General features: G+C 70.9%; 74 protein-coding genes and 1 tRNA gene. 36 read left to right on the plus strand and 39 right to left on the minus strand.

Annotated elements, in window-relative coordinates; all coding sequences use genetic code 11:
* From RT051_RS01875 to RT051_RS01895, 5 genes are all read right to left on the minus strand, one after another.
* A partial coding sequence (locus tag RT051_RS01875) for a class I tRNA ligase family protein (protein WP_313070532.1) occupies positions 1-181 on the minus strand: 181 nt, incomplete at its 3' end.
* Between the two features lie 175 nt (positions 182-356).
* Positions 357-806, minus strand: a complete 450-nt coding sequence (locus RT051_RS01880) for a biopolymer transporter ExbD (RefSeq protein ID WP_313070536.1) — start codon at positions 804-806, stop codon at positions 357-359.
* Positions 807-824: 18 nt separating this feature from the next.
* A complete protein-coding gene (locus RT051_RS01885) occupies positions 825-1,484 on the minus strand; it encodes a MotA/TolQ/ExbB proton channel family protein (RefSeq protein WP_313070539.1) in 660 nt (219 codons plus the stop codon).
* A gap of 43 nt (positions 1,485-1,527) precedes the next feature.
* Positions 1,528-2,352 carry a 4-hydroxy-tetrahydrodipicolinate reductase gene (gene dapB / locus RT051_RS01890; RefSeq protein ID WP_313070542.1) on the minus strand — a complete coding sequence of 275 codons (825 nt, stop codon included), beginning with the start codon at positions 2,350-2,352 and terminating at the stop codon, positions 1,528-1,530.
* A gap of 65 nt (positions 2,353-2,417) precedes the next feature.
* On the minus strand, positions 2,418-2,960 hold the full coding sequence (locus RT051_RS01895) for an outer membrane protein assembly factor BamE (RefSeq protein WP_313070545.1): 543 nt from the start codon (positions 2,958-2,960) through the stop codon (positions 2,418-2,420).
* Positions 2,961-3,063: 103 nt separating this feature from the next.
* On the opposite strand from RT051_RS01895, the gene fur reads away from it, so the two are divergent.
* Positions 3,064-3,495 (plus strand): ferric iron uptake transcriptional regulator, encoded by a 432-nt coding sequence (gene fur, locus RT051_RS01900; protein WP_313070548.1) that lies wholly within the window; start codon positions 3,064-3,066, stop codon positions 3,493-3,495.
* 15 nt (positions 3,496-3,510) lie between these two features.
* On the opposite strand, the gene hprK is transcribed toward fur, so the two are convergent.
* From hprK to hpf, 3 genes are all read right to left on the minus strand, one after another.
* Positions 3,511-4,464: an HPr(Ser) kinase/phosphatase gene (gene hprK / locus RT051_RS01905; protein WP_313070552.1), complete on the minus strand. Its 954-nt coding sequence runs from the start codon at positions 4,462-4,464 to the stop codon at positions 3,511-3,513.
* 34 nt (positions 4,465-4,498) lie between these two features.
* A complete protein-coding gene (locus RT051_RS01910) occupies positions 4,499-4,975 on the minus strand; it encodes a PTS sugar transporter subunit IIA (protein ID WP_313070554.1) in 477 nt (158 codons plus the stop codon).
* A 126-nt stretch (positions 4,976-5,101) separates the two neighbouring features.
* Entirely contained in the window at positions 5,102-5,455 is a 354-nt protein-coding gene (hpf, locus tag RT051_RS01915) for a ribosome hibernation-promoting factor, HPF/YfiA family (RefSeq protein ID WP_313070559.1), read from the minus strand.
* A 235-nt stretch (positions 5,456-5,690) separates the two neighbouring features.
* On the opposite strand from hpf, the gene RT051_RS01920 reads away from it, so the two are divergent.
* Positions 5,691-6,611, plus strand: a complete 921-nt coding sequence (locus RT051_RS01920; RefSeq protein WP_313070563.1) for a phosphoribosylaminoimidazolesuccinocarboxamide synthase — start codon at positions 5,691-5,693, stop codon at positions 6,609-6,611.
* Positions 6,612-6,654: 43 nt separating this feature from the next.
* Here the strand turns inward: RT051_RS01920 and trxA are convergent, their stop codons facing one another.
* A complete protein-coding gene (gene trxA / locus RT051_RS01925; protein ID WP_313070566.1) occupies positions 6,655-7,563 on the minus strand; it encodes a thioredoxin in 909 nt (302 codons plus the stop codon).
* Between the two features lie 126 nt (positions 7,564-7,689).
* Here trxA and purE point away from each other — a divergent pair, with 126 nt between their 5' ends.
* From purE to RT051_RS01945, 4 genes are all read left to right on the plus strand, one after another.
* Positions 7,690-8,190 (plus strand): 5-(carboxyamino)imidazole ribonucleotide mutase, encoded by a 501-nt coding sequence (gene purE, locus RT051_RS01930; protein WP_313070569.1) that lies wholly within the window; start codon positions 7,690-7,692, stop codon positions 8,188-8,190.
* The gene (locus tag RT051_RS01935; protein WP_313070574.1) at positions 8,187-9,377 is read left to right on the plus strand and encodes a 5-(carboxyamino)imidazole ribonucleotide synthase; all 1,191 of its coding nucleotides are present in this window, start codon (positions 8,187-8,189) and stop codon (positions 9,375-9,377) included. The genes purE and RT051_RS01935 overlap by 4 nt, the downstream gene beginning before the upstream one ends.
* Positions 9,378-9,390: 13 nt before the next feature.
* The gene (locus RT051_RS01940; RefSeq protein ID WP_313070577.1) at positions 9,391-10,395 is read left to right on the plus strand and encodes an L-threonylcarbamoyladenylate synthase; all 1,005 of its coding nucleotides are present in this window, start codon (positions 9,391-9,393) and stop codon (positions 10,393-10,395) included.
* A gap of 70 nt (positions 10,396-10,465) precedes the next feature.
* Complete coding sequence (locus tag RT051_RS01945) at positions 10,466-11,419, plus strand: SGNH/GDSL hydrolase family protein (RefSeq protein WP_313070581.1); 954 nt, start codon at positions 10,466-10,468, stop codon at positions 11,417-11,419.
* Between the two features lie 99 nt (positions 11,420-11,518).
* On the opposite strand, the gene RT051_RS01950 is transcribed toward RT051_RS01945, so the two are convergent.
* From RT051_RS01950 to dacB, 3 genes are all read right to left on the minus strand, one after another.
* Entirely contained in the window at positions 11,519-12,193 is a 675-nt protein-coding gene (locus tag RT051_RS01950; protein WP_313070584.1) for an OmpW family outer membrane protein, read from the minus strand.
* A 42-nt stretch (positions 12,194-12,235) separates the two neighbouring features.
* Positions 12,236-13,369 carry an SGNH/GDSL hydrolase family protein gene (locus RT051_RS01955; RefSeq protein ID WP_313070588.1) on the minus strand — a complete coding sequence of 378 codons (1,134 nt, stop codon included), beginning with the start codon at positions 13,367-13,369 and terminating at the stop codon, positions 12,236-12,238.
* A 107-nt stretch (positions 13,370-13,476) separates the two neighbouring features.
* Positions 13,477-14,919: a D-alanyl-D-alanine carboxypeptidase/D-alanyl-D-alanine-endopeptidase gene (gene dacB, locus RT051_RS01960; protein ID WP_313070593.1), complete on the minus strand. Its 1,443-nt coding sequence runs from the start codon at positions 14,917-14,919 to the stop codon at positions 13,477-13,479.
* 75 nt (positions 14,920-14,994) lie between these two features.
* On the opposite strand from dacB, the gene tsaB reads away from it, so the two are divergent.
* The 4 genes from tsaB (at position 14,995) to corA (ending at position 18,055) form a co-directional block, all read left to right on the plus strand.
* On the plus strand, positions 14,995-15,714 hold the full coding sequence (gene tsaB, locus RT051_RS01965) for a tRNA (adenosine(37)-N6)-threonylcarbamoyltransferase complex dimerization subunit type 1 TsaB (protein ID WP_313070603.1): 720 nt from the start codon (positions 14,995-14,997) through the stop codon (positions 15,712-15,714).
* Positions 15,711-16,214, plus strand: coding sequence for a ribosomal protein S18-alanine N-acetyltransferase (rimI, locus tag RT051_RS01970; protein WP_313070606.1), 504 nt, complete (start codon positions 15,711-15,713; stop codon positions 16,212-16,214). Before tsaB ends, rimI begins: the two co-directional genes overlap by 4 nt.
* A complete protein-coding gene (locus RT051_RS01975) occupies positions 16,211-17,005 on the plus strand; it encodes a uracil-DNA glycosylase family protein (protein WP_313070611.1) in 795 nt (264 codons plus the stop codon). Before rimI ends, RT051_RS01975 begins: the two co-directional genes overlap by 4 nt.
* 63 nt (positions 17,006-17,068) lie before the next feature.
* Complete coding sequence (gene corA / locus RT051_RS01980) at positions 17,069-18,055, plus strand: magnesium/cobalt transporter CorA (protein ID WP_313070616.1); 987 nt, start codon at positions 17,069-17,071, stop codon at positions 18,053-18,055.
* A gap of 39 nt (positions 18,056-18,094) precedes the next feature.
* Here corA and RT051_RS01985 read toward each other — a convergent pair whose 3' ends face one another.
* The 4 genes from RT051_RS01985 to argC all read right to left on the minus strand — a co-directional run bounded on the left by RT051_RS01985 (position 18,095) and on the right by argC (position 22,850).
* Positions 18,095-19,777 (minus strand): hypothetical protein, encoded by a 1,683-nt coding sequence (locus RT051_RS01985; RefSeq protein WP_313070619.1) that lies wholly within the window; start codon positions 19,775-19,777, stop codon positions 18,095-18,097.
* A gap of 83 nt (positions 19,778-19,860) precedes the next feature.
* A complete protein-coding gene (gene ssb / locus RT051_RS01990; protein WP_313070623.1) occupies positions 19,861-20,370 on the minus strand; it encodes a single-stranded DNA-binding protein in 510 nt (169 codons plus the stop codon).
* 210 nt (positions 20,371-20,580) lie between these two features.
* Positions 20,581-21,762: an MFS transporter gene (locus RT051_RS01995; protein WP_313070627.1), complete on the minus strand. Its 1,182-nt coding sequence runs from the start codon at positions 21,760-21,762 to the stop codon at positions 20,581-20,583.
* 143 nt (positions 21,763-21,905) lie between these two features.
* Positions 21,906-22,850, minus strand: coding sequence for an N-acetyl-gamma-glutamyl-phosphate reductase (argC, locus tag RT051_RS02000; RefSeq protein WP_313070631.1), 945 nt, complete (start codon positions 22,848-22,850; stop codon positions 21,906-21,908).
* Positions 22,851-23,059: 209 nt separating this feature from the next.
* Here argC and sucC point away from each other — a divergent pair, with 209 nt between their 5' ends.
* From sucC to RT051_RS02030, 6 genes are all read left to right on the plus strand, one after another.
* Positions 23,060-24,220: an ADP-forming succinate--CoA ligase subunit beta gene (gene sucC, locus RT051_RS02005; protein WP_312302394.1), complete on the plus strand. Its 1,161-nt coding sequence runs from the start codon at positions 23,060-23,062 to the stop codon at positions 24,218-24,220.
* A 25-nt stretch (positions 24,221-24,245) separates the two neighbouring features.
* The gene (sucD, locus tag RT051_RS02010; protein WP_313070636.1) at positions 24,246-25,139 is read left to right on the plus strand and encodes a succinate--CoA ligase subunit alpha; all 894 of its coding nucleotides are present in this window, start codon (positions 24,246-24,248) and stop codon (positions 25,137-25,139) included.
* Positions 25,140-25,271: 132 nt separating this feature from the next.
* A complete protein-coding gene (locus tag RT051_RS02015) occupies positions 25,272-25,913 on the plus strand; it encodes an FHA domain-containing protein (protein ID WP_313070640.1) in 642 nt (213 codons plus the stop codon).
* A gap of 209 nt (positions 25,914-26,122) precedes the next feature.
* Positions 26,123-26,593: a pilin gene (locus RT051_RS02020; RefSeq protein ID WP_313070643.1), complete on the plus strand. Its 471-nt coding sequence runs from the start codon at positions 26,123-26,125 to the stop codon at positions 26,591-26,593.
* Between the two features lie 190 nt (positions 26,594-26,783).
* Positions 26,784-26,860 (plus strand) — tRNA-Arg (locus RT051_RS02025).
* Positions 26,861-26,882: 22 nt separating this feature from the next.
* A complete protein-coding gene (locus RT051_RS02030) occupies positions 26,883-27,284 on the plus strand; it encodes a single-stranded DNA-binding protein (RefSeq protein WP_313070646.1) in 402 nt (133 codons plus the stop codon).
* 43 nt (positions 27,285-27,327) lie between these two features.
* On the opposite strand, the gene moaC is transcribed toward RT051_RS02030, so the two are convergent.
* Positions 27,328-27,849 (minus strand): cyclic pyranopterin monophosphate synthase MoaC, encoded by a 522-nt coding sequence (gene moaC, locus RT051_RS02035; RefSeq protein WP_313070650.1) that lies wholly within the window; start codon positions 27,847-27,849, stop codon positions 27,328-27,330.
* A gap of 107 nt (positions 27,850-27,956) precedes the next feature.
* Between moaC and RT051_RS02040 the strand changes: the two genes are divergently transcribed.
* Positions 27,957-29,552, plus strand: coding sequence for a M48 family metalloprotease (locus RT051_RS02040; protein WP_313070654.1), 1,596 nt, complete (start codon positions 27,957-27,959; stop codon positions 29,550-29,552).
* Here RT051_RS02040 and RT051_RS02045 read toward each other — a convergent pair.
* Positions 29,520-29,876: a phage holin family protein gene (locus RT051_RS02045; RefSeq protein WP_313070659.1), complete on the minus strand. Its 357-nt coding sequence runs from the start codon at positions 29,874-29,876 to the stop codon at positions 29,520-29,522. The two genes, RT051_RS02040 and RT051_RS02045, sit on opposite strands and share 33 nt — an antisense overlap.
* A 55-nt stretch (positions 29,877-29,931) precedes the next feature.
* The gene (locus RT051_RS02050) at positions 29,932-30,699 is read right to left on the minus strand and encodes a TerC family protein (protein ID WP_313070664.1); all 768 of its coding nucleotides are present in this window, start codon (positions 30,697-30,699) and stop codon (positions 29,932-29,934) included.
* A 331-nt stretch (positions 30,700-31,030) separates the two neighbouring features.
* On the opposite strand from RT051_RS02050, the gene RT051_RS02055 reads away from it, so the two are divergent.
* On the plus strand, positions 31,031-31,453 hold the full coding sequence (locus RT051_RS02055) for a DUF3717 domain-containing protein (RefSeq protein ID WP_313070667.1): 423 nt from the start codon (positions 31,031-31,033) through the stop codon (positions 31,451-31,453).
* Positions 31,454-31,507: 54 nt separating this feature from the next.
* Positions 31,508-31,813 (plus strand): putative signal transducing protein, encoded by a 306-nt coding sequence (locus tag RT051_RS02060; RefSeq protein WP_313070670.1) that lies wholly within the window; start codon positions 31,508-31,510, stop codon positions 31,811-31,813.
* A 21-nt stretch (positions 31,814-31,834) separates the two neighbouring features.
* Here the strand turns inward: RT051_RS02060 and RT051_RS02065 are convergent, their stop codons facing one another.
* The 8 genes from RT051_RS02065 to glnE all read right to left on the minus strand — a co-directional run bounded on the left by RT051_RS02065 (position 31,835) and on the right by glnE (position 44,767).
* Positions 31,835-32,395 (minus strand): YaeQ family protein, encoded by a 561-nt coding sequence (locus tag RT051_RS02065; RefSeq protein ID WP_313070673.1) that lies wholly within the window; start codon positions 32,393-32,395, stop codon positions 31,835-31,837.
* Between the two features lie 105 nt (positions 32,396-32,500).
* Positions 32,501-33,880, minus strand: a complete 1,380-nt coding sequence (purB, locus tag RT051_RS02070) for an adenylosuccinate lyase (RefSeq protein ID WP_313070675.1) — start codon at positions 33,878-33,880, stop codon at positions 32,501-32,503.
* Between the two features lie 246 nt (positions 33,881-34,126).
* Positions 34,127-35,356, minus strand: coding sequence for a phosphohydrolase (locus RT051_RS02075; protein ID WP_313070679.1), 1,230 nt, complete (start codon positions 35,354-35,356; stop codon positions 34,127-34,129).
* Positions 35,353-38,451: an efflux RND transporter permease subunit gene (locus RT051_RS02080; RefSeq protein WP_313070685.1), complete on the minus strand. Its 3,099-nt coding sequence runs from the start codon at positions 38,449-38,451 to the stop codon at positions 35,353-35,355. Before RT051_RS02080 ends, RT051_RS02075 begins: the two co-directional genes overlap by 4 nt.
* Positions 38,452-38,463: 12 nt before the next feature.
* A complete protein-coding gene (locus RT051_RS02085) occupies positions 38,464-39,627 on the minus strand; it encodes an efflux RND transporter periplasmic adaptor subunit (protein ID WP_313070693.1) in 1,164 nt (387 codons plus the stop codon).
* 62 nt (positions 39,628-39,689) lie between these two features.
* Entirely contained in the window at positions 39,690-41,147 is a 1,458-nt protein-coding gene (locus RT051_RS02090; RefSeq protein ID WP_313070696.1) for an efflux transporter outer membrane subunit, read from the minus strand.
* Positions 41,144-41,863 carry a CerR family C-terminal domain-containing protein gene (locus tag RT051_RS02095; RefSeq protein ID WP_313070700.1) on the minus strand — a complete coding sequence of 240 codons (720 nt, stop codon included), beginning with the start codon at positions 41,861-41,863 and terminating at the stop codon, positions 41,144-41,146. Before RT051_RS02095 ends, RT051_RS02090 begins: the two co-directional genes overlap by 4 nt.
* A gap of 147 nt (positions 41,864-42,010) precedes the next feature.
* Positions 42,011-44,767 (minus strand): bifunctional [glutamate--ammonia ligase]-adenylyl-L-tyrosine phosphorylase/[glutamate--ammonia-ligase] adenylyltransferase, encoded by a 2,757-nt coding sequence (glnE, locus tag RT051_RS02100; protein ID WP_313070703.1) that lies wholly within the window; start codon positions 44,765-44,767, stop codon positions 42,011-42,013.
* A gap of 54 nt (positions 44,768-44,821) precedes the next feature.
* On the opposite strand from glnE, the gene RT051_RS02105 reads away from it, so the two are divergent.
* The 4 genes from RT051_RS02105 to RT051_RS02120 are packed head-to-tail and all read left to right on the plus strand — an operon-like array spanning position 44,822 to position 52,435.
* Complete coding sequence (locus RT051_RS02105) at positions 44,822-48,907, plus strand: YhdP family protein (protein WP_313070707.1); 4,086 nt, start codon at positions 44,822-44,824, stop codon at positions 48,905-48,907.
* Positions 48,904-49,719, plus strand: coding sequence for a carbon-nitrogen hydrolase family protein (locus RT051_RS02110; protein WP_313070709.1), 816 nt, complete (start codon positions 48,904-48,906; stop codon positions 49,717-49,719). The genes RT051_RS02105 and RT051_RS02110 overlap by 4 nt, the downstream gene beginning before the upstream one ends.
* The gene (locus RT051_RS02115; RefSeq protein ID WP_313070712.1) at positions 49,716-51,782 is read left to right on the plus strand and encodes an ATP-binding protein; all 2,067 of its coding nucleotides are present in this window, start codon (positions 49,716-49,718) and stop codon (positions 51,780-51,782) included. The genes RT051_RS02110 and RT051_RS02115 overlap by 4 nt, the downstream gene beginning before the upstream one ends.
* A gap of 5 nt (positions 51,783-51,787) precedes the next feature.
* A complete protein-coding gene (locus RT051_RS02120) occupies positions 51,788-52,435 on the plus strand; it encodes a response regulator transcription factor (RefSeq protein ID WP_313070823.1) in 648 nt (215 codons plus the stop codon).
* Positions 52,436-52,454: 19 nt separating this feature from the next.
* Here RT051_RS02120 and RT051_RS02125 read toward each other — a convergent pair whose 3' ends face one another.
* The gene (locus tag RT051_RS02125) at positions 52,455-53,099 is read right to left on the minus strand and encodes an OmpA family protein (protein ID WP_313070715.1); all 645 of its coding nucleotides are present in this window, start codon (positions 53,097-53,099) and stop codon (positions 52,455-52,457) included.
* Positions 53,100-53,268: 169 nt separating this feature from the next.
* Positions 53,269-53,454 carry a hypothetical protein gene (locus tag RT051_RS02130; RefSeq protein ID WP_313070718.1) on the minus strand — a complete coding sequence of 62 codons (186 nt, stop codon included), beginning with the start codon at positions 53,452-53,454 and terminating at the stop codon, positions 53,269-53,271.
* Between RT051_RS02130 and RT051_RS02135 the strand changes: the two genes are divergently transcribed.
* Together RT051_RS02135 and RT051_RS02140 are read left to right on the plus strand one after the other, a co-directional pair.
* Positions 53,387-54,589 carry a murein transglycosylase A gene (locus RT051_RS02135; RefSeq protein WP_313070721.1) on the plus strand — a complete coding sequence of 401 codons (1,203 nt, stop codon included), beginning with the start codon at positions 53,387-53,389 and terminating at the stop codon, positions 54,587-54,589. The two genes, RT051_RS02130 and RT051_RS02135, sit on opposite strands and share 68 nt — an antisense overlap.
* 93 nt (positions 54,590-54,682) lie before the next feature.
* The gene (locus RT051_RS02140; RefSeq protein WP_313070725.1) at positions 54,683-56,815 is read left to right on the plus strand and encodes a DUF2868 domain-containing protein; all 2,133 of its coding nucleotides are present in this window, start codon (positions 54,683-54,685) and stop codon (positions 56,813-56,815) included.
* Here RT051_RS02140 and RT051_RS02145 read toward each other — a convergent pair.
* Both RT051_RS02145 and RT051_RS02150 read right to left on the minus strand, forming a co-directional pair.
* The gene (locus RT051_RS02145) at positions 56,761-58,479 is read right to left on the minus strand and encodes an MFS transporter (protein ID WP_313070734.1); all 1,719 of its coding nucleotides are present in this window, start codon (positions 58,477-58,479) and stop codon (positions 56,761-56,763) included. The genes RT051_RS02140 and RT051_RS02145 overlap by 55 nt on opposite strands.
* A 142-nt stretch (positions 58,480-58,621) precedes the next feature.
* Complete coding sequence (locus tag RT051_RS02150) at positions 58,622-59,098, minus strand: Lrp/AsnC family transcriptional regulator (protein ID WP_313070738.1); 477 nt, start codon at positions 59,096-59,098, stop codon at positions 58,622-58,624.
* Between the two features lie 161 nt (positions 59,099-59,259).
* Here RT051_RS02150 and RT051_RS02155 point away from each other — a divergent pair, with 161 nt between their 5' ends.
* Positions 59,260-62,892: an indolepyruvate ferredoxin oxidoreductase family protein gene (locus RT051_RS02155; RefSeq protein WP_313070742.1), complete on the plus strand. Its 3,633-nt coding sequence runs from the start codon at positions 59,260-59,262 to the stop codon at positions 62,890-62,892.
* 218 nt (positions 62,893-63,110) lie between these two features.
* Here the strand turns inward: RT051_RS02155 and RT051_RS02160 are convergent, their stop codons facing one another.
* A complete protein-coding gene (locus RT051_RS02160; protein WP_313070746.1) occupies positions 63,111-64,253 on the minus strand; it encodes a mechanosensitive ion channel family protein in 1,143 nt (380 codons plus the stop codon).
* Between the two features lie 258 nt (positions 64,254-64,511).
* Between RT051_RS02160 and yajC the strand changes: the two genes are divergently transcribed.
* From yajC to secF, 3 genes are all read left to right on the plus strand, one after another.
* Positions 64,512-64,844 (plus strand): preprotein translocase subunit YajC, encoded by a 333-nt coding sequence (yajC, locus tag RT051_RS02165; RefSeq protein ID WP_313070750.1) that lies wholly within the window; start codon positions 64,512-64,514, stop codon positions 64,842-64,844.
* Between the two features lie 97 nt (positions 64,845-64,941).
* Positions 64,942-66,843: a protein translocase subunit SecD gene (secD, locus tag RT051_RS02170; protein WP_313070752.1), complete on the plus strand. Its 1,902-nt coding sequence runs from the start codon at positions 64,942-64,944 to the stop codon at positions 66,841-66,843.
* 18 nt (positions 66,844-66,861) lie between these two features.
* On the plus strand, positions 66,862-67,815 hold the full coding sequence (gene secF / locus RT051_RS02175) for a protein translocase subunit SecF (RefSeq protein WP_313070754.1): 954 nt from the start codon (positions 66,862-66,864) through the stop codon (positions 67,813-67,815).
* A 48-nt stretch (positions 67,816-67,863) separates the two neighbouring features.
* On the opposite strand, the gene RT051_RS02180 is transcribed toward secF, so the two are convergent.
* The 3 genes from RT051_RS02180 to recA all read right to left on the minus strand — a co-directional run bounded on the left by RT051_RS02180 (position 67,864) and on the right by recA (position 71,447).
* Positions 67,864-69,591, minus strand: a complete 1,728-nt coding sequence (locus tag RT051_RS02180; RefSeq protein WP_313070757.1) for an amidohydrolase — start codon at positions 69,589-69,591, stop codon at positions 67,864-67,866.
* Positions 69,592-69,759: 168 nt separating this feature from the next.
* Entirely contained in the window at positions 69,760-70,230 is a 471-nt protein-coding gene (recX, locus tag RT051_RS02185; protein ID WP_313070761.1) for a recombination regulator RecX, read from the minus strand.
* Between the two features lie 77 nt (positions 70,231-70,307).
* Positions 70,308-71,447 carry a recombinase RecA gene (recA, locus tag RT051_RS02190; protein ID WP_313070765.1) on the minus strand — a complete coding sequence of 380 codons (1,140 nt, stop codon included), beginning with the start codon at positions 71,445-71,447 and terminating at the stop codon, positions 70,308-70,310.
* 139 nt (positions 71,448-71,586) lie between these two features.
* On the opposite strand from recA, the gene RT051_RS02195 reads away from it, so the two are divergent.
* The 3 genes from RT051_RS02195 to RT051_RS02205 all read left to right on the plus strand — a co-directional run bounded on the left by RT051_RS02195 (position 71,587) and on the right by RT051_RS02205 (position 74,353).
* Positions 71,587-72,087 carry a MarR family winged helix-turn-helix transcriptional regulator gene (locus tag RT051_RS02195; protein WP_313070768.1) on the plus strand — a complete coding sequence of 167 codons (501 nt, stop codon included), beginning with the start codon at positions 71,587-71,589 and terminating at the stop codon, positions 72,085-72,087.
* A gap of 55 nt (positions 72,088-72,142) precedes the next feature.
* Entirely contained in the window at positions 72,143-72,817 is a 675-nt protein-coding gene (locus tag RT051_RS02200) for a response regulator transcription factor (RefSeq protein ID WP_313070772.1), read from the plus strand.
* Positions 72,818-72,898: 81 nt separating this feature from the next.
* Entirely contained in the window at positions 72,899-74,353 is a 1,455-nt protein-coding gene (locus RT051_RS02205) for a sensor histidine kinase N-terminal domain-containing protein (protein WP_313070776.1), read from the plus strand.
* 28 nt (positions 74,354-74,381) lie between these two features.
* Here RT051_RS02205 and RT051_RS02210 read toward each other — a convergent pair whose 3' ends face one another.
* The 3 genes from RT051_RS02210 to RT051_RS02220 are packed head-to-tail and all read right to left on the minus strand — an operon-like array spanning position 74,382 to position 76,726.
* The gene (locus RT051_RS02210; RefSeq protein WP_313070781.1) at positions 74,382-75,272 is read right to left on the minus strand and encodes an SPOR domain-containing protein; all 891 of its coding nucleotides are present in this window, start codon (positions 75,270-75,272) and stop codon (positions 74,382-74,384) included.
* A 37-nt stretch (positions 75,273-75,309) separates the two neighbouring features.
* Positions 75,310-76,161, minus strand: coding sequence for a biotin--[acetyl-CoA-carboxylase] ligase (locus tag RT051_RS02215; RefSeq protein WP_313070785.1), 852 nt, complete (start codon positions 76,159-76,161; stop codon positions 75,310-75,312).
* A 28-nt stretch (positions 76,162-76,189) separates the two neighbouring features.
* Complete coding sequence (locus RT051_RS02220; protein ID WP_313070791.1) at positions 76,190-76,726, minus strand: SET domain-containing protein-lysine N-methyltransferase; 537 nt, start codon at positions 76,724-76,726, stop codon at positions 76,190-76,192.
* A gap of 130 nt (positions 76,727-76,856) precedes the next feature.
* Here RT051_RS02220 and RT051_RS02225 point away from each other — a divergent pair, with 130 nt between their 5' ends.
* Both RT051_RS02225 and RT051_RS02230 read left to right on the plus strand, forming a co-directional pair.
* Complete coding sequence (locus RT051_RS02225; RefSeq protein ID WP_313070797.1) at positions 76,857-79,838, plus strand: DNA topoisomerase III; 2,982 nt, start codon at positions 76,857-76,859, stop codon at positions 79,836-79,838.
* Positions 79,835-80,038 carry a hypothetical protein gene (locus RT051_RS02230; protein WP_313070801.1) on the plus strand — a complete coding sequence of 68 codons (204 nt, stop codon included), beginning with the start codon at positions 79,835-79,837 and terminating at the stop codon, positions 80,036-80,038. The genes RT051_RS02225 and RT051_RS02230 overlap by 4 nt, the downstream gene beginning before the upstream one ends.
* A 250-nt stretch (positions 80,039-80,288) precedes the next feature.
* Here the strand turns inward: RT051_RS02230 and RT051_RS02235 are convergent, their stop codons facing one another.
* On the minus strand, positions 80,289-81,590 hold the full coding sequence (locus RT051_RS02235; protein WP_313070805.1) for an MFS transporter: 1,302 nt from the start codon (positions 81,588-81,590) through the stop codon (positions 80,289-80,291).
* Between the two features lie 444 nt (positions 81,591-82,034).
* Here RT051_RS02235 and RT051_RS02240 point away from each other — a divergent pair, with 444 nt between their 5' ends.
* Together RT051_RS02240 and RT051_RS02245 are read left to right on the plus strand one after the other, a co-directional pair.
* Positions 82,035-83,120, plus strand: coding sequence for a lytic polysaccharide monooxygenase (locus tag RT051_RS02240; protein ID WP_313070814.1), 1,086 nt, complete (start codon positions 82,035-82,037; stop codon positions 83,118-83,120).
* Positions 83,121-83,223: 103 nt separating this feature from the next.
* The gene (locus RT051_RS02245) at positions 83,224-83,616 is read left to right on the plus strand and encodes a VOC family protein (RefSeq protein ID WP_313070820.1); all 393 of its coding nucleotides are present in this window, start codon (positions 83,224-83,226) and stop codon (positions 83,614-83,616) included.
* Positions 83,617-83,914 lie beyond the last annotated feature (298 nt).

The following is an 83,914-nucleotide window of genomic DNA, read 5'->3' on the forward strand; positions in this document are numbered from 1 at the left end:
TGTCGTTGATGGTGTAGTTGCGCACGTGGCCCATGTGCAGCTTGCCGCTGGGGTATGGCAGCATGGAGCAGGCGTAGAACTTGGGCTTGGCCTGGTCTTCGGTGACGCGGTAGGCGTCGCGGGCGTTCCAGTGGTCGTGCGCGGCGCGCTCCACCTCGGCGGGGTTGTACTTGTCTTGCATGGACTGGGAGGAGAGGGAAAGCCGGCGCCGGGTGCGGGGCGCCGTGGATCGCCTGCGATTCTAGGTCTTGCGCGGCGGAGGGCTTTTGCTACTTGAATTGCAGCACAATGCCTTTGCAGGGCAACGATTTGCGCATGAAATCACACGCAGATGTCCGTGCCGTAAAGACATCTAGCTATGGTTTTTGCTCTTTTGGCGCTTCCTGGGCGGCCGGCTCGGTCACGAAGCCGATGCGCGTGAGCCCGGCCGCGTGCGCCGTTCCCAGGACCTGTACCACGCGCCCGTAGGCCACGGCAGCGTCGGCGCGCAGGGCCAGCTCGGCGTCGGGCGTGCGTGTGGCAATCTCGCGCAGCAGGGCGGGCAGCGCCTCGTCGGCCACCGGCGCATCCTGCAGGTAGAGCCGGCCGGCGGCGTCCAGTGCCACGGCGATAGGCCGGGCCTGGGCCGGCGCGGGCTGCACGCCATCGGCGCGCGGCAGCTGCAGGCGGATGCTGCCAGCCAGCAGCGGCGCGGCCAGGATGAAGATAACCAACAGCACCAGCATCACGTCCACCAGCGGCGTGACGTTGATGTCGCTCATGGGCGCGCTGCTGCGCGGGCGCTCGATCCGGCCGAAAGAAGCCATGGGGTCCGCCCCGCCGCCTCAGCCCGGCGGCCCGGCCAGCAGCTCGCGCAGGTCGTGCGCAAAGCCTTCGAGCTCGGCCTCCAGCGTCGCCGTGGCGCGGCCGAAGCCGTTGTAGGCGAGCACCGCCGGAATGGCCACGGCCAGGCCCGCGGCCGTCATGACCAGCGCCTCGCCCACCGGGCTGGCCAGCCGCTCGATGGTGACCTGCTGCGCCCCGGCCAGCGCCGACAGCGCATGGTGGATGCCCCACACCGTGCCCAGCAGGCCGACGAAGGGCGCGGTGGCGCCGACGGTGGCCAGCAGCACCTGACCGAATTGCAGCTGCGCCAGCACCCCGTGCAGCGCGCCGCGCAGGGCGCGCGTCAGGCGTGCCGCGGCGCTGCCCTGCCCGCCCAGGGCGCCGGGGCCGGCGCCCGCCAGCTGCCAGGCCAGTGCCGCCTGGGCCAGCGGCCGCGCCAGGGCGCGGCGGTCGAAGGCGGCCATGCGCGCGGGCGCCTCGGCCAGCGCCGGGGCCTGCCAGAAGGCGGCCACGCTTCGCGCCAGCTGGGCGCGCGCGCCCCAGGTCAGGCGCAGCTTCCAGAGGATGACCACCCAGCTGGCCACCGACATGGCCAGCAGCAGCAGCGCCGTGGCCTGCGTGACCGCATCGCCCTGGCGCAAGAGGTCAAGGGCTTGCATGGCGCCGCGTGCGCTGCCTTAGGGTGGTCCGCCGCGCCGCGCGTCAGCCCTGCAGGCCCAGTACGTCGAACATGTCGAACATGCCCGAGTCCTTGCCCGCGAGGAAGTGCACGGCGCGCAGGCTGCCCTGGGCGTAGCCCTCGCGGCTGCCGGACTTGTGCGCGATCTCCACGCGCTCGCCGGTGCCGGCGAACAGCACCGTGTGGTCGCCCACGATGTCGCCACCGCGCACGGTGGCAAAGCCGATGGCGTCGGCCGGGCGCTCGCCGGTGTGGCCGTAGCGCTCATAGACGGCGCGGTCGACCAGGCGCGTGCCCTGCGCCTCGGCGATGACCTCGCCCATCCTGAGGGCCGTGCCCGAGGGCGCGTCCACCTTGTGGCGGTGGTGGGCCTCGACGATCTCGATGTCCCAGCCCTCGCCCAGGGCGCGCGCGGCCATCTGCAGCAGCTTGAGGGTGACGTTCACGCCCACGCTCATGTTGGGTGCAAAGACGATGGCCACCTGCCGGGCGGCGGCTTCGAGCTGTGCCTTCTGCCCGTCGGAGAACCCGGTCGTGCCGATGACCATCTGCACGCCCAGCTCGGCGCACACGGCGGCGTGCGCCAGCGTGCCCTCGGGGCGGGTGAAGTCAATCAACACATCGGCCTGCGCCAGGCCCGCGCGCACGTCCGAGGTGATGGCCACGCCGCTGTCGCGGCCCAGGTGGGCCATGGCGTCCTGGCCCAGGGCCGGGCTGCCCGGCAGGTCCAGGGCGCCGGCGAGGCGGCAGTCGCCGCTGGCGGCGATGGCCTCGATCAGCATGCGGCCCATGCGGCCGGAAGCGCCTGCCACGGCCACGCGGCGGGGAGCGGAGGAAGAAGAGGTCATGGCAGGAGGCAGCAGATCAGGAAAACGGCGGACCACGGCGCGCGCCGGGCGGGCCGAGGCGGCGCTCAGCGCGCCGACGACTCCAGCGGCGGGTAGCTCAGGGGCGGCGGCGCTGGCGGCTGGGCATCGAGCGGCGGCGCCGTGTCGGGCTTGACCGGGTGGCGCGCCAGCTGCTCCTCGCTGGCTTCGAGCACCGGCACCGGGCGCCTGGAAGCCTTGGAGGCGAGCGAGGCGACAAAATCGGCCTCGCTGGGCATTTCGTCGCCTTCGACCCGATCGAGCACATCGTCTTTGAAGAAGACGGTCAGCCGGCGCGACTGCACCTCCACCCCGGGGCGCTTGAGCGTGAACACGTACTCCCAGCGGTCGGCGTGGAAGACGCTGGCCATCAAGGGCGTGCCCAGGATCTCGCGCACCTGCTGACGGCCCATGCCGGGCTTGAGCGCCGCGACCTGCTCGCTGGAGATGAAGTTACCCTGCACCACATCGATCTTGTAGGGCGTGACGGCGCCGACCACGCGGTGGGCCGTGTCCGCACAGCCGGACAGTGCAGCGCCAAGGAGCACGAGGGCGCCAAAGCGCACGGGCCAATGGGCGGAAACAGGCATGGAAATAGGCATAGGGATATGATCCGAATCATTGTAGCGGCAGGATTTTCCGGGCCTTGAGCGCAGCCAATCCGGAGCACGACTGGCACACGAAAGGGCTTGCATGACCAACATCGAAGAACTCAAGAGCACGGGCCTGAAGGCCACGCTGCCACGCCTGAAAATCCTCCAGATCTTCCAGAGCGGCGCACAGCGCCACATGACGGCCGAGGACGTCTTTCGCGTCCTGCTGGACGAGCGCTCGGACATCGGCCTGGCCACGGTCTATCGCGTGCTCACGCAGTTCGAGCAGGCGGGCATCCTGATCCGCAGCAATTTCGAGGGCGGCAAGGCCATCTACGAGCTCAACGAAGGCGAGCACCACGACCACTTCATCTGCACGGCCTGCGGCAGCGTCGAGGAGTTCTACGACCCGGAGATCGAAAAGCGCCAGCAGCTCATCGCCCGCGAGAAAGGCTGGGTGGTGCGCGACCACGCCATGGCGCTGTACGGCCAGTGCGCCCAGTGCGCGGCCCGGCATTCGGCCGCCGACTGAAAAAAGCCTGGAGATTCAGGAGCCGCCCTGCTGCATGGCGCGGCGATGGCGCTCGACGAATTCCTGGTAGGTGTCGATGCCGCGCAGCTGCAGGATGGTGTTGCGCACGGCCGCCTCCACCAGCACGGCGATGTTGCGCCCGGCCACGACCTGGATGATGACTTTCAGCACCGGCACGCCCAGCACGTCCTGGGTGAGCGGCTGCGACGGCAGGCGCTCGTAGTCGCGCTCCAGCGTCTCCTTGCGCACCAGGTGCACGATGAGTTTCAGGCGCATGCGCCGACGCACGGCCGACTCGCCGAAGATGGTGCGGATGTCCAGCAGGCCAATGCCGCGCACCTCCAGCAGGTTCTGCAGCAGGTCCGGACACTTGCCCTCGATGGTGGTCTGGTTGATGCGGTACAGGTCCACCGCGTCGTCGGCCACCAGGCCGTTGCCGCGCGAGATCAGCTCCAGCCCCAGCTCGCTCTTGCCCAGGCCCGACTCGCCCGTGATCAGCACGCCCAGGCCCAGAATGTCCATGAACACGCCGTGCATGGTGGTGCGGTCGGCGAAGTGCTTGGACAGGTAGGCGCGCAGCACGTCGCTGACGAAGGCGGCCGACTCGTGCGTGGCGAACAGCGGAATCTGCGCCCGCTCGCACATCTGCAGCAGCTCCTCGGGCGCCTCCTGGTCGTCGGCCAGCACCAGCACGGGCGGCTCCAGCGTGACGATGCGCGCGATGCGGCGCTTGCAGTCCTCGGGCGTGGCGTTGCACAGGTAGCCGATCTCGCGCTCGCCCAGGATCTGCACCCGGTACGGGTGGATGTAGTTCAGGTAGCCGACCAGGTCGGCGCCCGAGCGCGCGGCGCGCACCGCGACCTCGGCAAAGCGCCGTTCGGAGGCGCTCAGCCCGGCGATCCACTCCCACTTCAGGAGGGTGCGAAATTCCTCGAACAGGACGTCGGCGCTGACGACGTTGGGCTTCACGGCCGGGCGCTCCGGTACGGCGCGGGCGGGGCCGTCAGTCGCCGCTGGCGGGCTGGGCAGACTGCCACTGGGCAATCATGCGGTGCAGCTCGGCCGCGTCCTGGCAGGACTTCAGGCGCTCGCGCAGGGCGCTGTCGCTCAGCAGCTCGGCGATTTCCGAGAGGATCTCCAGGTGCTTCTGCGTCGCCGCCTCGGGCACCAGCAGGAAGATCAGCAGCACCACCGGCTGCTCGTCCGGGGCGTCGAAGCCGATGGGCTGGGCCAGCTGGAACACCGCCGCCATGGGCGACTTCAGCCCCTTGATGCGCCCGTGCGGGATGGCCACGCCATGGCCCAGACCGGTCGAGCCCAGCCGCTCACGGGCGAACAGACTGTCGGTGATCAGGGCCCGGGACAGGCCATGCTGGCTCTCGAACAGCAGACCCGCCTCTTCAAAGGCGCGCTTCTTGCTGGTGGCATCGACGCTCACGAGCACATGGGCGGCAGGCAGGATGGAAGCAAGTCGGTTCATGGTCGTGGGCCAGGATTATGCATTCCTGGGAATAACCCTCGAACTGTATCCAAGGGCAACAAAAAACCGCCCGGGTGGGCGGTCCGCTGGTGCGCCAGTGTAAGGGAGGGCGGCGTGCCCCGGACTTCAAACAGTGGCTTCGGCCGCCTGCTGCAGCGTGGCGCGGCGCACGCGGGGCTGGTGGTCCTGCACCTTGTCCTTGTGGCGCACCACCATGCGGTCGAGCCGGTCCATCAGCTCATCGACGGCCGCGTACAGGTCGGCATGCGCGCTTTCGACGAAAAGGTCGCTGCCCTTGACTCGGAGCGTGCACTCGGCGCGCTGGCGCCGGTCCTTTTCCTTTTGCTTTTCCACGGTCAGGAGCACCTTGGCATCGACCACCTGGTCGAAATGGCGCGTGATGCGCTCGAGCTTGGTGGTCACGTAGCTGCGCAAGGCCGGGGTCACTTCGAGGTGGTGGCCACTGATCGTCAAGTTCATAGAGGGGTCTCCTGCGACTCACGGTTGAAGAACGCCGCCTGGGCCAGCCTGTGCGCGGCCGGGCGGCCGGGGAACTTGAATGCTTTCGAAGCAGGGCCCACTATGCGCGCGCCGGACGGTGCTGGCAACGCGATCCCCGATGCGGCGCGCGGGTTCTGGCGCCCAGGTGCCAGGACGGTGAAAACGTCGCACAATCCGGGGGTTGTCCGGGGAGGGATGGATAGAATTTCACGCCATGAACCAGCCCCGCCCTGCCCCCCTGCACACCTCCGCCCTCACTTCGCTGCCGCTGCTCGCGCGCGGCAAGGTGCGCGACAACTACGCCGTGGGGGACGACCGCATCCTGATGGTGGCCAGCGACCGGCTCTCGGCTTTCGACGTCATCATGGGCGAGCCCATCCCCGGCAAGGGCGAACTGCTCACGAAGATGGCGCTGTTCTGGTTCGACCGGCTCGGCCACATCGTGCCCAACCACCTGACGGGCGAAGCCCCCGAAAGCGTGGTCACCGCCGAGGAAGTGCCCCAGGTGCAGGGCCGTTCCATGCTGGTGCGGCGCCTGCGGCCCCTGCCGATCGAGGCCGTGGTGCGCGGCTACCTGGCCGGCAGCGGCTGGAAGGAATACCAGGACGCGCGCTCGGTCTGCGGCGTGCAGCTGCCCGAGGGCCTGACCAACGCCGCGCGCCTGCCGCACAGCATCTACACCCCGGCGGCCAAGGCGGCCGTGGGCGAGCACGACGAGAACATCAGCTTCGAGCGGACGGTGGAAATGGTGGGCCCGGACCTGGCCACGCGCATCCGCGACATCTCCATCGAGCTGTACGAGGCGGCCGCCGCCATCGCCCTGGAGCGCGGCATGATCATCGCCGACACCAAATTCGAGTTTGGCCTGGATGACGCCGGCCACCTGGTGCTGATGGACGAGGTGCTGACCCCCGACAGCTCGCGCTACTGGCCCGTGGAAGGCTACGCCCAGGCGCTGGCCGCGGGCGAGAACCCGCCCAGCTACGACAAGCAGTTCGTGCGCGACTGGCTGGAGCAGGCCCAGGTCGGCGGCAAGCCCTGGAACAAGTCCGCCCCGGCACCGCGCCTGCCGCGCGAGGTGGTGGAAAAGACCGCCGAGAAGTACCGCGAGGCCTACGAGCGGCTGGTGGGCTGAAAGGCCCCGAAGGCGCGGGGCGCGAGACCCCGCCCTTTTCCTTTCAGCTCAGCACCACGCTGGACAGGCGCCGACGGTAGCTGGCCACCGTGGGGTCCTCGGGCGGGATCTGGCCGTCGGCGACCTTGGGCTTGGGCGGCTCGATGATCTCCAGGATGGCGACGTAGGCCTTGCGCGCGGCGCCGTCCTCCCAGGCCTTGTCGCGCATCAGGATCTCCAGCAGCTCGTCCATCGCCTCGGTCCAGCGCTGCCCGGCCAGCAGCCAGCGCGCGCGGCCAAAGCGCGCTTCGAAGTCGCGCCTGTCGGCTGCAATCTTTGCGTCGAAATCGGCCTCCGACGGCATCCCTGCTGGATAATTAGCTACGAAATCGATAGCATCCATCCAGACCTTGAGCGCACCCAGGCGGCGCGAGCCTTCGGCCTTGGCGATGACCGGGGCGAAGGCCACCTTGGCGTCGTCGGTGCGGCCGAGCTGCAGCAGCAGGCGCACGTAGTCGAAGCGCGCGTCGTCGTTGGCCGGGTCGGTGGCCACGGCGTGCTGCAGCTTCTCCAGGGCATCGTCCGTGTCGCCGCTGGCCAGCGCCTCCTGCGCCAGGTCTTCCTCGGCCTGCGCCTGCAGTTCCTCGGGGCTGGGCAGGTGCTTGTCCAGGAAGGCGCGCAGCTGCCCCTCGGGCTGGGCGCCCATGAAGCCATCGACCGGCTGGCCGTTCATCATCAGGATGCAGGTCGGAATGCTGCGGATGCCGAACATGGCGGCGAGCTGCTGCTCCTGGTCGGAGTCGATCTTGACCAGCTTAAAGCGGCCGGCGTATTCGGTCTCGAGCTTTTCCAGCAGCGGCCCGAGCGTCTTGCACGGCCCGCACCAGGGGGCCCAGAAATCGACCAGCACCGGCACCTGCATGGATGCGGCAATGACCTCGGCTTCAAAGTTCTCTACGGTGACGTCCATCATGTTCTTGCGGCCCTTGAGTGTGGCGTGATGCGGCGATTGTCCGGCAAAGCACCGGCGCGCCTAAAATCCCGCGCTCATCCCCTTCCTACCCCGGCAGCCGCGCCCGCGCGCGGCCTGCCCGACACCATGCAATCCATCGATATCGGCGTGGTCATGGGCTCTTCCAGCGACTGGGAGACCATGCAGCACGCAGTGGCCATCCTGGCGCAGTTCGGCGTCCCGCACGAAGCGCGCGTGGTCTCCGCGCACCGCATGCCCGACGACATGTTCGCCTATGCCGAGGCCGCCGCCGGGCGGGGCCTGAAGGCCATCATCGCCGGCGCCGGCGGCGCGGCCCACCTGCCCGGCATGCTGGCGGCCAAGACCGTGGTGCCAGTGCTGGGCGTGCCGGTGGCCAGCCGCCACCTGTCGGGCGTGGATTCGCTGCACTCCATCGTGCAGATGCCCCGGGGCGTGCCGGTGGCCACCTTTGCCATCGGCGCGGCCGGCGCGGCCAACGCGGCCCTGTTCGCCGTGGCGCTGCTGGCCGGACACGACGCGCCGCTGCGCGCCCGTCTGGAGGCGTTCCGCGCCGAGCAGACCGAGGCCGCGCGCGCCATGCAGCTGCCGCCCCCGGGGGCGGCATGACGGCCGGCACGCCGCAGGCGGTCGCTTGGCCCATCCTGCCGGGTGCCACGCTGGGCGTGCTCGGCGGCGGGCAGCTCGGGCGCATGTTCGTGCATGCCGCCCAGGCGCTCGGCTATGCCACGGCGGTCCTCGACCCCGATCCGGGCAGCCCGGCCGGGCGCATCAGCCACCACCACGTGCGCGCCGCCTATGACGACGCGCAGGGCCTGGCCGAGCTGGCGCGCCGCTGCGCCGCAGTGACCACCGAGTTCGAGAATGTGCCGGCCGCGGCGCTGGAGCAGCTGGCGCGCGCGCTGCCGGTCTCCCCGGCGGGCGCCTGCGTGGCCATCGCCCAGGACCGCGCGGCCGAGAAGGCGCGCTTCGTGCGCTCGGGCGCGCCGGTGGCGCCGCACGCGGTGATCGCCTGCGAGGCCGATCTGGCCGCGGCCGATCCGGCCCTGCTGCCCGGCATCCTCAAGACCACGCGCCTGGGCTATGACGGCAAGGGCCAAGTGCGCGTGGCCACGGCGCCGGAGCTGGCCGCCGCCTGGCAGCAGCTTGGGCGCGTGCCCTGCGTGCTCGAGCAGCTGCTGCCGCTGGCGCAGGAATGCTCGGTCATCGTCGCGCGCGGCGCCGGCGGCGCGCTGGTGCACCTGCCGGTGCAACGCAACCTGCACCGGGACGGCATCCTGACGGTGACCGAGGTTTTCGAGGGAAACCTGCCCGAAGCCATTGCCACACAAGCGCTTTATGCTGCAAAAAACATAGCTCGCGACCTGGACTACGTGGGCGTGCTGTGCGTGGAATTCTTCGTGCTCGAGGACGGCCGGCTGGTCATCAACGAAATGGCGCCGCGCCCGCACAACAGCGGCCACTGGAGCCAGAACGGCGCCGACGTCTCGCAGTTCGAGCTGCAGGTGCGCTGCATGACCGGCCTGCCGCTGGCCCAGCCGCGCCAGCACAGCGCCGCCGTCATGCTCAACCTGCTGGGCGACCTGTGGTTTGACGAAGGTGCGCAGAGCGCGCCGCGTGCGCCGGCCTGGGACCGGGTGCTGGCGCTGCCGGGCTGCCATCTGCACCTCTATGGCAAGGCGGAGCCCAAGCGCGGGCGCAAGATGGGCCACCTCAACGTCACGGCGGCCTCGGCCGGGGCCGCGCGCGCCACGGCGTTGCAGGCCGCCGCCGTGCTCGGCATCGCGCCGTTCTGACCGGGGCCGCGCCATGGTGCTGGATGGAACGCTCGCCAGTTCGGTGCAGACCGCCGTGCAGGCGCTTGCGCGTGGCGAGCTGCTGGGCCTGCCCACCGAGACCGTCTATGGCCTGGCGGCCGCTGCCGACGACGACGCGGCGGTAGCGCGCATTTTTGCCGCCAAGGGCCGGCCGGCCGACCATCCGTTGATCGTGCACGTGGCCGATGGCGCGGCCGTGGTGCACTACGCCAGAACGGTGCCGGTGTTCGCCCAGCAGCTGATGGATGCCTTCTGGCCCGGACCACTCACCGTCATCCTGCCGCGTCTGCCCGGCGCTGCCAGGGCGGCCACGGGCGGGCAGGACAGCGTGGGCCTGCGCTGCCCGGCGCACCCGGTGGCGCAGGCGGTGCTGGCCGTGCTCGCGCAGCAGGCGCCGCCCCTGCACGGCCTGGCCGCGCCCAGCGCCAACCGCTTCGGCCGCGTCAGCCCGACCACCGCGGCCCACGTGGCGGCCGAGTTCGGTCCCGACCTGCTGGTGCTCGACGGCGGACCCGCGGCGGTGGGCATCGAGTCCACCATCGTGGACTGCACCCGCGGCGTGCCCGTGCTGCTGCGCCCGGGCGCCGTCTCGCGGGATGCCATCGAACGCGCCTGCGGTCTGCGCCCGCTCTCGAAAGAGGAGCTGACAGCCGCCACCCCGCGGGCATCCGGAACGCTTTTGGCTCATTACGCGCCAGCGGCGCGGGTACGTCTGATGCCGGCCTGCGAGCTGCAGGCCCTGCTGGCCGAGCGGCAGGCAGGCGCCCTGTCGGTGGCCGTCTATGCCCGCGCGTCCCTGCGCATCGAGCCCCCCCGGGCGGGCGTCCTGCTGCAGCCCATGCCGGACGATCCGGTGCTGGCGGCGCGCGAACTCTTCGCCCGCCTGCGCGACTTCGATGACGCGGGCATGCAACAGATCTGGGTCGAGACCCCGCCCGACACGCCTGCATGGGAGGGCGTGCGCGACCGTCTGCAGCGCGCCGCAGCCGCAGGCTGATGCGCAAGCTTGCGGCATCCTGCACCACACCCTCTACACTCTGTCCCTGATTTTTTCGGAGAACCTCCCCATGGCAGCAAACTGGATGCGTCGCAGCCTCGTGGCAGCGGCCTGTGCGGCAGCGGCGATGCTCGCGGCCTGCGGCTCGAGCAGCACCGAATCGGCCCTCGCCCCCGATCGCATGATCTCCTTCGGCGACGGCTCGGTCGATGTCGGGCAGAAAGGCACGCGCTACAGCGTCAACAACGGCACGCTGAACAACTGGACGCTGCAGGTGGCGGGGCGCTACGGCGTGGCGCTCAAGCCCGTGTCCGAAGGCGGCCTGTCGTATGCCCAGGGCAACGCCCGCGTGAGCGCCACGCCCGATGCCGCCGGAGATGCCACCACGCCCCCGGTGGCGCAGCAGATCGACCGGTTCCTGGCGACGCAGAAATTCCAGCCCAACGACCTGGTCATGCTCGGCGCCGGGGTCTCGGACCTCATCGCCGGCATGGCGGCCGTGCGCGCCGGCACGCAGACCGAGGACCAGTACGTCGCCCAGGCCCGCAAGGCCGGGGAGGATCTGGCAGTGCAGGTGCGCCGCCTGGTCAACGCGGGCGCCGGCCACATCCTGATGACCGGCACCTATGACCTGGGCCGCACGCCATGGGCCAAGGCCCTGGGCCGCCAGGACCTGATCAGCCGCGCCAGCAACGCCTTCAACCAGGGCCTGCTGGTCAATATCGAGGACCTGGGCAAGTCGGTGCTCTACATCGACGTGGCCTACTACGTGAACGTCTTCGAGGGCTCGCCGGGCAGCTATGGCTTCAACGACGGCAACACCCCGGTGTGCACCTCGGTGGACCCGGGCCCGGGCATTGGCATCGGCGCAGGCGAGGTGAACTCGGCCCTGTGCACCGGCGCCACCCTGCTGCCCAACGCCAATGTGGACCGCTACGTGTTCGCCGACAAGGTCTATCTGACCCCGGCCGCGCAGCGCCAGCTGGGCGACTACACCTACGACCGCCTGCGCCTGCGCTGGTGAGCGCTGCCGGCGCCAGGCCGGCAAGCCACCTCGTCGATGAACGAAAAAAGGCCGGCCCCGCGAGGGGCCGGCCTTTTTGCCGGGCGGCGCGCCCGGGCGTCAGAAGCGCCAGCCGATACCGACCGACACCACGTCGGGGTTGAGCCGCATGCCGATGCTCTGGCCACTCGACAGGTGCGCAGTGGTCTTCAGGAAGCTCTTGTAATACGCGACGTCCAGGAACATGCGGTCGGTGAAGTTCCACACCAGGCCCACCTGCGGGGTGAGGCCGAACTTGTTGTCGATGCTGGCCGTGGTCGGGTTGGCGGGCGTGCCCCCCGTGATGGCCGACAGCGCCGCCGTGCTGCGGTTCTTGAAGAACTTGCTGTAGGTCACGCCCAGGCCGACGTAGGGCCGCAGCGCGGCGTTGGCCTCGCCGAAGCGGTATTGCAGGAACAGCGTGGCCGGCACGACCTTGGTCTCGCCGAGCTTGCCCACGCCGGCGATGGCGTCGTCACCGTAGAACGAATGCTTGAACGGCAGGCCCACGGGCAGGTCCAGCGCCCAGTGGTCGGTCAGCATGTAGTTGATGCCGCCCGTCAGCGCCGAGGCCGAGCCCACGTCCACCTTGGTGTTGGGAAAGCTCGGCGCGGTGAGGTTCTCGCTCCGGGTCTGCGGCTTGATGTGCGTGCCGCCCACGCGCACGCTCCAGGTGCCGGCCACCTGGGCCTGGGCGGCGCCGAAGGCCGCCAGCAGCGCCAGGGCGCAGCCGGTGCGCAAGATTTGGGTTTTCATCGAAAGGCTCGCTTTCTGGTCTGGTTGGGGTGGGGCCCGGGCTCAGAGCCAGCCGGCCTGCGACAGCGAGCGCGAGACGAGCTGGCCGAGCAACTGGTGGGCGTAGGGCGTGGGGTGGAAGGAGTCAGAGAAGGCGTAGTTCTTCCACCAGTCGGCACCGGCGCCGGCCGGCGGATTGGCCGAGAGCGCGGCCGCCGTGCAGGTCGGGAAGGTGTAGCTGGGCAGGCCGGTGGCCGGGTCCATGCCGGTGACCGGGCACACGGGCGTGGTCACGTTGGCGTAGCTGTACTGCGCCGGGTGCTCGGCCTGGTCCTTGAAGGAGCCGTAGAAGTCCACCACGGCCACGCGCTTTTCCCCGGCGAACTGCTCGGCCAGCTTGGCGTTGAAGGCCTGCACCCAGCCGTCGAACATCTTCTCGGCCTGCGCCGCCGCAGCGTCACCGCTGGCCCGGGCGATGGAGGCCAGCACCATGCGGAACTTGGGCGTGAGCGTGACGCCGGGCATGTTCAGCACGGCCACGCGCGGCGCGCCCTTGTCCAGGGCCTGGGCCTTGATGGTGTTGGCAAAGCGCACGGCCAGAGCCTGCATGTAGGCGCCTCCGGCCTGGGCCATGCCGGGCGCGCCGCTGGCGAGCATCTGGCGCACGGCGGCCGGGTCGAGCACTGTGGACAGCAGCGCGGCGTAGGCGGCGCCGCCGTCCCTGGACGCGGCCAGGTAGGCGGTGATCAGATCGCCGGCATCGTTGCCGCCGCCATCGACCAGCAGCAGGTCGCCCGCGCCGTAGCCGGCCGCGCCCGCGTCGGTGAGCTGGCGCACGATGGATTGCGGCGCGCTCGGGTTCTTGAAGTTGTTGATGGCCGCGCCGCCCACGGCGTAGTTGGTGCAGCCGGCGCGCAGGTTGACGGTGCCGGCGCTCAGGTCGTAGCGCGGGCACAGCGTCTGGCCGTAGCTGGCGGCCACGCGCTCAGGCCAGATGGGGGTGGAGCCCGCCCCGGTCGCCGCCGTGCCCTGCACGGTGAACTTCATGCCGAAGGTGCCGCTATCGGCCAGGCTGTCACCCACCACCTTGACCGAATTGATGGGCGCGGCGGGCGTGGTGTCGGCACCGCCGCCGCCACAGGCGGCCAGCACGGTGACCATGGCGGCCGCGGCCACCCAATGCATGCGAGGTTTCATCTGGGACTCCTGGTCGTTGTGAGAATAGAACGATCGTTCGATTTTCTGCGGCATCCTACTCCTGCGCTTTTCCGGCAGACACCGGGAAACTACCAATCCCGGCCCGTTCAGGGCGTGTCGGCGTGGCTCCAGTCCACCAGCGCATCGAGGGCCGGGCGGGCCGCCGGGGCGTGGGGGTGGTTGACCAGCGCCACCACCACGTGGCGACGCCCGCTGCGGCCCAGGACATAGCCGGCAATGGCAGTCACGTCGCGCAGCGTGCCCGTCTTGAGGTGCGCCCAGCCGGCGGCCTGGCCCGGACGGCGGCGCAGCGTGCCGTCCGTCCCGGCGATGGGCAGGGACGCCACCAGCTCGGGCATCACCGGCGAGGCCCAGGCCTGCTGCAGCAGGCGCGCCAGTGCCCGGGCGGTGACGCGCTCGTCGCGGCTGAGCCCGGCGCCGTTGTCCAGCACCAGGGTGCCGGGCATGTCGGTACGCTCGTCCCACCAGCGCCCAAGCAGCGCGCGGGCCGCCGCCGTGCTGCCCTGCCCCGTGCCCTGCAGCGCCAGGGTGAGGAAGACCTGCTGAGTCATGACGTTGTTGCTGTATTTGTTGATGTCGCGCACCACCTCGGCCAGCGTGGGCGAGGTGAGGCCGAAGGCCAGTGGCAGTCCGGCGGGCACCTGCCCGTCACGCACCCGGCCGGCCAACTGGCCGCCCAGCTCGCGCCACAGGCCTTCGATGGCGCGCGCGGCAAAGCCCTGCGGGTCGGCCGGCGCCACCGACCAATGGCGTGCGCCGCACGCCGCCGGATAGCTGCCCTGCAGGCGGATGCGCGCCGGATCGGCAAACTGCGCCTGCAGCCCGGTGCGCCAGTCCCCGCAGGCCGTGCCAGCAGGCGCCAGCGGCACGCTGACCGGCCAGTCCATCCGCGCCAGCGGCGGCTCGATGCTGACATGCGCCACACCTGCCGCCGGATCGGGCAGGAAGCCGAGCGTGACCGCCTTGTAGTTCACCAGCAGGGCGTCCGGTGCGGCGTTGTAGGGCCGCCAGGGCTCGCCATCGAACTGCGCCGCATCGTGCGCTGCGGGGGCGAAGGCGCTGCGGTCGAGCACGATGTCGCCGGCGATGGCCTGCACGCCCTGGGCACGCAGGCGCCGCAGCAGCAGCCACAGCCGCTCCACCACCAGTTTGGGATCGCCCTCGCCCTTGATGTAGACATTGCCGGGCAGCACCCCGCCCTGCGGCCGGGCATCGAGGTGCACGGTCGTCTCCCAGGTAAAGGCCGGGCCGAGCAGCTCCAGCGCGGCGTAGGTGGTCACCAGCTTCATGACCGAGGCCGGGTTGGCTGGCGCATCGGGCCGCACGCTCAGGCGCACCGGCCCTGCGGCGTCCACATCGGCCACCACGATGGACACCGCCTCGGGCGGCACCTGGGCGCGCTGCAGCGCCTTTTGCACGGCCGCGGGCAGCGTGGTGTCCGCGGCCAGGGCAGCGCCCACGCAGGCGAAGCCCAGGCCGGCCAGGGCAGCCAGCCGGCCCGGCCACGAGGAGAAACGCAAAATTTTCATGCCGGCAAGTGTAGAAAAGCTCCAGAGACACCGCGCCGGCGGCGCAGGCCCCGCGCGCCGATAATGCCCGCTGCCATGAACCTGCTCGCCTTCGACACCAGCACCGACACCCTGTCCATCGCCGTGCAGCGCGGCAGCGTGGTGCACGGGCACACGGGGGCGGGCGGCGCGCAGGCATCGCGCGCGCTGCTGCAGAACGTGCGCGCCCTGCTGGCGCAGGCCGGGCTGGGCTTCTGCGATCTGGACGCCGTGGTGTTCGGGCGCGGGCCGGGTTCGTTCACGGGTCTGCGCACGGCCTGCTCGGTGGCCCAGGGCCTGGCCTTCGGCGCGCGGGGCGGTCAGGGCGTGCCGGTGCTGCCGGTCGACACCCTGCTGGCCGTGGCCGAGCAGACGCGCGCCGAGCACGGCGCCTCCCAGATCGTCGCCACGCTCGACGCGCGCATGGACGAGGTGTACTGGGCCCGCTGGTCCTGGCAGGACGACGGCACCGGTGGCCAGTGGACGGGAGACGGCGAGATCGACCTGTGCCCGCCGCAGGAGCTGGCCGTGCCGCAGGGCTGGGTCGTCGCCGGCAACGCCCGCGCTTCCTACGGTGACCGCCTGGCGCCTGGTGCCCGGCACCTGTGCGCGCTGCCCACGGCCGATGCCCTGCTGCGGCTGGCGCCCACGCTGCTGGCGCGGGGCGAAGCGCTGACGGCCGACGCGGCCCTGCCCCTGTACGTGCGCGACAAGGTCGCCCAGACCACGGCCGAGCGCGACGCCGCCCGCCGCGCCAGCGCGGGGCCGCGGCCATGACCGCGCCTGCTCCTGCTGCCCTTGCCGCGCCACCGGCTGCGGCAACCGGGACCCGCGTGCGTTTCGCGCCGCTCAGCGCAGCGCATCTGGACGCGCTGATGGTCATCGAGGAAAGCGCCTACCCGCACCCCTGGACGCGAGGCAACTTCCTCGACTCGCTGGCGTCGGGTTACCAGTGCCAGCTGCTGCTGACGCACGCGGACGAGCTGCTCGGGTATTTCATCGCCATGCAGGGCGTGGACGAGGTGCATTTGCTCAACATCACGGTGGCGCCGGCGCACCAGCGCCAGGGCTGGGCGCGCGTGATGCTCGACGCCCTCGCCCTGTGGGCACGCGGCGTGGGCGCCCAGTGGCTGTGGCTGGAGGTGCGAGTGAGCAATGCCCGCGCGCGCAGCCTCTACGAGGCCTGCGGTTTTCGCCGCGTGGGCGAGCGCAGGCGCTACTACCCGGCCGTGCAGGGCGAGCGCGAGGATGCTGTCGTCATGAGTCTGGCGCTATGACCGCCGCCGGCCTGCACCAGGGCCTGGACGCGCGCCAGCGCGCCATGCTGCAGGAGATGGGCATCACGCTCTTTGCTCCGCCCGCCGCGCCGGCCGGGGTCGGTCCTGCGCGGCCGCAGGCGCCCGCGGCCCAGGCACCCGCACCGGCACCGGCGGCGGCGACGCCGCGCAGCCAGTCCCGTCACACCGCTGCCGCCTCACCCACTGCGCCTGCCCCGGCGATGCCGGCCGAGGCAGTCCGGCCACAGGCCCCGCAGCCTTCAGCGCCCGCGCAGCCGACGCTGCTGCTGGCCCCGCCGGTGGCGCCCTACGCCACGGCCTCTGGAGCCGCCCCGGCCCCGCAGCCGGGCGGCTGGCTGGTGCTGCTGGAATGCGCCGAGCCTGCCAACCCCCTGGCGGGCGACGCAGGCCGGCTGCTGGACAACATGCTGCGCGCCCTGCGCCTGCACGAGCGTGCGGACACGCGGGTCGCGGCCCTGCTTGCCCCACGCCCGCAGGACGCCGGGCCTGACGCGGGCGCGGTGCCGCTTGCCCAGGTGCTTGAGCAATCACGCCCGCAGATGGTGCTGCTCCTGGGACTGGGCGCGGCACGCGCGGTGCTGGGCAGCCGCGCGCCCCTGGCGCACCTGCGCGCCGGGGCGCACACGCTGGCCGGCGGCGTGCCGGCCGTGGTCAGCCATGACCCTGCCTTTTTGCTGCACGCGCCCGAATCCAAGGCTGCCGCCTGGGCCGACCTGTGCCATGCCCTGGCCCGCTCGAAGGGCCACGCAGGCCCTGGCCCAGTGCCATAATTTCGGGTTTGCCGCCCGGCGCTGGTGCCCTTGAGCACAGGCCAAAACCAGGAAGTGTGGGCCATGCTCAACATCTTTTCGCTCGCCAATGGCCGGCTGGTCCAGGAAGAAATCGAATCACTGGAAGAGCTGGCGCGCTTTCAGCCCATCTGGGTGGACCTGCAGTCGCCGACGCTGGAGGAAAAGCGCTGGATCAAGCAGCACTATGGCCTGTCCATCCCCGAGGACGTGATGGACGAGGACATCGAGGAGTCCGCGCGTTTCTACGAGGAGGACAACGGGGAGCTGCACCTCAGGAGCGACTTCCTGGTCGATGACGACGAGGAGCCGCGCAGCGTGCGCGTGGCCTTCATCCTGAACCAGCACAACAGCGGGCTCAAGAGCTGCGGCGTGCTGTTTTCCATCCACGACGAGGACATTCCGGTCTTCCGCCTTCTGCGCATGCGCGCGCGCCGCGCGCCCGGCCTGATCGACGATGCCAAGGACGTGCTGCTGGCACTGTTCGACACCGACGTGGAATACTCGGCCGACACGCTGGAGGGCATCTACGACGACCTCAAGGCCGTCAGTGTCCGGGTGCTCGATGGCAACGTGACCGACGACTACGCCCAGTCGGTGCTGGCCGACATCGCCTGGCAGGAAGACCTGAACGGCCGCATCCGCCGCAACATGCTGGACACGCGCCGCGCGGTGAGCTTCATGATGCGCAGCAAGATGCTCAACGCCGAGCAGTTCGAGGACGCGCGCCAGATCCTGCGCGACATCGAGTCGCTGGACAGCCACACCCAGTTCCTGTTCGACAAGATCAACTTCCTGATGGACGCGCTGGTGGGTTTCCTGAACATCAACCAGAACAAGATCATCAAGATCTTCTCGGTGGCCAGCGTCGCGCTGCTGCCGCCGACGCTGATTGCCAGCGTCTATGGCATGAACTTCCGCTTCATGCCCGAGGTGGAGTGGCAGTACGGCTACTTCTACGCCATCCTGCTGATGGTGGCCAGCGCCGTCGTCCCCATGCTGTACTTTCGCAAGCGCGGCTGGCTCAAGTGACGCGGGGCGAGGGGCGGGAGGCCCCGCGCCCGCCTTTGGTCAGCGCCGCTCGCCGATGAACACGGTGTGCGCATGGCGCGCGACAGCGCCCGACTCCGAGGCCAGAATGCGCAACCCCACGACCTCGCCCCGGGCGCCAAAGAAGGCTGCAGCCACGCCGGACTGGACTGGCCCGCCTGCCTGCCTGCAGGTACCGCCGGCCCCTTGCAGGTAACCCAGCGTCTCGACCCGATAGAGGTTGCGCCACTGGCGATCGGCGCCCATTTCAGCGGCCAGGCGCCCCGTGAGCAGGCAGCCGTCGCTGGTCTGGCCGTTGATGGCGCCCGAGCCGTCCACGGTAAGGATGGTGTCCCTGCTGCCATCCAGGCCAGTTTTCTCGGACATGCGGTAGTTGCCGACGATCAGGTTGACGTTGGCCACCACGCCCACCGGCAGGGCGTAGGCTGCGGCAGGGCGCATGTCGAAGCGGGTCGGAAAGCCGCCCGTCTGGCCTGGATAGTTGTAGCTGCCCACCAGGCGCAGGGGCTGTCCGGCCACCCCGACGTTGGCCAGCGTGGCATCGACCGCCAGGCCGTCGGTATAGCGGCCCGGCGCGCCTGGGCTGGCAGTGTCGCGCTCATGGTAAACGCCATCGCGCGCCGTCAGGAAGCGGGTGCTGCCCGCAGAGTCCGCGTCGATGGACAGGCGGCCATACAGCGCGCTGCGGCCGGCTACCATGCTGCCCAGGCCCTGGGTGTAGAAGAGAAAGCCGCCATCAGGCGCGACCGAGCCGGCGATCGCAACATCTCCGCCGGTGCCGGCCGGCAGCGCCAGCGTGCCCTGCCAGTTGCCTGCAGCGGGCAGCAGGCCTTCGGGTGCAGGGCCGGGCTGGCGCGGGTCGGCCACGCCATCGAGCACATAGGTGTCGCGCTGGCCTACGGTGCTGCGGGTCAGCACCCAGATGCCGCTGGGCACGTTGTCCGGGCCAAAGCGCAGCATGGCCACGCCCAGCTGCTGGGTGCGCGGCTCGCAGGTGTTGTCGGTACCGCTGAAATCGAGGGCCGCGGTGTACACGGCCGAGTCCGCAGCGCGCGGCGTGATGGTGCCGGCGACCTTGCAGGTGCCCACCTGGCCGGTGACCGCGCCGTCGCGCGCCACGTCCAGCGCCCAGTAACCACCGAACAGGCCCGAGCCCTGGTAGGAGCCGGCAATCAGGTCCGAGCGCGCGGGATAGTCGTTCAGGCGGCTGTAGCCAAGCTTGAACGGCATGGGTGCGCCAGTCGCGGCGGCCGTGCCCGCCGGACTGGTATAGGTGCCGCTGATGGTGGCCGCACGGCCCGTGGCCGGGTTCGGGGCGACGGTGCCTCGCAGGGTCAGGCCCTGGGCGAACTTGCCGTCCTGCACCGAGTAGTACGTCACTGCCGTGGCCTGCAGCGCCGTGCCCTGGGTGCGCAGCAGGCCGTACAGGCTGTCGTAGCCGGCCGAGCCGGTTGCGCCGCGCGCCAGGTAGAACTCGCCCCCCCGGCCATCGGCACCGCCGTCGATGAAGCCGATCACGGGCCGCTGGCCCGCGCCCGTACCTGCCGTGCCTTCCCAGATGCCAGCCGGGTACTGCTGCTGGCCTGAGGGTGGCCCGACGTCGTCGGCGCCATCATCGGAGCCGCCACCGCAGGCGGCCAGTGCCATGGCGAATGCAAAAGGCACCAGCCGGCTGGCGCGCCCAAGGGTCTGGAAAAACTGCATGGATCGGTTGTTAAGAGATGCGGACAGCCCGGCCGCCCTGCTGTTGCGCGGCCGGGCCGCAGGCCGGGCGCACCCGGGGTGCGTCAGAACGGAATGTCGTCTTCCAGGTCGTCGAAGCCCGAGCTCGGCCGAGGAGCCTGGGGCGCAGGGGCGGGAGCACGGGGAGCGGCTGCAGGCGCGCGGGCCGGCGGCGCGGCGCGGCGCGGCGCCTCGAAGCCATCGTCATAGCCATCGCCACCACCCTGCCCGCCCATGCCCTGGCGGCCGCCCAGCATTTGCATGCTGTCGGCGCGGATTTCGGTGGTGTAGCGCTCCTGGCCGGACTGGTCGGTCCACTTGCGGGTGCGCAAGCTGCCTTCCACATAGACCTGCGAGCCCTTCTTCAAGTACTGGCCCACGATCTCGGCCAAGCGGCCGTTGAAGACCACGCTGTGCCACTCGGTGGCTTCCTTGTTCTCGCCCGTGTTCTTGTCGCGCCAGCGGTCGGTGGTGGCGATGCGCACGTTGGCCACCTGGTCGCCACTGGGGAAGGTGCGCATCTCCGGGTCGCGGCCCAGGTTGCCCACGAGGATGACTTTGTTGACGGATGCCATGGAGAAAACTTTCGTTGAAGTTGAAGGCAGCCCGAATGGCAAAGAGAAGATTCGGGCCAGATAGAACGGCGGCTCTTGAGGGGAGCCCCGGTGCGCAGCATAGCGGCGTTAGCCGCGCGCGTGCGCGCACCCGTGAAAAATGGGGATGAACGGCGCCTTTGCAAGGCCCGCGAAGGCCCGCGCGGGCACGGCGGCACAGGCGCAGCGGTGTCAGTGCGCCGTGCCGCCCCCTACCGGGCGCAGCGGCCAGGTGATGAGCAGCCACAGCGCCGTCAGCAGCGCCGTGGCGGCGAACAGCCCCGGCGCGCCCGCCCATTTGGCCAGGGCCCCGCCCAGGGCGCCACCGGCAAAGAGTCCCAGCGACTGCAGGGTGTTGTAGACGCCCAGCGCCGCGCCGCGCAGGTTGGCCGGCGCCATGCGCGAGACCAGGCTGGGCTGGGTGGCCTCCAGCGCGTTGAAGCCGCAGAAGAACACGAACAGCAGCGTGCCCAGCGCCAGGACGGAGGGCGTGGCGCCGCTGGCCGACAGCAGTCCGAAGGCCAGCTGCGCCACCAGCACCAGGGCGATGGCCAGCAGCAGCGCCGCGCGCAGGCGCCCGCGCCGCTCCATGGCAAACAGCCCGCCCATGGCGACGAAGGACAGCACCACCGCCGGCAGGTAGATCTGCCAGTGCGCGCTCTTGGCCAGGCCCGCCTGCACCAGCAGCGCCGGCACGGCCACCCACATGGCCATCTGCACCGTGTGCAGGGTGAAGACGCCGGCGTTCAGGCGCAGCAGGTCGGCGTGGCGCCAGACGGCCGACAGCGGCGCGCGCTGCGCCTCCTGGTGGCGCGCCGGCTCGGGCGGGACCACCCACAGCACCACGGCGATGCCGGCCACGGCCAGCACGCAGGTCAGGGTGAACAGCCCGGACAGTCCGAAGCGGGCCGCCAGCGGCGGCGCCGCCACAAGGGCGACGGCGAACATCAGCCCGATGCTGGCACCCACCAGTGCCATGGCCTTGGTGCGCACCTCATCGCGCGTCTGGTCGGCCAGCAGCGCCGTGACGGCGGCTGAGACGGCACCCGCGCCCTGCAGCGCCCGGCCCGCCAGCAGGCCCATGACCGAGTCGGCCAGCGCCGCCATCAGGCTGCCGGCGGCAAAGACCACCAGCCCGGCGACGATGACCCGCTTGCGCCCGAAGCGGTCGGACGCCAGGCCCAGGGGCAGCTGCAGGAAGGCCTGCGTCAGGCCGTAGATGCCCATGGCCAGGCCAACCAGGGCCGGGTCGTCCCCCCCGGGGTATTTGCGCGCCTCCAGTGCGAACACCGGCAGCACCAGGAACAGGCCCAGCATGCGCAGCGCGAAGATCAGCGCCAGGCTGGTGCTGGCGCGGCGCTCGCCGGACGTCATGGCGGTGGAAGAGCGGGTCTGGGGGCTGCGTGGCACTGGGTTAGGGCGGGTTCGGGTCGAGGTGGGGTCAGGAGCGATTGCAAGCATGAAAACAGGCTCAAGCCCGCTCCACACCTTGGTAGTTAGCTATAGTTTTTCAATTTTCACAACCCCAGCATCAGCCCCAGATTTTGCACCGCCGCGCCGCTGGCGCCCTTGCCCAGGTTGTCCAGGCGCGCCACCAGCAGCGCGTGGCGATGGTCCTCGTTGGGGAATACGCGCAGCTCCAGCTGGTTGGTGTCGTTGAGCGCGGTGGGCTCGAGCTTGCCGTCCTCGGTGGGGGGCAGCACGCGCACCCATTGCTCGGGCGTGTTGGTGGCGGCGTAGTGCGCGGCCAGGGCATCGTGCAGGTCGGCCGCGCGCGGCTGGCCCGGCAGCAGATCCAGGTGCAGGGGCAGCTGCACCAGCATGCCCTGGCGGAAGTTGCCCACCGAGGGGATGAAGATCGGCCGGCGCGTCATGCCGGTGTACTTCATGATCTCGGGCAGGTGCTTGTGCGACAGGCCGAGCGCATACAGCTCGAACGGCGCGGCGCTGCCCGCCTCGTAGGCTTCGATCATGGCGCGCCCGCCGCCGGAGTAGCCGCTCACCGAGGGCAGCGCCAGCGCGTGGTCGGGCGGGATCAGGCCGGCATCGACCAGCGGGCGCACGAGCGCGATGGCGCCGGTGGCATAGCAGCCGGGGTTGGACACGCGCGCGGCCTCGCGCACCGCCTGGGCATGCCCGGGGCACAGCTCGGCAAAGCCGAACACCCAGCCGGGCGCCGTGCGGTGGGCAGTCGAGGCATCGATGATGCGGATGGTGCGCCCCACCTCGGCGGACACCGCGTCGACCATGGCCGCGCTCTCGCGCGCCGCGTCGTCGTGCAGGCACAGGATGACCATGTCCACCTCGGCGATCAGCGCGCGCTTGGCGGCCGGGTCCTTGCGCAGCTCGGGCGCGATGCTCACCAGCTCGATCTGCGGCATGTCCTGCAGACGCTCGCGGATCTGCAGGCCGGTAGTGCCTGCCTCGCCATCGATGAAGACCTTGAAAACCTGGGTGGCCATGGACTGCTCCTTTGCCGCGCCGGCGGGGTGGCGCGCTGTCATCTTGAGGTAAGTGGGGCCCACCACAATGGTGCGCCGCAGCATGATACAGTTGCCGGCTGCCTGTCCCGAGCCTGCGGTCCGACTGCCTTCGGTTGTTGTCTTCTCATGCCGCGTGTCGCGCACGGGTTCTACACACACCCACCCTTTTCCTGAGAGAGACCTCACTCATGAAGATTCACGAATACCAAGGCAAGGAAATCTTGCGCAGCTTCGGCGTGCCCGTTCCCCGGGGCATTCCTGCTTTCACGGTGCAAGAAGCCGTGGAAGCCGCACAAAAGCTCGGCGGCCCCGTGTGGGTCGTGAAGGCCCAGATCCACGCGGGCGGCCGCGGCAAGGGCGGCGGCGTGAAGGTCGCCAAGACCATTGACGACGTGAAGGCCCGCGCCAGCGACATCCTGGGCATGCAGCTGGTCACGCACCAGACCGGCCCCGAAGGCCAGAAGGTGCGTCGCCTGTACATCGAGGACGGCGCCGACATCCAGAAGGAGTACTACCTGTCCGTCGTGACCGACCGCGGCACGCAGAAGGTGGCCTTCATCGCCTCCAGCGAAGGCGGCATGGACATCGAGGAAGTGGCCCACTCCACGCCCGAGAAGATCATCACCGTGTTCGTCGACCCCCTGAAGGGCCTGACGCAAGAACAAGGTGAAGAGCTGGCAAAGGGCGTCGGCATGCCCGACGACTCCAAGGCCCAGTTCATCGACGTCTGCCAGAAGCTCTACAAGTGCTACATGGAGACGGATGCTTCCCTCGTCGAGATCAACCCCCTGAACCGCGACAGCAAGGGCAACATCATCGCCCTGGACGCCAAGTTCAACTTCGACAGCAACGCCCTGTTCCGCCACCCCGACATCGTCGCCCTGCGCGACCTCGACGAGGAAGACCCGGCGGAAGTCGAAGCCTCCAAGTTTGACCTGGCCTACATCAGCCTGGACGGCAACATCGGCTGCCTGGTGAACGGCGCGGGCCTGGCCATGGCGACCATGGACACCATCAAGCTGTTCGGCGGCGAGCCGGCCAACTTCCTGGACGTGGGCGGCGGCGCCACCCCCGAGAAGGTGACCGAAGCCTTCAAGATCATGCTCAAGAACCCCAAGGTCAAGGGCATTCTGGTCAACATCTTCGGCGGCATCATGAAGTGCGACACCATCGCCACCGGCGTGATCACCGCCTGCAAGGCCGTGAACCTGCAGGTGCCGCTGGTCGTGCGCATGAAGGGCACGAACGAGGAGCTGGGCAAGAAGATGCTGGCCGAATCCGGCCTGCCCATCATCAGCGCCGACACCATGGCCGAGGCGGCCACGAAGATCGTCGAAGCCGTCCGTTAAGCCCAAGACCCGGAGAAAACCACCCATGTCGATCTACATCAACAAGGACACGCGCGTCATTACCCAGGGCATCACGGGCAAGACGGGCCAGTTCCACACCGAAAAGTGCATCGAGTACGCCAACGGCAAGAACTGCTTTGTCGCCGGCGTGAACCCGAAGAAGGCCGGCGAGAAGATCTTCGACGTGCCGATTTACGCCAGCGTGCGTGAGGCCGCCAAGGAAACCGGCGCCACCGTCAGCGTGATCTACGTGCCGCCAGCCGGCGCCGCCGCCGCCATCCTGGAGGCCGTCGAGGCCGACCTGGACCTGGCCATCTGCATCACCGAAGGCATCCCCGTGCGCGACATGCTGGAAGTGCGCAACAAGATGCTGGCCAAGGAAGCCGCCGGCGGCAAGAAGACGCTGCTGCTGGGCCCCAACTGCCCCGGCCTCATCACGCCCGACGAGATCAAGATCGGCATCATGCCCGGCCACATCCACAAGAAGGGCCGCGTGGGCGTCGTTTCGCGCTCCGGCACGCTGACCTATGAAGCCGTGGCACAGCTGACCGAGCTGGGCATCGGCCAGTCGAGCGCCGTGGGCATCGGCGGCGACCCGATCAACGGCCTGAAGCACATCGACGTGATGAAGGCCTTCAACGACGACCCCGACACCGACGCCGTGATCATGATCGGCGAGATCGGCGGCCCCGACGAGGCCGAAGCGGCCCGCTGGTGCAAGGACCACATGAAAAAGCCCATCGTCGGCTTCATCGCCGGCGTCACCGCCCCTCCCGGCAAGCGCATGGGCCACGCCGGCGCGCTGATCTCGGGCGGCGCCGACACGGCGGACGCCAAGCTGGCCATCATGGAAGAATGCGGCTTCACCATCACCCGCAACCCGTCGGAGATGGGCCGCCTGCTCAAGGGCCTGCTCTGAAGCTCTGCGGCCCCGCGGCTGCCCCGCCCTGGCGCGGCGGCAGCAGGGAACCGCCAACAAGCCAGCCGGCCCGCCGTCTGGCTTTTTTCTTGCTTCGGATTTTTTCTCACCGCCTTGCCCTCTCTGCCTTCCATGACGAAAGAGAACGAAAGCCAGGACGCCTGGCCTGCCAAGCTTTGCCTGCGGGTCATGGCGGAAGGTGTGCCCGACCAAGTCCGGCCCTGGGCCGGCGAGCGCCTGAGCATCGGCCGGCGCCCGCACAACGACGTGGTGATCGACCACCTAGCCGTCAGCGGCGAGCACGCCCTGCTGCTGCGCAGGCCGGAGGGCGCTGTCAGCATTGAGGATCTGGGCAGCACCAACGGCACCTATGTCAATGGCCAGCGCGTCCACCAATGCGCCCTGCAGCCGGGCGACCAGGTAACGGTGGGGCGGCACCAGTTGCGCCTGGTGAGTCGCGAAGAGTGCGCCGCGCCAGTAGCGATGGACGGGCCGACGCCGCTGCCGGCCGCGCGCCTGCGCGTGCTCTCCGGCGCTGCTGCCGGGCGCGAGGTGGCGCTGTCCAAGCCGGTGACCACCATGGGCCGGCCCGGTGTGGCCGTGGCCTCGATTCACCGGCAGGCGGAAGGCTTCCTGCTGACCTGCATCGCCGGCAGCGCAGGCCTGCTGCTGAACGACCAGCCTGTCGGGGCCGAGCCGGCGCCCCTGCGGCACGGCGATCGCATCACTCTTGCCGGGGTGGAGATGCTGTTCCTGCAGGACGACGCGCCCTGACCGCAGCGGGCGCAGGCGTGCAACCGCTTTGCCAGGACTACAGCACCAATGGCAATTGCCTGCCCTCCCGGCCCTGCGACAGGCCCGACAATGGTCGTCAGCCGGGGGGTTTGTTGCCAGAGGTTTCTGGCGCGAAGCCTGCAAGGTTGGTTGCGGGCTGGAGGCTTTCTGCTTCAGCACGGTTTCACAAGCGTCCAACGGAGGAATTCATGAAACACACCATGCAAAAGGGCTTCACCCTGATCGAGCTGATGATCGTCGTGGCGATCGTCGGCATTCTGGCGGCGGTGGCCTTGCCGGCTTACCAAGATTACACCGTGCGGGCACGGGTAACGGAGGGCTTGTCTCTGGCCAACGGAGCGAAAACGACGGTGGCGGAAAATATTTCAAACAATCCGGAAACAGATGATAAATGCGCAGGCGTCAATACTGTTGTTGGCGGAAATGTGGACTCGCTTACTTGCGAAAAATCCACAGGAAAAATTACCGTAAAAATGAAAACAAGTGCCAAGAGCGTTGAATTGTCTTTGGCTCCTGTATTAGTCGACAACGGCCCTATCACATGGAAGTGTGAAGCAACCGACGCTACAGATAACAAATATGTCCCTGCAGAGTGCCGGAATGGTGCTTCTTCTGGTAGCGGAGGTGGCGGAGGCACCCCCCCTCCTGCCAACGACTGATAATATCAATGCATAGTTAATTCAAATATTTTTCTTAAATTTTTTATGCATTTTCGAGGCCAGCCCCGCTGGCCTTTTTCCTGTCTCCTTCTCCCACCCACGCAACGCAGTATGATGCGGCTCCCCGCGCCCAGGGGCCTGCTTCTTCCCGAGCAGCCCGCGCGGCGGCCTGACTCCCACAGTCCTGCACCTGCCCGTAGCTCAACCGGATAGAGCAATTGCCTTCTAAGCAATAGGTCGGGGGTTCGAGTCCCTCCGGGCAGGCCATTTCTCCAAGGACAACAGCACCATGATGGACGCCCTCATCGCGGGCAAACTGCACGCCCGCCCCGAAGAGCGCACCAGCGCCAAGGGCGGCGCCTTCGCCACCGCCCGGCTGCGTGCGGTGGCCGGGGACGGCGAAAGCCTGTTCGTGAACTGCATCGCCTTCGAGCCGCAGGCCATGGCGGCGCTGCTGGCGCTCGATGTCGGCGACGCGGTGTCGGTGGCGGGCAGCATTACGCCCAAGGTCTGGACGGACCGCGAGGGCACGACCCGTCCGGCGCTGGACATCGTGGTGGCCCGGGTGCTGACCAGCTACCACGTCCAGCGCAGGTGCGGCGCCATGGCGCCGGGCGCCTCTGGCGGGCCGCAGCAGCGCCCGCACCAGGGCAGCGGGCCAGACGACGGCAGCGAACCGCTGGACTTTTGAGCCGGCGCGGGCGAGCCCGCCGCCCCGGCCTGCCCCGGGCGGCTCAGCCGACCCAGCTGCCCGACTTGCCCCCGTGCTTTTCCAGCACGCGCACGTCCGTGATGGCCATGCGCTTGTCGGCCGCCTTGCACATGTCATAGACCGTCAGCAGGGCCACCTGCACGGCGGTGAGGGCTTCCATCTCCACGCCCGTCTGGCCCAGCGTCTCGACCGTGGCGGTGCACTCAACCGCGCCCTGCGCCTCCGACGGCTGCAGCGCGAACTCCAGCGCCACGCGGGTCAGCGCCAGCGGGTGGCACAGCGGGATCAGGTCGCTGGTCCGCTTGGCGGCCATGATGCCGGCAATGCGGGCCACGCCCAGCACGTCGCCCTTTTTCGCCGTGCCCGAGCGGACCAGCGCCAGCGTGGCCGGCTGCATGGTGATGCGGCCGCGCGCGATGGCCGTGCGGTGCGTGGCGGGTTTGGCGCCCACGTCCACCATGTGGGCCTGGCCCTGGGCATCGAAATGGGTTAGCGGGGAAGCGGCGGCAGCCGCAGGGGACGGATCGGCGGGTGGCAGGGTCATGGCGGCAGGAGCGGGGACTGCGGGAAACATTCCCGCGCGCCGGGCATCATACGGCGATGTTTTTTGCGGCCGCGTCGCCGGCCGGCCCGGATTGCGGGCAAGGGAGCATGGTGCCTCAAAAATATCGACAAAAACCGCGTTTCATCCATATCTGGCGCGGAATTTCAGCTTCTTTTTTGATAGCATGCCTCGGTCTGACCGCCCTCCCGCCGGGACAGGGCCAGGCGCATGCACAGACGCGCCTGCCCACCCTGGGCGACGGCCTGGAGCTGACGGCCGCGGCAGAGCGCAAGCTGGGCGACCGCATCATCCGCGAGCTCTACCGCGACCCGGACTACCTCGACGACGCCGTGCTGCAGGAGTACGTGATGGGCATCTTCGCGCCGCTGGTGGCGGCGGCGCGCCAGCGCGGCGAGCTGTCGCCCGAGATCGACGAGCGCTTTGCCTGGGAGGTGCTGCTCGGGCGCGACCGCACGGTCAACGCCTTTGCCCTGCCCGGCGGCTACTTCGGCCTGCACCTGGGCCTGGTCGGCGCGGTCGCCACGCCCGACGAGCTGGCCTCGGTGCTGGCGCACGAACTCAGCCACGTCACGCAGCGCCATATCTCGCGGCTGATCGCGCAGCAGGGGCGCCAGACGCCGCTGATGATCGGCTCGCTCATCCTGGGGGCGCTGGCGGCCAGCAAAAGCCCCGAGGCGGCGCAGGCCCTCATGGTGGGCGGGCAGGCGCTGGCGGTGCAGAACCAGCTCAACTTCTCGCGCGACATGGAGCGCGAGGCCGACCGCATCGGCTATGGCCTGATGCAGCCGGCCGGCTTCGCGCCCCAGGGCTTCATCAGCATGTTCGAAAAGCTGCAGCAGGCCAACCGGCTCAACGACAACGGCAGCTGGCCCTACCTGCGCAGCCACCCGCTGACCACGCAGCGCGTGGCCGACATGCAGGGCCGCGCCGCGCATGACGCGCAGCCGCCGGCGCCCGCGTCGCTGGAGCACGCCCTGCTGACCGCGCGCGCGCGCGTGCTGATGCGCCCCGGGCCCGACGCCTGGCGCCAGTGGCTGGCGCTGCCGCGGGATGCGGGCTTCGCCGCGCAGCCCGTGCGCGAGCGCGCGGCGGCGTGGTACGCGGGCGCCGCCAGCGCCCTGCAGCTGGGCGACTGGCAGGCCGCGCGCGCGGCACTGCGTGGCCTGCAGCCGGTGGTGGCGGGCGACGCGGCAGCCCTACGCCAGACGCGGCTGCTGGGGGCGGAGCTGGAGCTTGCCGCGGGCGCCCCGGCGGCCGCCCTGGCCTGGCTGGACGGTGCGGATGGCCTGGGCAGTGCAGGGGCTGATGGCGGCAGTGCGGCAACGCCTGCCCGCCGGCCCGAGCTGCTGCTGCGCACCCAGGCCCTGCTGGCCACTGGCGTCGCGGCGCCCATGGCCGGGCCGCTGCAGACCTGGGTGACCACGCACCCGCGCGATGCGGCCGCCTGGCAGCTGCTGGCCCAGGTCTGGCAGCAGCAAGGGCAAACGCTGCGCGCCGTGCGCGCCGAAGCCGAGGCGCAGGTGGCGCGCTACGACTACGCCGCGGCGGTGGACCGCTTCAAGGCCGGGCAGGATCTGGCGCGCAAGAGCGGCGCCGCTGCCGACCACATCGAGGCGTCCATCATCGACACGCGGCTGCGCGCGGTGGAGTCACTTCTTCGAGAACAGGCCGCCGAGCGCTGACTCGATCACCAGGCTCAGCACCGAATACATCAGCGATCCGAGCAGCGCCGCGCCAAAGCCGCTCACCTGGAAGCTGCTGCCCAGCAGCCCCGAAGCGGACCAGAACATCAGCGCGTTGATGACGAACAGGAACAGGCCCAGCGTGACGATGGTGACCGGCAGCGTGAGCAGCACCAGGATGGGCCGCAGCACCACGTTGAGCAGGCCGATGACGAAGGCCGCGCCCATGGCCGCACCGAAGCTGCGCACCTGCACGCCGTCATACATGTAGGCCACGCACAGGAGCGCGATGGCGCTCAGCATCCATCGGAGAAGCATTTGCATGGTCGGGCAGCATAGCACCGCCGGCGCGCCCCGGGCGGGCGCGCGCCGTGCGCCTTCAGCCGTGCTGCGCGGGGGCCCGGGGCGCGCGGCGCGCGGCCACCCACTTGCCCAGCGCCAGCACCAGCAGCGCACCGGCCACGTGTGCCGACCAGTACACCAGGCGCGGCAGCTCGGCGTGGCCCTGGCCGTCGGAAGTGCCCCATTTCGGCGCCCACAGCCACTGACCATGGTCGACGAACAGCGGGTCGGTGGCCAGCATGCCGCCGGCGATCCAGCCCAGCAGCATGCCCCCGGCCGTGATGACCACCGGGAAGCGCTCCATCAGGCGGATCACCAGCTGCGAGCCCCAGACGATGATGGGCACGGAAATCAGCAGGCCCAGCACCACCAGCAGCGTCTGGTGCGCGCCCGAGCTCTGCGCGGCGCCGGCGATGGCGATCACGTTGTCCACGCTCATGACCAGGTCGGCGACGATGATGGTCTTGATGGCCGCCAGCAGCTTGTCGCTGCCCTGGATGTTGCCGTGCCCGTCCTCGTCCTGGGGCGCGATCAGCTTGACGCCGATCCACACCAGCAGGAGCGCGCCCACCATCTTGAGCGCGGGCAGGTTCAGCAGCTGCATGGCAAAGAAGATCAGCACCACGCGCAGGGCGATGGCGCCGGCGGTGCCCCAGACGATTCCCCTGGTGCGCTGCGCCGGCGGCAGCTTGCGGCAGGCCAGGGCGATGACGACCGCGTTGTCGCCCCCGAGCAGGATGTCGATGAGGATGATCTGGCCGAGCGCGATCCAGAACGGGGTGTGGGTGAGAAAGTCCAGGTCCATGAGCAAAGTCCTCCAAGTGCATCGGTATGCCTGGGGTTCGGGCTCAGGGCGGCAGCGGCGTCCGACGGGCCTGCGCACAGGTGGGAGGACGCTTTGAGCCGCCCGGCAAGCGTCCGCACGCCCAGGCGCTCAAAGGTCTTGCTCGGTGGCAACCGCTGCCGTGACGGCTGGCTGCACCTGGCAGGCCGGAAGCCCGAAGGCTTCGTCTTGACGACCTGACCATCCGCCGGCGCGCCCAGGGGAGCCCGCCCGCGGGGAGCTACTCCCCTTTGAAGGGCGCTATTGGAACACAGTTTGCGCGCCGCGCCCGGCCTATGATGGCCGCCCTGCCATGCCCGCTGCCGACACCGCCACCATCCACGTCACCGACATCGAGGCCGCCATCAACTTCTGGCGTGAGCGCGCGCCGGCCGCAGGCGCGGGTCTGGCGCTGGCGCCCGAGGTGGCGGCGCTGGCCGAGGTCTATGGCCGCATGGCGCACGCGGGCGCGCTGCAGGTCGCCGGGGACGCGCTGCCCGCCCCGGCCATGGCTGCCTGGCTGGCCTGGTACGAGAGCACGCCCGACACGCCCTGCATCGCCATCTGCTCGACCAGCCAGGGCGACGAGTGGTGCAAGGGCTGCGGGCGCAGCTTCGCCGAGGTGCAGCACTGGCTGAGCCTGACCCCGGTGCAAAAGCGCGCCGTGTGGCAGCGCATCACGCGCGCGGGCACGGCGCTGCGCTTCACGAGCCGCTACGCCGAGCGCGCACGCTGAAGGCTGACCGGCCGCCCAGGCACCGGCTGCGCTGCGGCTATGCTGGCGCACACCATGCTGCGCTTGACCCAGGCCCCCAACATCGTCATCGCCACTCTGTGGCGCGACCTGCTGTGCGAGGCCGGCCTGCCCGCTAGCGTGCAGCGCCAGCACCTGGGCGCCGCGGCCGGCCACCTGCCGCCGGGCGAATGCCTGCCCGAGATCTGGCTCACCCACCCCGAGCACGCCGAGCGCGCACGGGTCCTGCTCACGGAGCTGGAGCGCCTGCCGCAGCGCCAGTGGTTCTGCCCGGGCTGCGGCGAACGGGTGGAAGGCGGCTTCGAGCAGTGCTGGAACTGCGGCGCGCTGATGCCGCGCTAGTGCTGCCTGCCCTGCGGGCCGTCACTTCCAGCGTTGCGGCTCGACCGTGACGCTGGCGGCCGCGCCGCTCAGGGTGAGCGCACCATCTTGCACGGTGGCCTGCAGCTGCATGCTGCGCTCGGCCAGCTGCACCAGCGCCTGCGACTCGCCGGCCGGAAGGCGCCAAACCTGCAGCCGGTCCAGCCGCGAGAGCTTGTTCTCGATGCCCTTCCACCACACCTCGGCGGCATGGGCGAAGGCATAGACCACCACGGCGTCGGCGCGCGAGCAGGCCTTGGCCAGCGGCTTGTCCTCGGGCTGGCCGACCTCGATCCACAGGCGCTTGCGGCCGGTGAAGTCGGTCAGCGAGATATCCGGGTCCTCGGGGTCGGACAGGCCGGCGCCGAAAGCCAGCTGGCCATCGCCCTGGCAGGTGTCCTGCAGCTCGTGGGCCTGCAGCGCCAGCGCCGCCAGGCGCACCATCATGCGCTCGTCGGTCTCGCTGGGGTGGCGCGCCAGGGTGAGCTGGTGGTCTGCGTAGTAGCCGTGGTCGATGTCGGCGATCGCCAGGTGCGCCTTGAAGATGGTGGATTTGAGCGCCATGCTGGCAGTGCTCCTGAAATGGAAGCTGCCCGTCCTTGCCAGGCAAGGGCGGGCAGGCAAAAAGACTTGAAACCGACCGCCCGGGCGGCAGCGCGCGGCCCGGGCTCAGGCGCGGCGCGCCAGCTCGGCGGCGCGGCCGGTGTAGCTGGCCGGGGTCAGGGCCAGCAGGCGCTGGCGGTCGTCCTCGGGGATGTCCAGGCTTTCGATGAGCGCGTGCAGCGCCTCGCGCGTGACGGTCTGGCCGCGCGTGACCTCCTTGAGCTTTTCATAGGCGCCGGCAACGCCATGGCGGCGCATCACCGTCTGGATGGGTTCGGCCAGCACTTCCCAGCTGGCGTCCAGGTCGGCGGCCAGCTGCGACGCGTTGAGTTCGAGCTTGTTCAGGCCCGTCATGAGCGACGAGTACGCCAGCGCCGCGTAGCCCAGCGCCACGCCGATGTTGCGCAGCACGGTCGAGTCCGTCAGGTCGCGCTGCCAGCGCGAGATGGGGAGCTTTTCCGCCAGATGGCGCAAGAGCGCGTTGGCCAGGCCCAGGTTGCCCTCGGCGTTCTCGAAGTCGATCGGGTTGACCTTGTGCGGCATGGTGGACGAGCCGATCTCGCCCTCCTTGAGCCGCTGCTTGAAGTAGCCCAGCGAGATGTAGCCCCAGATGTCGCGCGAGAGGTCGATCAGGATGGTATTGGCGCGCGCCACGGCATCGAACAGCTCGGCCATGTAGTCGTGCGGCTCAATCTGAATGGAGTAGGGCTGGAACGTGAGGCCCAGGCCCTCGGGCTCCGTGCGCTCGACCACGCGGCGCGCGAACGCCTCCCAGTCGAACTCGGGCCAGGCGGCCAGGTGGGCGTTGTAGTTGCCCACCGCGCCATTCATCTTGGCCAGTAGCGGCACGGCGGCGATCTGCGCGCGCGCGCGCTCCAGGCGCGCGACCACGTTGGCCAGCTCCTTGCCCACCGTCGTGGGGCTGGCGGTCTGGCCGTGCGTGCGGCTGAGCATGGGCTGGTCGGCGAACTGCCGGGCCATGGCACGCAGCCGCTCGACGATGGTGGCCAGCGCCGGCAGCAGCACCTCGTCTCGGCCGGCGCGCAGCTGCAGGGCGTGGCTGGTGTTGTTGATGTCCTCGCTGGTGCAGGCAAAGTGCACGAACTCGGCGGCGCGCTGCAGTTCCGGGTGGCCGGCGAACTGCGCCTTGATCCAGTATTCCACCGCCTTGACGTCGTGGTTGGTGGTGCGCTCGATGTCCTTGATGGCCTGGGTGTCGGCTTCGCAGAAACGCTCGACCAGGCCGCGCAGGTGCGCGCGCGCGGGCGCAGTCAGCGGCGGAAACTCGGCGAAGCCCGCGTCCGACAGGGCGATGAACCAAGTCACCTCGACCTGTACGCGCCGGTGCATGTAGCCGTGCTCGCTCATGATGGGGCGCAGGGCGGACAGCCGGGAGACGTAGCGGCCGTCCAGCGGCGACAGGGCGGTGAGGGCAGACAGATTCATGGGCCGCGATTGTAGGTCTGCGCCCCGGCCCGGCCTGTGAATAAAAAACGTTGCGAAGCGCCCTGAAACGAAGTTAGAGAGGGAGGGAGGAGAAGCGCCCCAGGACTGTCGACCGGGCCGGGCCCGGCAGGCTTCGCAACGTGAAAACTCTGCGGCAGGCGCCGCGCTCCAAGGCAGCGCTGATTGAAGCACCGGCGCCCCGCTGGCGCAGGGCGCAGGGCCTATGCACCCACGCGCCGCAGGGGTTCAGATGACCGACAGCAGCCGGTGCAGCGACAGCTGCACGCGCACCTCGCGCCGAGGCACGGCGCCGGTGATTTTCCAGGTGGCCACCGCCGTGTCGCGCGTGATCAGCTCGCCCGTGGGCATGCCGCCGCGGTTGAGCACCACGGCCACGCGCGGCGTGGTCGCGCTCAGGCCGCGGCGCAGCACCACCGCCACCTCCTGGCTGGCCAGGCGCACGTAGGTGCCGGGTGGGTAGATGCCCAGCGTCTTGATCAGGGCCGCGCCCGCCTCGTCCACCTGGCGGTCCTCGTCGTAGTAGCCCGCCTGCATGGCGGCGGTGGTGGCCATGGGCTGGCGCGTGGCGCGCGGGGCGATGCGCGCGCCGAACACGTCGGCGCGCTGGATCAGCCGCGCCATCTGCTGGCCCTCGCTGCGGCTGGCCAGCGCCCCGGGCGCGCGGTCGTGGTGGTGGCGCACGGCCTCCAGCCAGGCTGCATCGGCGATGCCCAGACTGCGCAGTAGGGCCTCGGAGCGCTCGGCGTGGCTCTGCACGGCCTCCATCTGCGCGGTGGTGAGCGGGTCGGTCTGCACCGCCAGGCGGTCCTGCAGCGCCGTCATGCCGATGTTCATCGACAGCGCCGCCTGCCCGAGCAGGCGCACCCGGACCTGCGGCCAGCGCAGCGTCTCGTGCGCCACCAGCATGCACACGCAGGCCACCAGCATGGCGTGCGTGGCGCTGTACATGTGCGTCTCCTCGCCCGACAGGTAGATCAGCGCCGCCAGCGTGGCGTCCGGCGCGCGCCGGCTGCGGTAGGCCAGCTCCTCGTGCAGCAGCAGCAGGCGCGGGGCGAAATCGCTGGCGCTGGGCGAGCGCAGCAGCTGCGTGGCGCGCAGCTGCAGCTCGGGCCAGTCGGGGGGCGCGTCGAACTCGGCGGCGGCGTTGGCCTGCGGGCCGCCCAGCACCTGGGCCGCCGCCGAGGCCGACATTTTCATGGCCGCCAGCTGCCCGAGCGAGGCCTGGGGCGACATCAGCATGCGCTGGACCTGCGCCATGTAGGCGCGGTGGCTCTCGCCGGACTCGTCGGTGTCCACGAACAGGCGCACGCCCCGGCCCAGCAGGGTGTAGAGCTCCTCGCGGTCGCGCACCACGAAGCCCTTGTTGGCCAGCAGCTTGCCATCCGCCCCGCGCAGGATGAAGGGCAGCGGCTGGCCGTAGGGGATGGTGTCCAGGTCGAGGGCTACGAGGTTCATGGCGGGGTCGGGGCGGCGCGGCCATTATCCGGCGCGTCGCCGCGGCGCAACAGCCGCCGGCGCAGCCAGTGCTCGAAGTCGTCCACGTAGGTGAAGACCGGTGGCACCACCAGCAGGCTCAGCACCGTGGAGGTGATGAGGCCGCCGATCACCGCCACCGCCATGGGCGAGCGAAAACTCATGTCGGCCCCGCCCACGCCGAGGGCGATGGGCATCATGCCCGCGCCCATGGCCAGCGTCGTCATGATGATGGGCCGCGCACGCTTGTGACAGGCGTCCAGCAGCGCGTCGAGCCGACTCATGCCGCGCTCGCGCCGGGCCATGATGGCGTACTCGACCAGCAGGATGGAGTTCTTGGTGGCGATGCCCATGAGCATGATCAGGCCGATCAGCGACGGCATGGAAAAGCTCTGCCGCGCCAGGAGCAGCGCCACGAACGCCCCGCCCAGCGACAGCGGCAGCGCCGCCAGGATGGTCACGGGCTGCAGGAAGTCCTTGAACAGCAGCACCAGCACGATGTAGATGCAGACCACGCCGGTCAGCATGGCCAGGCCGAAGCTGGCGAACAGCTCGCCCATCATCTCCGCGTCGCCCACGTCGATCAGGCGCACGCTGGCCGGCAGGCCCTTGACGGCGGCCAGGTTGTGCACCGCCTCGGTCACCTCACCCAGACCGCGCGAGCCCAGTTCGATCTCGAAGTTCACGTTGCGCGAGCGGTCGTAGCGGCGGATGACGGCCGGCCCGCCCGCCAGCTCCAGCGTGGCGATCTCGCCCAGGCGCACCGGGCCGCGGCTGCCGGGCACCGCCAGGCGCTCCAGCACCGACAGGTCCTCGCGCGCCGCATCCTGCAGGCGCACCACGATGGGTATCTGGCGCTGCGCCAGGTTCAGCTTGGGCAGGTACTGCTCGTAGTCGCCCATGGTGGCCACGCGCAGCGTCTCGGCAATCGCCTGCGAGGTCACGCCCAGGTCGGCGGCGCGGGCGAAGTCCGGGCGCACGGCGATCTCGGGGCGCACCAGGCTGGCGGTGGAGCTGATGCCGCCGATGCCGGCGATGGTGCGCAGCTCGCGCTCAACGGCGCGGGCGCTGGTGGCCAGCGCCTGCGGGTCTTCGCTGGCCAGCGCCAGGACGTACTTGTCATTGGAGCCGCCCAGGCCCACCTTCACGCGCACGCCCGGCACATCCCGCATGGCATCGCGCAGCTGCTGCTCGATGACCTGCTTGCGCGGGCGCTCGCCGCGCGGCGCCATGCGCAGGGTGAGCGTGGCGATGCGCGGGTCGGCCGAGGCCGCGCTGCTGGATGCCGGATCGGCACCGGCCGAGCCGCCGCCGATGGTCGTGTAGATGCTCTCGATATGGCCCACCGCATAGGCGCGCTCGGCCGCCAGGCGCGCCACGGCGCGGGTGTCCTCCAGGCGCGTGCCGGGCGGCAGCTCCAGCGTGACCTGGGTCTGCGCGTTGTCGTCGGCCGGAATGAAGCCCGAAGGCAGCAGCGGGATCAGCGCCAGCGAGCCGGCGAAGAACAGCAGCCCGCCCACCAGCGTCAGGAGCCGGTGGCGGATGCTCCAGCCGACCATGCGCATGTAGGTGGCCAGCCAGCGCGGCTCCTTTTCCTGGTCCACCAGGGGCTTGAGGAGATAGGCCGACATCATGGGCGTGAGCAGCCGCGCCACCACCAGCGAGGCGAACACCGCCAGCGCCGCCGTCCAGCCGAACTGCTTGAAGAAGCGCCCGGCGATGCCGCTCATGAAGGCCGTCGGCAGGAACACCGCGATCAGCGTGAAGGTGGTGGCGATGACCGCCAGGCCGATCTCGTCGGCCGCCTCCATCGCCGCCTGGTATGGGCTCTTGCCCATGCGCAGGTGGCGCACGATGTTCTCCACCTCGACGATGGCGTCGTCCACCAGGATGCCCACCACCAGCGACAGCGCCAGCAGCGTGATGATGTTGATGGAAAACCCGAGCAGCTGCATGCCGATGAAGGCCGGGATGACCGACAGCGGCAGGGCCACGGCCGAGACGATGGTCGCGCGCCAGTCGCGCAGGAACAGCCAGACTACGACCACCGCCAGGATGGCGCCCTCATACAGCAGGCGCATGGAGCTGTCGTACTCGTCCTGCGCGATCTGCACGAAGTCCACGGTGCGGGTAAGCGTCAGGTCGGGGTGTTCGGCATGCAGGTCGTCGAGCACCTGCTGCACGCCCGCGCCGACCTCGATTTCGCTGGCGCCGCGGCTCCTGGTGACCTCGAAGCCGATGACCGACTTGCCGTCGAGCAGCGCGGCGGTGCGCGGCTCGGCCGCGGTATCGCTGACGCGGGCCAGCTGGTCCAGCCGCGCGTGGCGCCCGCCCGGCAGGGCGATGTCGAGCTGCGCCAGCTCGGCCGCCGTCTGCACGGTGGCCAGGGTGCGCAGCGGCTGCTCGGCGCCGCCCAGCTCGGCGCGGCCGCCCGCGCTCTCCAGCTGCACCTGGCGCAGCTGGCGCGAGACGTCGGCGGCGGTGGCGCCCAGCGCCTGCAGCTTGAGCGGGTCCAGCTCCACCCGCACTTCGCGCGTCACGCCGCCCACGCGGGTGATGGCGCCCACGCCCGGCACGGTGAGCAGACGCCGCGTCAGGGTGTCGTCGATGAACCAGGACAGCGCCTCGTCGTCCATGCTGCTGGACGCAATGGCGAACGCCGCGATCGGCTGCGCCGTGAATTCGAACTTGGTGACGATGGGGTCGCGCAGGTCGGCCGGCAGGTCGGCGCGCACGCGCGCCACGGCCGAGCGCACGTCGTCCACCGCCTCCTGCACGGGCTTTTCCAGCTGGAACTCGGCGGCGATCGAGGCCACGCCGTCCACCAGCGTGGTGCTGATGTGCTTGAGGCCCTGCGTGGTGGCGATGGCGTTCTCGATCTTGCGCGCCACGTCCGACTCGAGCTGCCCCGGCGCCGCGCCCGGCAGCGCGGCCGTGACGATGACGATGGGCAGGTCCATGTCCGGGAAGTTCTGCACCTTCATGGTGCGAAACGCCAGCAGCCCGGCCAGCGTCAGCAGCACGAACAGCATGGCCGACGGGATCGGGTTGCGGATCGACCAGGCGGAAAAGTTCATGCCAGTCGCTCCTTATTTAGCAGCTGCAGGTTGAGCACCGGCGCCGGCTTCAGCCTCTTTTTGCCCCGAATCCGGAGCCACCCGCACGACGTCGCCGTCGGCCAGGAAGGCGCCGCCGCGCTCGACCACACGGGCCTCGGGGGCCAGGCCCTCGGCGATCTCCACCCGGTCGTCCGTGCGCTGGCCGGTGCGCACGCGCCGCAGCGCCACGCGCCCGCCCTCGCCCACCTCGAAGACGTGGGAAAAGCCGTCGCGCACCACCACCGCCGACAGCGGCAGCGTCAGCGCCTCGCGCGTCTGCAGCAGGAAGTCGCCGCGCGCGAACATGCCGGCGCGCACGTCGGGGTGCGCGGGCAGGTCCACATAGACCAGGGCGTTGCGCGTCTGCGGGTCCACCGTGGGCGCGATCACGCGCACCGTGCCCTGCACGCGCGCGCCGCTGGCGGCCTGCACCTCGGTGCGCACGCCCGGGCGCAGGCGCGGCAGGTCGGAGGAGCCGACCTCGGCGCGCCACTCCAGCCGGCCGCGCCGCACCAGGCGAAACAGCTCGGTGCCGGCGCCCACCACGGCGCCCACGGTGGCGCTGCGCGCGGAGATGACGCCGCTGTCGGGCGCCAGCACCTGGGTGTGCTTCAGGCGCAGCTGCTGCGCCGCCAGCATGGCCTGGGCCGCCTGCACGCGCGCCTGCGCCGTCTCGGCCGCCGTCGCGTACTGCTGGATCTGCTGCTGGCTCAGGGCGCCCGAGGCACTCAGGGTGCCGGCGCGCTCGGCGTTGGCGCGCGCCTCGGCGGCGGCCGCGCGCGCCTCCAGGACGCTGGCACGCGCCTGCGCCACCTCGGCCTCGGTGGTCTCGGGGGCGAAGGTGGCCAGCACCTGGCCGGCGCGCACCGTATCGCCCACGTTGACCCGCACCTCGGTCAGGCGCAGGCCGTTGACCTGGGCGCCGACGCTGGCCTCCTGCCAGGCGGCGATGCTGCCGTTGGCCGACAGGCGCTCGGCCAGGGGCGCGCGCCGGGGCTGCACGACGGTCACGGTGAGCGCGGGCCGCACGGCCTGCGCCGGCGCCTGGGGCGCGGCGGCGTGCGAGGCGCCGCCGGCCAGCAGGGCGCCGCCCGCGCCGCAGACGGCGAGCACGGCCAGGGCCACCAGAAAGTGAAGGGGTTTCAGGCGCTGCATGAGAGGGCGTGGTGTGAAGGGGGTCGATGGAAAGGGACGGGGGCGGTGTGCGGGGCGACCGTTCAGGCGGGCGGCGGGGCCTCCGCCTGCGGCGCGGCGGCCGGGTCCCAGCCGCCGCCGGCCGCGCGGTACAGGGCGATCCAGGCGGCCATGCGCTCTTGCTGCAGGGCCACCAGGGCGGTCTCGGAGGCCAGCTGCGTGCGCCGCGCATCCTCGAGCTCGACCAGGCTGGCCAGCCCGGCCGACCAGCGCGCCTGGGTGGCCTCGAAGGAGCGCCGGTAGCCGGCGGCCGCGCGCTCGGCGTCGCTGCTGCGCTGCGCGGTGCTGTCCAGGCGCTCCAGCGCCTGCTCGACCTCGGCCACCGCCTGGCGCGCCAGCGCCCGAAACCGCGTGGCGGCGCTTTCGTAGCGCGCCTGGGCAGCCTCGACCTGGGCGGCGCGCCGCCCGCCATCGAACAGGGGCACGGTCAGCGCCACCGGACCGATGGACCAGGTGTTGCTGGCCGTATTGCCCAGGCTGGTGGAGACCCAGCCGCGGCCGATGGAGCCCGTCAGCTGCAGCCGTGGATAGCGCTCGGCGCGCGCGGCGCCGACCTCGGCGCTGGCGGCGGCCACCTCGCGCTCGGCGGCGTACAGGTCCGGGCGCTGCACCAGCACGGCGGCCGGCAGGCGCTCGATGGCAAACAGCGCCTGCTGCGGCTGCAGCGCCGGCGCCGCGGCCAGCTGCTCGCGCAGGGGCGGCTCGCCGCGCCCGGTCAAGGCCACCAGCGCCTTGACGCCGATCTCGCACTGCAGGCGCTGCTGCGCCACGCGCACCAGGGCGTCGGCGTGGCTGGCGCTGGCCAGGGCCGCGGTGGCCGGGGCGGTGAAGCCGGCGCGCTCGCTCTCGGCCGACAGGCGCGCGGTCTCGCCGCGCGAGCGCGCATCGGCCTCGGCCACGGCCAGCTGGCGCGTGCAGTACTGCCAGTTGCTGTATTGCTGCGCCACCTCGGCGGCCACCGACACGCGCGCCGCGTGCCACTGGGCGCGCGCGCCGTCGCTGCGTTCGCGCGCCGCGTCCGCCTGGGCGCCTGAGCGGCCAAACAGGTCGGCCTCCCAGCCGGCCTGCACGCCCGCCTGCGCCACCGTGGCCAGCGCGCCCAGCTGTTCGTTGAAGCCCCGGCTGGCGCTGGCCTGGCCGTCGACCTGCGGCAAGAGCGCCGAGCGCGCCGCCACCTGCTGGGCGCGCGCCTGCAGCAGCTGGGCGCGCGCCTGGGCCACGTCCGGGCTGAGCGCCTGGGCGTCGGCGATCAGGCCGGCCAGCAGCGGGTCTGGCAGGTGCTCCTGCCACCAGGCGCCAAGCCGGGCCACGCTGCCGCCATGCGGCAGGGGCGCCTGCCAGGCAGGGGGCATGGGCACGGCCACCTGCGCGGGCGGGCGCTGCACGGCGCAGCCCGTCAGGGCGAGGGCGGCCAGGGCCAGGGTGGAAACGGCGGCAGACGGGGCCGCCACGGCGGCGCGCAGCAGGGCGGGCAGTTTCATGGGAGGGCGGAGCCAGAAGGTTCGGCGGGGCGCGCAGGGCAGGTGGCGCCGGCGCGGCGCTGCTGCTCGGCGGCCACCATGGCCAGGGCGTAGTCGGTGAGCTGGCCGCACCAGCGGTCCACCGCCTCGGGCGAGCCCAGCAGCTGCGGGTTGAAGGTCGCCAGCATCTCCTGCTGGCCCCACAGGTGGTAGGCCATGCCGGTCAGGGTCAGGGCCAGGCGCTGCAGATCGGCGTCGGCCGCAGGCAGGTCCAGGTGGCGGCTCAGCAGCGCAGCCATGGCCTGGCTGGTGGCGTGCAGCTCGCGCTCGAGCGCGGCGGGCCGCTGCTGGGCCGGTTCGAGCATCTCGCGAATATGCAGGCGCACCACCTGCCGGGCGATCTCGCCGTGGTGCAGCGGCGCCAGCGCCCCTTGAAAAAACCCCTGCAGGGCCCCGCGCAGGTCCAGCTCGGGCTGCGTGAAATCGGGCACCAGTTCGGCCAGCGTGCCAAAGGGTTCGGCAAACAGCGCGGCATACAGCGCGGCCTTGTCACCGAAGTAATAGCTCACCGCCGCCACGTTGGCCTGCGCCTCGGCGGCGATGGCGCGGATGGAGGTCTTGGCGTAGCCCTGGTCGGCGAACAGCCTGAGCGCCGCCAGCAGCAGCCGCGTGCGCGCGGGCGGCTGCTCCTCGCCGGGGCAGCCGGAGCAGAGATGCGAAGGGGATGCATACGCCATGGGCACGCATTAAAACACGCGAATCAAACGTTTGTTTTACCTTTACACCCTGCTACGGCGATTGCTTTTTTCTTTCGCAACGAAAAATGGCTCAAGCCCTTGTCCTGGCTGGAGTTTCAGCTATATTTTTTGACGAACCTGATCAGTTCAGCCGAAGACCGCCCGCCACAGCGTCAGCACCGCGGCGCGCTCGGCCGCCAGCTGCTCCTGTGGCACGCGCGGGGGCTCCTCGTCCAGGCGGGCGCGGTGCTGCGCCTGGCGCAGCGTGCGGTAGGCGTCGGCGGCGGCGCGGCCGGTGCCGGGCGGCAGCAGGCCCACGGCCTCGGCGCGCAGCAAGAGGGCGATGTTGCCCACGTTGTCCTGCAGCCCGGCATGCCGGCGCGAGTGCGCCAGCACCAGGTACTGCACAGCGAATTCGGCGTCCACCATGCCGCCGGAGCTGTGCTTGATGTCGAACCAGCCCGCCGGCGCGGGGTGCGCCGCGCGCAGGCGCTCGCGCATGGCGATGATTTCGGCGGCCAGGGCCGCCTGGTCGCGCGGCGCGGTAATGACGGCCTGGCGCACGGCGTCGAAACGCTCCCGCAGGTGGGGCACGCCCAGCACGAAGCGCGCCCGCGTCATGGCCTGGTGCTCCCAGGTCCAGGCGGTGTTGCTGCCGCGCTGGCACTGGTAGTCGGCGTAGGCGGCGAACGTGGTGACCAGCAGGCCCGAGTTGCCGTTGGGCCGCAGTTCGGTGTCGATCTCGAACAGGTCGCCCTCGCCCGTCTTCACGGTGAGCCAGCTGATGAGCTTGCGCACGAAGGCGGCGTACACCTCGGCCGCGCCCTCGTGCCCGTCGTCGAAGACGAAGACGATGTCCAGGTCGCTGCCGTAGCCCAGTTCCTTGCCGCCCAGCTTGCCGTAGCCGAGGATGGCGTATTGCGGCTCGTCGCGGTGGCGCCCCTTCAGGCGCGCCCAGCACCACTGGCTGGTCACGCGCAGCACGCTGTCGGCCAGCAGCGACAGGTCGTCGGCCACCTGCTCCACCGTGATGCGCCCCTCCACGTCGCGCGCCAGGGTGCGAAAGACCTCGGCGTGGTGCGCGCGGCGCAGCAGGTCCAGCAGGTTCTCGTCGTCGTCCTCGCCGGTGGACTGCAGGGCCGCCAGGCGCAGCTGCAGCTCGCGCTCGAAGTCCGCGGCGCAGAAGCGCTCGCCCAGCAGCGCGCCGCCGGCCAGCTCGTCGATCACGCCCGGGTGCTGCAGCATGTAGCGCGCCGGCCAGCGCGCCGCGCCCAGCAGGTGCAGCAACTGCTCGTGCACCGCCGGTCGCTCCAGCAGCAGGGCCAGGTAGCTCTCGCGGCGCAGGAGCGGCTCCAGCCAGTCCAGCAGGCGCAGCGCCGCCTGCTCGCCCACCCGGCCCTCGGCCAGCCAGCGGCCGGTGATCTGCACCACCCGCGCCAGGCGTGCGCGCGCCTGTTCGCGCAGCCCCTGCACGCGGGCGTTGCCCTGCCAGGCGCGCACCCGCGCGGCCAGCGGCGCGGGCAGTTGGGCGGCCAGCGCGTCCAGGTCGGGCGCGGCGGCGGCCCCGCGCGGGCCGGGGCAGGCGCCGCCGGTGCAGGGGCGCTTTTCGGGCCCGCCCAGCAGGCGGTCGAACTCCTGCGCCACCAGTTCGCGGTGGCCGTCGAGCTGGCGCAGAAAGTCGCAGCAGGACAGGCCCAGCGTGGCGGCGATCCAGGCCAGGTCCTCGTCGCGCGTGGGCAGCACGTGGGTCTGCTGGTCGTCCAGGTACTGGATGCGGTGCTCGACCCGGCGCAGGAAGGTGTAGGCCTCGGCCAACGCCGCGCCCGTCTCCTCGGGCATCAGCCCGGCGCGCACCAGGCGGGCGATAGCCGACAGCGTGGGGCGGCAGCGCAGCTCGGGGAACTGCCCGCCGCGCACCACCTGCAGCAGCTGGACGATGAATTCGGCCTCGCGGATGCCGCCGCGCGAGAGCTTGACGTCGTTGGCGCGCTCGGGGTGGCCGCTGCTGCGCCGGGCCGCGTGGTCGCGGATCTGGCGGTGCAGCACGCGCAGCGCGTCGAACACGCCGTAGTCCAGGTAGCGCCGGAAGACGAAGGGCAGCACCACCTCGCGCAGCGCCTGCACGCCGGGCGCGGCAATCGCCTCGGCCGGCGCGGCCACGCGGCTCTTGAGCCAGGCGAAGCGCTCCCACTCGCGGCCGTGCACGAGCAGGTACTCCTCCAGCGTCGCCAGCGAGCACACGGGCGCGCCCGAGTTGCCGTTGGGCCGCAGCGCCAGGTCGATGCGGAAGACGAAGCCGTGCTCGGTGGTCTCGCCCACCAGCGCGTGGATGGCGCGCGCGGCGCGCGCGAAGTATTCGTGGTTGGACAGCCGGCCGCGCCCGTCGGGGCGGCCCGCGGTCTCGCCGTCGCACTCATAGACATAGACCAGGTCGATGTCGCTGGAGACGTTGAGCTCGCGCGCGCCGAGCTTGCCCATGCCGACGATCCACAGCGGCACGGCGGCGCCGCCGGGCGACAGCGGCGCGCCGTGGCGCGCGTCCAGCTCGGCGCGGGCCTGGCGGCAGGCGCGCTCGAGCGCCAGCTCGGCCAACTCCGTCATGGCGGCGGTGACGACCTCCAGGGGCGCGCCCTGGTCGCAGTCGAGCACGACCAGGCGCTCCATGACCAGCTGGCGCAGCACGCGCAGCGCTGCGCCCAGGGCGTGGCCGCGCGCCAGCAGCGCGTCGCAGGCGCCCTCCATGGTGGCGCGCGTGGGCGGGCCCGGCGGCAGCAGCGCCAGCTCGGCCCCGTAGCGGCGGTGCAGCCGCTGCACCAGGCGCGAGTGCCCGGACAGTGGCGTCGGCGGCTGGAGCGCCGCCGGCGGGGCAAGGGGGTTGGAAAGCACGGTCTCGGGTGGCGGCATGGGAGGTGGGTGCACAGGGCGCGGGCCATAATTCCTGCCACCCCTGCCTCCGCCATGACCGAGCCGCCAGCCCACCCTTCCCGCCTGCTCAAATGCATGGCGGGCGTTGCGCGCTGGGCCCTGACGCTGACGGCAGCGGCGTGGCTCGTGCTGGCGGCCGCCTGGGCGGCCCTGCATGGCTGGATTGTGCCGCGCATCGACACCCTGCGCCCTGCGCTGGAGCGCCAGGCCCAGCGGGTCCTGGGGGTACCCGTACGCATCGGCGCGCTGACCGCGCACAGCGACGGGCTGATCCCCACGGTGGAGCTGTCGCAGGTGGCGCTGCTGGACCCCGAGGGTCGGCCGGCCCTGGTGCTGCCGCGCACGGTGGTGGCGCTGTCGCCGCGCTCGCTGCTGCGTCTCGGGTTCGAGCAGATCTACATCGAGGCGCCCGAGCTGGACATCCGCCGCGCCGGCGACGGGCGCATCTTCATCGCCGGCATGGCGTTTCGCGACAGCGGCGAGGACAGCAGCCGCGCGGCCGACTGGCTGTTCGCCCAGCCGCAGGTGCTCATCCGCGGCGGCACCGTGCGTTTTGCCGATGAACTGCGCGGCGCGCCGCCGCTGGCGCTCACCCAGCTCGATCTGCTGCTGGCCAGCGGCGGCTGGCGCCACGGCGTGCGCCTGGACGCCACGCCGCCGCCCGAGTGGGGCGAGCGCTTCTCGCTGCGCGGGCAGTTCCGCCAGCCCTTGCTGTCCATCCATCCGGGGCGCTGGCAGCAGTGGAGCGGGCAGCTCTACGCCGAATTCCCCCGCGTGGACGCCTCGCGCCTGTCGCAGCACGTGGACCTGGGCACGCTGCGGGTCGGGCGCGGCGCGGGCAGCGTGCGCGCCTGGGCCGACGTGCGCCGCGGCGAGGTCACGGGCGGCGTGGTGGACATGGCCCTGGCCGAGGTCGAGGCCACGCTGGGCGCCGACCTGCGCCCGCTGGCGCTGCACGCCGTGACCGGGCGAGCCGGCGGGCGCCGGCTCGAGCAGGGCTTCGAGGTCGAGACGCGCGCGCTGCAGTTCTCCACCGCCGACGGCCTGCACTGGCCGGGTGGCGACCTGCTGCTGCGCCACCTGGGCGAGGGCGAGGACAGCGAAGGCGAGCTGCGCGCCGACCGGGTGGACTTGGCCGCGCTGGCGCACGTGGCCGCGCGGCTGCCCCTGGGCGAGGCGGTGCACGAGGCCCTGGCCCGCCAGGCGCCGCGCGGACAGGTCGAGCGCCTGTCGGCGCGCTGGCACGGGCCGCTGTCCGCGCCGCGCGACTACCAGGCGCGCGCCAGCGTGCGCGGCTTGGCACTGGGCGCGCCGGATGCGGCCCTGGGCCTGCAGGGCGCCGACGTGCAGCTGGATTTCAACCAGGCCGGCGGCCAGGCGGTGCTGGCCATGCGGGGGGGGCAGCTGGCACTGCCCGACGTCTTCGAGGACCCGCTGGTGCCGGTGCAGCGCCTGTCGGGCACGGTGCGCTGGCAGGTGGCGCCGGGGCCGGAGGGCCGCATTGCCGTGCAGGCGCCGGACCTGCGCTTTGCCAACGCCGACGCCGCGGGCGAGGCGCAGCTGGCCTGGCACACCGGCGAGGGCGCGGCGGGGCGGTTTCCGGGCGTGCTGGAGCTGTCGGGGCGGCTCACGCGCGCCGACGGCACGCGCGTGCACCGCTACCTGCCGCTGGCCGTGCCCCGGGAGGCGCGCCACTACGTGCGCGACGCCGTCTCGCGCGGCCAGGCCAGCCAGGTGCTGTTTCGCGTGCAGGGGGAGCTGGCGCGCTTTCCCTTCGCCGACGGCGGCCCGGGCGAGTTCCGCATCGCCGCGCAGCTGCGCGACGTGACCTATGCCTACGTGCCCGCGTCGCTGCAGCCGCCGGGCGAGGCGCCCTGGCCGGCCCTCACGGGCCTGTCGGGCGAGTTGCTGTTCGAGGGCGCGGCCATGATGGTGCGCGGCGCCAGCGGCGGCTTTGCCGGCCAGCCGCGCCTGGCGGCGCGTGGCCTGGGCGCGCGCATCGCCGACCTGGAGCATCCGGTGGTGGACGTCGCGGGCACGGTGCGCGGGCCGCTGGCGGACATGCTCGCCGTGGTGCGCCGCTCGCCGGTGGCCGCGCTCACCGACCACGCGCTGGACGCAGCTACGGCCACCGGGGGCGCCGAGCTGGCGCTGGGCCTGGTGCTGCCGGTCGCCGAGCTGGGCCGGTCCACCGTGCGCGGCAGTGTGGCCTTGGCCGGCAACGATGTGCGCATCGTGCCCGAGTCGCCGCTGGTGGGCGCGGCGCGCGGCACGGTGCGGTTCACCGAAAGCGGCTTCACCCTCGCCGGCGTGCAGGGCCGGGCTCTGGGCGGCGAGGTGCGCCTGGAAGGCGGCCTGCACGCCGGCGGCCCGGCCGGCACCGGATCGGCCCTGCGCCTGCAGGCCCAGGGCACGGCCACGGCCGAAGGCCTGCGGGACGCCGGCCTGCCCGAGGCCGTGGGCCGCATCGCCCGGCACGCCAGCGGCAGCGCTGCCTACGCCCTCACCCTGGGCGCGCGCCGGGACGTGGCCGAGCTGCTGGTCACCAGTGATCTGCGGGGCCTGGCGCTGCAGGCCCCGGCGCCGCTGGTCAAGGCGGCGGCCACGCCCCTGGCGCTGCGCGTGGAGCGCCGATTGACCGCCGAGGCGGCCGCCTCGGCCGAGGCGCCGCGCGAGGACGAGCTGCTGGTGGACCTGGGCGAGGTGGCCCGCCTGCACTACCAGCGCGCGCTGGACGAGGACGGGGACGCGCGCGTGCTGCGCGGCGCCATCGCCCTGGGCGAGGCGGCGCTCGCACCGCCACCGCTGCCTGCCGCCGGGGTGTCGGCCAACGCAGTCTTCGAGCGCCTGGACGCGGACGCCTGGCTGGAGCTGCTGCAGGACGGCGCCCCTGCCGCCGCCGCTGCTGTTGCTGCTGCCACCGTCCCTGTCGCCGATCCTGCGCACGACTACCTGCCCACCCGCCTGGGCCTGCGCGCCGGCGCGCTCGCCGTGCAGGGCCGCACGCTACACCAGGTGGTGGCGGGCATCTCGCGCCAGGGCGAGGCGTGGCGCGCCAACGTGGACGCGCGCGAGCTCAACGGCTATGTGGAATGGCAGGACGGGACGGGCGCGGGCGGCGGGCCGGCCCAGCCCCGGCTGCGCGCCCGCCTGGCGCGCCTGGCGCTGCCGGAGACGGCCGAGACCCGGGCGGACGACCTGCTGCTGGACAGCCGCCCGCCCGAGACGCTGCCGGCGCTGGACATCGCGGTGCAGGACTTCGAACTGCGCGGCCGGCGCCTGGGGCGGCTGGAGATCGAGGCGCGCAACCGCCAGGGCCCGGACGGGCGGCGCGAGTGGCAGCTGGCGCGCTTCAACCTGGCGGCGCCGGAGGCCCAGCTGAGCTCCAGCGGCCGCTGGACGCTGCTGCCGGGCAGCGGCGGCGCCGAGGCGCGCGGGCGCACGGCCCTGGACTTCCGGCTCGACGTGCACGACTCGGGCGCACTGCTGGCGCGCTTTGACATGCCCGGCGTGCTGCGCCGCGGCCGCGGGCGCATCGAGGGCGAGGTCGGCTGGCGCGGCTCGCCCCTGTCGCCCGACTACCCCAGCATGGGCGGGCAGATGCATGTGGAGATGGAGGCCGGCCAGTTCCTCAAGGCCGAGCCGGGCCTGGCCAAGCTGCTGAGCGTGCTGAGCCTGCAGTCCCTGCCGCGGCGCCTGGCGCTGGACTTCCGTGATGTCTTCAGCGAGGGCTTCGCCTTCGATTTCGTGCGCGGCGACGTGCGCATCGCGCGCGGCGTGGCCCACACCAACAACCTGCAGATGAAGGGCGTGAACGCCGCCGTGCTGATGGAGGGCCAGGCCGACCTGGCGCAGGAGATGCAGGACCTGCACGTGGTGGTGGTGCCCGAGATCAACGCCATGACGGCCTCGCTCGTGGCCACCGCCATCAACCCGGTGATCGGGCTGAGCAGCTTTCTCGCGCAGGTCTTTTTGCGCGGCCCGCTGATCCAGGCGGCCACGCAGGAATTTCGCATCGACGGCACCTGGGACGAGCCGCGCGTGCAGCGCGTGCCCCGGGGCAGCCGCCCGGCGGGCCCGCCCACCCCGCCCTCTCGCCAGCCAGGAGACCACCCATGAGAATCGCAGCCCTGCAGATGTGTTCGGGCGCCGACATCGGCGCCAACCTGCGCGTGGCGCGCACGCTGCTCGAGCAGGCCGCGCGCGCCGGCGCCGAGCTGGCCGCCCTGCCCGAATACTGGAGCGCCATGGGCCTGCACGAGAGCGACAAGCTGGCCCGCGCCGAGGCCTTTGGCGACGGGCCGGTGCAGCAGTTCCTGGCGCAGTGCGCGCGCGAGCTGGGCCTGTGGCTGGTGGGCGGCACCCTGCCCCTGGCCAGCGACGCGCCCGGGCGGGTGAGCAACACCACGCTGGTCCACGGCCCCGACGGGCGCTGCGTGGCGCGCTACGACAAGATCCACCTGTTTCGCTTCGACAACGGCCGCGAGCAGTTCGACGAGGCGCGCACCATCGCCGCCGGGGCGCAGGCGCAGCGCTTCGCGCTCACGGCGCGCGACGGCAGCCGCTGGCGCGTGGGCCTGTCGGTCTGCTATGACCTGCGCTTTCCCGAGCTCTACCGCGAGCACGCCCGCGCCGGCGCCGACCTGCTGATGGTGCCCAGCGCCTTTACCCACACTACCGGCCAGGCGCACTGGGATGTGCTGCTGCGCGCGCGCGCCATCGAAAACCTGAGCTACGTGCTGGCCCCGGCACAGGGCGGACAGCACGAGAACGGCCGCCGCACCTGGGGCCGCAGCATGGCGGTGGACCCCTGGGGCGAGGTGCTGGCGCTGCAGGCCGAGGGCCCGGGCGTGGTGCTGGCCGAGCTCGACGCCGCCCGCCTGGCACAGGTGCGCGGCCAGCTGCCGGCGCTGGCGCACCGCGTGCTGTGACCGGTCGCGGGCCCCTGCCCCGGCACAAGCCCCCGGCGCGCCTGCTGCGGCGCTGGTCGGGTGCCTGGCGGCGCTGGTCGCTGTGGGCCCTGCTGGCCACGCTGATGGCCAGCCTGCTGGTCACCCTGGCCTGGCTGGCGCGGCGCTACGAAGCCAGCCAGGTGCAGGAGCGGCTCGAGCGCGACGCGGGCGACGCACTGGCCGACATCCGCGGCACGTTGCAGCGCAACCTGCGCGACCTGCGCGCACTGCCGCGCCTGCCCGAGCGGCCGCAGGTGTGGCAGGAGGCGGCCGGCGGCCTGCTCAGCCGCCAGCGCGAGCTCATGCGCCTGGAGTGGCGCGACGGCCAGCTGCGCCCCCTGGCACACGCGCTGTCGCCCTGGCAGAGCCTGCCCGAGGCGGCGCACGAGCGCAGCGCCGTGCACTCCGAGATGGTGCTGGCCTGCACCAATGCGCGCCGCCTCATGGCGCCGTCCTATTCGAGCAGCTACTACCACGGCCTGGCCGGCGGCAGCGGCTCGGAGCTGATGGAGCTGTGCGTGCCGCTGTTCGAGGCCGGACAGGTGCGCGGCTACCTGGTGGCCACCTACCTGCTGCAGACGCTGCTGGCCGACGTGGTCGGGCCGGGCCTGCAGCGCACGCAGGAAGCCTCCTTTACCGAGGCCGACGGCACGCGGCTGGCGCTGGTGGGCGCACCGCAGCGCCGCGCACGGGTGTTCAGTGCGCAGCAGCTGCTGGACCTGCCGGGCAACACCCTGGTGCTGCGCCTGAGTGCCTGGCACGGCGCTCCGGCGCTGTTCCCGAACGTGCTGTCGGCGTTGGTGACGACGATCTCGGTGCTGCTGCTGTTCGTGCTGGTGGTGCTGGTGCGCGACACGCGCCGGCGCCTGCGCGCCGAGCGCGAGCTGGCCGAGGCACTGGCCTTTCGCAAGGCCATGGAAGATTCCCTGGTCACGGGCCTGCGCGCGCGCGACCTGCAGGGGCACATCACCTATGTGAACCCGGCGTTCTGCGCCATGGTGGGGTTCTCGGCGGCAGAGCTGGTGGGGCGCGAGCTGCCCCTGCCCTACTGGCCGCCGGAGCTGGCCGAGGAGTACGCGCGCGGCCAGCAGCACCGCCTGGCCGCGCCGCCGCTGCCCGAGCGGGGGCACGAGTCGCTTTTCATGCGCCGTGACGGCACGCGCTTTCCGGTCATGATCTATGAGGCGCCACTCATCAACGCCCAGGGCGTGCACGCCGGCTGGATGGGCTCCATCGTCGACGTGAGCGAACAACGCCACGCCGAGGAGCTCTCGCGCACCACGCACGAGCGGCTGCAGGCCACGGCGCGCCTGGCCACCGCGGGCGAGATGGCCTCGCTGCTGAGCCACGAGCTCAACCAGCCGTTGTCGGCCATTGCCAGCTACGCTACCGGATCGCTGAACCTGCTTGCGGCCGTGCCCGGGGGCGGGCCGCCGGCCCCGGCCTGGGAGCTGGCCGAAGTGCGCGAGGCCGTGCAGCGCATCGCCCGCCAGGCCGAGCGCGCCGGCCGGGTCATCAAGAGCGTGCACGACTTCGTGCGCCGGCGCCCCCACGTGCGCGAGGTGGTGCCCGTGGCCGAGCTGTTCGAGGCGGTGCTGCCCCTGGTGCGGCTGCAGGCCCGCAAGCTGGACGTGCAGGTGACGCTGGATCTGCCCCCCGACCTGCCGCCGGCCCTGTGCGACCGCACCATGGTCGAGCAGGTGCTGCTGAACCTGACGCGCAACGCCATGCAGGCCATGGACGAGGACGCGGCGCCCGGGCCGCGGGTGCTGGAGCTGCGCGCGCGGCGCATGCAGCCACAGCGCTCGGCCCAGGCATGGGTGAAATTCGAGGTGGCCGACAACGGCAGCGGTATCGCGCCAGAGGTGGCGGCACGGCTGTTCACGCCGCTGTTCACCACCCGCGCCGAGGGCATGGGCCTGGGCCTGAGCCTGTGCCGCACGGTGGTCGAGCAGCACGGCGGCACGCTGAGTTTTACCGCGCGTGAACCGCGTGGTACGGTATTTGGTTTCACCCTGCCCGCCGCCGCCTCGCCCGAATGATCGCCCTGATGCCCGCCAGCCCTGCCCTCGTCTATATCGTGGACGATGACGCCGAAGTGCGCGAGGCCATCGCCTGGCTGCTGCGCTCGCGTCGCCTGCTGAGCGAGGGCTTCGCCAGCGCCGAAGCGTTCGAGGCCATGCTGGCCGAGCGCGCGGCGCGCGGCATGGAGCAGCGCCAGGCCAGCTGCCTGCTGCTGGACGTGCGCATGCCCGGCATGAGCGGGCTGGCGCTGTTTGACCGCATGCTCGAGCGCGGCGACACGGCGGGCATACCAGTCCTCTTCCTGACCGGCCACGCCGACGTACCCACGGCAGTGGCCAGCGTCAAGCGCGGGGCGTTCGACTTCTGCGAGAAGCCGTTTTCCGACAACCAGCTGGTGGACCGCATCCAGGAGGCGCTGGAGCTGTCGGCCGGGCACCTGGCGCGCCAGCGCGCCCAGGGCCGCATGCAGCAGCGCCTGGCCGAACTCACCGAACGGGAGAGCGAGGTCATGCGCCTGGTGGTGGCGGGGCTGCCCAACAAGCTGATCGCCGACCAGCTGTCGATCAGCGTGCGCACGGTGGAGGTGCACCGCGCGCGCGTGTTCGACAAGATGCAGGTCAAGTCGGCGGTGGAGCTGGCCAACCTGCTGCGCTCACCGCCGGGCGCCTGAGCGCCCGCCCGTCAGCGGCTCAGGCGCCGCGCTCGCCCACGTAGATTTCCACGCGGCGGTTGCGGGCACGGCCGTCGGCCGTGTCGTTGCTGGCCACGGGTTCACGCGAGCCATGGCCCTCGACGTGCACGCGCGCACCGCTCACGCCGCGCGACGTCAGGTAGTCGCGCGTGCTGCTGGCGCGCTCGAGCGACAGGGGGTTGTTGATGGCGTCGGTACCGGTGGCGTCGGTATGGCCCACGATGCGCACTTCGGCGTTGGGGTTGTTGCGCAGGCCTTCGGCGAAGCGGTCCAGGATGGGGCGGAAGTTGGACTGGATGTCGGCGCGGTTGGTGGCGAACGAGATGTCGCTCGGAATGTCCAGCTTCAGGCGGTTGTCCGAGGTCTGCGTCACGGTCACGCCCGTGCCCTGGGTGGCGGCCTGCATCTCGCGGCGCTGGTTTTCCATGCGCTGCGACCAGATGTAGCTGCCCAGTGCCCCCACGCCGGCACCGATCACGGCGCCCGTGCCGGCATTGCCGCCGGTGACCGCGCCGATGGCAGCGCCACCCAGGGCGCCCACGCCGGCGCCGGTGGCAGTGCGACGCTGGGTATCGGACATGTCGGCGCAGCCCGTGGCGAGGGCAGCGAGGGCGATGGTGGCTACGGCGAGGGGTTTGCGCATGGGAGGACTCCTTGGGGTTGTGGAAAAAACAGCCAACGACCCAGGAGGGGTCGCATGCCAGGCAGCGTAGGCCACAGGCTGCGATCTAGTCTGTAGGACGCGCGGCCTCGTCGGCGCCGGGCGACAGAGACGAAAAGCCTTGGCAGCCCCTGAAGAAGCGACCGCTGCTTCAGGGGCGGTCCCGGGGCGGTGGGGGAGCGGGCGGGGGTGGGGACACGGCCGGGGCCGGGGGCGCCTCGCCCTGCAGTCGCGAGGCCGGCAGCTCGCCACGTTTGCGGCCGGCAAACATGGTCCACCAGACGATGCCCAGCAGGATCACGAGCGCCAGCAATGCTTCGAGCAAAATCACCGCCATGAAATCCCGCCTCCTGCGCCTGGTTGTCTGTGCGCTGATTGTAGGAAGCATTGCTGCCTGCTCCACCCGCCCGGCCCCGCCGCCTGCATCCGCCCCGTCGGCGTCCACCGTGCCCCCGGCGGGACCGCTGCCTGCCGCGCCGGCCCCCGGCAGCGGCAAGAGCCGCTGGGTGCCGGTGTCCTGGAGCGAGCTGCCGGGCTTCGAGGGCGATGCGCTGCACGAGGCCTGGAACGCCTGGCTGCGCAGCTGCGAGCGCCCGCCGGCGGCGTTTGCCGCTTTATGCGGCGACGTGCGCCGCCTAGCCATCGCCACCGAGGCCGAGCAGCGCGCCTGGATGGTCGAGCGCCTGCAGCCCTACCGCATCGAGGCGCAGGACGGCGGCAGCGAGGGCCTGCTCACGGGCTACTTCGAGCCCTTCCTGCAGGCCTCGCGCCTGCCGGGCAATGGCTTTGACGTGCCCCTGTTCCGCCCGCCGGCCGGCCTGGGCACGCGCCGCCCCTGGTACACGCGCCAGCAGATCGACACTCTGCCCGAGGCGCGTGCGCAGCTGGCCGGACGGGCGATTGCCTGGGTCAGCGACCCGGTGGCCGCCATGGTGCTGCACATCCAGGGCTCGGGGCGGCTGCTGGTGCGCGAGCCCGACGGCAGCACGCGCATGGTGCGCCTGGCCTTTGCCGGCACCAACGACCAGCCGTACAAGAGCGTGGGCCGCTGGCTGCTCGACCAGGGCTTGGTGCGCGACGCCACCTGGCCGGGCATCACCGCCTGGACGCAGGCCAACCCGCAGCGCGTGCAGGAGATGCTGTGGTCCAACCCGCGCTACGTGTTCTTCCGCGAGGAGCCGCTCGATGCGCTGGACGCCTCGTTCGGCCCGCGCGGCGCCCAGGGCGTGCCGCTGACGCCGGGCCGCTCGATTGCCGTGGACCGCGCAAGCATCCCCTACGGCACGCCGGTCTGGCTCGCCTCCAGCGGCCCCACGGTGCAGCTGTCGCGCCTGGTGCTGGCGCAGGACACGGGCAGCGCCATCGTCGGCGCGGTGCGCGCGGACTTCTTCACCGGCTGGGGCGAGCAGGCGGGCGACATCGCCGGGCGGCTCAAGCAGGGCCTGCGGCTGTGGGCGCTGTGGCCGAAATAGCGCCCCGGCAAGGAGCGGCAGCGGGGCCGTTGGTCCATGGACGATTGTGAAAGAAATATGGCTTTTACCCATATCCACAGCCGATAGCCTGCTATGAAAAATTATGCAGCCAGCCCGTCGACCGCCTCCCAGGTCCTGGCCCTGGAGGAGGCGCAGCTGCGTCGCATCCTGCTGGCGCAGGCCGTCGCGCGGCAGGATGCGCAGGGCTCGCTGGTCACTGCCGCCGAGAGCGAGGCGGCGCTGCAGGACGGCGTTGCCGGCGCACGGGCCGCGGGCGCCGTGCCGGTGCAGCCAGGCGATGTGCTGCTGCCGCGGGCCGAGGCCCTGCTGCGGCACGCCGCCGGGCGCGAACCGGCCATCGCCGCGCTGCAGGCGGACGGGTGGCGCCTGCGCTGGCTGGCACGCACCCTGCCGCTGGCGGCCCTGGCCCTGGGGCTGGCGGCCGACCGCATCGCCAATGCCCACCGGGTCGATCTGCTGTCGCCGCCCCTGCTGCTGGTGCTGGCGTGGAATTTGGCCGTCTATCTGGCGCTGGCCTGGCGCGCTCTGCGCCGCAGCCCGGCGCCCTCGGGCGCGCCGCCTGCGGCGCAGGAGCCGCCGCTGGCGCTGCGCTGGCTGGCGTGGCTGGAGCGCGCGCCCGGCAGCCGCCAGGGCCTGGCCGCGCGCGTTGCCGCCGACTTCCAGGCGCACTGGCTGACGCACACGGCACCGCTGCAGGGCGCGCGCCTGGCGCGCGTGCTGCACCTGTGCGCTGCCGCATGGGGCGCGGGGCTGGCGCTGTCGCTGCTGCTGCGCGGGCTGGTGGTGCGCTACCAGTTCGGCTGGGAGAGCACCTTCCTGGACGCCGCCCAGGTCCACACCCTGGCCCACGCGCTGTTCTGGCCGCTCACGGCGCTCACGGGCGCGGCACCGTTCTCGCTGGCGGAGATCGTCGCCAGCGAGAACTTCGCCGGCCAGGGCAGCGCGGGCGGTCGCTGGGTCTGGATGTATGTCGGCCTGCTGGCCCTGATGGTGGTGCTGCCGCGCCTGGCCCTGGCGGCCTGGGAGCGCTGGCGCGAGGCGCGGCTGGCCCGGCACCTGGCGCTGGACCTGGCCGCGCCCGAATTCGACGCGCTGCGCGCGGCCCTGCCCGCCGACCTGGTCCTGGGCGTGGCCGGCGCCAATGCGACCGAGCGGCACGCGCTGGCCCAGGTCCTCGGCCTGCACCCGGCCCCGGCGGCGGCCGACCGCCTGCACTGGGTGGCCGCGGACCAGGCTGCGGCGCAGCAGGCGGTGGACGCCGTCGTGCTGGCCTGGAGCCCGGTGCCCGAAGAGCGCCTGCCCGCCGCCTGGCGCCAGGCCCCCGTGCTGACCCTGCCCTGGAGCGGCTGGGGCGCCAGCTGGGTGCGCGAGCCGGCGCTGTTCGACCGGCTGCGGCCCCTGCTGCCGCAACACGCAGCTGCGCTGGCGCGGCTGGACGAGGCCTGGCAGGCGCAAAGCCGTCAGCGCTTCGAGCAGTCCGTGCAACTGCTGACCGGGCACCTGCGCGCCTGCGCCGCGCTGGCGGGCGAGGAACAGCGCGCCGAGCCCCTGGCCCAGCAGCTGCAGGCGCTCGATGCCGCGCTGCGCAGCCTGCATGGACTGACGCCACCAGCCGGCGCACAGGCTGGCGAGCCGGGCGCCGGGCCCCACTCCGCCAGCCCCCCGCGCCCGGACGGCGCCACCACGGACAGGGCCGGCACTGACGTGCTGGCCGTGGTCGGCACCTCGGCGGGCGCCGCCGCAGGCGCGGCCGCCGGGGCCAAGGCAGGCGCCCTGATCGACCTGGGCCTGGGCGGCCTGAGCCTGGGCGCCGGCACTGCCGTGGGCGCCCTGCTGGGCGGCGTCACGGCCTGGACGCTGCGCGGCCTGCAAAAGCGCGGCTCGGCGCAGGAGGCGCTGCGCCAGATGACGCAGGCCGCCTGCCTGCACTACCTGCTGCTGGCCCACCAGGGCCGTCTGGCCGACGACACCCTGCAGGCGCTGTCGGCGTCCTGGCCGGCGCAGCTGGACGAGGCACTCGGCCCGCACTGGCCGGCGCTGCACGCCGCACTGCTGGTGCGCGAGGGCGCGCCAGCCGGTTCATCGGCGACCGGGCTGCTCGGCGCCGTGCTGCAGGCGGTGCTGCAGCGCAGCCCGGCCGGCCCCGCCCCTCAATCGCCCTCGACCACGTACCTGGACACCACCGGCGGCGCCTCGCCCACGTGAAACGCGAAGCGCCGGTCGCGCAGCGCCACGTCCGAGGCGGTGACGCGCTCGAAGCGGCGCAGGTGCTCGGTCCAGGACTCGTCCACGATGCGCTCGACGTAGCGGCTCGGCTCCTCGATGTCGTGCTGCAGCTCCCACGACAGGGCGCCCGCGCGCAGCCGGGCGCGGCGGCTTTCCTGCATGACGGCGCGAAACTGCGCCGCCTGCGCCGGGTGGATGCGGTACTCGATGCTGGTCACCAGGCGCAGGCCGGTGGCGGGGGCGCTGTGCGCCTGAGGCGGCTGGAACGCCGCCAGCGCCGGGCTCAGATCCTCGGCCGCATGCCGCCCGGAGACCAGCCGCTGCACCAGCGCCATGGCGGCCACCCCGGATACGGCCGCCAGGGCCAGGCTCAGGGGGACGCCGGTCCAGGATGCCACCTGCCCCCACAGCGCGGCGCCCGCGGCAGTGGCGCCCATGATGGCCATCTGGTAGATCGACATGCCGCGCGCGCGCACCCAGTTGGGCAGGGCCAGCTGCGCCGAGACGGTGAGCGTGTTGGCCGCCGTCAGCCAGGCCGCGCCGCCCAGCACCATGGCCGGCACGGCCACGTAGGCGTTGGGCGCCAGCGCCACCACGGCCGTGGCCAGCGCCTGCACCAGGGCGCCGCGCCCGACCAGCTGGTCCATGGACATGCGCTGACGCAGCCGCGGCAGGAACAGCGCCGAGCTGACCGCGCCCGCGCCCATGGAGGCCAGCAGCAGCGTGAAGGTGCCGGCGCCGCCGCCCTGCAGGCCGCGCGCCACCAGCGGCAGCAGCGCCAGCAGCGCCGTGGCGTGCAGGAAGAACACGGTGATGCGCCACAGCACGGCGCGCATGGGCGGCGACTCGCGCACGAAGGCCAGGCCCACGCGCATGGCGCTGCCCAGGCGCTCGCGCCCCAGCGGCTGCGGCGTGGGCGCGCGGCGCCAGCGCATGATGATCAGGCCCGCCGCCACCGACAGCACGGCGTTGAGCACGAACACCCAGGCGCTGCCGGCGCTGGCGATGATGGCGCCGGCCACCAGCGGGCCAATGATGCGCGAGCCGTTCATGGCCACGCCGTTGAGCGCCAGCGCCGCGGGCAGCTGCGGCCGCGGCACCAGGTCGGGCACGATGGCGGCGAACACCGGCCAGCGCATCGCCAGGCCGATGCCGTTGGCGAAGGTGAGCGCCAGCAACGTCCAGGCGTTGAGCCCGCCCGCCAGGATGGCCACGCACAGCACCACGGCCACGGCCGCCACCCAGAACTGCGTGAACATGAAATAGCGCCGCCGGTCCAGGATGTCGGCCAGCGCGCCGCTGGGCAGCCCCAGCAGGAACACCGGCAGCGTCGAGGCCGTCTGCACCAGCGCCACCAGCGCGGGCGAGTCGGTGAGCGTGGTCATCAGCCAGGCGGTGGCCACGTCGCTCATCCACATGCAGGTGTTGGCGGCCAGCCAGGTCAGCCACATCATGCGAAACACCGGCACGGCCAGGGGCGCGAAGGCCGATTCGGGGGCGCGCTGGGCGCTGCCCTGGCGCAGCCGGGCGCTGGCGGCGGCCTCGGCCGCGTCCGCGCTGGCCGAGGCGCCCGGGCCGGCCCCGGCGGCAGGCGGCGGGGCGGCGCGCGGCGGCGCGCTGTCGTGGGAGGGCTGGGGCGGCATGTGCCCGCATTGTGGCGGGCTGCGGGCCGGCGCGTGCGCGCCGGCGGCGGCGCCCCCGGCCCGGCGTCGGAATTGCATCAAAAAAGGGGTTTTCCGTTGCCCGTCAATGAAACATAGCTATCGAAAGAGAAGCGCCGCCCTTTCAGCCTTTCAAATGGCCCAGCGGCAGCGCGCCGCCGGCCTTGACCTCGCCCAGCGAGAAGCTGGTGTGCATGTCCTTGACGTTGGGCAGGTTGAGCAGCACCGTGCGTGCGAACTGCGAGAAGCTGTCCAGGTCGCGCGCCACCACCTGCAGCTCGAAGGTGCCGGTGCCGCTGATGTAGTGGCACGAGACCACCTCGGGGATCTGCTCTATCGCCTCCTCCATGGCGCGCGTCAGGTCGCCGGTGTTGCGCTCGGCGTCCAGCCGCACGAAGGCCAGCACCCCCAGGCCGATCTTGTGCCGGTCGATCTCGGCGTGATAGCCGCGGATGAAGCCCGCCTCCTCCAGCGCACGCACGCGGCGCCAGCACGGCGCGGCCGACAGGCCCACGCGCTGTGCCAGCTCGGCGTTGGTGAGGCGCGCGTCGCGCTGCAATTCCTGCAGGATGGCGATGTCATGGCGATCGAGTGTTTCCATTTTTTCATTGTTTTGGGAAAGAATCTTTCTCGCATCAGGGTAAACACGGCAAAGAACACAAAGACACAACGCCTTGTCGCGCATACACTGCACATCCATGGCCGACTGGCCACGCCTTGCCGTGCCCGACACCCGTGGCACGCCGAACACGGAGACACACCATGAACGCCCCCCTGCCCGAGCACGTGCGCCGTGCACTCGAAACCGTATCGCTCGACGACAAATACACCCTGGAGCGTGGCCGCGCCTTCATGAGCGGCGTGCAGGCCCTGGTGCGCCTGCCCATGCTGCAGCGCCAGCGCGACGCGCAGGCGGGCCTTGCTACCGCCGGCTTCATCAGCGGCTACCGCGGCTCGCCCCTGGGCGGCTACGACCAGGCGCTGTGGGCCGCGCGCAAGCACCTGGCCGAGCAGCACATCGTCTTTCAGCCGGGCGTCAACGAGGAGCTGGCCGCCACCGCCGTGTGGGGCACGCAGCAGCTGGACATCTACCCCGACAGCAAGAAGTACGACGGCGTCTTCGGCATCTGGTATGGCAAGGGCCCGGGCGTGGACCGCAGCGTGGACGTCTTCAAGCACGCCAACATGGCCGGCACGGCCCGGCACGGCGGCGTGATCGCCGTCGCAGGCGACGACCACATCAGCAAAAGCTCGACGGCGGCGCACCAGAGCGACCACATCTTCAAGGCCTGTAGCATCCCGGTGTTCTTCCCCAGCAGCGTGCAGGACATCCTGGACATGGGCCTGCACGCCTTTGCCATGAGCCGCTTCAGCGGCCTGTGGTCGGGCATGAAGACCATCCAGGAGGTGGTCGAGTCTTCCGCCAGCGTCTCGGTGGACCCGGACCGGACGCGAATCCTCCTGCCCGAGGATTTCGAGATGCCGCCCGGCGGCCTGCACATCCGCTGGCCCGACGCGCCCCTGGAGCAGGAGGCGCGCATGATGAACCACAAGTGGTACGCGGCGCTGGCCTACGTGCGCGCCAACCGCCTGAACTACAACGTCATCGAGAACGGTGCGCGCGACCGCTTCGGCCTCATCGCCAGCGGCAAGGCCTACAACGACATGCGCCAGGCCCTGGTCGACCTGGGGCTTCATGATGACACCTGCCGCGAGCTGGGCATCCGCGTGCATAAGGTCAACGTGGTCTGGCCGCTGGAGGCCACCATCACGCGCGATTTCGCCCAGGGACTGCAGGAAATCCTGGTGGTGGAGGAAAAGCGCCAGGTCATCGAGTACCAGCTCAAGGAGCAGCTCTACAACTGGCGCGCCGACGTGCGCCCCGACGTGCTGGGCAAGTTCGACGAAGTCGAGGGCGACCATTCCGGCGGCGAGTGGGGCGTGCCCAACCCGGCCGAGAACTGGCTGCTGCGCGCGCAGGCCGACCTGACGCCGGCGCTGATCGCCCGGGCGATCGCCAAACGCCTGGCCAAGCTGGGCGTGCCCGAGCACATCACCCGGCGCATGGACGAGCGCCTGGCGGTGATCGACGCGCGCGAACGCGGCCTGGCCGCGCAGAGCCTGCAGACGGGCGATCGCATGCCGTGGTTTTGCAGCGGCTGCCCGCACAACACCAGCACCCGCGTGCCCGAGGGCTCGCGCGCCGTGGCCGGCATCGGCTGCCACTACATGGCCAACTGGATGCCCGACCGCAACACCAGCACCTTCACGCAGATGGGCGGCGAAGGCGTGACGTGGGTCGGCCAGGCGCCTTTCACGTCGGAAAAGCACGTGTTCGCCAACCTGGGCGACGGCACGTACTTCCACAGCGGCCTGCTGGCGATCCGCCAGTCGATCGCTGCCGGAGCGAACATCACCTACAAGATCCTCTACAACGACGCCGTGGCCATGACCGGCGGCCAGCAGGTGGGCGAGCGCCCCGAAGGCCATTCGGTCGCGCAGATCGCGCACAGCCTGCTGGCCGAGGGCGTGGCCCGGCTGGTGGTGGTGACCGACGAGCCGGAGAAGTACGCCGGCCGCACGCACGCGGCGGGCAGCGCACGGGACAGCCGGCCCGAGCTGCTCAACGACCTGCCGCCGGGCATCGAGGTCTTCCACCGCGACGAGCTCGACCGCATCCAGCGCGAGCTGCGGGACGTCCCCGGCTGCACGGCGCTGATCTACGACCAGACCTGCGCCACCGAAAAGCGCCGCCGCAGAAAGCGCGGCAAGCTGGCCACGCCGGCCAAGACGGTGATCATCAACGAGCTGGTCTGCGAGGGCTGCGGCGACTGCTCCGTGCAATCGAACTGCCTGTCGGTGGAGCCGGTGGAGACCGACTTTGGCAGGAAGCGCCGCATCAACCAGAGCACCTGCAACAAGGACTATTCCTGCGTCAAGGGTTTCTGCCCCAGCTTCGTGACCATCGAAGGCGGGCAGCTCAAAAAACCCAAGAAGGAAAAGAAGGGCGACCTGGCCAGCCTGCCGCCGCTGCCCGAGCCCACGCTGCCGCGTGCCGACACGGCCTTCGGCATCGTCGTGGCCGGCGTGGGCGGCACGGGCGTGATCACCATCGGGTCCCTCCTGGGCATGGCCGCGCACCTGGAGGGCAAGGGCGTGCTCACGCAGGACGCGGCCGGCCTGGCGCAAAAGGGCGGCGCCACCTGGAGCCATGTGCAGATCGCCAACCACCCCGAGGCCATCTACACCACCAAGGTGGACACGGCCAAGGCCGACCTGGTGATCGGCTGCGACCCCATCGTCACCGCCAACAAGGTGACGCTGGCCGCGATGCAGCCAGGGCGCACCTTCGTTGCGCTCAACACCAGCGGCACGCCGGCGGCGGCCTTCGTGCACAACCCCGACTGGCAGTTCCCCGGGGCCAGCTGCGAGGCCGCCATCGGCGAGGCCGTCGGGCGCGAGCTGCTGGGCGTGCTGGACGCCGAGCGCGCCGCCACCCAGCTGCTGGGCGACAGCATCTATACCAATCCGCTGCTGCTGGGCTATGCCTGGCAGAAGGGCCGCGTGCCGCTGTCCCATGCCGCGCTGATGCGCGCCATGGAGTTGAACGGCGTGCAGGTTGCCAACAACCAGGCGGCCTTCGAGTGGGGCCGGCGCCTGGCGCACGATCCGGCCGAGGTGCAGGCGCTGCTGGCCACCACGCAGGTCATCCAGTTCGTGAAGAAGCCGGCCCTGGCCGAGGTCATCGCCCGCCGCGTGGAGTTCCTCACCGGCTACCAGAACGCCGCCTACGCCGATGAATATCGCGCCTTCGTCGACAAGGTGCGCGCGGCCGAGGAGCGCCTGGGCCAGGGCACGCGCCTGACCGAGGCCGTGGCGCGCTACCTGTTCAAGCTGATGGCCTACAAGGACGAGTACGAGGTGGCGCGCCTGCACACCGACCCGGCCTTCCTGGCGCGCATCGAGGGCATGTTCGAAGGCGACTACCGCGTCGTGCACCACCTGGCGCCTCCCACCCTGGCGCTGAAGAAGAACGCCCAGGGCGAGCCCATCAAGCAGGCCTACGGCACGTGGATGCGCCGCGCCTTCGGCGTTCTCACGCAGATGAAGGGCCTGCGCGGCACGGCGCTCGATCCGTTCGGCAAGACCGAGGAGCGCCGCACCGAACGCGCGCTGATCCAGCAGTACCGCGCCACCATCGAGGAGCTGCTGGCGGGCCTGGCGCCCGAGCGCCTGGCGCTGGCGGTGGAGATCGCGCGCATCCCCGAGGAGATCCGCGGCTACGGCCACGTGAAGGAGCGCCACCTGGCAGCGGCGCGCGCCAAGTGGGATGCGCTGCTGCAGCGCTGGCGTGAGCCGCAGGCGCAGCCGGCGGCCGAAACTCTGAGCGCCTGAGCGCCCGGGGCGCAGGCCCCCCTTTGGGCCAGCAGGGCGCTTCTGCCTCCCTCTCCCCCCTGGGGGAGAGGGCTGGGGTGAGGGGGTGGAACAGGCGCAGCCCCCGGGCGAGCACCCCCACCCCAGCCCTCCCCCGCTGCGCGGGAGAGGGAGCCGGGAAGCCAGCCAGCTTTTTGCGCCCCCGCCTACACCCCGCCTACACCCCGCCTACACCCCGCCTACACCCCCGCCTGCGTCCCCGCCCGCGCCGTCCAGGCCTGCGCCTGCGCATCCCCCTGCCCGGCGCCCCCCTGCCCCGCCACCTGCACCCGGCTGACCGGCACGGCCAGCTGCACGTCCAGCGCCTGCAGCCGCTCGAGGATGCCCAGGTTGATGCGCTGCTGGATGTCCATGTACCGGTTGAAGTCCGCGTCCTCGACGATATAGACCACCTCGAAGTCCAGCGAGCTGGCGCCGAAGCTCTTGAAGTGCGCGCGGTCGAAGCGCACCTTGGGCACGGCCCGGATGATCTCGCCCACGGCGCGCGAGACCGCCTCGACCCTGTCCGGCGGCGTCGCCTGCGCGATGCTGAAGGCAAAGACGATGCGCCGCTCGCGCATCAGGCGGTAGTTGTTGATGGTCTGCTTGAGCAGGTCGGTGTTGCCCACGACCACCTGCTCGCCGCTGAGCGCCTTGATGCGCGTGGTCTTGACGCCCACCTTCTGCACCGTGCCGGCCACGTTGCCCACGACGATGAAATCGCCCACCTCGAAGGGCTTGTCCACGGCGATCGCCATGGAGGCGAACAGGTCGCCCAGGATGTTCTGCACCGCCAGCGCCACCGCCACGCCGCCCACGCCCAGGCTGGCGATGAAGGCGGTGATGTTCACCCCCAGGTTGGACAGGATGGCCAGCGCCACGGTCGCCCACAGCAGCGTGCGCAGCCCCCAGGACATGAGCGTCGCCGAGGCGCTGACCTGACCCGGGCTGGTGGCGCCGTGGTGCACGCGGTAGCGCTCCACCGCCACGCCGATGGCGCGCGCGCCCCACAGGCCGATCTGCGCCGCCAGCGCCAGGAACCACAGCTGCCCGACCCGCGCATGCCAGCGTTCGGGCAGGTCCAGCAGGCCCAGTCCCACCAGCACGGCGGCCAGCAGGATCAGGGTGTGGCTGGTGCCGGCCAGCATCTGCGCGATCAGGCTGGCGGCGCCGGCATGGGTGCCACGTTCACGGTGCAGGCTGGCGTGCCGCGTGGCCCAGCGCAGCAGCAGGGTCAGCAGCAGATAGGTGGCCATGGCGGCCGCGGCGGCCAGGAGCACACTGGCGGCGGACATGCCCCACAGCACATTTCCATGCAGCCAGTTCCATTCGGGGAGATTCATGCGTGACAGTTCCTTGTCTCTTCGGCGGGCACAAAAACAAAGGCGCCCCCGGAGGGGCGCTGCAAGGCCCATCCTAACGGCCGGCCCGTACGTTGCGCGTAGGTGCAGGCCGACGGGCGGCGCGCATGCTGCAGCAAAACCCCCACGCAGGGCCGGGAAGGCCGCCGCATACAATGCCCGGCTGCCCGCGCGCCGGCAACCGTGGCCGCGCGCGCTCCCCCACACCGTTGTCCTTTCGAATTTCCGGAGCCCGTCGCCGTGCTGATTTCCCCCGCCTTCGCCCAGACCGCCCCCGCCGCAGCCGCCGAGGGCGGCATGATGGCCTCGCTCACCGGCATGCTGCCGCTGGTGCTGATGTTCGTGGTGCTGTACTTCATCATGATCCGCCCGCAGATGAAGCGCCAGAAGGAACACAAGGCCATGATCGATGCCCTGGCCAAGGGTGACGAGGTGGTCACCTCCGGCGGCCTGCTGGGCCGCGTCACGCGCATGGGCGAAGGCACGTTGCACCTGGAGATCGCGGCAGGCGTGGAAGTGCAGGTGCAGCGCGGCTCGGTCTCGCAGGTGCTGCCCAAGGGCAGCGTGAAGTGAGCCGCCAGGGCCCTTCTTCCGACTGTTGTTCACCCACCGCGACGGGGCAGGCCAGACAGCCGGCCCCGTCGCCCGTTTGCGAGGCAAGAGCGCAACCATGAACCGCTACCCTGCCTGGAAGTACGCCATCCTCGTGATCGCGCTGCTCATCGGCTTTCTCTACACCCTGCCCAATTTCTTCGGCGAAGCGCCCGCCGTACAAGTCTCCTCGGCCAAGGCCACGGTCAAGGTCGACACCGCCGTGCGCGAGCGCGTCGAGCAGGCGCTGGCCGCGGCCGGCGTGGCGTCCGACTCCATCGTCCTCGAAGGCACCTCGGTGCGGGCGCGCTTTGACACGCCCGACAACCAGCTCAAGGCCAAGGACGCCATCGAGCGCGCGCTGATCCCCGATGCGGGCGACCCGGCCTACATCGTCGCGCTGAACCTGGTCTCGCGCTCGCCCGACTGGCTCACCGCCATCCATGCGCGCCCCATGTACCTGGGCCTGGACCTGCGCGGCGGCGTGCACTTCATGCTGCAGGTGGACATGCAAGCGGCGCTGACCAAGAAGGCCGAGAGCTACGCCGGCGACATCCGCACCGCACTGCGCGAAAAGAGCGTCCGCCACGGCGGCGTCACGCGCGAGGGCCAGACGGTGCGCGTGCGCGTGCGCGACGAGGCCACGCTCACGGCAGCGCGCAACCTGGTCTCCGACCAGTTCCCGGACCTGATGACCACCAGCGCGCCGGACGGCGACGCCACCGTGCTCACCGCCGCCATCAAGCCCGAGGCGCTGCGCCGCGTGCAGGAGCAGGCGCTCAAGCAGAACATCACCACGCTGCACAACCGCATCAACGAGCTGGGCGTGGCCGAACCGGTCATCCAGCAGCAGGGCCTGGACCGCATCGTGGTGCAGCTGCCCGGCGTGCAGGACACGGCCAAGGCCAAGGACATCCTGGGCCGCACCGCCACGCTGGAGGTGCGCATGGTCGACGAAGGCACCGAGGCGCGCGCCGCCGAAGCTGGCGCCGGCCCCGTGCCCTTTGGCGACGAGAAATACCTCGACCGCAACGGCCAGGCCATGATCGTCAAGAAGCAGGTGGTGCTCACGGGCGAGAACCTGACCGACGCCCAGCCGGGCTTTGACAGCCAGACGCAGGAGCCCACCGTCAACCTGACGCTCGACGCCAAGGGCTCGCGCATCTTCAAGGACGTGACGCGCGAGAACGTGGGCAAGCGCATGGCCATCGTGCTGTTCGAAAAGGGCAAGGGCGAGGTGGTGACGGCCCCGGTGATCCGCAGCGAGATCGGCGGCGGGCGGGTGCAGATCTCCGGGCGCATGACCACCGTGGAGGCCAATGACACGGCGCTGCTGCTGCGCGCCGGCTCGCTGGCCGCGCCCATGGAGATCATCGAGGAATACACCATCGGCCCGAGCCTGGGCGCGGACAACATCGCGCGCGGCGTGCACTCGGTCGTGTGGGGCATGGCGGCCATCGCCGCCTTCATGTGCGTGTACTACATGCTGTTCGGCGTGTTCTCCACCATCGCGCTGTCGGTGAACGTGCTGATGCTGGTGGCCATCCTGTCCATGCTGCAGGCCACGCTGACCCTGCCCGGCATCGCCGCCATGGCGCTGGCCCTGGGCGTGGCCATCGACTCCAACGTGCTGATCAACGAGCGCATCCGCGAGGAGCTGCGCGCCGGCGTCGCGCCGCAGGCGGCGATTGCCGCTGGCTACGAGCGCGCCTGGGCCACCATCCTGGACTCCAACGTCACCACGCTGATCGCGGGCCTGGCGCTGCTGGCCTTTGGTACCGGCCCGGTGCGCGGCTTCGCCGTGGTCCACACCATCGGCATCCTGACCAGCATGTTCTCGGCCGTGTTCTTCTCGCGCGGCCTGGTCAACCTCTGGTATGGCCGCAAGAAGAAATTGAAGAGCGTGGCCATCGGCCAGGTCTGGAAGCCCGAGGACGCCTCGGAGCTGCGCTCCGTGGCCGGCCGCGGCACGAGCAACTGACGAGGAAGGGCAAGAATCATGGAATTCTTCCGCATCAAACGGGACATCCCGTTCATGAAATACGCGTTGGTGCTCAACGCGATTTCCTTCATCACCTTCGCCCTGGCGGTGTTCTTCCTGGTCACGCGCGGGCTGCACCTGTCGGTGGAGTTCACCGGCGGCACCGTCATGGAGGTGGCCTACACCCAGACCGCCGACATCGGCAAGGTGCGCGAGACGGTGGCCGGCCTGGGCTACCCGGACGTGGTGGTGCAGAACTTCGGCACCTCGCGCGACGTCATGATCCGCCTGCCGGTGCAAAAGGGCGTGACGTCCGCGCAGCAAAGCGAGCAGGTGCTGGCGGCGCTGCAGAAGGAGGACACCGGCGTGCAGCTGCGCCGCACCGAGTTCGTCGGCCCGCAGGTGGGCGAGGAGCTGGTGCACGGCGGCCTGATGGCGCTGGGCATGGTGGTGCTGGGCATCGTCATCTACCTGGCCTTGCGCTTCGAGTGGAAGTTCGGCGTGGCGGCCATCATCGCCAACCTGCACGACGTGGTCATCATCCTGGGCTTCTTCGCCTTCTTCCAGTGGGAATTCTCGCTGTCGGTGCTGGCCGGCGTGCTGGCGGTGCTGGGCTACTCGGTCAACGAGTCAGTGGTGATCTTCGACCGGATCCGCGAGACCTTCAGGAAGTTCAGAAAGCTCAACACGCACGAGGTGATCGACCACGCCATCACCTCGACCATGAGCCGCACCATCATCACCCACGCCTCGACCGAGGCCATGGTGCTGTCGATGTTCTTCTTCGGCGGCCCGAGCCTGCACAACTTTGCCCTGGCGCTGACCATCGGCATCCTGTTCGGCATCTACTCGTCGGTGTTCGTCGCCGCGGCCATCGCCATGTGGCTGGGCGTCAAGCGCGAGGACCTGGTCAAGACCGGCACCAGGAAGGAAGGCGACCCGGACGACCCGAACGCGGGCGCGGTGGTCTGATGTCCATCAGGCCGGGGGGCGAACAGCCCACCCGGCCTTTTTTTCGCCTTACCTGGCCTGGTAGACGCTGGTGCCTTCCTTGATCGTCTCAAGCACCTGCAGGGTGGACAGCTGCTGGCGCGGCATGGTCACCGGGTTGTCCGACAGCACCACGAAGTCCGCCAGCTTGCCCTTTTCGATGGAACCCTTGCGGTCCTCCTCGAAGTGCTGGTAGGCGGCCCACAGCGTGAGCGACTTGAGCGCCGTGGCTGGGTCCACGCGGTGCTCGGCGCCCAGCACCTGGCCGGTGCGCGTCACGCGATTGACCGTGGCGTCCAGCACCCGGATGGACGACGGAAACGCCACCGGCGCGTCGTGGTGCGAGGTGAAGCGCATGCCGCGCGCCAGCACCCAGCCGGTGGGCGAGATGTCCTCGGCGCGCTGCGGGCCCAGGACCGATTCGCGGTGCCAGTCGCCCCAGTAGAACGTATGCATCGGAAACAGCGACGGGAAGATGCCCAGCGTATCGAGCTGCGCCACCTGGTCCTTGCGCAATGTCTGGCCATGGATCAGCACTGGGCGCGGGTCCTGCACGGCGGGCACGCGCTGCTTGGCCACGCGCACTGCGCCGATGAGCTGGTCGATGGCCGCGTCGCCGTTGGCGTGCACGATTACCTGCCAGCCCTTGCTGAACGCCTGGGTCATCAGCTCGTTGGCCTTGTCGCTGCTCAGCACGCCGTAGCCGGCGTAGTCGGCAGGCTTGCCCGCGGGCGCCTTGTAGTAAGGCTGGGAAAGCCAGGCCGTCTTGCCCTGGGGCGAGCCGTCCAGCGTCATCTTGACGCCGCCGATACGAAAGTGCCGGGTGTAGTCACGGCTGTAGTAGGGGCCCTGCATCATGCTGCCGTCGCCGAGTTCCAGAATGTCGGGGTAGGACACGACGTCGATCTTGAAGACGCCGGCCTGGGACGCGCGGATGGTCTGGGCCACGTTGTCGGGGCTGGAGCGGCCGTCCTGCACGGTGGTGTAGCCGTACTTCAGGTACAGGTCCTGCGCCTTGGCCAGCCAGCCGGAGGCCTGCTCTTCGGACAGCTTGGGCATCAGGCGCATGGCGGCGCCGAAGAAGGCGTTTTCTTCCAGCAGGCCATTGGGCTCCTGCGAGCCGGCCTTGCGCCCGATCACGCCGCCCTGCGGGTCGGGCGTGGCGGCGCTGATGCCCGCCTGCTTGAGCGCCACGCTGTTGAGCACGCCGAAGTGGCTGGACTGGTGGATGATCATCACCGGCACGGTGCTGGAGACGGCGTCGAGCTCCTCGCGCGTGGGATGGCGCTGCTCCTTGAGCTGCGAGTCGTCGTAGCCGAACCCCAGCACGATGCCCAGCTCGCGGGCCTCGGGCGAAGTCTGCATGTGGCGGCGCAGGTTCTCCTGCAGCTGCGCGACCGAATCGTTGTTGCCGTCGGGCGAAGGCAGCATGTTGGCCGACACGGCCTGCAGACCCACGATGCTCAGGTGGCTGTGCGGATCGACGAAGCCCGGCAGCAGGGTCTTGCCCTTCAAATCCACCACGCGGGTGGCCGGGCCCTGCAGCTTCAGGATGTCCGAGCGGCGGCCCACGGCGGTGATGCGCCCGCCCTGCACGGCCACGGCCTCGGCGTTGGGCTGCGCATCGTTCATGGTCAGGATGGGGCCACCCAGGTAAATGCTGTCGGCGACTCCTTGTGGCGCGCCAGGGCTTGCGCACCCAGCGACCAAACCAGTGAGAAGGCCGGCGGTGGCCAGGGCGACGATGCGTTGCTTCATGGGGAACCTCCAAAATGAAAAAAGCCATGCGGGTTGTAACTCACGGCTACAACCGGCCTGGGAAGAAAACATCTTCTGGCTTTTACATCTTGATAGCAAGTTCTTATTTTCCTCCTCGCTGACGCTGCGGGCCGGCAGCGCAGGGGTTCGAGGCAATCGTCCTGGGCGCTACAGCGCCTCATCCTCGTCCGCCCCGCCGCTGCGCACCACGCGGCGTACCACGTCGGCATCGAATCCCCGCGCGGCCAGGAAGCGCATCTGCCGCGCCTGCTCTTCCCGCGTGGTCGCGGGTGGGGCGCTGCCAAAGCGCTGGCGCCAGACGGCGCGGGCGCGCTCGGCCTCGGTGCTCGCCAGCGCCTGTCCGGCGGCGCGCAGCAGGTCCTCGTCCAGGCCCTTGCCGCGCAGCTCCTGCAGCACGCGGCGGCTGCCCAGGCGGGTGGCACGCCGGTGCATGTGCGACTCGGCCACGCGCCCGGCATTGATGAAGTCCTTGGCCTCCAGCTCGTCGAGCAGCGCAGCCAGGTCCTCGCCCTCCTGCACGTGGCGCGCGAGCTTGGCCTGCAGCTCGCTGCGCGAGTGCTCGCGCTGGGCCAGCAGGCGCAGGGCGCGGCCCTTGAGCGAGAGTCTGGCAAAACCCATGGTGCTACCTTTCAAATAGCTGCGGGCCCTTGTGTGACAAGGGCCCGCAGCTTTTTCACTGAAAACTCAGGAGCCGATCAGAGCAGGCTTTCCTCGATCTTGGGATCGCTCTTGCGACCCCGGGGCGCGGCGGCCTTGTCCTCGGCCGTGCCCTCCGGGGCGGGCGCCGGCTCGGCCTGGCCCACCGCGGGCGGCAGCAGGGCGATGCCCAGGCTGTCCCGCACCTTATTCTCGATCTCGCGGGCCAGCTCCGGGTTCTCGCGCAGGAACTCGCGCGCGTTGTCGCGGCCCTGGCCGATCTTCTCGCCGTTGTAGGCGTACCAGGCGCCGCTCTTGTCGACGATGCGCGCATTCACGCCCATGTCGATGATCTCGCCTTCGCGCGAGATGCCCTCGCCGAACAGGATGTCGAACTCGGCTGTCTTGAAGGGCGGGCTGACCTTGTTCTTGACCACCTTCACGCGCGTCTCGTTGCCGATGGGGTTGTCGCCTTTCTTGATGGTGCCGATGCGGCGGATGTCGAGGCGCACCGAGGCGTAGAACTTCAGCGCGTTGCCGCCGGTCGTCGTCTCGGGGCTGCCGAACATGACGCCGATCTTCATGCGGATCTGGTTGATGAAGATGACCGTGCAGTTGGTCTTCTTGATGGTCGCGGTGAGCTTGCGCAGCGCCTGGCTCATCAGGCGCGCCTGCAGGCCGGGCAGCTGGTCGCCCATGTCGCCCTCAATCTCGGCCTTGGGGGTGAGCGCCGCGACCGAGTCGATGACGATCAGGTCCACCGCGCCCGAGCGCACCAGGCTGTCGACGATCTCCAGCGCCTGCTCGCCGGTGTCGGGCTGGCTGATCAGGAGGTCGGACAGGTTCACGCCGAGCTTTTGTGCGTACTGCACGTCGAGCGCGTGCTCGGCGTCGACGAAGGCGCATTGGCCGGCGAGCTTCTGCATCTGCGCGATGACCTGCAGGGTCAGCGTGGTCTTGCCCGAGCTCTCCGGGCCGTAGATTTCGATGACGCGCCCGCGCGGCAGGCCGCCCACGCCCAGGGCGATGTCCAGCCCCAGCGAGCCGGTGGAGACCACCTGGATGTCCTCGATGGCCTCGCCCTCGCCCAGGCGCATGATGGTGCCCTTGCCGAACTGCTTTTCGATCTGGGCAAGGGCCGCCTGCAGGGCCTTGGCCTTTTCGGTGATGGCGGCGGTGTTGTTGACGGTTGCGTTCATGGAACCACTCCTCGAAGGGGAAAAAATGCTGTGTCTCCAGCCACCGGAAACGCCCGATTACTGGATGCCTGAACAGTAATGTAGCGACCAGTACCGATGAATTCAAAGAATTTCTAGTCAGTTTGCCTGACAATAAGCCATGGCTGACCCTTCCGCCGAACCCCTGGACGACCGCTGGCGCCAGACCCATCTCGGGCGCCTGCTGGGTCATGCGCTGCGGCGCTTCGATGCGCGCGTGCTGCAGCTCATGGCGCGCAGCGCCGAGGCGCCGCTGGCCCTGTCGAACCTGGCGGCGCGCGAGCAGGTGGGCGCGGCGCACGTGCACCTGACGCGCCACCTGTCGCCAGCGGGCGACCGCCTCACCGCCCTGGCCGCGCGCGCCGGCATGACCAAGCAATCCATGGCCGCGCTCGTCGATCAGTGCGAGGCCTGGGGCCTGGTCGTGCGCGAGGCCGACCCGCACGATGCGCGCGCGCGCACCGTGCGCTACACGCCGCTGGGGCTGTCCTGGCGCGAGGCCTTCCGCCAGGCGGTGGCGCAGGCCGAGGCGGAGTTTCGCGCCGAGGTCGGCGCCGAGGTGGCCACCGTGGTCGCGCTGGGCCTGGAGGCCTATGCCGGAGCGGATGGCGCGCTTGCCTAGAATTTGCCCCCTCGCCCGTGCCACCCGGCCGGCGCGCACATCCCCAGGAGACCCCATGCGCATCCTCATCGCCGAAGACGACCAGGTGCTGGCCGATGGCCTGCTGCGCAGCCTGCGCGGCTCGGGCGCCGTGGTGGACCACGTGGCCAGCGGCACCGAGGTCGATGCCGCGCTGATGGCCAACAACGAGTTCGACCTGCTGATCCTGGACCTGGGCCTGCCCAGGATGCATGGCCTGGAGGTCCTGAAGCGCCTGCGCGGGCGCGGCTCGGCCCTGCCGGTGCTCATCCTCACCGCCGCCGACAGCATCGAGGAGCGCGTCAAGGGCCTGGATTACGGCGCCGACGACTACATGGCCAAGCCGTTCTCGCTGCAGGAGCTCGAAGCGCGCGTGCGCGCACTCACGCGCCGCGGCATGGGCGCGACCAGCAGCGCCATCCGCCACGGGCCGCTGGTCTATGACCAGGCCGGGCGCGTGGCGACCATCGACGGCAAGATGATCGAACTGTCGGCGCGCGAGCTGGGCCTGCTGGAGGTGCTGCTGCAGCGCGCCGGGCGCCTGGTGTCCAAGGAGCAGCTGGTCGAACGCCTGTGCGAGTGGGGCGAGGAGGTGAGCAACAACGCCATCGAGGTCTATATCCACCGCCTGAGAAAGAAGATCGAGCGCGGCCCCATCCGCATCGCCACGGTGCGTGGCCTGGGCTACTGCCTGGAAAAGATCCCGGGCTGACAAAAATCTTTTTTCATAGCAGTATCCCGAGCACTGGCGCGGGCTACCCCCTGAAAACACCCCAAACCCCGCAGGGCCGCCGTGAAAATCTTCCAGCGCGAGCAGCGCTCCCTGTTCGGCGAGATCCTGGACTGGATGCTCACCCCGCTGCTGCTGCTGTGGCCGGTGAGCCTCGCGCTGACCTGGCTGGTGGCCCAGGGCCTGGCCAACAAGCCGTTCGACCGCGCGCTGGAATACAACGCCCACGCCCTGGCCCAGTTCGTCACCACGCACCAGGGCAAGGTCCTGTTCAGCCTGCCCCAGCCGGCCAGCGAGCTGCTGCGCGCCGACGAGTCCGACGCCGTGTACTACCAGGTGCTGTCGCCCACGGGCGAATACCTGGCCGGCGAGCGCGACCTGCCCGCGCCGCCGCACGACGAGCGCCCCTCGTCCGCCGAGGTGCGCCTGCGCGACGCCGAGCTGCGCGGCGTGGACATCCGCGTGGCCTACATCTGGGTGCGCGTGCCGCTGCCGGATGCGCCCGCCGCCCTGGTGCAGGTGGCCGAGACGCGCTCCAAGCGCAGCGTGCTGGCCACCGAGATCATCAAGGGCGTGATGCTGCCGCAGTTCGTCATCCTGCCGCTGGCGGTGCTGCTGGTGTGGCTGGCGCTGGCGCGCGGCATCAAGCCGCTGCACCAGCTCGAAGAGCGCATCCGCGCGCGCCGGCCCGAAGACCTCTCGCCGCTGGACCACAAGGCCGTGCCGCTGGAGGTCGCCCCGCTGGTGGATTCGGTCAACGACCTGCTGCGCCGCCTGCACGAGTCCATGGCCACGCAAAAGCGCTTCCTGGCCGACGCCGCGCACCAGCTCAAGACGCCGCTGGCAGGCCTGCGCATGCAGGCCGACCTGGCCCAGCGCGAGGGCACCAGCACCGAGGAGCTGAAAAAATCCCTGCAGCAGATCGGCCGCTCGTCGATCCGCGCCACGCACACCGTCAACCAGCTGCTGGCGCTGGCACGCGCCGAGGGCGGCAGCGCCGCCGCCCAGCGCCAGCCGGTGGACATGGCGCGCCTGGTCATCGAGGTGGTCGAGGGCGCCGTGCCGCAGGCGCTGGCGCGCCACATCGATCTGGGCTATGACGGCCCCGAGCCCGGCGCGTCCGGCGTGTGGGTGCAGGGCAACCCGGTGCTGCTGGCCGAGCTGGTGCGCAACCTGGTGGACAACGCGCTGAACTACACGCCCTCCAGCGCCGCGCGCGCCGGCGTGGTCACGGTGCGCGTGCTGCCCGACCAGTTCGGCCGCGTGGTGCTGCTGCAGGTCGAGGACAGCGGCCCCGGCGTGCCCGAGGCCGAGCGCGAGCTGATCTTCCAGCCCTTCTACCGCGCCCTGGGCACCGAGGCCGACGGCTCGGGCCTGGGCCTGCCCATCGTGCGCGAGATCGCGCGCCAGCATGGCGCGGAGCTGACGATCGAGGACGTGCGCCCCGGCGCGCCCCTGCCCGGGGCGCGCTTCAGCCTGCGCTTTGCGGCCAGCAGCCCGGCCGGCCGGTCGGGCTGACGGGGCACGGCGCGAAGACCGGCGGCGCTCAGCGGCAGGAGCGCAGCTCCTTGCCGCCCAGCGCCGGGCGCAGCGCAGGCACGCGGGCCAGCAGCGCGCCGTCCAGCGCCGGCAGGCGCAGCGTGTGGCCGGCGGCCTCGGCGCGCACCTGCACGATGCGCGCCGAGCGCACGCCCTGGCGCCCGAGCAGGGCCAGGCCGCGCTGGGCGCCTTCCTCGCTGGAGAAACGCCCCAGCGCCAGGCCCGGCTCGTAGGCCGCGCCGGGCCGGTCGTAAGTCACGCCCAGGGCACGCAGTTCGGCGCGCTTGCGGGCGGTGGCCTCCTCGTCGGCGTAGCGGCCCATGTAGATCATCCAGCGGCCCGGCACGGGCGTGGCGTCCAGGGTCCAGCTGCCGCGCGGCCAGCTTGCCAGGGCCGTGCGCAGTGCCTCGGCCTGGCGGGCGTCGAACACGCCGGCCTGCAGGCAGACGCCGGCGCGGCGCGGCTCGGTGGCAACGGCGGCGCTGGCGGTTGGCTGTGCCACCACCGCTGGCGCTGGCGCTGGCACGGATGTCGATGCGGGCGTCGGCGCCTGAGGTTGCGAGGCCTGCGGCTGCTCCGGCGCGTCCGGTGCTGCCTCTGCGGGGGCGGCGGCCGGCGCGGGTGGCGCCTCCTGCGCCGCGGGGTTCTGGTCTTCAGGCGGGGTGGCTACCTCCTCAGGGCTGGCAGCGCCCGGCATCGGCCCTTGCGCCTCCGGCTCGGCCGCCACGTCTTCACCCTCGCCCGGCAGGCGCAGCGCCTGGGGCGCGACCTGCTGCTGCAGGCGCGCGGGCTCGCCCGGGTTGGCCGGCGCCATGCCCAGGCCCTGCAGCCAGCCGGCCGACCAGGCGTAATAGCCCAGGTTGGCGACGAGCAGCAGCACGACGGTCAGGCGCAGCATGAGTCCCCCGATGGCCCCGAGCCCGCGCCCGCGCCTCTCAGCCGCCCGCCTGCGGGCGCACGCTGACGCTGGCGCTGGTGATGCGCTGCATGCCCGCGGCCGTGTGCACCAGCAGGGCGCCGTCCTCGTCCACGCCGTGGGCCATGCCCTCCTGGCCGTCGGACAGCCGCACCGGCCGGCCGGCCAGCACGTCGCGCAGGGCAAAGCGCGCCTGGAAGGCGCCGAAGCCGTGTTCGGCAAAGCCCAGCAGCGCCTGCACCAGCGGCAGGGCCACCAGGCCCAGGGCGCGCGGCGCGGTGAGCGCCGTGTCCACCTCGCGCAGGCAGGCAGGCGCGGGCGAGACGCCTTCGACGCGCACCGGCAGCACGTTCAGGCCGATGCCCACCACCACGTAGCGGGCCTGGGCCGCCGTCTGCGGGCCGCTGGCGAAGGTGGCCGTCTCCACCAGGATGCCGCCGAGCTTGCGCCCGTCGTCCAGCCACAGGTCGTTGGGCCATTTCAGGCCGATGCGCGGGGCGGCGGTGCCGGGGGCGGGCAGCGCGGGCTGCAGGCTCTCGGCCACGGCCACGCCCACGGCCAGCGACAGGCCCGACCAGTCGCGCGGGCTGAGCATCAGGCCCAGCGAGAAGGTGAGCGCCGGCACCATGCCCGTGCCGTCATAGACGGCGGCCGCGCTGTGCCACTGGCGCCCCAGGCGCCCGCGCCCGGCCGTCTGGCGCTCGGCCACCAGCAGCGTGGGTTCGGGCTGGCCGGCACGCGCGCGGCGCATCAGCTCGCTGCTGGTCGAATCGATGCTGGCCAGCACCTCGACCGAGAAGCCCGGCAGCAGCGGCTCGACCTGCTGCCACAGGGCCTCGGCCGGCCAGGGGATGGGAAGGGCGACGGACATGGCGGGGAGAGGGAGCCGGGCGCAGGCCTCAGCGCGGCCCGGGCGGCGACCAGCCGCGCTTGGGCGCCAGCAGCGTGCCGCGGCAGCTGGGCGCGCCGCAGTGGCAGGGGTACTCGGCCTTGAGCTTCTTGGTGTAGCGCTCCTCGATGATCAGGCCGTAGTCGTAGTTCAGCTCCTCGCCGGCGTCGATGTTGCGCAGCGCCGTGATGAAGATGCGCCCGTCCTGCTCGTCGGCCCAGCAGTTGGGGTCGCAGCTGTGGTTGATCCAGCGCGCGGCGTTGCCGCCGACGCTGGCGTCGATCACCCGGTCGTCATCGACGTGGAAGTAGAAGGTGTGGTTGGGCTGGCTCGGATCGTGCGGGTGGCGCGCCTGGGCCTCGTCCCAGCCGATGACCTCGCCGGTGTATTCGATGAGGACCTCGCCCTCGGCGATGGGGCGCAGCGCGAACACGCCCTTGCCATGCACGCCCGAGCGCCGCACCTGGATGCGCCGGCCGGCGGATGCGGCGGGCGCCGTGGCGGCGCGGGGCGCGGGGCGCTGCGGGGTGCGGGGAGCGCGGGGCATGGGCTGGACCAGGGCTGGGGGAAAATGAAATTCTGTTAGCTTGGACATGCACGCATGCATGCGTGCGCATGCGCGTGAAGGCGGCCATTGTAGGCAAGGGCCTGCGCGCCGGAAACGGCAGAAACTGAATATGAGCAAGACGCTGGTCATCGCAGAAAAACCCTCGGTCGCACAAGACATCGTGCGCGCCCTCACGCCCGTTGCCGGGCGCTTCGACAAGCACGAAGACCATTTCGAGAACGAGCGCTACATCGTCACGAGCGCCGTGGGCCACCTGGTGGAGATCCAGGCGCCCGAGGAATTCGACGTCAAGCGCGGCAAGTGGAGCTTTGCCCACCTGCCCGTGCTGCCGCCCTACTTCGACCTGAAACCCGTGGACAAGACCAAGGGCCGCCTGAACGCCGTGGTCAAGCTGGCCCGGCGCAAGGACGTGACGGAGCTGGTCAACGCCTGCGACGCGGGCCGCGAGGGGGAGCTGATCTTCCGCCTGATCGAGCAGTACGCCGGCGGCGCCAAGGGGACCTTGAGCAAGCCCGTGCGGCGCCTGTGGCTGCAGAGCATGACGCCGCAGGCCATCCGCGACGGCTTCCAGAACCTCAAGAGCGAGCAGCAGATGCAGGGCCTGGCCGACGCCGCGCGCAGCAGGAGCGAGGCCGACTGGCTGGTGGGCATCAACGGCACGCGCGCCATGACGGCCTTCAACTCGCGCGACGGGGGCTTCTTCCTGACCACCGTGGGCCGGGTGCAGACGCCCACGCTGTCGCTGGTGGTGGAGCGCGAGGAGAAGATCCGCAAGTTCGTCGCGCGTGACTACTGGGAGATCCACGCCGCCTTCGACGTCGAGGCCGGGCAGTACCCGGGCAAGTGGTTCAACCCGCACTGGAAGAAGAACCCCGACGACCCCGAGGCGCGCGCCGACCGCCTGTGGTCGCGCGAGCAGGCGCAGGCCATCGCCGACGCCGTGCGCGGCCGGCCGGCCCGCGTGAGCGAGGAGGCCAAGCCGGTCACGCAGGCCTCGCCCCTGCTGTTCGACCTGACCAGCCTGCAGCGCGAGGCCAACGGCCGCTTCGGCTTCTCGGCCAAGACCACGTTGGCGCTGGCGCAGAGCCTGTACGAGCGCCACAAGGCGCTGACCTACCCGCGGACCGACTCGCGCGCCCTGCCCGAGGACTACCTGCCGGTGGCCAGGAACACCGTCGCCATGCTGGCCACCAGCGGCATGGCGCACCTGGCGCCCTACGCGCAGCAGGCGCTGGAGGCCGACTACGTGCGCCCGACCAAGAAGGTCTTCGACAACGCCAAGGTCAGCGACCACTTCGCCATCATCCCCACCACGCAGGCGCCCAGCGGGCTGTCGGAGGCAGAGCAAAAACTCTACGACCTGGTGGTGCGGCGCTTCCTGGCGGTGTTCTTCCCGAGCGCCGAATACCAGGTCACCACGCGCATCAGCCGCGTGGGCGAGCACGCTTTCAAGACCGAGGGGCGCGTGCTGGTCAAGCCCGGCTGGCTGGCCATCTATGGCAAGGAGGCGGCCAGCGAGATGGACGGCTCCAAGGCCGGTGACAAGGGAGTCGACAAGGGCGCCGACAAGGCCTCGGGCCAGCCGCTGGTGGCCGTGCGCCCGGGCGAGGATGCCCACACCGCCGCCGCCGACGCCCGGGCCCTGCGCACCAAGCCGCCCGCGCGCTACTCCGAAGCCACGCTGCTGGGCGCCATGGAGTCGGCCGGCAAGCAGGTCGAGGACGAGGAGCTGCGCAGCGCCATGCAGGAAAAGGGCCTGGGCACGCCGGCCACGCGCGCGGCCACCATCGAAGGCCTGATCTCCGAGAAATACATGCTGCGCGAGGGCCGCGAGCTGATCCCGACGGCCAAGGCCTTCCAGCTCATGACGCTCCTGCGTGGCCTGGGCGTCAAGGAGCTGTCGCGCGCCGAGCTTACGGGCGAGTGGGAGTACAAGCTCGCGCAGATGGAGCGCGGCCAGCTGCCGCGCGAAGTCTTCATGCAGCAGATCAAGGAGATGACGGAAAACCTGGTGCGCAAGGCCAAGGAGTACGACCGCGACAGCATCCCGGGCGACTACGCCACGCTCGCCAGCCCCTGCCCGGATTGCGGCGGCGTGGTCAAGGAGAACTACCGCCGCTTCGCCTGCACCGGCCAGCCAGGCAGCACCGGCGCGGGCTGCGGCTTTTCCTTCACCAAGTCGCCGGCCGGGCGCACCTTCGAGACGCAGGAGGCCGAGACCCTGCTGCGCGAGCGGCGCATCGGCCCGCTGGAAGGCTTTCGCTCCAAGGCCGGCTGGCCGTTCACGGCGGAGGTGGCCATCGTGCGCGATGCCGATTCGGGCCAGCACAAGCTGGAGTTCGACTTCGGCGACGACGCGGCCAGCGGCGACGGCGGCGGCGAGGCGGTGGACTTTTCGGGCCAGGAAAGCCTGGGCCCCTGCCCCGTGTGCGGCGCGCCGGTGTTCGAGCACGGCAGCAACTACGTCTGCAGCCGCGCCGTGCCCACCGCCCAGCAGGCCGCGCCGTCGTGCAGCTTCAAGAGCGGCAAGATCATCCTGCAGCAGCCCGTGGAGCGCGCGCAGATGCAGAAACTGCTGGCCACGGGCAAGACCGACCTGCTCGACAAGTTCGTCAGCCTGCGCACGCGCCGCCCGTTCAAGGCCTTCCTGGCCTGGGACGCGGCCGCCGGCAAGGTGAACTTTGAGTTCGAACCGCGCGCCGAGGGCAAATACCCGGCGCGCAAGACGGCGGGCGCCAGCGCTAGCAAAACGGGAGCTTCAGGCCCAGCCAGGACAACGGCTGCCGCCAAAAAAGTCGCCAAGCCCACAGCCAAGAAAGCCGCCCCCGCCAAGGCCCCGCGCAAGCCCAGCACGGCCGCCGGCAAGACCCCCAGCGCCGAACTCGCCGCCGTGATCGGCCCCGAGCCGGTTGCCCGCACCGAGGCCATGAAAAAGACCTGGGATTACATCAAGGCCCACAACCTGCAGGACCCGCAGGACAAGCGCACCATCGTGGCCGACGACCGGCTGCGGGCCGTGTTTGGCAAGGACCGCGCGGGCATGTTCGAGCTGGCGGGGATCCTGGGCAAGCACCTGGGGGGAGCCGCATGAGCACGATGACGAGAGCTGCCGCGGGCGCCGCACGCTGCGCGCTGGCAGCGCTGGCCCTTGCCGCCGCGCTGGCTGGCTGCACGGCCACGGGCGGCGGTGCGCGCCAGGCCGGCATGCCCGACAGCCAGCAGGGCGACGCCAGCGGCGTCACCGTGTTTGGCACGGTGGACGCGAACGTGACGACGCAGCGTTCACGCTGAACGCTGCGCACGGGGCTGCGGGGCTGCGGGGCTGCGGGGCTGCGGGGCTGCGGGGCTGACGGATGCTACGCACGCCTGCTGCGTGCCAAGAAAATCAAGCGCATCCAGGGCCTGCTGAATCCAGGCACAGCCGACAGCGCTCATTCAGATGCCCCCTGGGGCAAGGAAAAATCCGCAGTGTTACAACATTTCTTGCAGAAATCCGCTTTTCCCTGATTTTTTCTTCAGTTTTCACTGCGGCAGCACCGCGTCAACGGCCCTCCAGCTCCTGCGCTCCACTCGCCCGCGCCGCCTCCTCGAACCGGTCCACCCGCCTGAGCAGCGGAAACACCCGCATCCACAGCCCCACCACCCCCAGCGTGCATACCCCTCCCAGCACCGCCGCCGGCACCGTGCCCAGCCACGCCGCGGTGGTGCCGGCGCGGAACTCGCCCAGCTCGTTGGATGAGCCGATGAACAGCATGTTGACCGCGTTCACCCGCCCGCGCATGGCGTCCGGCGTGGAGAACTGCACCAGGGTGCCGCGGATGTTCACGCTCACCATGTCGGCGGCGCCGGCTATTCCCAGCATCAGGCACGACAGCCAGAACCAGTGTGACAGCGCGAACACCAGGTTGGCCGCGCCGAACACCGCCACCGCGGCGAACATGGTGCGGCCCACATGGCGCGAAATCGGCCGCACGCTGAGCAGCAGCCCCATGCCCACCTCGCCCACTGCCATGGCGCTGCGCAGCGCGCCCAGGCCGGCGGGGCCCACGTGCAGCACCTCCTGCGCATAGATGGGCAAGAGCGCTACCACCCCGCCCAGCAGCACGGCGAACAGGTCTAGCGAGATGGTGCCCAGGATGATGGGCCGCGTGCGGATGAAGGCAATGCCCGCGCCAAAGCGGCTGACCATGCTGCCCCGGGCGGGTTCGCGCAGCCCGGCATGGGCCACGGTCACGCGCCGCAGCAGCAGCGCGCCCAGGATGAAGCAGGCGCAGCACACGGCGTAGGTCAGCTCGCCGCCGCCCAGCGCGTAGAGCACGCCGCCCAGCAGCGGGCCGCCCACCGCCGCGCCGCGCATCAGCATGCTGTTGGCGGCGATCGCCTGCGCCAGCTGGCCGCGCGGCACGATCTGCGGCAGAAGGCTTTGCATGGCCGGCCCCGAGAAGGCGCGCGTGCAGCCGTAGAGCACCAGCACGGCGTAGATGCCGGCCACACCACTGCTACCGTGGCCCGAGAGCCACCACAGGAGCGCGCTGCACAGCGCGCCCACCGACCAGCTCGTGGCCAGGATGCGGCGCCGGTCGAAGCGGTCGATCAGGTCGCCCGCCGGCAGCAGCAGGCCCAGCATGGGCAGAAACTGCGCCAGCCCCACCCAGGCCAGCGCCAGCGGCTCGCGCGTCAGGTCATAAACCTGCCAGGCCACGACCACGGCCTGCACCTGCGTGGCAACGACGGCCACCACGCGGGCGATCAGGAAGGCCGTGAAGCCGGTGTTGCGAAAGACGCTGTCTGGCGGCGGGGTGGGCTCGGTGCGGGGGGAGGGGGTTTTTTGATAGCTGTCCATCGTTGCCGGCCTTGGGGCCCTGGCGGTTTCCAGCAGCGATTCTGCAGCGACCGGCGGAAGGGATGCAGCCGGTTCGGGCAAGACAGGACGGGTGGTGCCGGCATGTGCGCCCCGGGACGCACGCAGGCGACGGGAGCGGGCCGCGGCAGCGCCCTTGCGCACGGTGCGGGACCCCCCGCTTTACACAGCTCGACCATTGTGGATAAATGGCCGCCTGGCTGAGTAAATCATTTACGCCACTGTTGAAAAACAGGAGCGGCAATTGAGAGAAAACGCCAGTCCGCGCAGACATGGGCAATCGGGTTTCATTCAATCCGCCTTTTTCTGTCTATTGTGAATCGGGGTTTACCACAACAAGGAAATCACATGCGACACATCAATTTTTACCCATGTACAGTTCTCGCGTTGGCTCTGGCTCCTGCACTGTCTTTCGCGCACGGCACCATGGAAGTGCCGATCAACCGTGTCTATAACTGCTACAAGGAGGGAGCAGAAAACCCGACCTCCGCTGCATGCCGAGAAGCCAAGAACCTTGGCGGCACCCAGGCTGCCTACGATTGGAACGCCATCAGCCAAAACCCGCCCGGCGACAATCATCAGTCCGTCGTGGCAAATGGCATGCTGTGCTCTGGCGGAAACAGCAAATACCGGGGTTATGATCTGGGGCGGCCCGATTGGGCATCCACCAATATCGTCCCCGACAGCCAGGGCAATTATGAATTCGTCTACCGGGCCACTGCTCCCCATGCCACCCGGTATTTCAAGTTCTATGTCACCAAGAATGGCTGGAACAGGCACGCCGCGCTGACCTGGGCCGACCTCGAAGAGTTCGCCGTTGTGCAAGGCACGCCGCCGCTGACGGACGGCCGGTACCGGATGACCGTCAAGCTGCCACCCCACAAGACGGGAGACCACATCATCTTCAACGTATGGAAGCGCTCGGACAGTGAAGAGGCTTTCTATTCATGCTCCGACGTGAAATTTTCCGGGGGCGGAGGTGGAGGCGCCCCGGCAGAACCACCACTCAGCAACCCCTGGAAGGAAATAGGCAGCGTAAAGGCCTATGAAAATCTGCCAGCGCAGAGCACTGCCACCCTGCGCGTGTTTGACGCCTATGGCCGCGACGTGGAAAGACACGCCGTGGTGCTGGACGCCAATACCGGCATGGCCGCCAACTGGCCGTTTGCATTGGGCATGAAGGTCAACGCAGAGTCGCATTCCATGCGGATCGGCATCATTCGGCAGACAAACGCGGGCGTCGCCGTGACGCCAGAAAGAAGCGCAACCGACAACAAGGTCTACCTGAACGATGGCTACCGGGGCTACACCTTCAACGTCGACATCAAGAAGGGGGAGGGCACGGGCGCGCCCCCGGTGTCCGGCGATGAGTGGAAGGAAGGCGTGAGCTACAAGATCGGGCAGATCGTCACCCAGCAGGGGAAAAGGTACAGCTGCCTGCAGGCGCACACCGCCTATGTGGGCGCAGGCTGGAGGCCCTCGACCACGCCTGCGCTGTGGAAGCCGCTGTGAGCCGCCAAGGCGCCACCCGCGCCCACGCAGCCGCACTACGATAGGCAGAGGCGCGCCCCTTCAGGCGCGCCCTCACCCCCACAGGAAAGAGAGACACCTCCCCATGTTCAGCCACGTCATGCTCGGCGCGAGCGACCTCGACCAATCCCGCAAGTTCTACGACGCCCTGCTGGGCGCCCTGGGCGTCAAGCCCGGCTTCACCGACCCCAAGGGCCGCACCTTCTGGCGCCACGAGGGCAACACCTTCGGCATCACCCGGCCCATCAACGGCGAGCCGGCCTGCCACGGCAACGGCAGCACCCTCGGTTTTGCCGCCGCCTCGCCCGAGCAGGCCCGCGCCGCGCATGCCGCCGGCGTGGCCGCGGGCGGCACCGATTGCGAAGACCCGCCCGGCTGGCGCGGCGAGCAGGGCGCCGGTGGCATGTACTTGGCCTACCTGCGCGACCCGGACGGCAACAAGGTCTGCCTGCTGCACCGCCCGCCCAAGGCAGTCTGACCACGGGCGCCGGCCGCCACATTGGCAAAAACGCTGCAGATTTGATAGCTGATTATGCTTGATTACAAAGGGTTTGAGACCGATTTCATTGAAATTCGGGTTCAAACCCTTTTTGTCTCTCATCAACCCTCGGGGTTTCCGTCAGCCGCCCATCAGCTTGTCCCCCTATAAAGTGTTTCCGCTTGAAACACCGACGAGATGAGAGGGAGGCGATGGCGACGTTGATGTCGGCCGGCACGCAGTCCGGCCGGGGCACCCCGGGCGAGCGCCGCCTGGCCGAGCGGCTGCAAAAGAAGCT

It is taken from the genome of Melaminivora sp. (assembly GCF_032059615.1).
Lineage (GTDB): Bacteria > Pseudomonadota > Gammaproteobacteria > Burkholderiales > Burkholderiaceae_C > Melaminivora.

Excerpts from the sequence above, each read along its gene's own strand:
- RT051_RS01880 (WP_313070536.1), bottom strand. The coding sequence starts at position 806 with ATGGCTTCTTTCGGCCGGATCGAGCGCCCGCGCAGCAGCGCGCCCATG.
- RT051_RS01885 (WP_313070539.1), bottom strand. The coding sequence starts at position 1,484 with ATGCAAGCCCTTGACCTCTTGCGCCAGGGCGATGCGGTCACGCAGGCC.
- dapB (WP_313070542.1), bottom strand. The coding sequence starts at position 2,352 with ATGACCTCTTCTTCCTCCGCTCCCCGCCGCGTGGCCGTGGCAGGCGCT.
- RT051_RS01895 (WP_313070545.1), bottom strand. The coding sequence starts at position 2,960 with ATGCCTGTTTCCGCCCATTGGCCCGTGCGCTTTGGCGCCCTCGTGCTC.
- fur (WP_313070548.1), top strand. The coding sequence starts at position 3,064 with ATGACCAACATCGAAGAACTCAAGAGCACGGGCCTGAAGGCCACGCTG.
- RT051_RS01910 (WP_313070554.1), bottom strand. The coding sequence starts at position 4,975 with ATGAACCGACTTGCTTCCATCCTGCCTGCCGCCCATGTGCTCGTGAGC.
- hpf (WP_313070559.1), bottom strand. The coding sequence starts at position 5,455 with ATGAACTTGACGATCAGTGGCCACCACCTCGAAGTGACCCCGGCCTTG.
- RT051_RS01920 (WP_313070563.1), top strand. The coding sequence starts at position 5,691 with ATGAACCAGCCCCGCCCTGCCCCCCTGCACACCTCCGCCCTCACTTCG.
- trxA (WP_313070566.1), bottom strand. The coding sequence starts at position 7,563 with ATGATGGACGTCACCGTAGAGAACTTTGAAGCCGAGGTCATTGCCGCA.
- purE (WP_313070569.1), top strand. The coding sequence starts at position 7,690 with ATGCAATCCATCGATATCGGCGTGGTCATGGGCTCTTCCAGCGACTGG.
- RT051_RS01935 (WP_313070574.1), top strand. The coding sequence starts at position 8,187 with ATGACGGCCGGCACGCCGCAGGCGGTCGCTTGGCCCATCCTGCCGGGT.
- RT051_RS01940 (WP_313070577.1), top strand. The coding sequence starts at position 9,391 with ATGGTGCTGGATGGAACGCTCGCCAGTTCGGTGCAGACCGCCGTGCAG.
- RT051_RS01945 (WP_313070581.1), top strand. The coding sequence starts at position 10,466 with ATGGCAGCAAACTGGATGCGTCGCAGCCTCGTGGCAGCGGCCTGTGCG.
- RT051_RS01950 (WP_313070584.1), bottom strand. The coding sequence starts at position 12,193 with ATGAAAACCCAAATCTTGCGCACCGGCTGCGCCCTGGCGCTGCTGGCG.
- RT051_RS01955 (WP_313070588.1), bottom strand. The coding sequence starts at position 13,369 with ATGAAACCTCGCATGCATTGGGTGGCCGCGGCCGCCATGGTCACCGTG.
- dacB (WP_313070593.1), bottom strand. The coding sequence starts at position 14,919 with ATGAAAATTTTGCGTTTCTCCTCGTGGCCGGGCCGGCTGGCTGCCCTG.
- tsaB (WP_313070603.1), top strand. The coding sequence starts at position 14,995 with ATGAACCTGCTCGCCTTCGACACCAGCACCGACACCCTGTCCATCGCC.
- rimI (WP_313070606.1), top strand. The coding sequence starts at position 15,711 with ATGACCGCGCCTGCTCCTGCTGCCCTTGCCGCGCCACCGGCTGCGGCA.
- RT051_RS01975 (WP_313070611.1), top strand. The coding sequence starts at position 16,211 with ATGACCGCCGCCGGCCTGCACCAGGGCCTGGACGCGCGCCAGCGCGCC.
- corA (WP_313070616.1), top strand. The coding sequence starts at position 17,069 with ATGCTCAACATCTTTTCGCTCGCCAATGGCCGGCTGGTCCAGGAAGAA.
- RT051_RS01985 (WP_313070619.1), bottom strand. The coding sequence starts at position 19,777 with ATGCAGTTTTTCCAGACCCTTGGGCGCGCCAGCCGGCTGGTGCCTTTT.
- ssb (WP_313070623.1), bottom strand. The coding sequence starts at position 20,370 with ATGGCATCCGTCAACAAAGTCATCCTCGTGGGCAACCTGGGCCGCGAC.
- RT051_RS01995 (WP_313070627.1), bottom strand. The coding sequence starts at position 21,762 with ATGACGTCCGGCGAGCGCCGCGCCAGCACCAGCCTGGCGCTGATCTTC.
- argC (WP_313070631.1), bottom strand. The coding sequence starts at position 22,850 with ATGGCCACCCAGGTTTTCAAGGTCTTCATCGATGGCGAGGCAGGCACT.
- sucC (WP_312302394.1), top strand. The coding sequence starts at position 23,060 with ATGAAGATTCACGAATACCAAGGCAAGGAAATCTTGCGCAGCTTCGGC.
- sucD (WP_313070636.1), top strand. The coding sequence starts at position 24,246 with ATGTCGATCTACATCAACAAGGACACGCGCGTCATTACCCAGGGCATC.
- RT051_RS02015 (WP_313070640.1), top strand. The coding sequence starts at position 25,272 with ATGACGAAAGAGAACGAAAGCCAGGACGCCTGGCCTGCCAAGCTTTGC.
- RT051_RS02020 (WP_313070643.1), top strand. The coding sequence starts at position 26,123 with ATGAAACACACCATGCAAAAGGGCTTCACCCTGATCGAGCTGATGATC.
- RT051_RS02030 (WP_313070646.1), top strand. The coding sequence starts at position 26,883 with ATGATGGACGCCCTCATCGCGGGCAAACTGCACGCCCGCCCCGAAGAG.
- moaC (WP_313070650.1), bottom strand. The coding sequence starts at position 27,849 with ATGACCCTGCCACCCGCCGATCCGTCCCCTGCGGCTGCCGCCGCTTCC.
- RT051_RS02040 (WP_313070654.1), top strand. The coding sequence starts at position 27,957 with ATGGTGCCTCAAAAATATCGACAAAAACCGCGTTTCATCCATATCTGG.
- RT051_RS02045 (WP_313070659.1), bottom strand. The coding sequence starts at position 29,876 with ATGCAAATGCTTCTCCGATGGATGCTGAGCGCCATCGCGCTCCTGTGC.
- RT051_RS02050 (WP_313070664.1), bottom strand. The coding sequence starts at position 30,699 with ATGGACCTGGACTTTCTCACCCACACCCCGTTCTGGATCGCGCTCGGC.
- RT051_RS02055 (WP_313070667.1), top strand. The coding sequence starts at position 31,031 with ATGCCCGCTGCCGACACCGCCACCATCCACGTCACCGACATCGAGGCC.
- RT051_RS02060 (WP_313070670.1), top strand. The coding sequence starts at position 31,508 with ATGCTGCGCTTGACCCAGGCCCCCAACATCGTCATCGCCACTCTGTGG.
- RT051_RS02065 (WP_313070673.1), bottom strand. The coding sequence starts at position 32,395 with ATGGCGCTCAAATCCACCATCTTCAAGGCGCACCTGGCGATCGCCGAC.
- purB (WP_313070675.1), bottom strand. The coding sequence starts at position 33,880 with ATGAATCTGTCTGCCCTCACCGCCCTGTCGCCGCTGGACGGCCGCTAC.
- RT051_RS02075 (WP_313070679.1), bottom strand. The coding sequence starts at position 35,356 with ATGAACCTCGTAGCCCTCGACCTGGACACCATCCCCTACGGCCAGCCG.
- RT051_RS02080 (WP_313070685.1), bottom strand. The coding sequence starts at position 38,451 with ATGAACTTTTCCGCCTGGTCGATCCGCAACCCGATCCCGTCGGCCATG.
- RT051_RS02085 (WP_313070693.1), bottom strand. The coding sequence starts at position 39,627 with ATGCAGCGCCTGAAACCCCTTCACTTTCTGGTGGCCCTGGCCGTGCTC.
- RT051_RS02090 (WP_313070696.1), bottom strand. The coding sequence starts at position 41,147 with ATGAAACTGCCCGCCCTGCTGCGCGCCGCCGTGGCGGCCCCGTCTGCC.
- RT051_RS02095 (WP_313070700.1), bottom strand. The coding sequence starts at position 41,863 with ATGGCGTATGCATCCCCTTCGCATCTCTGCTCCGGCTGCCCCGGCGAG.
- glnE (WP_313070703.1), bottom strand. The coding sequence starts at position 44,767 with ATGCCGCCACCCGAGACCGTGCTTTCCAACCCCCTTGCCCCGCCGGCG.
- RT051_RS02105 (WP_313070707.1), top strand. The coding sequence starts at position 44,822 with ATGACCGAGCCGCCAGCCCACCCTTCCCGCCTGCTCAAATGCATGGCG.
- RT051_RS02110 (WP_313070709.1), top strand. The coding sequence starts at position 48,904 with ATGAGAATCGCAGCCCTGCAGATGTGTTCGGGCGCCGACATCGGCGCC.
- RT051_RS02125 (WP_313070715.1), bottom strand. The coding sequence starts at position 53,099 with ATGCGCAAACCCCTCGCCGTAGCCACCATCGCCCTCGCTGCCCTCGCC.
- RT051_RS02135 (WP_313070721.1), top strand. The coding sequence starts at position 53,387 with ATGGTCCACCAGACGATGCCCAGCAGGATCACGAGCGCCAGCAATGCT.
- RT051_RS02130 (WP_313070718.1), bottom strand. The coding sequence starts at position 53,454 with ATGGCGGTGATTTTGCTCGAAGCATTGCTGGCGCTCGTGATCCTGCTG.
- RT051_RS02140 (WP_313070725.1), top strand. The coding sequence starts at position 54,683 with ATGAAAAATTATGCAGCCAGCCCGTCGACCGCCTCCCAGGTCCTGGCC.
- RT051_RS02145 (WP_313070734.1), bottom strand. The coding sequence starts at position 58,479 with ATGCCGCCCCAGCCCTCCCACGACAGCGCGCCGCCGCGCGCCGCCCCG.
- RT051_RS02150 (WP_313070738.1), bottom strand. The coding sequence starts at position 59,098 with ATGGAAACACTCGATCGCCATGACATCGCCATCCTGCAGGAATTGCAG.
- RT051_RS02155 (WP_313070742.1), top strand. The coding sequence starts at position 59,260 with ATGAACGCCCCCCTGCCCGAGCACGTGCGCCGTGCACTCGAAACCGTA.
- RT051_RS02160 (WP_313070746.1), bottom strand. The coding sequence starts at position 64,253 with ATGAATCTCCCCGAATGGAACTGGCTGCATGGAAATGTGCTGTGGGGC.
- secD (WP_313070752.1), top strand. The coding sequence starts at position 64,942 with ATGAACCGCTACCCTGCCTGGAAGTACGCCATCCTCGTGATCGCGCTG.
- secF (WP_313070754.1), top strand. The coding sequence starts at position 66,862 with ATGGAATTCTTCCGCATCAAACGGGACATCCCGTTCATGAAATACGCG.
- RT051_RS02180 (WP_313070757.1), bottom strand. The coding sequence starts at position 69,591 with ATGAAGCAACGCATCGTCGCCCTGGCCACCGCCGGCCTTCTCACTGGT.
- recX (WP_313070761.1), bottom strand. The coding sequence starts at position 70,230 with ATGGGTTTTGCCAGACTCTCGCTCAAGGGCCGCGCCCTGCGCCTGCTG.
- recA (WP_313070765.1), bottom strand. The coding sequence starts at position 71,447 with ATGAACGCAACCGTCAACAACACCGCCGCCATCACCGAAAAGGCCAAG.
- RT051_RS02195 (WP_313070768.1), top strand. The coding sequence starts at position 71,587 with ATGGCTGACCCTTCCGCCGAACCCCTGGACGACCGCTGGCGCCAGACC.
- RT051_RS02200 (WP_313070772.1), top strand. The coding sequence starts at position 72,143 with ATGCGCATCCTCATCGCCGAAGACGACCAGGTGCTGGCCGATGGCCTG.
- RT051_RS02210 (WP_313070781.1), bottom strand. The coding sequence starts at position 75,272 with ATGCTGCGCCTGACCGTCGTGCTGCTGCTCGTCGCCAACCTGGGCTAT.
- RT051_RS02215 (WP_313070785.1), bottom strand. The coding sequence starts at position 76,161 with ATGTCCGTCGCCCTTCCCATCCCCTGGCCGGCCGAGGCCCTGTGGCAG.
- RT051_RS02220 (WP_313070791.1), bottom strand. The coding sequence starts at position 76,726 with ATGCCCCGCGCTCCCCGCACCCCGCAGCGCCCCGCGCCCCGCGCCGCC.
- RT051_RS02225 (WP_313070797.1), top strand. The coding sequence starts at position 76,857 with ATGAGCAAGACGCTGGTCATCGCAGAAAAACCCTCGGTCGCACAAGAC.
- RT051_RS02230 (WP_313070801.1), top strand. The coding sequence starts at position 79,835 with ATGAGCACGATGACGAGAGCTGCCGCGGGCGCCGCACGCTGCGCGCTG.
- RT051_RS02235 (WP_313070805.1), bottom strand. The coding sequence starts at position 81,590 with ATGGACAGCTATCAAAAAACCCCCTCCCCCCGCACCGAGCCCACCCCG.
- RT051_RS02240 (WP_313070814.1), top strand. The coding sequence starts at position 82,035 with ATGGAAGTGCCGATCAACCGTGTCTATAACTGCTACAAGGAGGGAGCA.
- RT051_RS02245 (WP_313070820.1), top strand. The coding sequence starts at position 83,224 with ATGTTCAGCCACGTCATGCTCGGCGCGAGCGACCTCGACCAATCCCGC.